Source organism: Rhizorhabdus sp. GW822-FHT03C02 (assembly GCF_058801765.1).
This window is the reverse complement of sequence record NZ_JBXANN010000005.1, coordinates 111,520-224,846: the sequence shown is the minus strand read 5'-3', so window position 1 is coordinate 224,846 and position 113,327 is coordinate 111,520. Positions and strand designations below refer to the sequence as shown.

Annotated in this window: 100 protein-coding genes and 4 tRNA genes (1 of these 104 running past the window's edge); 47 read left to right on the top strand and 57 right to left on the bottom strand. The window is 65.6% G+C overall.

Features of this window, described 5'->3' with window-relative positions; all coding sequences use genetic code 11:
* The first annotated feature begins 129 nt into the window (after nucleotides 1-129).
* Entirely contained in the window at nucleotides 130-612 is a 483-nt protein-coding gene (bfr, locus tag AC1RM6_RS15340; protein WP_493102666.1) for a bacterioferritin, read from the top strand.
* 25 nt (nucleotides 613-637) lie between these two features.
* Here the strand turns inward: bfr and AC1RM6_RS15335 are convergent, their stop codons facing one another.
* The 8 genes from AC1RM6_RS15335 to AC1RM6_RS15300 form a co-directional block, all read right to left on the bottom strand.
* Nucleotides 638-1,072, bottom strand: a complete 435-nt coding sequence (locus AC1RM6_RS15335) for an Hpt domain-containing protein (protein WP_493102664.1) — start codon at nucleotides 1,070-1,072, stop codon at nucleotides 638-640.
* Between the two features lie 314 nt (nucleotides 1,073-1,386).
* Nucleotides 1,387-1,890, bottom strand: a complete 504-nt coding sequence (locus tag AC1RM6_RS15330) for an FxDxF family PEP-CTERM protein (protein ID WP_493102662.1) — start codon at nucleotides 1,888-1,890, stop codon at nucleotides 1,387-1,389.
* Between the two features lie 76 nt (nucleotides 1,891-1,966).
* The gene (locus tag AC1RM6_RS15325; RefSeq protein ID WP_493102661.1) at nucleotides 1,967-2,203 is read right to left on the bottom strand and encodes a sulfurtransferase TusA family protein; all 237 of its coding nucleotides are present in this window, start codon (nucleotides 2,201-2,203) and stop codon (nucleotides 1,967-1,969) included.
* Between the two features lie 111 nt (nucleotides 2,204-2,314).
* A complete protein-coding gene (gene der, locus AC1RM6_RS15320) occupies nucleotides 2,315-3,679 on the bottom strand; it encodes a ribosome biogenesis GTPase Der (protein ID WP_493102659.1) in 1,365 nt (454 codons plus the stop codon).
* Nucleotides 3,680-4,036: 357 nt separating this feature from the next.
* Complete coding sequence (locus AC1RM6_RS15315) at nucleotides 4,037-5,371, bottom strand: PQQ-like beta-propeller repeat protein (RefSeq protein ID WP_493102657.1); 1,335 nt, start codon at nucleotides 5,369-5,371, stop codon at nucleotides 4,037-4,039.
* 4 nt (nucleotides 5,372-5,375) lie between these two features.
* Complete coding sequence (locus AC1RM6_RS15310) at nucleotides 5,376-6,071, bottom strand: tetratricopeptide repeat protein (protein ID WP_493102655.1); 696 nt, start codon at nucleotides 6,069-6,071, stop codon at nucleotides 5,376-5,378.
* A gap of 48 nt (nucleotides 6,072-6,119) precedes the next feature.
* Nucleotides 6,120-6,995 (bottom strand): 3-methyl-2-oxobutanoate hydroxymethyltransferase, encoded by an 876-nt coding sequence (gene panB, locus AC1RM6_RS15305; RefSeq protein WP_493102652.1) that lies wholly within the window; start codon nucleotides 6,993-6,995, stop codon nucleotides 6,120-6,122.
* 76 nt (nucleotides 6,996-7,071) lie between these two features.
* Complete coding sequence (locus AC1RM6_RS15300) at nucleotides 7,072-7,335, bottom strand: DUF2312 domain-containing protein (protein ID WP_493102651.1); 264 nt, start codon at nucleotides 7,333-7,335, stop codon at nucleotides 7,072-7,074.
* A gap of 194 nt (nucleotides 7,336-7,529) precedes the next feature.
* Between AC1RM6_RS15300 and pyk the strand changes: the two genes are divergently transcribed.
* On the top strand, nucleotides 7,530-8,990 hold the full coding sequence (pyk, locus tag AC1RM6_RS15295; protein WP_493102649.1) for a pyruvate kinase: 1,461 nt from the start codon (nucleotides 7,530-7,532) through the stop codon (nucleotides 8,988-8,990).
* On the opposite strand, the gene AC1RM6_RS15290 is transcribed toward pyk, so the two are convergent.
* From AC1RM6_RS15290 to ykgO, 3 genes are all read right to left on the bottom strand, one after another.
* Nucleotides 8,978-9,130, bottom strand: coding sequence for a hypothetical protein (locus AC1RM6_RS15290; RefSeq protein ID WP_493102647.1), 153 nt, complete (start codon nucleotides 9,128-9,130; stop codon nucleotides 8,978-8,980). The genes pyk and AC1RM6_RS15290 overlap by 13 nt on opposite strands.
* Before the next feature lie 64 nt (nucleotides 9,131-9,194).
* A complete protein-coding gene (locus tag AC1RM6_RS15285) occupies nucleotides 9,195-9,767 on the bottom strand; it encodes an HAD family hydrolase (protein ID WP_493102645.1) in 573 nt (190 codons plus the stop codon).
* Nucleotides 9,768-9,808: 41 nt separating this feature from the next.
* Nucleotides 9,809-9,934: a type B 50S ribosomal protein L36 gene (gene ykgO, locus AC1RM6_RS15280; RefSeq protein WP_004210176.1), complete on the bottom strand. Its 126-nt coding sequence runs from the start codon at nucleotides 9,932-9,934 to the stop codon at nucleotides 9,809-9,811.
* 216 nt (nucleotides 9,935-10,150) lie between these two features.
* Here ykgO and AC1RM6_RS15275 point away from each other — a divergent pair, with 216 nt between their 5' ends.
* Complete coding sequence (locus AC1RM6_RS15275; protein ID WP_493102643.1) at nucleotides 10,151-10,753, top strand: DUF4136 domain-containing protein; 603 nt, start codon at nucleotides 10,151-10,153, stop codon at nucleotides 10,751-10,753.
* Nucleotides 10,750-11,883 (top strand): M14 family metallopeptidase, encoded by a 1,134-nt coding sequence (locus AC1RM6_RS15270; RefSeq protein WP_493102641.1) that lies wholly within the window; start codon nucleotides 10,750-10,752, stop codon nucleotides 11,881-11,883. The genes AC1RM6_RS15275 and AC1RM6_RS15270 overlap by 4 nt, the downstream gene beginning before the upstream one ends.
* A gap of 30 nt (nucleotides 11,884-11,913) precedes the next feature.
* Here AC1RM6_RS15270 and AC1RM6_RS15265 read toward each other — a convergent pair whose 3' ends face one another.
* The 5 genes from AC1RM6_RS15265 to ahcY form a co-directional block, all read right to left on the bottom strand.
* A complete protein-coding gene (locus AC1RM6_RS15265; protein ID WP_493102640.1) occupies nucleotides 11,914-12,675 on the bottom strand; it encodes a nucleotidyltransferase family protein in 762 nt (253 codons plus the stop codon).
* Nucleotides 12,672-13,637: an aminoglycoside phosphotransferase family protein gene (locus tag AC1RM6_RS15260; protein ID WP_493102940.1), complete on the bottom strand. Its 966-nt coding sequence runs from the start codon at nucleotides 13,635-13,637 to the stop codon at nucleotides 12,672-12,674. Before AC1RM6_RS15260 ends, AC1RM6_RS15265 begins: the two co-directional genes overlap by 4 nt.
* Nucleotides 13,634-14,086: a tRNA (adenosine(37)-N6)-threonylcarbamoyltransferase complex ATPase subunit type 1 TsaE gene (gene tsaE / locus AC1RM6_RS15255; RefSeq protein ID WP_493102638.1), complete on the bottom strand. Its 453-nt coding sequence runs from the start codon at nucleotides 14,084-14,086 to the stop codon at nucleotides 13,634-13,636. Before tsaE ends, AC1RM6_RS15260 begins: the two co-directional genes overlap by 4 nt.
* Nucleotides 14,083-16,413, bottom strand: a complete 2,331-nt coding sequence (locus AC1RM6_RS15250) for a sensor histidine kinase (protein WP_493102939.1) — start codon at nucleotides 16,411-16,413, stop codon at nucleotides 14,083-14,085. Before AC1RM6_RS15250 ends, tsaE begins: the two co-directional genes overlap by 4 nt.
* A gap of 205 nt (nucleotides 16,414-16,618) precedes the next feature.
* Nucleotides 16,619-18,031, bottom strand: coding sequence for an adenosylhomocysteinase (gene ahcY, locus AC1RM6_RS15245; RefSeq protein ID WP_493102636.1), 1,413 nt, complete (start codon nucleotides 18,029-18,031; stop codon nucleotides 16,619-16,621).
* A gap of 130 nt (nucleotides 18,032-18,161) precedes the next feature.
* On the opposite strand from ahcY, the gene AC1RM6_RS15240 reads away from it, so the two are divergent.
* Entirely contained in the window at nucleotides 18,162-18,692 is a 531-nt protein-coding gene (locus tag AC1RM6_RS15240) for a GNAT family N-acetyltransferase (protein WP_493102635.1), read from the top strand.
* A 3-nt stretch (nucleotides 18,693-18,695) separates the two neighbouring features.
* Here AC1RM6_RS15240 and AC1RM6_RS15235 read toward each other — a convergent pair whose 3' ends face one another.
* Together AC1RM6_RS15235 and AC1RM6_RS15230 are read right to left on the bottom strand one after the other, a co-directional pair.
* A complete protein-coding gene (locus AC1RM6_RS15235) occupies nucleotides 18,696-19,184 on the bottom strand; it encodes a hypothetical protein (protein ID WP_493102633.1) in 489 nt (162 codons plus the stop codon).
* A gap of 180 nt (nucleotides 19,185-19,364) precedes the next feature.
* The gene (locus AC1RM6_RS15230) at nucleotides 19,365-19,925 is read right to left on the bottom strand and encodes a YqgE/AlgH family protein (RefSeq protein ID WP_493102632.1); all 561 of its coding nucleotides are present in this window, start codon (nucleotides 19,923-19,925) and stop codon (nucleotides 19,365-19,367) included.
* A 20-nt stretch (nucleotides 19,926-19,945) separates the two neighbouring features.
* Between AC1RM6_RS15230 and AC1RM6_RS15225 the strand changes: the two genes are divergently transcribed.
* The 3 genes from AC1RM6_RS15225 (at nucleotide 19,946) to AC1RM6_RS15215 (ending at nucleotide 22,928) form a co-directional block, all read left to right on the top strand.
* On the top strand, nucleotides 19,946-20,911 hold the full coding sequence (locus AC1RM6_RS15225; protein ID WP_493102630.1) for a glycosyltransferase family 2 protein: 966 nt from the start codon (nucleotides 19,946-19,948) through the stop codon (nucleotides 20,909-20,911).
* 4 nt (nucleotides 20,912-20,915) lie between these two features.
* Nucleotides 20,916-21,407 carry a peroxiredoxin gene (locus tag AC1RM6_RS15220; protein ID WP_493102628.1) on the top strand — a complete coding sequence of 164 codons (492 nt, stop codon included), beginning with the start codon at nucleotides 20,916-20,918 and terminating at the stop codon, nucleotides 21,405-21,407.
* A 72-nt stretch (nucleotides 21,408-21,479) separates the two neighbouring features.
* Nucleotides 21,480-22,928: an AMP nucleosidase gene (locus AC1RM6_RS15215; protein ID WP_493102626.1), complete on the top strand. Its 1,449-nt coding sequence runs from the start codon at nucleotides 21,480-21,482 to the stop codon at nucleotides 22,926-22,928.
* Between the two features lie 15 nt (nucleotides 22,929-22,943).
* On the opposite strand, the gene AC1RM6_RS15210 is transcribed toward AC1RM6_RS15215, so the two are convergent.
* Nucleotides 22,944-23,540, bottom strand: coding sequence for a TetR/AcrR family transcriptional regulator (locus tag AC1RM6_RS15210; RefSeq protein ID WP_493102624.1), 597 nt, complete (start codon nucleotides 23,538-23,540; stop codon nucleotides 22,944-22,946).
* Between the two features lie 72 nt (nucleotides 23,541-23,612).
* Here AC1RM6_RS15210 and bdcA point away from each other — a divergent pair, with 72 nt between their 5' ends.
* On the top strand, nucleotides 23,613-24,326 hold the full coding sequence (gene bdcA, locus AC1RM6_RS15205; protein ID WP_493102623.1) for an SDR family oxidoreductase: 714 nt from the start codon (nucleotides 23,613-23,615) through the stop codon (nucleotides 24,324-24,326).
* Nucleotides 24,327-24,383: 57 nt separating this feature from the next.
* Here bdcA and rtcA read toward each other — a convergent pair whose 3' ends face one another.
* The 5 genes from rtcA to AC1RM6_RS15180 form a co-directional block, all read right to left on the bottom strand.
* A complete protein-coding gene (gene rtcA, locus AC1RM6_RS15200) occupies nucleotides 24,384-25,397 on the bottom strand; it encodes an RNA 3'-terminal phosphate cyclase (protein WP_493102621.1) in 1,014 nt (337 codons plus the stop codon).
* On the bottom strand, nucleotides 25,394-26,191 hold the full coding sequence (locus tag AC1RM6_RS15195) for a nucleotidyltransferase domain-containing protein (RefSeq protein WP_493102619.1): 798 nt from the start codon (nucleotides 26,189-26,191) through the stop codon (nucleotides 25,394-25,396). Before AC1RM6_RS15195 ends, rtcA begins: the two co-directional genes overlap by 4 nt.
* A 41-nt stretch (nucleotides 26,192-26,232) precedes the next feature.
* Nucleotides 26,233-27,459: an RtcB family protein gene (locus AC1RM6_RS15190; protein ID WP_493102617.1), complete on the bottom strand. Its 1,227-nt coding sequence runs from the start codon at nucleotides 27,457-27,459 to the stop codon at nucleotides 26,233-26,235.
* A 472-nt stretch (nucleotides 27,460-27,931) separates the two neighbouring features.
* A complete protein-coding gene (locus tag AC1RM6_RS15185; RefSeq protein WP_493102615.1) occupies nucleotides 27,932-29,476 on the bottom strand; it encodes a vWA domain-containing protein in 1,545 nt (514 codons plus the stop codon).
* 36 nt (nucleotides 29,477-29,512) lie between these two features.
* Nucleotides 29,513-29,590, bottom strand: a tRNA-Pro gene (locus AC1RM6_RS15180).
* 250 nt (nucleotides 29,591-29,840) lie between these two features.
* On the opposite strand from AC1RM6_RS15180, the gene rtcR reads away from it, so the two are divergent.
* The gene (rtcR, locus tag AC1RM6_RS15175; protein ID WP_493102614.1) at nucleotides 29,841-31,436 is read left to right on the top strand and encodes an RNA repair transcriptional activator RtcR; all 1,596 of its coding nucleotides are present in this window, start codon (nucleotides 29,841-29,843) and stop codon (nucleotides 31,434-31,436) included.
* A 6-nt stretch (nucleotides 31,437-31,442) separates the two neighbouring features.
* Here rtcR and AC1RM6_RS15170 read toward each other — a convergent pair whose 3' ends face one another.
* Nucleotides 31,443-32,669: a class I SAM-dependent methyltransferase gene (locus AC1RM6_RS15170; RefSeq protein ID WP_493102613.1), complete on the bottom strand. Its 1,227-nt coding sequence runs from the start codon at nucleotides 32,667-32,669 to the stop codon at nucleotides 31,443-31,445.
* A 116-nt stretch (nucleotides 32,670-32,785) separates the two neighbouring features.
* Nucleotides 32,786-33,970: a dual-specificity RNA methyltransferase RlmN gene (gene rlmN, locus AC1RM6_RS15165; protein ID WP_493102611.1), complete on the bottom strand. Its 1,185-nt coding sequence runs from the start codon at nucleotides 33,968-33,970 to the stop codon at nucleotides 32,786-32,788.
* A gap of 183 nt (nucleotides 33,971-34,153) precedes the next feature.
* Here rlmN and AC1RM6_RS15160 point away from each other — a divergent pair, with 183 nt between their 5' ends.
* Nucleotides 34,154-34,660, top strand: coding sequence for an outer membrane protein (locus AC1RM6_RS15160; RefSeq protein ID WP_493102609.1), 507 nt, complete (start codon nucleotides 34,154-34,156; stop codon nucleotides 34,658-34,660).
* 3 nt (nucleotides 34,661-34,663) lie between these two features.
* On the opposite strand, the gene AC1RM6_RS15155 is transcribed toward AC1RM6_RS15160, so the two are convergent.
* From AC1RM6_RS15155 to AC1RM6_RS15145, 3 genes are read right to left on the bottom strand one after another with little or no spacing between them, the layout of a single operon-like run.
* The gene (locus AC1RM6_RS15155) at nucleotides 34,664-34,924 is read right to left on the bottom strand and encodes a hypothetical protein (RefSeq protein WP_493102607.1); all 261 of its coding nucleotides are present in this window, start codon (nucleotides 34,922-34,924) and stop codon (nucleotides 34,664-34,666) included.
* Between the two features lie 48 nt (nucleotides 34,925-34,972).
* The gene (locus AC1RM6_RS15150; protein WP_493102605.1) at nucleotides 34,973-35,704 is read right to left on the bottom strand and encodes a metallophosphoesterase family protein; all 732 of its coding nucleotides are present in this window, start codon (nucleotides 35,702-35,704) and stop codon (nucleotides 34,973-34,975) included.
* Nucleotides 35,701-36,540, bottom strand: a complete 840-nt coding sequence (locus tag AC1RM6_RS15145) for a diacylglycerol/lipid kinase family protein (protein ID WP_493102603.1) — start codon at nucleotides 36,538-36,540, stop codon at nucleotides 35,701-35,703. Before AC1RM6_RS15145 ends, AC1RM6_RS15150 begins: the two co-directional genes overlap by 4 nt.
* Before the next feature lie 192 nt (nucleotides 36,541-36,732).
* On the opposite strand from AC1RM6_RS15145, the gene AC1RM6_RS15140 reads away from it, so the two are divergent.
* Both AC1RM6_RS15140 and AC1RM6_RS15135 read left to right on the top strand, forming a co-directional pair.
* Nucleotides 36,733-36,924 carry a hypothetical protein gene (locus tag AC1RM6_RS15140; RefSeq protein WP_493102601.1) on the top strand — a complete coding sequence of 64 codons (192 nt, stop codon included), beginning with the start codon at nucleotides 36,733-36,735 and terminating at the stop codon, nucleotides 36,922-36,924.
* A gap of 59 nt (nucleotides 36,925-36,983) precedes the next feature.
* Nucleotides 36,984-37,057: transfer RNA gene (locus AC1RM6_RS15135), tRNA-Gly, on the top strand.
* 7 nt (nucleotides 37,058-37,064) lie between these two features.
* Here AC1RM6_RS15135 and AC1RM6_RS15130 read toward each other — a convergent pair.
* From AC1RM6_RS15130 to AC1RM6_RS15110, 5 genes are all read right to left on the bottom strand, one after another.
* Nucleotides 37,065-37,736: a glutathione S-transferase family protein gene (locus tag AC1RM6_RS15130; RefSeq protein ID WP_493102599.1), complete on the bottom strand. Its 672-nt coding sequence runs from the start codon at nucleotides 37,734-37,736 to the stop codon at nucleotides 37,065-37,067.
* A 142-nt stretch (nucleotides 37,737-37,878) separates the two neighbouring features.
* A complete protein-coding gene (gene gltB, locus AC1RM6_RS15125; RefSeq protein WP_493102597.1) occupies nucleotides 37,879-42,417 on the bottom strand; it encodes a glutamate synthase large subunit in 4,539 nt (1,512 codons plus the stop codon).
* Nucleotides 42,418-42,452: 35 nt separating this feature from the next.
* Nucleotides 42,453-43,907 carry an NAD(P)-dependent oxidoreductase gene (locus AC1RM6_RS15120; RefSeq protein WP_493102595.1) on the bottom strand — a complete coding sequence of 485 codons (1,455 nt, stop codon included), beginning with the start codon at nucleotides 43,905-43,907 and terminating at the stop codon, nucleotides 42,453-42,455.
* A 173-nt stretch (nucleotides 43,908-44,080) separates the two neighbouring features.
* Complete coding sequence (locus tag AC1RM6_RS15115) at nucleotides 44,081-44,881, bottom strand: undecaprenyl-diphosphate phosphatase (RefSeq protein WP_493102593.1); 801 nt, start codon at nucleotides 44,879-44,881, stop codon at nucleotides 44,081-44,083.
* 11 nt (nucleotides 44,882-44,892) lie between these two features.
* Nucleotides 44,893-45,828, bottom strand: coding sequence for an NAD-dependent epimerase/dehydratase family protein (locus AC1RM6_RS15110; protein WP_493102591.1), 936 nt, complete (start codon nucleotides 45,826-45,828; stop codon nucleotides 44,893-44,895).
* A gap of 103 nt (nucleotides 45,829-45,931) precedes the next feature.
* Between AC1RM6_RS15110 and AC1RM6_RS15105 the strand changes: the two genes are divergently transcribed.
* Together AC1RM6_RS15105 and AC1RM6_RS15100 are read left to right on the top strand one after the other, a co-directional pair.
* Nucleotides 45,932-46,018 (top strand) — tRNA-Leu (locus AC1RM6_RS15105).
* Nucleotides 46,019-46,181: 163 nt separating this feature from the next.
* Nucleotides 46,182-47,372 carry a tyrosine-type recombinase/integrase gene (locus AC1RM6_RS15100; RefSeq protein WP_493102588.1) on the top strand — a complete coding sequence of 397 codons (1,191 nt, stop codon included), beginning with the start codon at nucleotides 46,182-46,184 and terminating at the stop codon, nucleotides 47,370-47,372.
* 511 nt (nucleotides 47,373-47,883) lie between these two features.
* Here AC1RM6_RS15100 and AC1RM6_RS15095 read toward each other — a convergent pair.
* Nucleotides 47,884-48,066: a hypothetical protein gene (locus AC1RM6_RS15095; RefSeq protein WP_493102587.1), complete on the bottom strand. Its 183-nt coding sequence runs from the start codon at nucleotides 48,064-48,066 to the stop codon at nucleotides 47,884-47,886.
* Nucleotides 48,067-48,110: 44 nt separating this feature from the next.
* Between AC1RM6_RS15095 and AC1RM6_RS15090 the strand changes: the two genes are divergently transcribed.
* The 5 genes from AC1RM6_RS15090 (at nucleotide 48,111) to AC1RM6_RS15070 (ending at nucleotide 54,823) form a co-directional block, all read left to right on the top strand.
* Nucleotides 48,111-49,118, top strand: coding sequence for a HEPN domain-containing protein (locus tag AC1RM6_RS15090; protein ID WP_493102585.1), 1,008 nt, complete (start codon nucleotides 48,111-48,113; stop codon nucleotides 49,116-49,118).
* Nucleotides 49,119-49,561: 443 nt separating this feature from the next.
* On the top strand, nucleotides 49,562-51,523 hold the full coding sequence (gene rlxS, locus AC1RM6_RS15085) for a relaxase/mobilization nuclease RlxS (protein ID WP_493102583.1): 1,962 nt from the start codon (nucleotides 49,562-49,564) through the stop codon (nucleotides 51,521-51,523).
* 71 nt (nucleotides 51,524-51,594) lie between these two features.
* Entirely contained in the window at nucleotides 51,595-51,987 is a 393-nt protein-coding gene (locus AC1RM6_RS15080; protein WP_493102582.1) for a CopG family transcriptional regulator, read from the top strand.
* A gap of 32 nt (nucleotides 51,988-52,019) precedes the next feature.
* Nucleotides 52,020-52,199, top strand: coding sequence for a helix-turn-helix domain-containing protein (locus tag AC1RM6_RS15075; protein WP_493102580.1), 180 nt, complete (start codon nucleotides 52,020-52,022; stop codon nucleotides 52,197-52,199).
* Nucleotides 52,200-52,534: 335 nt separating this feature from the next.
* Nucleotides 52,535-54,823, top strand: coding sequence for a tetratricopeptide repeat protein (locus tag AC1RM6_RS15070; protein ID WP_493102578.1), 2,289 nt, complete (start codon nucleotides 52,535-52,537; stop codon nucleotides 54,821-54,823).
* Nucleotides 54,824-55,831: 1,008 nt separating this feature from the next.
* Here AC1RM6_RS15070 and AC1RM6_RS15065 read toward each other — a convergent pair.
* The gene (locus AC1RM6_RS15065) at nucleotides 55,832-56,698 is read right to left on the bottom strand and encodes an SRPBCC family protein (RefSeq protein WP_493102576.1); all 867 of its coding nucleotides are present in this window, start codon (nucleotides 56,696-56,698) and stop codon (nucleotides 55,832-55,834) included.
* Complete coding sequence (locus tag AC1RM6_RS15060; RefSeq protein ID WP_493102574.1) at nucleotides 56,685-57,032, bottom strand: metalloregulator ArsR/SmtB family transcription factor; 348 nt, start codon at nucleotides 57,030-57,032, stop codon at nucleotides 56,685-56,687. The genes AC1RM6_RS15065 and AC1RM6_RS15060 overlap by 14 nt, the downstream gene beginning before the upstream one ends.
* Before the next feature lie 558 nt (nucleotides 57,033-57,590).
* On the opposite strand from AC1RM6_RS15060, the gene AC1RM6_RS15055 reads away from it, so the two are divergent.
* Nucleotides 57,591-59,399, top strand: a complete 1,809-nt coding sequence (locus tag AC1RM6_RS15055; RefSeq protein WP_493102937.1) for an ankyrin repeat domain-containing protein — start codon at nucleotides 57,591-57,593, stop codon at nucleotides 59,397-59,399.
* A 396-nt stretch (nucleotides 59,400-59,795) separates the two neighbouring features.
* Here the strand turns inward: AC1RM6_RS15055 and AC1RM6_RS15050 are convergent, their stop codons facing one another.
* Nucleotides 59,796-62,789, bottom strand: coding sequence for a sensor histidine kinase (locus AC1RM6_RS15050; RefSeq protein ID WP_493102572.1), 2,994 nt, complete (start codon nucleotides 62,787-62,789; stop codon nucleotides 59,796-59,798).
* Between the two features lie 192 nt (nucleotides 62,790-62,981).
* Here AC1RM6_RS15050 and AC1RM6_RS15045 point away from each other — a divergent pair, with 192 nt between their 5' ends.
* From AC1RM6_RS15045 to AC1RM6_RS15035, 3 genes are all read left to right on the top strand, one after another.
* Complete coding sequence (locus AC1RM6_RS15045; RefSeq protein WP_493102570.1) at nucleotides 62,982-63,764, top strand: peptidyl-prolyl cis-trans isomerase; 783 nt, start codon at nucleotides 62,982-62,984, stop codon at nucleotides 63,762-63,764.
* Nucleotides 63,765-63,919: 155 nt separating this feature from the next.
* Nucleotides 63,920-65,440 (top strand): agmatinase family protein, encoded by a 1,521-nt coding sequence (locus tag AC1RM6_RS15040; RefSeq protein WP_493102568.1) that lies wholly within the window; start codon nucleotides 63,920-63,922, stop codon nucleotides 65,438-65,440.
* Entirely contained in the window at nucleotides 65,437-66,816 is a 1,380-nt protein-coding gene (locus AC1RM6_RS15035; RefSeq protein WP_493102566.1) for an agmatinase family protein, read from the top strand. Before AC1RM6_RS15040 ends, AC1RM6_RS15035 begins: the two co-directional genes overlap by 4 nt.
* A 308-nt stretch (nucleotides 66,817-67,124) precedes the next feature.
* On the opposite strand, the gene AC1RM6_RS15030 is transcribed toward AC1RM6_RS15035, so the two are convergent.
* The 3 genes from AC1RM6_RS15030 to AC1RM6_RS15020 all read right to left on the bottom strand — a co-directional run bounded on the left by AC1RM6_RS15030 (nucleotide 67,125) and on the right by AC1RM6_RS15020 (nucleotide 73,174).
* Entirely contained in the window at nucleotides 67,125-68,048 is a 924-nt protein-coding gene (locus AC1RM6_RS15030) for a response regulator (RefSeq protein ID WP_493102564.1), read from the bottom strand.
* Nucleotides 68,035-71,412 (bottom strand): hybrid sensor histidine kinase/response regulator, encoded by a 3,378-nt coding sequence (locus AC1RM6_RS15025; protein ID WP_493102562.1) that lies wholly within the window; start codon nucleotides 71,410-71,412, stop codon nucleotides 68,035-68,037. Before AC1RM6_RS15025 ends, AC1RM6_RS15030 begins: the two co-directional genes overlap by 14 nt.
* A 280-nt stretch (nucleotides 71,413-71,692) precedes the next feature.
* The gene (locus AC1RM6_RS15020) at nucleotides 71,693-73,174 is read right to left on the bottom strand and encodes an agmatinase family protein (protein ID WP_493102560.1); all 1,482 of its coding nucleotides are present in this window, start codon (nucleotides 73,172-73,174) and stop codon (nucleotides 71,693-71,695) included.
* 296 nt (nucleotides 73,175-73,470) lie between these two features.
* On the opposite strand from AC1RM6_RS15020, the gene AC1RM6_RS15015 reads away from it, so the two are divergent.
* Together AC1RM6_RS15015 and AC1RM6_RS15010 are read left to right on the top strand one after the other, a co-directional pair.
* Nucleotides 73,471-74,088: a thioredoxin domain-containing protein gene (locus AC1RM6_RS15015; RefSeq protein WP_493102558.1), complete on the top strand. Its 618-nt coding sequence runs from the start codon at nucleotides 73,471-73,473 to the stop codon at nucleotides 74,086-74,088.
* A gap of 327 nt (nucleotides 74,089-74,415) precedes the next feature.
* Nucleotides 74,416-76,821, top strand: coding sequence for a TonB-dependent receptor (locus tag AC1RM6_RS15010; protein ID WP_493102557.1), 2,406 nt, complete (start codon nucleotides 74,416-74,418; stop codon nucleotides 76,819-76,821).
* A 121-nt stretch (nucleotides 76,822-76,942) separates the two neighbouring features.
* On the opposite strand, the gene AC1RM6_RS15005 is transcribed toward AC1RM6_RS15010, so the two are convergent.
* The 5 genes from AC1RM6_RS15005 to AC1RM6_RS14985 all read right to left on the bottom strand — a co-directional run bounded on the left by AC1RM6_RS15005 (nucleotide 76,943) and on the right by AC1RM6_RS14985 (nucleotide 82,331).
* Nucleotides 76,943-78,502 carry a tetratricopeptide repeat-containing sulfotransferase family protein gene (locus AC1RM6_RS15005; RefSeq protein WP_493102555.1) on the bottom strand — a complete coding sequence of 520 codons (1,560 nt, stop codon included), beginning with the start codon at nucleotides 78,500-78,502 and terminating at the stop codon, nucleotides 76,943-76,945.
* A complete protein-coding gene (locus AC1RM6_RS15000; protein WP_493102554.1) occupies nucleotides 78,499-79,488 on the bottom strand; it encodes a HupE/UreJ family protein in 990 nt (329 codons plus the stop codon). Before AC1RM6_RS15000 ends, AC1RM6_RS15005 begins: the two co-directional genes overlap by 4 nt.
* Before the next feature lie 10 nt (nucleotides 79,489-79,498).
* Nucleotides 79,499-80,362 (bottom strand): peptidyl-prolyl cis-trans isomerase, encoded by an 864-nt coding sequence (locus tag AC1RM6_RS14995; RefSeq protein ID WP_493102553.1) that lies wholly within the window; start codon nucleotides 80,360-80,362, stop codon nucleotides 79,499-79,501.
* A gap of 277 nt (nucleotides 80,363-80,639) precedes the next feature.
* Complete coding sequence (locus AC1RM6_RS14990; protein WP_493102551.1) at nucleotides 80,640-81,524, bottom strand: hypothetical protein; 885 nt, start codon at nucleotides 81,522-81,524, stop codon at nucleotides 80,640-80,642.
* Between the two features lie 81 nt (nucleotides 81,525-81,605).
* Nucleotides 81,606-82,331 (bottom strand): dienelactone hydrolase family protein, encoded by a 726-nt coding sequence (locus tag AC1RM6_RS14985; RefSeq protein WP_493102550.1) that lies wholly within the window; start codon nucleotides 82,329-82,331, stop codon nucleotides 81,606-81,608.
* Between the two features lie 216 nt (nucleotides 82,332-82,547).
* Here AC1RM6_RS14985 and AC1RM6_RS14980 point away from each other — a divergent pair, with 216 nt between their 5' ends.
* The gene (locus tag AC1RM6_RS14980; RefSeq protein WP_493102548.1) at nucleotides 82,548-83,327 is read left to right on the top strand and encodes an SDR family NAD(P)-dependent oxidoreductase; all 780 of its coding nucleotides are present in this window, start codon (nucleotides 82,548-82,550) and stop codon (nucleotides 83,325-83,327) included.
* An 11-nt stretch (nucleotides 83,328-83,338) separates the two neighbouring features.
* On the opposite strand, the gene AC1RM6_RS14975 is transcribed toward AC1RM6_RS14980, so the two are convergent.
* The gene (locus AC1RM6_RS14975; protein WP_493102546.1) at nucleotides 83,339-83,965 is read right to left on the bottom strand and encodes a response regulator transcription factor; all 627 of its coding nucleotides are present in this window, start codon (nucleotides 83,963-83,965) and stop codon (nucleotides 83,339-83,341) included.
* 193 nt (nucleotides 83,966-84,158) lie between these two features.
* Between AC1RM6_RS14975 and AC1RM6_RS14970 the strand changes: the two genes are divergently transcribed.
* A complete protein-coding gene (locus tag AC1RM6_RS14970) occupies nucleotides 84,159-84,692 on the top strand; it encodes a hypothetical protein (RefSeq protein ID WP_493102544.1) in 534 nt (177 codons plus the stop codon).
* Nucleotides 84,693-84,707: 15 nt separating this feature from the next.
* Here AC1RM6_RS14970 and AC1RM6_RS14965 read toward each other — a convergent pair whose 3' ends face one another.
* Nucleotides 84,708-86,813, bottom strand: coding sequence for a prolyl oligopeptidase family serine peptidase (locus AC1RM6_RS14965; RefSeq protein WP_493102542.1), 2,106 nt, complete (start codon nucleotides 86,811-86,813; stop codon nucleotides 84,708-84,710).
* A gap of 275 nt (nucleotides 86,814-87,088) precedes the next feature.
* Here AC1RM6_RS14965 and AC1RM6_RS14960 point away from each other — a divergent pair, with 275 nt between their 5' ends.
* The 5 genes from AC1RM6_RS14960 (at nucleotide 87,089) to AC1RM6_RS14940 (ending at nucleotide 92,417) form a co-directional block, all read left to right on the top strand.
* Nucleotides 87,089-87,724 carry a DUF2238 domain-containing protein gene (locus AC1RM6_RS14960; RefSeq protein WP_493102540.1) on the top strand — a complete coding sequence of 212 codons (636 nt, stop codon included), beginning with the start codon at nucleotides 87,089-87,091 and terminating at the stop codon, nucleotides 87,722-87,724.
* The gene (locus AC1RM6_RS14955; protein WP_493102538.1) at nucleotides 87,717-88,175 is read left to right on the top strand and encodes a GFA family protein; all 459 of its coding nucleotides are present in this window, start codon (nucleotides 87,717-87,719) and stop codon (nucleotides 88,173-88,175) included. Before AC1RM6_RS14960 ends, AC1RM6_RS14955 begins: the two co-directional genes overlap by 8 nt.
* Nucleotides 88,156-88,929 (top strand): alpha/beta fold hydrolase, encoded by a 774-nt coding sequence (locus AC1RM6_RS14950; RefSeq protein ID WP_493102536.1) that lies wholly within the window; start codon nucleotides 88,156-88,158, stop codon nucleotides 88,927-88,929. The genes AC1RM6_RS14955 and AC1RM6_RS14950 overlap by 20 nt, the downstream gene beginning before the upstream one ends.
* Nucleotides 88,930-89,033: 104 nt before the next feature.
* Nucleotides 89,034-90,899, top strand: a complete 1,866-nt coding sequence (locus AC1RM6_RS14945; RefSeq protein WP_493102534.1) for a M2 family metallopeptidase — start codon at nucleotides 89,034-89,036, stop codon at nucleotides 90,897-90,899.
* A gap of 318 nt (nucleotides 90,900-91,217) precedes the next feature.
* The gene (locus AC1RM6_RS14940; RefSeq protein WP_493102532.1) at nucleotides 91,218-92,417 is read left to right on the top strand and encodes a GGDEF domain-containing protein; all 1,200 of its coding nucleotides are present in this window, start codon (nucleotides 91,218-91,220) and stop codon (nucleotides 92,415-92,417) included.
* A gap of 18 nt (nucleotides 92,418-92,435) precedes the next feature.
* Here the strand turns inward: AC1RM6_RS14940 and AC1RM6_RS14935 are convergent, their stop codons facing one another.
* Nucleotides 92,436-92,771 carry a DMT family protein gene (locus AC1RM6_RS14935; protein WP_493102530.1) on the bottom strand — a complete coding sequence of 112 codons (336 nt, stop codon included), beginning with the start codon at nucleotides 92,769-92,771 and terminating at the stop codon, nucleotides 92,436-92,438.
* Nucleotides 92,772-92,844: 73 nt separating this feature from the next.
* On the opposite strand from AC1RM6_RS14935, the gene AC1RM6_RS14930 reads away from it, so the two are divergent.
* From AC1RM6_RS14930 to AC1RM6_RS14920, 3 genes are all read left to right on the top strand, one after another.
* Nucleotides 92,845-95,610 (top strand): [protein-PII] uridylyltransferase, encoded by a 2,766-nt coding sequence (locus AC1RM6_RS14930; protein ID WP_493102528.1) that lies wholly within the window; start codon nucleotides 92,845-92,847, stop codon nucleotides 95,608-95,610.
* A 68-nt stretch (nucleotides 95,611-95,678) separates the two neighbouring features.
* Nucleotides 95,679-96,059 (top strand): VOC family protein, encoded by a 381-nt coding sequence (locus AC1RM6_RS14925; protein WP_493102526.1) that lies wholly within the window; start codon nucleotides 95,679-95,681, stop codon nucleotides 96,057-96,059.
* Nucleotides 96,041-96,676, top strand: coding sequence for a Pr6Pr family membrane protein (locus AC1RM6_RS14920; RefSeq protein ID WP_493102525.1), 636 nt, complete (start codon nucleotides 96,041-96,043; stop codon nucleotides 96,674-96,676). The genes AC1RM6_RS14925 and AC1RM6_RS14920 overlap by 19 nt, the downstream gene beginning before the upstream one ends.
* Before the next feature lie 65 nt (nucleotides 96,677-96,741).
* Here AC1RM6_RS14920 and infC read toward each other — a convergent pair whose 3' ends face one another.
* From infC to thrS, 3 genes are all read right to left on the bottom strand, one after another.
* Nucleotides 96,742-97,251: a translation initiation factor IF-3 gene (gene infC, locus AC1RM6_RS14915; protein WP_493102523.1), complete on the bottom strand. Its 510-nt coding sequence runs from the start codon at nucleotides 97,249-97,251 to the stop codon at nucleotides 96,742-96,744.
* 179 nt (nucleotides 97,252-97,430) lie between these two features.
* Nucleotides 97,431-97,823: a putative quinol monooxygenase gene (locus AC1RM6_RS14910; protein WP_493102521.1), complete on the bottom strand. Its 393-nt coding sequence runs from the start codon at nucleotides 97,821-97,823 to the stop codon at nucleotides 97,431-97,433.
* Nucleotides 97,820-99,817, bottom strand: coding sequence for a threonine--tRNA ligase (thrS, locus tag AC1RM6_RS14905; RefSeq protein ID WP_493102519.1), 1,998 nt, complete (start codon nucleotides 99,815-99,817; stop codon nucleotides 97,820-97,822). The genes AC1RM6_RS14910 and thrS overlap by 4 nt, the downstream gene beginning before the upstream one ends.
* Nucleotides 99,818-100,193: 376 nt before the next feature.
* Here thrS and AC1RM6_RS14900 point away from each other — a divergent pair, with 376 nt between their 5' ends.
* Genes AC1RM6_RS14900 through AC1RM6_RS14875 form a run of 6 tightly spaced genes read left to right on the top strand, consistent with a single transcriptional unit; the run spans nucleotide 100,194 to nucleotide 104,828 of the window.
* On the top strand, nucleotides 100,194-101,705 hold the full coding sequence (locus AC1RM6_RS14900; RefSeq protein ID WP_493102518.1) for a hypothetical protein: 1,512 nt from the start codon (nucleotides 100,194-100,196) through the stop codon (nucleotides 101,703-101,705).
* A 51-nt stretch (nucleotides 101,706-101,756) separates the two neighbouring features.
* Nucleotides 101,757-102,506, top strand: a complete 750-nt coding sequence (locus AC1RM6_RS14895) for an alpha/beta hydrolase family protein (RefSeq protein ID WP_493102517.1) — start codon at nucleotides 101,757-101,759, stop codon at nucleotides 102,504-102,506.
* Nucleotides 102,503-103,252 (top strand): tetratricopeptide repeat protein, encoded by a 750-nt coding sequence (locus tag AC1RM6_RS14890; RefSeq protein ID WP_493102516.1) that lies wholly within the window; start codon nucleotides 102,503-102,505, stop codon nucleotides 103,250-103,252. Before AC1RM6_RS14895 ends, AC1RM6_RS14890 begins: the two co-directional genes overlap by 4 nt.
* A gap of 48 nt (nucleotides 103,253-103,300) precedes the next feature.
* The gene (locus AC1RM6_RS14885; protein WP_493102515.1) at nucleotides 103,301-103,714 is read left to right on the top strand and encodes a VOC family protein; all 414 of its coding nucleotides are present in this window, start codon (nucleotides 103,301-103,303) and stop codon (nucleotides 103,712-103,714) included.
* Nucleotides 103,714-104,439 carry a hydroxyacylglutathione hydrolase gene (gene gloB / locus AC1RM6_RS14880; RefSeq protein WP_493102513.1) on the top strand — a complete coding sequence of 242 codons (726 nt, stop codon included), beginning with the start codon at nucleotides 103,714-103,716 and terminating at the stop codon, nucleotides 104,437-104,439. The genes AC1RM6_RS14885 and gloB overlap by 1 nt, the downstream gene beginning before the upstream one ends.
* Before the next feature lie 29 nt (nucleotides 104,440-104,468).
* A complete protein-coding gene (locus AC1RM6_RS14875) occupies nucleotides 104,469-104,828 on the top strand; it encodes a hypothetical protein (RefSeq protein ID WP_493102511.1) in 360 nt (119 codons plus the stop codon).
* A 9-nt stretch (nucleotides 104,829-104,837) separates the two neighbouring features.
* Here AC1RM6_RS14875 and AC1RM6_RS14870 read toward each other — a convergent pair whose 3' ends face one another.
* From AC1RM6_RS14870 to AC1RM6_RS14860, 3 genes are all read right to left on the bottom strand, one after another.
* The gene (locus AC1RM6_RS14870) at nucleotides 104,838-105,776 is read right to left on the bottom strand and encodes an EamA family transporter (protein ID WP_493102509.1); all 939 of its coding nucleotides are present in this window, start codon (nucleotides 105,774-105,776) and stop codon (nucleotides 104,838-104,840) included.
* A gap of 101 nt (nucleotides 105,777-105,877) precedes the next feature.
* Nucleotides 105,878-106,990 carry a DNA polymerase III subunit beta gene (gene dnaN, locus AC1RM6_RS14865; protein ID WP_493102507.1) on the bottom strand — a complete coding sequence of 371 codons (1,113 nt, stop codon included), beginning with the start codon at nucleotides 106,988-106,990 and terminating at the stop codon, nucleotides 105,878-105,880.
* Between the two features lie 166 nt (nucleotides 106,991-107,156).
* On the bottom strand, nucleotides 107,157-107,735 hold the full coding sequence (locus AC1RM6_RS14860; protein WP_493102505.1) for an outer membrane protein: 579 nt from the start codon (nucleotides 107,733-107,735) through the stop codon (nucleotides 107,157-107,159).
* A 140-nt stretch (nucleotides 107,736-107,875) separates the two neighbouring features.
* Here AC1RM6_RS14860 and AC1RM6_RS14855 point away from each other — a divergent pair, with 140 nt between their 5' ends.
* On the top strand, nucleotides 107,876-108,379 hold the full coding sequence (locus AC1RM6_RS14855) for a hypothetical protein (RefSeq protein ID WP_493102503.1): 504 nt from the start codon (nucleotides 107,876-107,878) through the stop codon (nucleotides 108,377-108,379).
* 16 nt (nucleotides 108,380-108,395) lie between these two features.
* Here AC1RM6_RS14855 and AC1RM6_RS14850 read toward each other — a convergent pair whose 3' ends face one another.
* Nucleotides 108,396-108,716, bottom strand: a complete 321-nt coding sequence (locus AC1RM6_RS14850) for a PilZ domain-containing protein (RefSeq protein ID WP_493102501.1) — start codon at nucleotides 108,714-108,716, stop codon at nucleotides 108,396-108,398.
* 116 nt (nucleotides 108,717-108,832) lie between these two features.
* Nucleotides 108,833-108,918: transfer RNA gene (locus AC1RM6_RS14845), tRNA-Tyr, on the bottom strand.
* A 128-nt stretch (nucleotides 108,919-109,046) separates the two neighbouring features.
* On the opposite strand from AC1RM6_RS14845, the gene rlmB reads away from it, so the two are divergent.
* From rlmB to AC1RM6_RS14825, 4 genes are all read left to right on the top strand, one after another.
* Nucleotides 109,047-109,790: a 23S rRNA (guanosine(2251)-2'-O)-methyltransferase RlmB gene (gene rlmB / locus AC1RM6_RS14840; protein WP_493102500.1), complete on the top strand. Its 744-nt coding sequence runs from the start codon at nucleotides 109,047-109,049 to the stop codon at nucleotides 109,788-109,790.
* Nucleotides 109,791-109,907: 117 nt separating this feature from the next.
* Nucleotides 109,908-110,504, top strand: coding sequence for a sigma-70 family RNA polymerase sigma factor (locus AC1RM6_RS14835; RefSeq protein ID WP_493102498.1), 597 nt, complete (start codon nucleotides 109,908-109,910; stop codon nucleotides 110,502-110,504).
* On the top strand, nucleotides 110,431-111,426 hold the full coding sequence (locus AC1RM6_RS14830; RefSeq protein WP_493102496.1) for a FecR family protein: 996 nt from the start codon (nucleotides 110,431-110,433) through the stop codon (nucleotides 111,424-111,426). The genes AC1RM6_RS14835 and AC1RM6_RS14830 overlap by 74 nt, the downstream gene beginning before the upstream one ends.
* A 92-nt stretch (nucleotides 111,427-111,518) precedes the next feature.
* A protein-coding gene (locus tag AC1RM6_RS14825) for a TonB-dependent receptor domain-containing protein (protein ID WP_493102494.1) crosses the window boundary here: on the top strand, nucleotides 111,519-113,327 show its 5' portion. 993 nt of this gene lie beyond the right edge of the window; only the first 1,809 of its 2,802 coding nucleotides appear in the window; its start codon is at nucleotides 111,519-111,521; its stop codon lies off the right edge, out of view.

Below are 113,327 nucleotides of genomic sequence, written 5' to 3'. Positions count from 1 at the left end.
TTTCGGTTTCAGATTAAAGCGAAGCTCTTCAAGAGCTTAGTCAAGTAAATCTGCGCATTTTCGGCGCCGATACCCTTTATTATGCCGATGACTTGCCCTAATGGGAGCTCAAGTCAATCGGAGGACATTATGAAGGGCGATGCGAAGGTCATCGAGTTTTTGAACGAGACGCTCAAGAATGAGCTGACCGCGATCAACCAGTATTTTCTCCACTATCGGATGCTCGACCATTGGGGCGTCGAGCGGCTCGCCAAATTCGAATATGGCGAGTCGATCGACGAGATGAAGCATGCCGATCGGCTCGCCGAGCGGATCCTGTTCCTCGACGGCCTGCCCAATTTCCAGATGCTCGGCCGGCTGCGGATCGGCGAAACCGTCGAAGAGGTGCTGAAGGCCGATCTCGCGCTCGAATATGAGGCGCTGCCCCAGCTCAAGGACGGCATCGCCTATTGCGAGCAGGTCCGCGACTATATCACCCGCGATCTGCTTCAATCGATCCTCGACTCCGAGGAAGAGCATGTCGACACGCTCGAGCGCCAGTTCGAGATGATCGAGCGCATGGGCATCCAGAATTACATCCAGCTTCAGTCGAAGCCGGCTTCGGAAGACTGATCGAAAGCGTGCCTGGCAGACAATGTCAGGCGCGCTTGCGCCCGAAGCCCCCCGCCCCAACCGGCGGCGCCATGCGCGATTGCGCTGCCGCCGTCCGGGCGATTTCCTGCTCGAAGGCGCCCAGCGTCTCGATCAGCAGCGGCCTGAGCCGAGGAATATCGATCGCCAGCTCGTCGGGCGTTTTGTGGCTCTCGACGCAATTGCGCGCGACCTGCTCGATCCGTTCGGCCAGCTGACCGATGGTCTGGCCGCCGAACTGGAGCGAGTCGCCTTTCAGCGTATGCGCCGGACGCACCATCGCCACCGCATCGCGCGCGCGGAAGGCCTGCTCGATCGCGACCACATTCTTGGCCGAATCCTCACGATAATAGCCCAATATCCGGACAAAATCGCTGCCGATCACGGCGCGTGTCTCGGCGAAGCTCGCCCAGTTGACCACGCCGCCCGTCGTCTGGCTCATATGCCTGTCCTGTTGCCCTGGGGGTTCATGCGAGAACGCCATAGCGCGAGGATCGTAAATATGGGGTTACGCAAAGTATCCGTAGTTACACTTAGCCCGACACGAGAACGGCGTGCGGCGCATTGGCCGGCGTAAACTTCTGATTTTCAGCAATATCCGATGGATCGGATCGCGCGACCCGATTCATGCGGCCCAAGTCGGTCGCATCCAAAAATGAATCATGATTCAGATTGTTGGTTCCGGATGTCGGAGGAAGAAAGGCAACGACTTGCCGCCTCCCGACGGAAGTCGCCCGCCATTCATGCGATCATCTGTCAGGCGATGCGCTGGATCAGCCTTTTGGGCTTGCGCATCGCCAGCCCGACCGCGGCGAAACCCGACAGGATGAACGCCCAGGTCGCCGGTTCGGGCACCGAGGCGATGTTGATCGTTCCCGAATAGCTGGCGCCGGTGCCCGAGGTCCCGCTGATCGAAAACAGGTTCGATCCCTGGCTGAGCGCATTGTTGACGAAGCGGAACTCGTTCTGCCCGGTGCTGCCGATCTCGAACGGCGTGCCGTTCAGGGTGACCCCGGTGAAATCGATGTCCTGCGCCGCCTGCGCGCCGTCCTGATAGGTCGACGAGATCGTCGCCGATATCAGCCACATCCCCGGTGCCAGCGCCCCCAGGTCGATCGTGTCGCTGAATGTCGGGGTATCGACCAGATCGTTACCGAAAACACCGGTCGATCCATTGAACTGGATGAAAGTCGTGGCCCATACCGGGCCGGAAAAAACCGACAGAGAAAGCAAAGCCGCTAGCACGAAACGAGAGATCATCTGGTAACCCCCGATTAACCAATCGGGCGCGAAACGTTCCAAATCGAAACAATATCCCTCGCTTCGTAAATTTTTCTCAGATTTCCGCGATTCCTATCCGCCAGCCATGCTCGCCTGCCGCCGCGACGGTCCAGCCGCGGGCCGCGGACAGCGTCGCGATCTCGGCCGGCGCGATCGGATCGTCGGCCAGGATGATCACCGTCGCGGCGCCCTCGCGCGCCGCGCGGGCAAGGCGCACCACCGGCCAGGGACAGCGCATGCCCCGCGCGTCGATCCGCACCACGCCATCCTCGCCGTCGCCGGCCGGCATCATCGCGCCGTCTTTAGAGTGATTTCGAGGCAGATAGAATATCTGCCGGCTCGGAAATCACGGCAAACAAAGACAATTCAGAGTGTGTTCTGATCAATCTCATCAGGACATACTCTAGCCGAACGGATTCTTGGGCGCGCGCACCGTCAGCCGCACCGGCACCGCCCCGAAGCCGAGTTCGCGCCTGATGCCGTTGACCAGATAGCGCTTGTAGCTCTCGGGAAGCTGGTCGACCCTGGTGCCGAACAGGATGAAGCCCGGCGGACGCGTCTTGGCCTGGGTGAGATAGCGCAGCTTGATCCGCTTGCCGCCGGGCGCGGGCGGCGGATTGGCCTCGATCGCCTTCTCGAACCAGCGGTTGAGCTGTCCGGTCGAAACACGCTTGGACCAGGCCTCGCGGGTCTCGAACGCCGCCTGGAGCAGCTGGTCGATACCGCGGCCGGTCGCTCCCGAGACGGTGATCAGCGGCAGGCCCTTGACCTGCGCGAGCCCCTCGTCGAGCGCGCCGCGCACGCCCTGGAACAGGGTCGGCGGATTGTCGGCGACATCCCATTTGTTGAGCGCGATGATCAGCGCTCGCCCTTCCTGCAGCACCTTGTCGGCGATGCGCAGATCCTGCGCCTCCAGGCCCAGCGTCGCATCGAGCAGCAGCACCACGACCTCGGCGAAGTCGACCGCATGAAAGGCGTCGGCGACCGACAGCTTTTCGAGCTTGTCCTGGACCTTGGCCTTCTTGCGCATGCCGGCGGTATCGATCAGCCGGACCGGCCGCGCGGTGCCATCGGGGGCGTTCCAGACCCAGTCGATCGCGATCGAATCACGGGTGATGCCGGCCTCGGGGCCGGTGATCATCCGCTGTTCGCCGAGGATCTTGTTGACCAGGGTCGACTTGCCCGCATTGGGCCGGCCGACGATCGCCAGCTTGAGCGGGCCGGACAGTTCGTCGTCCTCGTCCTCTTCGTCTTCCTCGCCATCAGGCCGATCGACGAACGGCCGCAATGCGTCGAACAGATCGACGAGCCCCTCGCCATGCTCGGCGCTGATCGGCACCGGGTCGCCGAAGCCGAGGCCGAAGCTTTCCATCACGCCATGTTCGGCGGCCTTGCCCTCGGCCTTGTTGGCGAGCACCACCACCGGCGTGTCCTCGCTGCGCAGCCAGCGCGCGATCTCCTCGTCGAGCGGCATCAGCCCTGCACGGGCATCGATCATGAACAGCGCGACATCGGCGCCCTGCACCGCCGCGGCGGTCTGCTCGCGCATGCGGCCGGGCAGCGAATTGGGATCCTCATCCTCGAAACCGGCGGTGTCGATGATCTTGAAATCCATGCCGATCAGCGTCGCGTCGCCCTCGCGGCGATCGCGGGTGACGCCCGGTCGATCGTCGACCAGCGCGAGCTTCTTGCCGACAAGGCGGTTGAACAGGGTCGATTTGCCGACGTTCGGTCGCCCGACAATCGCAACTACAGGTAATTTGGCCATCGCCGCCCCATAGAGCGGAAGCGCGCTGGAGTCTTGTTTGTTTTGCCCGAGCAAACTCGGGCGCCCTCAAACGCCGGGCGGGCCGCATCCGCGCCCCTTGGCTTCGCGCCAATAAGGCGCGGCGGCCGTTCGGCCTTGCGGGCCGCTACGCGTCCCGTTCCACCTTTCCCTCTCACCGTCCGAGCGAGACATGGAAAGGGAGCGGGATAACGGACCCGTAGGGTCTGCAAGGCCGAACGGCCGTCCGAGCTTATTGCGAGGAAGCCAAGGGAGGCGGATGCCGACCGCCCGGCGTCTGAGGGCCGCCCGGCGGAGCCGGGCGCAACAAACAACCAGACGGGGGCCGTTCCCTACCTATCAGCGATACGCGATCAGCCGGCCCCCGTCGGTCAGGACGAACAGCGTGTTGTCGGCGACGATCGGCGCCGCATAGACCGGCGAGCCAGCCTTGGTGATCGATCCGACCGCGCCGTCGGCGACCGCGACATTGACGATCTGGCCCTCGGTATTGGCGAGGATCAGGCGACCGCCCGCGAGAATCGGGCCCGACCAGCTGATCGCGCCCTTGCGCTTCTTGCTGTTCTTCCAGCGCGGCAGGTCGCTGATCCAGCGGACCTTGCCGCTGTTGCGGGCGATGCACAGCAGCTTGGCGTCGTCGGTGACCACGAACAGCCATTCGCCGGCGACCCACGGGGTCTCGATCCCGGCGATGTTGATTTCCCACAGGCGCTGGCCGGTGATCAGGTCCATCGCCACCATGCGCCCGCCCTGGCCGACCGCATAGACCTTGCCCTGATCGATCACCGGCGCGGCGTCGATGTCGACGAGGCTGGCGACCGAGGTGGTGATGCTGGTGCGCGACAGCGCGTCCTGCCAGACCGCACGGCCATTTTCATAGCGATAGGCCGAAAGCTCGCCCGACGAGAAGCCGGCGACCACGGTGCCCTGCGAGATCGCCGGCGCCGCGACGCCGAACACGCCCGAATTCTCGAGGCTGCCGCTGGCGGTCCACAGCGTCTCGCCGGTGTCGGCCTTGAGCGCGAACAGCTGATTGTCCTGGCTGACGATATAAACGACGTCGAACGCGACCGAGGGCGCGCCGCGCAGCGGGCCGCCGGGACGCTTGGTCCACAGCAGCTTGCCGGTCGCCGCATCATAGGCGGCCGCATCGCCGACGCCGTTGGTGGCATAGAGCTTGCCATTGTCGAAGCTCACGCCGCCGCCGAACAGCGACGCCTTGTTGCCATCCTTGTCGGCGAGCTGCGCCTTCCACGCCGGCGCACCGGTCTTGGTATCGAAGGCATAGATCGTCGCGTTGATGTCCATCACATAGATGCGACCCGCACCGACGACCGGCGCCGCGCCGAGCCGAGCCTTCTTGGTCGATCCCTGGATCTTGCGATCCCAGGCGACGCCCAGCGCCTGACCGAGGCCCGGATTGCCCATCGACTTGGCGGCATTGCCGCCGGGCTGCGCCCATTCGGGATTGACCGTCTCGGGCGGCACCACCACCGGCACCGCGGCCAGCGCGGGCTCGATCTCGGCGCCGTTTTCTGCGGTCAGCACCGCGACCCGCTGGCCGAGCACCGGAGTCTTGGGCTTCTTGTCGTCGCCGCCCTTGAAGATGCCGCAGCCGGACAGCGCCGGCAGCATCATGAGGCCGCACATCATGGCCAGGGTGCTGCGCTTCATCGTCTCAATCCTTCTGGGCGGTCGTGGCGGGTAGATCGGCACCCAGCGAGCCGGCGAGCCGGCCCGCACGGGCCCGCAGCGATTGCGGCACGGTCTTGTCGGCGGCGATCAGCGCAAGCAGGCGTCCGGCTTCGCCGGGCTTGTTCATGCCGATATAGGCGATCGCGCTCATCTCGCCGGCGGTGCCGAACCAGGGGTTTCCGGGGACCGCCAGCGGCTTGAGCCGCTCGATGACCTGCGCGGGCGGCAGCGTGTCGAGTTCGAGCGCGGTCTGCCGGATCACCGCAAGGTCGCGATAAGGCTGCGCGAGGCTGTCATCGGCGCCAACCGCACCATAAGCCGCCGCGGCACCCTTGAGATCGCCCTTCTGCGCGAGCAGCGCCGCCTGGGTCAGCTTGGCCGCAGCCTGGTAACCGGCCGTGCCATCGGCGGCGAGCCGGGCGATCTTGGTTTCGGCATCGGGCTTGCGGCTGGCCTGGAGGTCGGCCATCGCGGCCGACATCTGCTCGCCATCGGCCTCGGCAGCCTTCGACCGTTCGGCGCGCCACCACAGGAACGCAGCGAGCGCGATCAATGCGACGCCGATCACGACCGCCCCGATCCGGCCGTAGCGCTTCCACATAGTCGTCAGCTGCTCGCGGCGAAGCTCGTCATCGACCTCCCGGAGGAAGGATTCGTCATTCTGGGGTGACAGGGCCAAACATCGTCTCCGAGGAGTATAAGCGCGCTCTCTTAGCGGGCAGCGCGATCAAGCGGAAGCCGTCGTCTTGCGCGGCTGATAGGTCTGTTCCTGCGTCGGGAAAGTCCGCGCGCGGACGTCGGCGGCATATTGCTTCACCGCCTCCTCGATCTGATCGGACAGATTGGCGAACTTCTTCACGAACCGGGGGACGCGATCGAACATGCCGAGCATGTCGTCGATCACCAGCACCTGGCCGTCGCATTCGACCGATGCGCCGATCCCGATCGTCGGACAGGCCACCGCCTGGGTGATCGCGACCCCGATCGGCTCCACCACGCCTTCGACGACGATCGCGAACGCACCCGCCTCCGAGATCGCGACCGCATCGCGCACCAGCTTGTCGCGCTCGGCATCGCTGCGACCGCGCGCGCCATAGCCGCCGAGCATGTTGACCGCCTGCGGGGTGAGGCCGACATGGCCGATCACCGGAATCCCGCGGCGGGTCAGGAAGGCGACGGTCTCGGCCATCGCCTCGCCGCCCTCGAGCTTGACCGCGGCGGCCCCGGTCTCCTTGAGGATATGCGCCGCCGACCGGAAGGCCTGCTCGGGGCTTTCCTCATAGCTGCCGAACGGCATGTCGACCACGACCAGGCTGTGATAGCTGCCCCGGACCACCGCCGCGCCATGCGCGCACATCATCTCGAGGCTGACCGGCACGCTCGACGGCAGACCGTAGATCACCTGGCCGAGGCTGTCGCCGACCAGCAGGATATCGCAATGCGGATCGAGGATCTGCGCCATCCGCACCGAATAGGCGGTGAGCATCACGATCGGCTCCTTGCCCTTGGCGGCAAGGATCGCCGGCGCCGTCAGCCGCTTCATCGGCTGCGGGGTGGGGTTGGCCCGGCTGGTCGAGCTGTCGATCGTGAAGGTCGTGGACATGGAGGATCGCTAACCCTGGACCGGAGCCCGGTCAAATCGGCGCCTCGCCCGCAAGCCGGGAGAGGCGCCGAAAACCTCAGATCATGCCCAGCGCGGCCATGTAGGTTTCGAGGATCATCGCCTCTTCCTCATGCTCGCCCTTCTTCTTCTTGCGGATCGAGATGATCTTGCGGACGATCTTGGTGTCGTAGCCGCGGCCCTTCATCTCCGACATCACGTCCTTGATGTCGTCGGCGATGCCCTTCTTTTCCTCTTCGAGCCGCTCGACCCGCTCGACGAACAGCCGCAGCTCCTGCGCTGCGATGCTGCCCTTGTCCTCAATCGTATCGGCATCCGCCATGATTCGCGTCCCTGCTCAAGAATATCTGGAAGCGGCGGCATCTAGTCGCGCCGCGCCCGCGGCTCAATTGCAAATCGCCGAAGCGATGGCGCGCATTGTCGGGCGGAAGCACGCCGAGGGGTTGTCATATCTCCCAGCGCTTCTAAAGCGTGCACATCCGCAGGTTTCGCAGCCGAACCTATCCAGGGAAGACCATGGTAGACAGCCACATTCCGCCACGCCTGCGCAAGGTGCGCGTATTGGCGACGCTCGGGCCGGCCAGCAGTTCGCCCGAGATGATTCGCAAGCTGTTCTTCGCGGGCGCCGACGCCTTCCGGATCAACATGAGCCATGGCGCGCATGAGGATAAGATCCCGGTAATCCAGGCGATTCGCGCCATGGAGAAGGATCTGGGCCGCGCGACCACGATCCTGTTCGATCTTCAGGGCCCCAAGCTGCGGGTCGGAAAATTCGCCGAGGGCGTCGTCCAGCTGGCGACCGGCAGCCGGTTCATCCTCGATCGCGACCCGACCCCGGGCGACGCGACTCGGGTCGAGCTTCCCCACCGCGAGATTTTCGAGGCGCTCGAACCGGGCACCCGGCTGCTGCTCGACGACGGCAAGCTGGTGCTCCGGGTGCTGACGGTCCGCCAGGACCATATCGAGACCCTGGTCGAGGTCGGCGGCGCGCTGTCGAACAGCAAGGGGCTGAACGTCCCCGACGTGATCGTGCCGATGGCCGCGCTCACCGAGAAGGACCGGCGCGACCTGACCTTCGCCTGCGAACAGGGCGCCGACTGGATCGCGCTGAGCTTCGTCCAGCGGCCCGAGGACGTCGCCGAAGCGCGCCGGCTGATCGGCGGCAAGGCCGCGCTGCTCGCCAAGATCGAGAAGCCCCAGGCGGTCGAACGGCTCGAGGAGATATTGGAACTCGCCGATGCGGTGATGGTCGCCCGCGGCGATCTGGGCGTCGAGCTGCCGCCCGAGCAGGTTCCGCCGATGCAGAAGCGGATCGTCGAGACCGCCAGGCGGATGGGCCGGCCGGTGGTGGTCGCGACCCAGATGCTCGAATCGATGATCCTGTCGCCGAGCCCGACCCGCGCCGAGGTCTCCGACGTCGCGACCGCGATCTATGACGGCGCCGACGCGGTGATGCTCTCGGCCGAATCGGCAAGCGGCAGCTGGCCCGAGGAATCGGTCGCGATGATGAACGCGATCGCGATGTCGGTCGAAGCCGACCCCGGCTATTCGAAGCGGCTCCATTTCACCGACACCCATCCCGACGCGACCACCGCCGACGCGCTGGCCGAAGCCGCGGGCCGGATCGCCGATACCGTGTCGGCCGCGGCGATCATCTGCTTCACTTTGTCGGGATCGACCGCACGCCGCATCGCGCGCGAGCGCGCCTCGGTGCCGCTGATGGTGCTGACCCCGCGCCTCGCCACCGCGCGCCGTGCCGGCCTGCTGTGGGGCAGCCACGCGGTCCGCACCAAGGACGTCGCCTCGTTCGAGGAAATGGTCGCCAAGGCCCGCCGGATGGCGCTGCGCCATGGCATCGCCAAGGCCGGCGACCGGATCGTGATCATGGCCGGGGTGCCGTTCGGTACGCCGGGTTCGACCAACATGATCCATGTCGTCCGGCTGACGGGCCAGGAGCTCAAGGGTTATAGCGGCTGAGCTCCCCGGTCTTTCCCGGCCTGCTCCCGGCGCGCCGCGCGCAAGGCATCCTCGACGCTGACGAAGACGAGCGCGCCGATGAAGCAGGTCTGCGCGCCGAGCACGAGATAGAGGAAATGGTCGCCGATAAAGCCGATCATGGCGGGTCTCCGTGGTTGATGAACCACGGCTAGGCCGGCCCGCTCCCCGGCGCATTGATACCGATCAAAGCAGGCCGCGGGCGGCCAGATCGGCTTCGAGCGTCGGCGCATCGCGGAAATGGTGACCGGCAATGCCGAGCGCCTGCGCGCCGCCGACATTGTCCTGACGATCGTCGACGAACAGCGCTTCGGCAGGGTCGAGCCCGAATCGGTCGAGCGCCAGCCGGTAGATCGCGGGATCGGGTTTCACCAATCGCTCCGCGCCGGAAACGACTATGCCTGCGAAGCGATCGAAGATCGCCGCCTCGCGTTCGCGGAAGGGCGGCCAGAATTCATCGCTGAAATTGGTGATCGCGTAGAGCGGCACGCCGCGCGCATCGAGCGCCTCGACGATCGACTGCATGCCCGGGAGCATGCCGGGAATGGTTTCGAGGAAGCGCGGCCCCCAGGCTCGAATCGCCGATTCGAAGCGTGGGTGGCGATCGATCAGTTCGGCGCTGGTGTCGGCGAAGGGCCGGCCGAGATCATGCTGGAAATGCCAGTCGGGCGTGATGACATCACGCACAAGCTCCGCAAGCTCGTCGCGGTCGGCGACGAGCTTGGCGAGAAGGCACTCGATATTCCAGTCGTAAAGCACATTGCCGACATCGAAGATGACGGCGCGCGTGCGGCGCGTGATCAGCCCTGACGCGCCTTGAAGCGGCGGTTGGTCTTGTTGATCACATAGGTGCGGCCACGACGGCGGATTACGCGATTGTCGCGATGACGGCCCTTCAGCGACTTGAGAGAATTGCGGATCTTCATGGCCGTAACGCCTGCCTTCACTTGATCTGTTGGAAAACGAGGCGCTCCCCTATGCGGCGCCCGTGCCCGAGTCAAGCGCCAGCGGCCCGAAACCCGCCTCGGGGGCTGGAATATCACATCATTCACGCCCTATGCAGCAAAACCGTTGTTGATGCGTTTCGACTTCCCCAAGCCTTTTTATGCCCTTCCCCGTGCTCCTTCCCAAGGACCCGTCCGATGCAGATCAAGACCCTCGCCGCCCGGATCATGATGGCCGGCACCGCGTTGAGCCTCGCGGCATGCGCCGCGCAGATGCCCGAGACGCGGGTCACCCGCTTCCATCTCGGCCAGCCGATCGCACCCGGATCGGTCCTCGTCGAACCGCGCGATCCCACCCTCGCGAAGGATCTGGAGTTCCAGGCCTATGCCGGCGCGGTCACCGCCGAGCTCACCCGGCTGGGCTTCAGCGCGGCGCCCGATCTCACCAAATCCGAACTGGTCGCGGTGACCGAGGTGAAGCGCTATTATCAGCCGGTCGGTGCGCCCCGGTCGCCGCTGACGATCGGGCTGGGCGGCGGCAGCTTCGGCGGCGGCGTCGGGCTCGGCGGCGGGGTCAGCTTCCCGGTCGGCAAGCCGAAACAGCGCATGGACGCGATCACCGAACTCAGCGTCCAGCTCAAGCGCCGGTCGGAAGGCACGGTGATCTGGGAGGGCCGCGCCCAGACCGCGGCCCGCGACGGCACCGCGGCGGCGGCGCCCGAGGCGGCGGTCCGCGCGCTCGCCTCAGGGCTGTTCCGGGACTTCCCCGGCCAGTCGGGGCAGACTATCACCGTCAAATGACCGCGCATATTTCGGCCGCCTTCGACAGCGGCAACATCGACCTGCTCTCGCAGCAGGGCAATCGCTTCGACCTCGAGATCCGCAGGGACCATCTTTCGGATTTCTACCAATGGTTCCATTTCCGCCTGACCGGCGCGAAGGGCGAGCCGGTGGTGCTCAACATCGTCAATGCCGGCGGATCCGCCTATCCCGGCGGCTGGGAGGGTTATGGCGCCTGCGTCTCGGCCGATCGGCAGAGCTGGCATCGCTTCCCGACCTCCTATGCCGCGGGGGTGCTGACGATCGCGATCACGCCGTCCGCCGACAGTGTGTGGATCGCCTATTTCGCCCCTTATTCGATGGAGCGGCATCACGATCTGGTCGCGCGCATCGCCACCGCGCCGGGAGTCGCCCATCAACGGCTCGGCGCGACCCTCGACGGGCAGGATATCGATCTGCTGACGATCGGCGAGGGCGCCAAGCAGGTCTGGCTCTATGCCCGCCAGCATCCCGGCGAATCGATGGCCGAATGGTGGATGGAAGGCGCGCTGGAACGGCTGGTCGATCCGCATTGTCCGGTCGCGCGCAGCCTGCGCCGCCGCGCGACCTTCCATGTCGTGCCCAACATGAATCCCGACGGGTCGCGCCGCGGCCATCTGCGCACCAACGCCGCCGGCATCAACCTCAACCGCGAATGGCACGAGCCCAGCCTCGAGAAGAGCCCCGAAGTCTATCATGTGCGGGCGCATATGGATCGGACCGGGGTCGACTTCGCGATGGACATCCATGGCGACGAGACGATCCCGCACGTGTTCATCGCCGGTTTCGAGGGCATTCCCAACTGGACCGAGGAACAGGGCAAGCTGTTCCACCTGTTCCGCAACACGCTCGCGCGGCGGACCCCCGATTTCCAGACGGCGCACGGCTACCATGTCGCGGCCCCCGGCCGGGCCAATCTGTCGATGTCGACCAACCAGCTCGCCAACCGCTTCGGCTGCGTCTCGGCAACGCTGGAGATGCCCTTCAAGGACAATGACGATCTGCCCGACAGCGCATATGGCTGGTCGGCGGAGCGATCGAAGCGGCTCGGCGCCGAATGCCTCGGCGCGTTGCACGAGATGCTCGACGCGCTACCCGTCCGGCAGCGCTGAATTCGGGGCCGGAGCGGCTCGCTCCTCCGTTCAGTCTTTCGAGAGCAGCATGGCCTCGGTCTTGGCGATCGCTGGCGGCGTGCCGACATCGAACCACAGCCCCTGATGGACCAGCCCGTAGGCGCGGCCAGCGGCGATCGCCCGGTCCCACAGCAGGTTGAACGAGAAGCTGCCCTCGGGCGCGCCATCGAACAGCCGCTTCGAGACGATCTGGACCCCGGTGAACACGAAGGGCGCGACCTTGCCCGGCCGGCGTCGGGCGATCCGGCCATCGGGCTCCATATGGAAATCGCCCACCCCGCGATGGCAGTTGGCCCGCGCCAGCGGCACCAGCAGCAGCAGCGAATCCATCGCCTCGTCGTCCCAGCGCGCGGCGAGCAGCCGGATCGCGTCGATCGGCCCGTCGACCCACAGATTGTCGCTGTTGGCGACCAGGAAGGGGTCGTCGGCGATCATCGGCAGCGCCTTCGCGACGCCACCGCCGGTTTCGAGCAGATGCCCGCGCTCGTCGGAAATGCGGATGTCGAGATCGCCGCCCTTGCGCCGGAGATGCGCCTCGAGCGCGTCGGCGAGATAATGGACGTTGACGACGACCTCCTCGATCCCCGCCGACCGCAACCGGTCGAGCACATGGTCGAGCAGGGTCTTGCCCGCCACCTCGACCAACGGCTTGGGGCGGGTGGCGGTCAGCGGCCGCATCCGCTTGCCGAGGCCGGCGGCGAGGATCATCGCGGTGCGGATCGCCGGCCCCCCGGCATCGGGGCGGATCGAGAGCGGTTTGGCGAAACTCATGATGCGATCGCCTCCCAGGCGGATGCCCGCGCCGAGGCGGGAATATTGCGATCGAACCAGGCCTTGACCGGCGCCAGCGCCGGATGGTCGAGATCGCGTTCGAGATAGGTCCAGACCCGCGGCAGATAATGGAGGTAGCGCGGCTTGCCGTCGCGCTTCCATAACCGGGTGAAGATGCCGAGGATCTTGGCGTTGCGTTGCGCGCCGAGCAGCGCGTAGGCGGCATCGTCGAAGTCGGCGCGCGCGGCATAATGCGCGATCATCGCTGCTTCGAGTTCGGGCGCGACGGTGCGGCGCGCGTCCTGGAGCAACGAGACGAGATCATAGGCGGGATGTCCTGCCAGCGCGTCCTGGAAATCGAGCAGACCGAGCGTCCCGTCTTCGAGCAACATGATATTCTCGGCATGGTAATCGCGCAGCACGGTGACGGCATGATGACCGGCGAGCGGCGCCAACGCCTGCCCCCATGCCGCGGCATAACTGGCGGCATCGGCCTCGATCCCGACCGCGGGTGCATACCATTCGTGGAAGAGGCCGACTTCGCGCTGATAGACCGCCATGTCATAAGGCGGCAGGTCGCCCGGCGCGGTGCGGCGAAGGTCGAGTATCAGGTCGATCGCCTGCGTATAGATCGCGGCTTCGCATGCGGGATCGGCATCGACCACCTCGCGCATCCGCGCATCGCCGAAATCCTCGAGCAGGATCAGCCCGGCATCGAGATCCTCGGCGAGCACACGCGGGGCACGCAAGCCGATCGCATCGAGATGGTGCGCGACCGCGAGGAAGGGGCGGCTGTCGCCATGTTCGGGCGGCGCATCCATCAGCACCGCGCTGCGCCCGCCGGCCGGGTCGACCACGCGGAAATAGCGGCGGAAGCTGGCGTCGCCCGCCAGCGGATCGATCCGGCTGCCGGACCAGCCGGCGATATCGAGGAAGGCGGGCGCCGCCGGCGGCGGGATCATCGAAGAGGAGGCCATCGGCCCTCCCATGCCGCCGGCACCTGCCAAGTCAAGCGCCGCGCATCGTCGCCCTGCCGCTCGAGCCGCAATATCAGGGTATCGCGCCACAGGCCGGCCCCCAGCCGCTCGGGCCATTCGACCAGCAGGACGGTGTCGGTCCGGGCATCGTCGAGGCCCAGTTCGGGGATCTCGTCGGGATCGTCGATCCGGTAGAGATCGACATGCCAGACCGGCATCCGCACATCGGGCGGGTCATAGGCGATGACGATCGGGAAGCTCGGGCTCGGCACGTCGCCTTCGAACCCGAGCGCCTGCAGCAGGCCGCGCACCATCGTGGTCTTGCCCGTCCCCAGATCGCCCTCGAGCGCGATCGCGTCACCGGGCCGCAATATCGCCGCCAGCGCCGCACCGACCGCCTCGGTCGCGGCAGCGCCCTCGATCAGCAGGGTCATGCGGCAAGGCGCCGGCGGAAGCGGATCAGCACCCGGGTGCCCTGGCCGGGCTCGCTGTCGAGGCTGATCTCGCCGCTATGCGCCGCGACCAGCTGGCGGGTCAGCGGCAGGCCGACCCCGATCATCGGCTTGCCTTCCTCGCGATTGCCGTCGAGCCGCGGATAGGGATCGAAGATCCGCGCGAGCTGCTCCTCGTCCATCCCCTGGCCATTGTCGACGACGCGGACGATGATCTCTTCCTGGCCCTCGGCATAAGCGGTGAGCCGCACCCGGCCGTGCGGCGGGGTGTAGAGGATCGCGTTGCTCAGCACATGATCGATCGCCTGGCGCAGCCGGCGCGGATCGCCGTGGATCCGCCCGAGATCGGGCTCGATCTCGACCGCGAGGGTGAGCGGCTTGGCATCGGCGGCGGCTTCGGCGCCGAGCACCGCGTCATGGAGCAGCGCACCGATGTCGAGCACCTCCTCGGCGAGCGGCAGATGGCCGGCGGCGCCCTGGGTGAGGTCGAGCACATCCTCGATCAGTGCCCCCAGGCGGCCGACCGAGGTCAGGATCGCGCGCACATATTCGCCCGCGACCTCGGGCAGGTCGCCGGCATAGCCGCCGTCGAGCATCTCGGCGAAGCCGGCGATCGAGGTGAGCGGCACCCTGAGCTCATAGCTCATATTGGCGACGAACGCGGTCTTGAGCCGGTCGGCTTCCTCGAGCGCCTCGGCGCGTTCCCGCAAGGCTTCCTCGATGCCGCGGCTGGCGGTGATGTCGAGCAGGGTGAACAGCGCATTGCCGTCGGGCAGCGGCACCACCGCGAAATCGAAATGGCGGCCGTCGGCGAGCGACATGCGGCCTGTGCGGCGCTGGCGATCGACCGTGGCGATCCGCACCAGGTCGCGGATCAGCTGCGCGCGCGAGGGATCGGCGAGCCGCTCGGCGACCATCTCGACCATCGCATCGACCCGCAGATTCTGAGCGAGATCGGCCTCACTGAGCCCCCAGGTCTCGCCGAACCGGCTGTTCCAGATATGGAGCCGTCCATCGGCGGCGAACACCCCGATCGCCTCGAACAGATTGTCGAAGGTCGCGGTACGCACCCTGAGCAGCGTGTCGCGCGCGCTGGTGAGCTGGACCTGTTCGGACCGGTCCTCGAACAGCAGCAGCAGCCCGCCATTGGGCAAGGGCTGGGCGACCACGCGCAGATGCCGCCCGCCCGGCAAGGACCAGTTCTCGTCGATCGCGACCACCGCATTGAACCAGGCGCGCCGTTCGGTCTTCCAGCCGGGGAAGTCGCGGCTTTCGGGCAGGCTCTGGGTCTCGCGCATCCGTTCGAGCACCCGGTCGAATTCGGGGGCATCGTTGAGCCATTCGGGCCGGATCGAGAACAGCCGCAGGAAATTCTGGTTGTAGAAGACGAGGCTGCGATCGGGCGCGAACTGCGCGACCCCTGCCGACAGATGGTCGAACAGGTCGCGCTGCGCCGACTGGAAGCTGCCGAGCTCGGCGCGGATCTGCTCGATCTCCTGGATATCGACCGCATAGCCGGCGACGCCATGCTCGCCCATCGGCACGTCGACGATCCGCATCGTCCGGCGCTGCCCGCCCAGGGTGACCGGCATGACGTTGACCGAGACCCGCCCGCTGTCGCGCGCGGCGAGCGCGGTCGAACCGGGGCCGCGGCCATCGGCGCCGTCGACGAGTTCGACCCCGCGGGTGACGACCTGTTCGGCGCTGCCGCCCTCGACCGCGTTGACATAGGCCGAATTGACCAGCGCCAGCTTGAGATCGGGACCGCGATGCCACATCGGGAAGGGCGCCGCCTCGATCAGCGCGAGACAGCTGTCGAGCGCGTCGCTGATCCGGTCGGCATCCTCGCCGAGCCGACGGATCTGGGCCTCGCTGTCGCTCTGGTCGAACAGCCAGACCAGCACGCCCTGGCCCAGCGCGAGCGGCGCGAGCACGCCCTGCGCCATCAGCACCCGTTCGGTCCCGGCAAGGTGGAGCGCGCGCATGAACGGCCGGCCGCCGAGATTGGCCGCGGCGATATCGGCGGCAAGCCCCTCGGCGTCGACCACGGCGATGCCGCCTTCGGCGGCGGCGATCTCGGACACCGTTGCCGGCATCGCGCGCAGCCCGAGCCAGCCGGCGACGCGCGGATCGCCCGAGATTCGTCCGTCGGTGCCGACGAACATCGCGACCGCGGGCATCGATTCGAGCAGGGCGCGCTGGCGCCCGAGCTCGATCGCCAGCGCCTTCGACGCCGCGTCGCGGCGCACCCCGACGACGATCGCGGTTACCGCCGCGCTCAGCCACAGCGCGACCAGCACCGCGAGCATGATCGCGGCGACGGGATCGATCTCGATCACGCGCGGCACGATGCGCCTCTCATTATCGTCGGGGGCCGCTTGAACATTGCTGTCTGTCTAGAGTGTGACAGTTCGGGTGGCGAGCGGGGAAATGCACGGGTTGGGCCATGATATGAAAAGGGCCCCCTCCCGTTCGCCAGGAGGGGGCCCCGAAAAGCGCAGGTCGAACCCGTGCTTAGTAGCGGTAATGGTCCGGCTTGAACGGACCTTCGGTGCTGACGCCGATATAGGCCGCCTGCTTGGCCGACAGCGTGGTCAGCTTGACGCCGAGCTTCTCGAGGTGAAGCGCTGCGACCTTCTCGTCGAGATGCTTCGGCAGGACGAACACTTCGTTCTTGTACTGGCCGGGCTTGGTCCACAGCTCGATCTGCGCGAGCGTCTGGTTGGTGAAGCTTGCCGACATCACGAACGACGGGTGACCGGTCGCGCAGCCGAGGTTCACCAGGCGGCCCTTGGCGAGGACGATGATCTGGTTGCCGTCGGGGAACTTGACGATGTCGGTGCCGGGCTTGACCTCGATCCACTCATAGTTGCTGAGCGCCGCGATCTGGATCTCGCTGTCGAAGTGACCGATGTTGCAGACGATCGCGTTCGACTTCATCGCCTTCATATGCTCGGCGGTGATGACGTCGGCATTGCCGGTCGCGGTGCAGAAGATGTCGGCGCGGGTGACCGCCTCTTCCATCGTCACGACCTCGAAGCCTTCCATCGCCGCCTGAAGCGCGCAGATCGGATCGACCTCGGTGACCATGACGCGGGCGCCGCCGTTGCGCAGCGACTGCGCCGAGCCCTTGCCGACATCGCCGAAGCCGGCGACGCAGGCGACCTTGCCGGCGAGCATGACGTCGGTGGCGCGACGGATCGCGTCGACCAGCGATTCCTTGCAGCCATAGAGATTGTCGAACTTCGACTTGGTGACGCTGTCGTTGACGTTGATCGCGGGGAAGGGCAGCTCGCCCTTCTTGGCGATCTCGTACAGGCGGTGGACGCCGGTGGTGGTCTCTTCGGAGACGCCACGGATATTCTTGACGCTCTCGGTCAGATAACCGGGCTTGGCGGCGATGAACGCCTTGAGCGAACGCTGGAACTCGACCTCTTCGTCATTCTCGGGCTCGCCGAACGACTGGCCGGCCTCGAGCTTGGCGCCCCACAGCGCGAACATCGTCGCGTCGCCGCCGTCGTCGAGGATCATGTTGGCGGTGACGCCATCACCCCAATCGAAGATGTTGCCGACATAGTCCCAATATTCGGCCAGGCTCTCGCCCTTGATCGCGAACACGGGGATGCCGCTCGCGGCGATCGCGGCAGCGGCATGATCCTGGGTCGAGAAGATGTTGCAGGTCGCCCAGCGCACTTCGGCGCCGAGCGCGGTCAGCGTCTCGATCAACACCGCAGTCTGGATCGTCATGTGGAGCGAACCGGTGATGCGCGCGCCCTTGAGCGGCTGCGACGGACCGAACTCCTTGCGGAGCGCCATCAGGCCGGGCATTTCGGTCTCGGCGATCTCGATCTCGCGACGGCCGAATTCGGCGAGGCTCAGATCGGCGATGACATAATCGTTGAAGTCGGTTGCTGCGGCGGTGGCCACCAGGAGTCTCCTCGGGCAGGGATGCCGGACGACAGGGATTCGGCCGGCGCAATATCGCCGCCTTTACGGGGACGGCCCCGCAAATGCAAATATAAAGATGTCTTTATATGTCGATGGGAGACGATGCGCGATGACCGGAACATTGGCTCCGATCGACAGGCGGCAGGCGATCTGGCGCCGTGCCGAACCGGCCGATATCGCCGCGGTCGGCCGGCTTTCGCGGCGCTATCTCGGCGACTATGCCGAGGAAGACTTCATATTCGATGAACGGCGGCGGCTGTGCCCCAAAGGCTGCCATGTGCTGAGCGACGGCGCCACCATCGGCGGCTATATGATCAGCCATCCGTGGCGCCGCGCCGATCCGCCGGCGCTCAACCATCTGATGGGCGGACTGCCCGCGAACGCCGACTGCTGGTATATTCACGACGTCGCGATCGACACCGGCTGGCGCGGGAGCGGCGGGACGGCGGCGATCGTCGCGATCCTCGATGCGATCGCCCGCACGGCCGGTTTTCGGATCATGGCACTGGTCGCGGTCGCCGGCGCCGACGGCTATTGGCGTCGGCTCGGCTTCCGCGACGCGACGACCGCTGCGCTGCGGGTCAAGCTTGCGGGCTATGGCGCCGACGCCCGCTATATGGAGCGCCGGCTCGACGATTGAGGATCAGTGCTCGGCGACCGCCATCGTCGTCTCGCCGCAACGCCCGCCGGGCAGCGCGGGGGCCAGCCCCTGGCGGTCGGCGATCATCAGCAGGCCCTCGAACGAATTGTCCATCAGCGAAGCCTCGTGCGCGATGGCGCGGGCATGTTCGCAGGTATCGGCGTTGGTCCGCGCCGCGCCATAGCTGTTGGCGAGCGTGGTGGTGAATTTGTCATAGGCCGACTGGCCATAGACCGGACCGCTCGCCTTGATGAAAAAGCCCTTGAGCCGGTCGTTGACCGCCCCCAGCGCGGTCCGATTGCCGCGCACGAACGCGTTATAGTCGGGCGAGATGTCGAATCCGAACGCCTGGCAGCGCAGCGTCTCGACCATCAGGAAGGTCTGCAGGTCGCGCACCCGCGCCGCCGAGACATGATCCGCCTGCCAACAAGCCGCCTGCACCGGCGCCGCAACCACCATCGCGGCCAGCGCCGCCCCCATCAGTCCACGCATGAAAACCCCGCACCCCAGTCCGCCGACCGTTCGGCGGGACGATGTGCGAAGGCTGCCGCCTTATTCTTACCAAAAGCTTTTCGTTACGGCCAAGCCACGGGCACAAATGCCTTTTTCGACCAAAGAGTCGCAGCAATGTCCAACAGTGCCCACCCGGCATGTCGACTTGTCGACGCTGGCTCAGGCGCGGCCGCTGGCACTCGACAGGAGGCGCGGGTCGATTCCCGCCAGACGATAGGCCTGTTCCCAGCGGTCGGGCGCGGGATGATCGAACATCAGCGCATCGTCGGCCCGAGTCGCGAGCCAGCCGTGTCGCCCCATCTCGCCGTCGAGCTGCCCGCCGTCCCAGCCGGCATAGCCGAGCGCGATCAGCCAGCGGTCGGGGCCCTTGCCTTCGGCGATCGCCCGCAGCACGTCGAGGGTCGAGGTCAGCCCCCAGCGCGTGCCGACCTTGAGCGTGTCGCCGCCGGTCCAGTCGGCCGAATGGAGGACGAAGCCGCGCTGCTGCTCGACAGGACCGCCGATATGGATCGGGCAATCGGGGGCGACGCCCGGTTCGATGTCGACCTGTTCGAGCAGCGCATGCAGGGTGATTCCATCATGGACCTTGCCGATGCCGATGCCGAGCGCGCCGTTGCGATCATGCGCGCACATCGCGATCACCGCGCGCGAAAAGCGTGGATCGCCGATTCCCGGCATGGCGAGCAACAATTGGCCGCTGAGAGAGACTGGCGCTTCCATCCTGTCGATTTATAGTCGCGATGATGGGGACGCAATCAACAGCGGAGTCGGTCGGGGCGATGGAGCCCGCGGTTTCGGTGATCATACCGGCTTATGGCGTCACGACGATGCTCGCCGACGCGCTGTTGTCGGTGCAGGCGCAGACCCGCACCGACTGGGAAGCGGTCGTCATCGACGATGGCGATGCCCGCGTCGCCGAGCATATCGCACCCTTTCTTTCCGATCCGCGCATCCGCTTCGTCCAGACCGACAATGGCGGGCTATCGACCGCGCGCAACCGCGCGATCGACCAGGCGCGGGCGCCGCTGGTCGCGCTGCTCGACGGCGACGACTGCATGAAGCCCGATTATCTGGCGAAGATGATCGCGGCGATCGAAGCGTCGGATCAGATCGGTTTCGCTTGCTGCGACGCGGTCTATTTCGGCCACGACCGGGTCGGCGAGCGTTTCTCGGCCTATATCCCGCAGCAGGCACCGGCGACGCTGGCGCGGGTGCTGCGGCGCGAATTCAACGTCTATATCGGTGCGCTGGTCCGCCGCGAGGCGCTGCTCGCGGTCGGCGCGTTCGACACCTCGCTGCGATCGGTCGAGGATCTCGACCTGTGGATCAAGCTGCTCGAGGCGGGCTGGCAGATGGCCTATGTGCCCGAGCCGCTCGCCTGCTACCGCCGCCGCCCGGGCCAGATGTCGAGCAACACCGGGGTGATGCTGCAATCGGCGCTGACCGTTTACGAACGCGCATGCGACCGGCTGGCGGGGCGTCCCGAACATGCGATCGCCGATGCGATGTGCGAAACGCTGCGCAAGGCGATCGTTGCCGAGCAGGGGCTGATCCGAATCCGCGAAGGCGCGACCGGCGAGGGGGTGGCGATGCTGCGCGGCAGCGACATCCATCGTCGCAGCGTGCGGTGGCGGGTCGCGATGCTGCTGATCCGCATGCTGCCGTCGCTCGCCGGCCCGCTGATTCGTTTTCGTGACCGGGGATGAGATGATGACGATCGCTGTCGGCGACGACCTGCCCACCACCAGCTTCCGCCGGATGGGCGCCGACGGCCCCGAGGCGGTCGACCATGATGCGCTGTTCAAGGGGCGCAGCGTCGCGCTGTTTTCGGTCCCCGGTGCGTTCACCCCGACCTGTTCGGCGCGGCATCTGCCGGGATTCGTCGAAAAGGCTGCCGAAATCCGCAAAAATGGTGTAGATGAGATCGTGTGCACCGCCGTCAACGACGTGTTCGTGATGGATGCCTGGGGCAAGGCCCATGGCGCCGACGGCAAGGTCAGCATGTTGGCCGACGGCAATGGCGACTTCGTCCGCGCCATCGGGCTCGACATCGATCGCACATCCTTGGGCATGGGGCTGCGCGGACAGCGTTTCTCGATGCTCGTCAGGGACGGCCGGATCGTCCTGCTCAATGTCGAGGCGCCCGGCGAATATCGGGTCAGCGCCGCTGGGCATATGATCGGCCAACTCCAGACCCCGTGATCCGCCAGGCCGATGGACGCTTTCCACCGGCGGGGCTGCTTGCAAACTACGAAAACATAAGAAGGAATTTTAATGGCATCAGTTGAAAGTCTGAAAATCGTCGAACAGCTCGACGAACTCTACCGGGAATCGGTTGCCCGGCTGCGCACTGCGCTCAACCTCTATCTGCGGACGGGCGAACGCCCCGACCCCGCGCTGCGCGCCGAGCGCGCCTTCGGTTATCCCGAAATTCGGATCAGCTATGACGGGATGAAGAATCCCGGGCCGCTGGGCCGCGCTTATGGCCGGCTGTCGCTGCCGGGCGACTATGCGATCAGCGTCACCCAGCCCAAATTGTTCGGCCCCTATCTGGCGCAGCAGCTCGACCTGCTGGTCGACGATTTCGCGGTGACGATCGAGGTGGGACTCAGCCGCGACGAGATCCCCTATAATTTCGTGCTCGACGCCGGCGACGATCTCGACCTGACCGGTGCCGCACCGCAGGAGCTCGCGCGGATCTTCCCGTCGACCAACCTTGCCGCGATCGGCGACGAGCTCGCCGACGGGCTGTGGCTGCAGTCGGACGACACGCCGCGCCCGCTGGCGCTGTTCGACGCGCAGCGCGTCGATTTCAGCCTCGCCCGGTTGCGCCATTACACCGGCACGCCCTCCGAGCATGTGCAGAACTATATCCTGTTCACCAATTATCACCGCTATGTCGACGAGTTCGTCCACTGGGCGATCGAGCAGATCAACAGCGACACCCGCTATACGATGCTGAGCGGTGCCGGCGGACTCGAGATCCGGGCCGGCGACCCCGATCCCAGCGCCGCGGTCGCCGACAGCGCCTGGCGCAAGCACCAGATGCCCGCCTATCACCTCGTCGCCCCCGATCGCTCGGGGATCACGCTGGTGAATATCGGGGTCGGCCCGTCGAACGCGAAGACGATCACCGATCATCTCGCGGTGATGCGGCCCGCGGCCTGGCTGATGATCGGCCATTGCGGCGGTCTGAGGCCCAGCCAGCGGATCGGCGACTATGTGCTGGCGCACGCCTATCTGCGCGACGACCATGTCCTCGACGCGGTGCTGCCGCCCGAAATCCCGATCCCGGCGATCGCCGAGGTCCAGCAGGCGCTGACCAAAGCCGCCGAGATCGTCTCGGGCGAGAGCATGGAGCAGCTCAAGCTGCGGATGCGCACCGGTACCGTCGTCACCTCCGACGACCGCAACTGGGAGCTGCGCTATACCGCCTCGGCGCTGCGCTTCAGCCAGAGCCGCGCGGTCGCGATCGACATGGAGTCGGCGACGCTCGCGGCGCAGGGCTATCGCTTCCGCGTCCCCTATGGGACGCTGCTGTGCGTGTCCGACAAGCCGATCCATGGCGAGATCAAGCTGCCCGGCCAGGCCAACCGCTTCTATGAGCGGGCGATCGCCGAGCATCTCCAGATCGGCATCGCCGCGGTCGACCAGCTCCGTGGCGAAGGCGCGCGGCTGCACAGCCGCAAGCTGCGCGCGTTCAACGAGCCGCCGTTCAGATAAGCGAGATTGCTTCGCTCACCCCGCGGCCAGCGTGTCGCGAAACCCCTTTGCCATCACCCGGGCGAAGGCGGTGAGCGCGGCCTCGTCGGCACCGTCACGCGCCGATGCCGACAGGCCGTTGAGCGCGATCGTCACCACCCAGGCGAGTTCGGCCGCACGTTCCGGACGGTCGCGGGCGATTCGCGCCTCGATCATCGCGCGCGATGCCGCCTTGTGGGCGGCGGTCAGCGTCACCGCCTCCTCGTCCTGGCTGCTGCGGGTGCCGTCGAGCACCAGGCAGCCCGCGATCCCGTCCTTGCAGGCGTAGCGGCCCGCCGCCGCCAGCAGCAGCCGCTCGATCGCCTCGCCCAGATCGTCGGCGCTGTACAGCGCATCGGGGGCGAACTGGCCGTAGCTGGCGTTGTAGCGGTCGACCACCCTGGCGAACAGCGCCGCCTTGCTGCCGAACGCATTGTAGAAGCTCGGCGGACTGATCCCCAGCGCCGCGCCGATCTCGGCGACCCCGACCGCGTCATAGCCGCGCGCCTGGAACATCGCCTGCGCGGTGTCGAGCGCCGCGTCGACGTCGAACGAGCGGGGCCGTCCCCGTGCTCCGATTTTTTTTGTAGTCATCGCTAAAAAACTCTTGCGTGTCCGATTGGGTATTAATATAGCGATGACTATAGAAATTGAAAGGAACTTCCGATGACCACCTCTACCCCACGCAAAGTCCTCGTTCTCGGCGGCAGCCGCGGCATCGGTGCCGCGATCGTCGGCAAATTCGCGGCCCAGGGCGATACCGTCACCTTCAGCTTCGCCGGATCGACCGACGCCGCCCAGGCGCTCGCCGCCGAGACCGGATCGAAGGCCGTCCAGGTCGACAGCGCCGACATCGCCGCGCTGACCGCCGCGGTCGCCGCCGAAGGCCCAATCGACGTGCTGGTGATCAACGCCGGCAAGCTGGTGATCGGCGATCCGCTGACTCTCGACCCCAAGGCGGTCGACGACATGATCGACGTCAATGTGAAGGCGCCCTATTTCGCGGCGGTCGAGGCCGCCCGGGCGATGCCCGACAATGGCCGCATCCTGATCATCGGATCGACCAACGGCGATCGCATGCCGTTCGCAGGCGGCGCCGCCTATGCGCTGACCAAGTCGGCGATGCAGGGCATGGTGCGCGGCCTCGCCCGCGACTTCGGCGCGCGCGGCATCACCGTCAATTCGATCCAGCCCGGACCGACCGACACCGACATGAACCCGGCCGAAGGCCCGATGGCCGACCATATGCACAGCTTCATGGCGATCCCGCGCCATGTCCATGCCGGCGAGGTCGCCGACTACACCGTCTTCCTCGCCAGCCCGGCAGCGGCGATGATCACCGGATCGATGCAGACGATCGACGGCGGCTTCGGCGCCTGATCTTCGGCAAGTAAGCAAAAGGCCGGGATGGAAACATCCCGGCCTTCGCTTTTGCGGTCAGCGCAGCGTCATCAGATGCGCCCCGCTTTCGACCTGCTCGAACGTGCAGCGGCGCCCCGTGAACCGCGCGATGATGTCCGAGGCGGTCAGCGCATGCTGGCTCGGCTTCACCGTCGTGAACGTGCCACCACCCGCCAACGCGAACGGCAGCAGCAACTGGTCGGCGAGATAGGGGCCTGCAAAGGCGTCGGATTCGAGATAGCCGCGCATCCGCCCGATCGCGGTCTTGGCGACCCGCTCAGCCGATACGCCAAGCTGGCCGAAGCCGCTGACGATCTCGGTGACATGCTCGAACACCGCCTCGAGCAGCACGATATTGCCCGGCCCCTGGTCGGCGGGAAGCTCGCGCACCGACGCCTCGCGCTCGGACCAGCCGAGATCCTTGCGCACCAGCCGGATCTCGCGATCGGCGATGTCGAACGGTAACCCGGCGAACAGCGCGCGACCGCTGCGCTCGATCGCGGCACCGCGGTCGATACAGTCGACCGGCTGCAGCGGCGCGGGGATGATGTCGACCTCGATTCGGCCGCCACCGCGCGGGTAGAAACCGTGCCGCACCAGCCGCGCCTCGACGCGTGGTCCCATCCGGTTGATGATCGGCAGAAAGCAGCGCTCGATGAAGTCGAACGGCGGCGCCAGCATATTATGGGTGCCGCCCTCGAGCACCAGCCGCGACGGCGCATCGGCGAGCAGCAGCGGCATCAGCACCGTCTGGAGCACCAGCCCGGTGCTGCCCGCGGTCCCGACCGCGAAGCGATAATCGCCGGGCACGACCGCGCCCGGGCGGAAAGTCATTTCGGACGATCCGACCGCCAGCCCCTCGCAATCACCGCCGCCGATCGCGCACGCCGCCTCGACCGCGGTCAGATGCTGCCGCATCAGCCCCGGCTTCGCCCGCTTCGCGCGGATGTTGAAAATCCGCACCGGCTCGCCGGTGACGAGCGACAGCGCGCACGCATTGCGCACCACCTGCCCGCCGCCCTCGCCTTCGGATCCATCGATCTCGATCATATGTTCACCAGGTCCAGAAATATCGCTTCAGCCTGCCGCTCGGCTTCCTGCCGGTCGGCGTCCTTCTGCGGCAGGTCCGCGACGCGGCCGAACTCGTCGCGGATCATCGCGTCGAGTTCGGGCACGCGCACCGCATTGCTGCGCTCGTTGGTGCGCGCCTTGGCCTCGACCAGCGCCGCGACCGCGGCCTCGATCGGTGCCGGCAAAGCGGTCGCGGCAACCAACGCCTGCAGGCTCATCGGCGGGCGCCGATCGGGTTGGATCCGCAGATGCCGGATCGCCAACGCCGGGCGCAGCGCATAGAAATAGCGCTTCACCGGCATCGGGCCGTCACCGTCGAACCAGCGCTCGGCGGCGCCCTGCCCCAGGCTGGCATAATGCCGTCCCAGCGCGCGCGGATCGAAGATCGCATCGGCCAGCGCCGCCAGCTTCGCGATCACCGGCGCGTCGCGGTCATAGCGGATCGGCGATTCGATCCACTCGCTCACCACCGCATTCGATTTGAGCAACAGCCCGATCGCCTTGCGGATATCCCAGCCGTTGAGATCGATCTCGTCGACGATCGGCCGCTCGATCACGTCGCGCACCGGGCATAACGCCAGATAGGCGTCGCGCGGTCGCACATAGACGAAGCGTATGTCGTAATCGCTGTCGGGCGATGGAAAGCCCCAGGCGCGCGAACCCGATTCGACCGCCATCAGCACGCGCACATCCTCGTCGCGCCTGATCCTGTCGAGCCGGGCCTGCACCTCCTGCCAGACGGCAGGGGCGATCGCGTCATGTCGGGGAAACATCGTCTTGTCTTTCGGTATGGCGACGATGTGCGTGAACGGCGTCAGCCCTTCACGCACACCACCTGTTTCAGCGTATGGACGATCTCGACGAGGTCGGCCTGCGCCGCCATCACCGCCTCGATCGGCTTGTAGGCCTTGGGCGTCTCGTCGAGCACGCCCGCATCCTTGCGGCATGCGACGCCTTCGGTGTCGGCGACATGCTCGTCGAGGGTCACCAGCTTCTTGGCCGCGGTGCGCGACATCACCCGTCCCGCACCGTGGCTGCAGCTGTCGAACGACTCCGGATTGCCGAGCCCGCGCACGATGAAGGATTTCGCCCCCATCGATCCCGGGATGATGCCCAGCGTCCCCTTCGCGGCACGAACCGCCCCCTTGCGGGTGACGAGTATATTCTCGCCGAAGTGATTTTCCCGCGTCACATAATTGTGATGGCAGTTGACCGCCTCCAGCTCCGCCTCGAACGGTTTCGCGATCTGGCGCCGCAGTGCGCCAATGACATGGGTCATCATCATCCGCCGATTGAGCGCCGCGAAATCCTGCGCCCAGCCGACCGCCTCGACATAGTCGTCGAAATGATCGGTCCCCTCCGGGAAATAGGCGAGGTCCTGGTCGGGCAGGTTGATATGCCATTTGCGCATGTCCTGCTTCGCCAGTTCAATGAAGAAGCTGCCGATCGCGTTGCCGACCCCGCGCGAACCCGAGTGCAGCATCACCCACACGCGCTGGTCCTGGTCGAGACACAGTTCGATGAAGTGATTGCCGGTACCGAGCGTCCCGAGATGCACGAGATTGTTGGTGTTCTTGAGCCGCGGATATTTGTCGGTGATCCGCTCGAACCGCACTGCCAGCGTCGCCCAGGCCTCGACGATGGCGGGCGGGGGCGAGCCCCAACTGCCATTGTCGCGCTTGCCGCGGCCGACGACGCGGCCATGCGGAACCGCCTGCTCGATCGCCGAACGCATGCCCTCGAGATTGTCGGGCAGATCGCTCGCGACGAGCGAGGTCCGCGCCGCCATCATTCCGCAGCCGATGTCGACCCCGACCGCGGCGGGGATCACCGCCCCCTTGGTCGGGATCACCGACCCCACGGTCGCGCCGATCCCGACATGGACGTCGGGCATCGCCGCGACATGACGAAAGATGAACGGCATCTTCGCCGCGCGCTGGAGCTGCGCGCGCGCCTCGTCCTCGACCGGCACGCCGCGCGTCCACATCTTGACCGGCACGCCGCCCTCGACAGGCTGATAATCATAATTCGCTTCGGTCATCACGACCTCCCTTGTATCTTCATGGTGCCGGCGACGAGTGATGGCGAGACATGCCCTGAGCTATCCGGTTGCCCGGAGGCGGAGTCGGACCGCCGACCTCCCGCAGCGAAGGCGGGCGCTCTGACCTGTAGTCCCGCCGGCATTCGCCAGCCTGGATATCGTTCATGGCGACGAGAATTTAGACGGACGGTCCCGCTCTCCCACTGAGCTACGCGCCGTTGCCGGCACGACGGGATTCGAACCCGCGACCTGGGGATTAGAAGTCCATGTAGTCCGTCAGGCATTCGCCATGATGCGATCGGGCCGTGGCGACGAGAGTCGGCGAGACTGCGGACGTCCTTAAGCTACGTTCCAGCGGCGGGATTCGAACCCGCATCTCCCGTCCACCGTTGCCGGCTTCGGGGCGCTTTACTCTTCGGACTTTCACTGGTGGATGTAGTCCCGCCTGCATTCGCCACGGCCTTCCCGTTCTTCAAACCTCCGTCTGTCTGATCAGTTCGACCCAGTCGCGGGTTTCGCCCGCGGCAAATTTCGCGATCGTGTCGAACACCGCGTCGGAGAAACCCCCGACATTCAATATCTCGGGCCGTCCCGAAGCCTGGGTCGTACCGTGCGGCTGGATATCGACGCAGACCAGCCTCGCGGCCGGGTTGCGCCGGACGATCCGGTCCCATTCGACCATCGTCGCGGTCGCCCCGGCCCGGGCATCGACCCAGGACTGGTTGTCCGAAACGATCAGCACCAGATCGACCACCGCCCGTTCGCGGTTGAGCCGTGCCAGCGGGGCCGAGACCGTGGTTCCGCCGCCACCGACCGCCGCCAGCTTCGCCGCGTTGACGGCGAGGCGGGCATTGGCATCGAGATCGAGGTCGACGACCTCGGTCTCGAATGGCATCACCCTGGCGTCGCGGTTGGTCCGCAGCATCGCCGCGGCGACGAGCGCCGCCACGTCGACACAGCTGACCGCCGACGTCGCCCCTTTTCGATAGCCGGTGACCGGCGACCGCATCGATCCCGACACGTCGGGACAGACGACGACCCGGCCCGGCGCCCGCGGCACCGCGATCAGCGACGCTTCGAGTGCCTCCTCCAGCGCGGCCTGGACCTTGAGCGGCACGCCTTCGCCAACCGACCGCAAGGCGACCAGCAATTGATAGGGCTGCACCCGAGCCCTTTCGATCGCGGCGCGATCGGCCAGGCGAGCGGCCACCATGTCGGTCGCCCCCGGCACGCCGAAGATGCCGTTGCGCGCCAGCATATTGAGGTTGATCCGCAACGCCTGCCACCCCATCCGCTCCGCCAGGACCACCCATTGGGCGGCCGACAGCGCAAAAGCGGTCAGCCATTCGAACGGCACCGCCGGCAACGGGCTTGAAGGGTCCCGCTTCCACGCTTCGAACCCGGCGATCTCGGCCGGCAGCGACCCCACATCATAGGGCTTACCGATCAGCCAGCCATAGAAGGCCCGCCGTCCGGCATCGGCCGGCTTGGGGTGAACCATCCTGACGATGTCGCCGAGGCTGGGATCGTTGCCGGTTGCCGCCGCCATCAGGTCGCGGATCGAGGCCCGTTCCAGCCATTGTTGCACCAGCCGCTTGGGCCGCGACCCAAGCGAAGTTCGCCCAACCTGGCCCGAACGCAGGATCTGCACATAGCTGCGCAGCATCCGGCCATTGTCGATCACACGGCCAAACACCCGCACCGCCAGATCGGGATCGGCGATGGTGAGCCACGCCGCGATCAGCGCCGGCATGTCCTTCATCTTGCCCGCCTTGCGGGCATAGACTGCGGCCTGCGCCGCGAAGAGCGGATCGACCGCACTCAGCGCCTCGATCACGTCCTTCAGCTGGGTCTCGGCCGGGGCGTAGAAACTATCGGCGAGCGTGCCGGTCGCAGCGAACTGCGCCAGCTTCGCCTCGGGGCCATAGCCATAGGCCGGCGCGCCCGCGTGGTTGATCGCGTCGGCGGCCGGAAACAGCTTGGCGATCGCCGAAGCGAACAGTCCCTTGTTGGCCATCGTCCTCACTCCCTTGCCTGGCCCAACGGCCGAATCTGGTCAGGGCGGCTGGATTCGAACCAGCGACCCCCGGCTTCCAAGGCCGGTGCTCTGCGCAGCCTGAGCTACACCCTGATATGGCTCCCGGGACGGCCGGCCCATTCCGGCCGCCCCTTCTGCCATCGCCGGCCCGGTAAACACCGTGCCGACATCCATGATTTTGCAGGGGACGTGCCAAACTCGATCGACGAAGGCAGAGAAAATCATAAATCGCTGCTATTTATAGCTAATTTAATTTTCCAGCGCAGTTCGCACCCTTGGCGATCACGGCGACACAGTCGATAATCTTATCGACGATGATCGTTCTTTATCATAATGTATAAGGATGAAACCACTCGTCGTTATCGGCTTTCTCGGATCGACCCTCGATGCCGGCAAGTTCGGACCCACACGCTGGAACAAATGGCGGCCGTCGGTCGGCCTGTGCATGCATGAGGATCTGCGGGTGGATCGGTTCGTGCTGCTGCACGGCGTCACCCACAGCCGGCTGGCCGAATATGTCGCCGACGATATCGCCGCGGTGTCGCCCGAAACGCAGGTCGACCGGCGCGTGCTCGGTTTCGACGATCCGTGGGATTTCGAGGAGGTCTACGGCAAGCTGCTCGACTTCGCGCGGGCCTATCCGTTCGATCCCGAGGCCGAGGATTATCTGGTCCACATCACCACCGGCACCCATGTCGTCCAGATCTGCCTGTTCCTGCTGACCGAGGCCAATTATCTGCCCGGCCGGCTGCTTCAGACCCAGCCGCAGCGCGGCTTCCCCTCGTCGGCGCCGGGCAGCTGGACCGCGATCGACCTCGATTTGTCGCGCTATGACAGCATCGCCACCCGCTTCGCCGCGGCGAGCGCCGAGAGCACCTCCTTCCTCAAATCGGGGATCGAGACGCGCAACCCCGCCTTCAACCATATGATCGACGAGATCGAGCAGGTCGCGATCCGATCGCGCGCGCCGGTGCTGCTGATGGGGCCGACCGGCGCCGGCAAGAGCCAGCTCGCGCGGCGGATCTACGAACTCAAGAAGCTCAGGCATCAGGTGAAGGGGCCGTTCGTCGAGGTCAATTGCGCGACGCTGAAGGGCGACGGCGCGATGTCGGCGCTGTTCGGGCATCGCAAGGGCGCCTTCACCGGCGCGATCGCCGATCGGCCCGGGCTGCTGCGCGGCGCCGACACCGGCATGCTGTTCCTCGACGAGATCGGCGAACTCGGGCTCGACGAGCAGGCGATGATCCTGCGCGCGATCGAGGACAAGCGCTTCCTGCCGGTCGGCGCCGACAAGGAAGCCGGCTCCGATTTCCAGCTGATCGCCGGCACCAACCGCGATCTCGCCCGATGCGTGCGCGAAGGAACATTCCGCGACGATCTCTATGCGCGGCTCAACCTGTGGACCTTCGCGCTGCCCGGCCTGGCCGACCGGCGCGAGGATATCGAACCCAATCTCGATTATGAGCTCGACCGCTTCGCCGAGCGCGAAGGGGTGCGGGTGTCGTTCAACAAGGAGGCGCGCGACCAATATCTGCGCTTCGCCTGCGGTCCCGAAGCGCGCTGGCCCGGCAATTTCCGCGACCTCGCGTCGAGCGTGACGCGGATGGCGACCTTCAGCCCCAAGGGCCGGATCGACGCCGACGGCGTCACGGCCGAGATCGGCCGGCTCAAGCGGCTATGGGCAGGCGGGACCGATGCTTCCGGCGACGGGCTGGCCGAACTGCTGTCGACCGGCCAGCTCGCCGCGCTGGACCCGTTCGACCGCGTCCAGCTCGCTTATGTCGTCACCGCCTGCCGCGGCAGCCGCTCGCTGTCGGAGGCCGGGCGGACCTTGTTCGCCGCCTCGCGCGCGCGGCGGTCGTCATCCAACGATGCCGACCGGCTGAGGAAATATCTGGCGCGCTTCGATCTCGACTGGGCGGGAATCAGCGACTCCTGATCCCGCTCAGCGCGGCAGCTTTGCCTCGGTCTCGAGCATATAGTCGCGGGTGATCGGCAAGGTCCGGCGATCGCGGACATATTGGATCTGATAGTTGCACAGATTGCCGTGGTAGAAGGCTGCCCGCGCGCCGGCGAGATAGAAGGTCCACATCCGGTAGAAGCGTTCGTCGTACAGCGCGACGATCGCATCCCTGGCGGCGACGGTGCGGTCGTACCAATGATCGATCGTCATGCCGTAATGGAGCCGCAGCGATTCGACGTCGGTGACGATCATCTTCGCCGGCTCGCTGGCCGCGACGATCTGCGACAGCGCCGGATTATAGCCGCCGGGGAAGATATATTTGAGGGTGAAGGCATCGGTCTTGCCCGGCACCCCGAGCCGCCCGATCGTGTGCAGCAGCATCACCCCGTCGCTGGCGAGCAGTTCGCGGCATTTCATGAAGAACTTGTCGTACTGCGGCACACCGACATGTTCGAACATGCCGATCGACACGATCCGGTCGAACTTGCCGGTCAGTTCGCGATAATCGATCAGTTCGAACTTCACCCGGTCGGATACGCCGGCATCGGCGGCGCGCTGGCGCGCGACCTTGAGCTGTTCCTCGGACAGGGTGACGCCGAGCACGTCAACGTCGGCGACCCGGTTCAGATAGAGCGCGGTGCCGCCCCAGCCGCAGCCGATGTCGAGCACCCGCTGGCCCGGCTGCAGATAGAGCTTCGCGGCGATATGCGCCTTCTTGTCGGCCTGCGCCTGTTCGAGACTGTTCGCCGGATCGGTGAAATAGGCGCAGCTATACTGGCGGTCCGAATCGAGGAAGAGATCGTAGAGCCGGTCGTTGAGATCATAATGATGGGCGACATTCTCCTTGGAGCGGCTGCCCCAGTTGAACGCCTGCACGGTGGCGCGGGTGCGGTCCTTGACCAGGCTCGCGAAGGTCCCGCGCAGCGTGGTGCGGCCTTCCTCCCATTTGCCGTTGGCGCGGACCAGGTCGACGAGGTCGCGGATATCGCCCTGCTCGATCTCGAGCCGGCCATCCATGTACATTTCGGCCGCGCCGAGATGCGGGTTGCGCGCGATCGCGCGCATGACGCCATTGTCCTTGAACCGGATCACGACCGGCTTGAGCGCCGGATCGGGACTGCCGAAACTCTTCTGGCTGCCGTCGGCAAAAATGATGGTGAATTCGCCACGCTTGAAAAGGTGGTTCACGAACTTGTCGAACAACGCCATGCGGGAATGCGCTCCTGGAGCGGGCTGGGATTAACCAGTGCATTCTAGCCGCTAGATCGGGGCAAAAATAAGCCCTTCTCTCAACGATCTCGCCCGTTCCGTCGCAAGGACCGCGCTCAGCCGAGCGCGACCTGCTTTTCCTCGGCGAGACGGTCGAGTTCGGCGCGGCTCTTCTTCTCGGCCGCCGACTTGAGCTGGCCGCACGCCGCCATGATGTCGCGCCCGCGCGGGGTGCGCACCGGGGCCGAGATCCCGGCCTTGAAGACGATGTCGGAGAAGCGCGCGATCCGGTCCTTGTCCGAACATTCATAGTCGGCGCCGGGCCAGGGGTTGAACGGGATCAGGTTGACCTTGGCGGGCAGCTTGTACTTGCGGATCAGCCGGACCAGCTCATGCGCGTCGGCGTCGCTGTCGTTCTTGTCCTTGAGCATCACATATTCGAAGGTGATGCGCCGCGCATTGTTGGCGCCAGGATAATCGGCGCACGCCTGGAGCAGTTCCTCGATGCCATATTTGCGGTTGAGCGGGACGATCTCGTCGCGCACCTCCTTGGTCACCGCATGGAGCGAGACCGCCAGATTGACGCCGATCTCGTTGCCGGCGCGCTCCATCATCGGCACCACGCCCGAGGTCGACAGCGTGACCCGGCGCTTCGACAGCGCGAGCCCGTCGCCGTCCATGACCAGCTTGAGCGCATCGCGGACATTGTCGAAATTATAGAGCGGCTCGCCCATCCCCATCAGCACGATGTTGGTGAGCATCCGGCCCTCGGGCTGCGACGGCCATTCGCCGAGCGCATCGCGCGCCAGCATCACTTGGCCGACGATCTCCGCCGGCACCAGGTTGCGGACCAGCCGCATCGTGCCGGTGTAGCAGAAGCGGCAATTGAGCGTGCAACCGACCTGCGACGAGACGCACAAGGTGCCCCGGTCGGCGTCGGGGATGAACACCATCTCATAATCCTGGCCGTCATCGGTCTTGAGCAGCCATTTGCGGGTGCCGTCGGTCGAAACCTGGGCGAGCACCACCTCGGGCCGCGACACCACGAAGCGCTGGTCGAGCCACGACCGCATGTCCTTGGCGATGTCGCTCATCAGCGCGAAATCGGTCGCACCGCGATGATAGATCCAGTGGAACAGCTGCTTGGCACGCAGCTTCGCCTGCTTCGGCTCGAGCTGCGCGGTCTCGAGCGCCATCCGCAGATCGGCCTTGGACAGGCCGAGCAGATCGATCCGGCCATCGGCGCGCGGCTTGAAGTCGCGCGGCACGGGCACAGGATCGATGTGGCCGGGAATCGGCATGGAGATGGGCTGCGGGTGATTCATCGCCGCCACATAGGCGATTTGGCCGCGAATTTCCACTGGCAGGGCCGCTGCCGGGCAGGTCCGGGCTTGCGCCGGCTATAATAGCCGATAGTTTCGGATCCATATCATCTCAAGTCGTGGGGGGCCTGACTTGTGACACATGGGTTTCGGGCGCTTGCTTTGGGTCTGTTCCTGTTCGGCCTGTCGGCGACCGCGTCGGCAGAGGCCAGGCATTTCGACGGCGCCTATGCCGGCGCGGGGGCGACCTTCGACAATTTCAATCCGACCGGCCCGGGCGCCGGCGGTACCGTCACCGGCGTCGGTGGTTCCATCCTGCTCGGCTATGACCTGTCGTTCGGCGATGCGGGCTTTATCGGGGTCGAGGCCAATGGCGACGTCAGCACCGCCGATGCTGTCGGCATCGCCGCGACCTATGGCGGCGGGGTGTCGCTGCGCGCCGGCTTCGCGGTCAGCGACCATTCGGCGATCTATGTGCGGGCCGGCTATCAGCGCGACCGGGTGGTGTTCACCGGCAACAGCGACTGGGTGGCCGGGCTGCGGCTCGGCGGCGGCGCCGAATTCGGGGTGACCGACCATCTGTCGATCCGCGCCGAATATAATCACCTCAAGCTGCAGCGGAAGCTGAAGAACGACCAGGCCGTGATGGCGCTGATCTACGCGTTTTAGGACTCAGGCCCCTTTCGCGACCTGCGCGGGGCCACCGATCATCGCCTCGGCCCTGACCGTCTCGACCGCATCGGCGACGACGTCTTCCAGATCGCCATATTGACCGACATAGTTGATCGTCCAGCCATGGCCGGTGACCGCATCGGACGGGATGTTCGGCATCGGTATGATCACCGCGCGGCGGCTCGCCTGGACCCGCGGGTCGGCATCGACGATCGCCTGCACCCTCGCCTGAATTTCGCGTCCGGAAACATATTCGGGCATCGCCATTCTCCTTCCGCGGCTCAACGCCCATGCGGTCCGGAAGTTCGATCAGGGCATGAAGTGCGGCGCCACCTGCAAGCCGCCGCGTTCGATCGTCAATTCATTATAGGAGGGCCGGGTCGCACGCGTGCGCTCGGACAGGGTGCCGGCGCCGATCAGCCGCAGCGCGCCGGCCGCGGCCGGCATCTGCGCATCGAACGGATCATGGACATGCCCGCTCAGCACCGCATCGGCCCCCGCCGCGGCCAGCGCCTCGATCGCCCGGGCGCCGCCATGGGTGCGCGCCTTCGACCGCAGATCCTCGCGGTCGGCCAGCGGATGATGGCAGGCGACCAGCGCGAGCGTCCCGGCCGGCTTGCGCCGCAACTGCGCGATCGCCGCGGCCAGGCTCCTCGCGCCGACCGCGCCCCACGACCAGTTGCGCCGCAACTGCGCGCGGGCGGTGGTCTTCAACGGCACCACCATCACCCCGGGAAGCTGGAGCGGTCGCTCGATCCGCCGTTCGAGCTTCTCGAAGCGGCGATAGGGGGTGAGGAAGCGGGCGATCGGATTGAACCAGGGCAGGTCGTGATTGCCGGGTTCGATCGTGATCGGCACGCCGAGCCCTGACAACCAGGCGCTCGCCGCCGCGAACTCGGCCGATCGCGCGTGCATCGTCAGGTCGCCGGTCAGGATGACCGCGTCGGGGCGCGCGGCCGCCACCCGCCCCGCGAACCAGTCGAGCGCGACCGGGTCCTCGCGCCCGAAATGCAGGTCGCTGACGTGGAACAGCCTCGTCATGTCACGGCGGCGATCTGGGTGGTGACGAACCGCAGCCGGCTCATGCCGCGGCGGATGGTGACCGGGCTCGTCAGCTTGACCTCCTCGCCGTCGAACAGCGCATGGATCGCGCGCCCGCCACGCAGCGTCACCTCGGCTGGCCGCGACACCGCGACATCGCGCGCCGATCGCCAATCGCCCGAGAGCCAGCCGAAACCGAGCCGGGCGACCGCCATCCAGCCGCCCAGACCGATCGCCGACACCTCCATCCCCTCGCGATCGGGCATGATCACCACCGCCCGCTGATCGCCGCGCGGGTGGGCACGGCCGTCGAGGCGGACGCCCTTCGCAAAGCTGCGAAGCCAGGCCAGCCGCACCGCGCGGAGGAAGCGTCTGCCATGCCCCGCCCGGGCCGCCTCGCGCGCATGCGCCCAGGCCGCGACCGGTCCGGCGATCAGCGCGACGAAGGCGCGATGCGGCCCCGCCTCGACGAAGGGCAGGCTGATGTCGGCGACAGCGGGCATCGCGGCGCCATGGACGATCGCCCGTGCCTGGGCGTCGCCGTGCAGCAGGCGCGACAGCATGTTCATCGTCCCGCCGGGCAGGATCAGCATCCGGCCCTGCCAATCGTCGAGCGCGCAGGCCGCCGCATTGATCGTGCCGTCACCGGCGAACAGCACCACCATATCGACGCCCGCGGCCATGAGCGCGGAACGCTCGGGAAGCGGCTCGTCGGGGAACAGCGTCCGACCGGCCAGCCGCAACCCGGCTTCTTCGATCGCCGCCTCGATCCCCGCGCATTTCTCGACCGAGGTCGACCCCGATCCGGGATTGGTGATGAGCCAGATCGCCTGCATCCGTCCCTAATGTCAGCCGGTCGTGATGGTTCCGGGTGGCGCGACAACGCCTTGTCGCACCCACGCCACGGAATATCGTTGCGCTGCACTGCACAACCAAAAATTAACCATGGTTCGTGGATATGACGCTCTGGGGATCGCCACGGCGCAGGCTGCACGCGATTCGGGGAATTCGAATATTCGGGGGTAGCGATGCTGTCCGTTCTAGCGTTGATCTACGGTTTTATCGCCATGTTCGTCATCAACAGCCTGAAGCGCAATCGTCGCGAGGAACGGCCCGACGCGCCGATCCTGGCTTTTGCCGGACGCGGACTGATGGCCGCCTCGGCGACCGGTGCGGCGCTGGCCGCCAGCGCCGCGGCCTATGCCTCGCTGATTCACTGACAACCGCCCGACGGGGCTTGTCGCCCTGCCACGCTTTCGGCTATTGGGCGGCCTCCTGAGCGGGCGTAGCATAGTGGTAATGCTCTAGCCTTCCAAGCTAGCTAGGAGGGTTCGATTCCCTTCGCCCGCTCCAGAAACTCCTAAAAATCCGGCTTTTCATAATGTTCGGGCGGGCTCACCAGCTCCATCCGGTCGGCGAGCACCACGCGCAGCGACTTGCGCGACTTCATCCCCGAATACCATTGCCGGGTCTCGTCATGGCCGCGCCAGTCGATCCCACCGAGATAATCGGCGACCGACAGATGCGCGGCACACGCCATGTCGGCAAGGCTGATCAGCGGCCCCGCCATCCAGCGCCGGCTGGCGACCAGATAATCGATATAGTCGAGATGGTCGTTGGCGGCCTTCATCGCATTGCGCAGCGCGCCGGCATCGGGCGAGGCGCGGTGGACGATGCGCTTGATCGCGCGCTCGTTGAGCAGCGGGCCGACGACATCGGCGTAGAATTTCTCGTCGAAATAGGCGACCAGCCGGCGCACCTCAGCCCGCGCGGCGGCGTTGCCGGGGATCATCGCGGTGCGATCGACCGTCTCCTCGATATATTCGGCGATCGCCTTCGAATCGATCAGGGTCACCCCGATCGCGGCGTCGACCATCACCGGGGTCTGGCCGCTCGGATTGAGATCGAGAAACTCGTCGCGCCGGGTCCAGGGCGATTCGCGCACCAGCTCATAGCCGATGCCTTTCTCCTCGAGCTGGAGCCGCACCTTGCGCGAAAAGGGACAAAGCGGAAATTGATAAAGCTGCCACATGGAGCCGACAGCCTATCGCCGCCTGACCCCACTGTCAGCAACAGGAATGATTCCGCCCACAGGAAAAAGTGAGTCCGGCATGCCGCGGAACGCCCTCACGACCGTCATGCCAGCCATTGCGGCATGACGGTCGAAGGTTCGATTACTCCGCCGCGACGACCTCAGCCTCGGCATCGTTGAGCGGATGGCTCAGCCGGCTGAGCATTTCCTTCGGGCAGACCTGCCACATCTTGCCCTGCCAGCGGTCCCAGTCGTCGAGGATCGCATTGGCCCATTTGCTGTCGGTCATCACCGCATGCTCGGCGATCAGCGCCTTACAGCGCTTTTCCCAATAGTCCGAGGCGATACGCTGCCAGACGATGTTTTCGGGATTGGCCTTGCGCGCGAAGCTGCCGTCGGCATCGAGCACGAACGCCATGCCGCCGGTCATGCCGGCCCCGAAATTCTCCCCGACCTCGCCGAGGATCACCGCCATGCCGCCGGTCATATATTCGCAGCCATTGGCGCCGCAGCCTTCGACGACGACGACCGCGCCCGAGTTGCGGACCGCGAAGCGCTCGCCCGCCTGGCCCGCCGCGAACAGCTTGCCCGCGGTCGCGCCGTAGAGGACGGTGTTGCCGATGATCGTGTTCGACTTGGTCACCAGCGGCGACGACACCATCGGCCGCACCGCGATGATCGCGCCCGACAGGCCCTTGCCGACATAGTCGTTGGCGTCGCCGAACACCTCGAGGGTCATGCCCTTGACCCCGAACGCGCCGAGCGACTGGCCGGCGCTGCCGCGCAGCCGGATATGGACATGGCCGTCGGCCAGCGCCGACATGCCGAATCGGTTGGTGATCTCGGCCGAGAAGCGGGTGCCGACCGCGCGGTGGGTGTTGCGCACCGTATAGGTGAGCTGCATCTTCTCGCGCCGCTCGAACACCGCCTTGGCGTCCTCGATCATCTGCGCGTCGAGGCTGTCGGGGACCTCATTGCGGAAGCCCTCGATGTTGAAGCGCCGCTTGTTGGCGGGCGCATCGACCTTGGCGAGGATCGGGTTGAGATCGAGATCGTCGAGATGCTCGGCGCCACGGCTGACCTGGCGGAGCAGCTCGGTGCGGCCGATGATCTCGTCGAGCGAGCGCACGCCGAGCTTGGCGAGAATCTCGCGCACCTCCTCGGCGATGAAGGTCATCAGGTTGATCACCTTCTCGGGCGTACCGACGAACTTCTGCCGCATCTTGTCGTCCTGGGTGCAGACCCCGACCGGGCAGGTGTTCGAATGGCACTGGCGCACCATGATGCAGCCCATCGCGACCAGGCTGAGCGTGCCGATACCGAATTCCTCGGCGCCCAGGATCGCCGCGATGACGATGTCGCGGCCGGTCTTGAGCCCGCCATCGGTGCGCAGCTTCACCCGGTGGCGCAGCCCGTTGAGGGTCAGCACCTGGTTGGTCTCGGTCAGCCCCATCTCCCAGGGGGTGCCGGCATATTTGATCGAGGTCTGCGGCGACGCGCCGGTGCCGCCGACATGGCCCGACACCAGGATCACGTCGGCATGCGCCTTCGCGACGCCGGCCGCGACCGTGCCGATGCCGGCCGAGGAGACCAGCTTGACGCACACTCGCGCGCGCGGGTTGATCTGCTTGAGGTCGTAGATGAGCTGCGCCAGATCCTCGATCGAATAGATGTCGTGATGCGGCGGCGGCGAGATCAGCATCACCCCGGGCGTCGAATGGCGCAGCTTGGCGATCATCTCGGTCACCTTGAAGCCGGGCAGCTGCCCGCCTTCGCCGGGCTTGGCGCCCTGCGCGACCTTGATCTCGAGCTCCTCGGCGGCGCCCAGATATTCGGCGGTGACGCCGAAGCGGCCGCTGGCGATCTGCTTGATCACCGAATTGGCATTGTCGCCGTTCGAATAGGGCTTGTACCGGCTCTTGTCCTCACCGCCCTCGCCCGACACCGCCTTGGCGCCGATCCGGTTCATCGCGATCGCGAGCGTCTCGTGCGCCTCGGGGCTGAGCGCGCCGAGCGACATGCCCGGGGTCACGAAGCGCTTGCGGATCTCGGTGATCGCCTCGACCGAATCGATCGCGATCCCCTCGCGCGCCCAGTTGAATTCGAGCAGGTCGCGCAGATAGACCGGCGGCAGCTCGCGCACCCCGCGCGAGAATTGCAGATAGGTTGAGTAGCTGTCGGTCGCGACCGAGCTTTGCAGCAGGTGCATCAGCTGCGCCGAATAGGCATGGGTCTCGCCGCCGTTGCGCTGGCGGTAGAAGCCGCCGACCGGCAGACTGACGACGACATCGTCATGCGCCGCCTCGTGGCGCAGCATCGCGCTGAGCTGGAGCGAGTTGTAGCCCTCGCCCGAGATCTTCGCCGGCATGCCGGGGAAGAGGTCGTTGACCAGCGCGCGGCTGAGCCCGACCGCCTCGAAATTATAGCCGCCGCGATAGCTGGAGATCACCGCGATCCCCATCTTCGACATGATCTTGAGCAGACCGTCGTCGATCGCCTTGCGCTGGCGCTTGAGCGCCTCGGCCATGCTGATGTCGCCGAACAGGCCGCGGGCGTGGCGATCGGCGATCGCCGCCTCGGCCAGATAAGGGTTCACCGTCGTCGCGCCGACCCCGATCAGCACCGCATAATAATGGGTGTCGAGGCATTCGGCCGAGCGGACGTTGACCGACGCATAGGAGCGCAGGCCGCGGCGGACGAGATGGGTGTGGACCGCGGCAGCGGCGAGCACCATCGCGATCGCGACCCGCTGCGGGCCGACATGCTCATCGGTCAGGAACAGCTCGGTCTTGCCTTCGCGCACCGCGGTCTCGGCCTCGCCGCGCACCCGGGCAATCGCCGAGCGCAGCGCGTCGGGGCCGCCATCGGCGTCGAAGGTGCAGTCGATCTCGGCCGCCTGCGCCCCGAAATGGTTGCGCAGCGCGTGCCAGTCGCGCGAGTGGAGCACCGGGCTGTCGAGCACCAGCACGCCGCTCTGCTGCGCCTCGGTGTCGAGGATGTTGGCGAGATTGCCGAACCGGGTGGTCAGGCTCATCACCCGGGTCTCGCGCAGGCTGTCGATCGGCGGGTTGGTGACCTGGCTGAAATTCTGCCGGAAGAAATGGCTGATCAGCCGCGGCTTGTCCGAAATGACCGCGAGCGGGGCATCGTCGCCCATCGAACCGATCGCTTCCTTGGCGTCCTCGACCTGCGGGGACAGGATCAGCTCCATATCCTCCATGGTCTGGCCGGCGCTGACCTGGCGGCGCAGCAGTTCGGCGCGCTCCCAGCGCGGGACCATGTCCTCGGCCGGCGCCGGCAGATCGGCCAGGGTCAGGAAGTCCTTGACCCATTCGGCATAAGGCTGCTCGGCGGCGATCCGTTCCTTGATCTCGTCGTCGGTGTAGAGCTTGCCCTCCTCGAGATCGATCGCGATCATCTGCCCCGGGCCCATCCGGCCCTTGGCGACGACGGTCGATTCGGGGACGATGACCATGCCGGTCTCGGATCCGACGATCAGCAGATTGTCGGCGGTGCGGGTGGTGCGCAGCGGACGCAGCGCGTTGCGGTCGACGCCCGCCACGACCCAGCGGCCGTCGGTCATCGCCAGCGCGGCTGGGCCGTCCCAAGGCTCCATCACGCTCGCGAAATAGCTGTACATCGCCTTGCGGGCGTCGGGCAGCTCGTCGCTGTTCTGCCACGCCTCGGGCACCAGCATCAGCTTGGCGGTCGGCGCGTCGCGGCCCGAGCGGCAGATCGCCTCGAACACCGCATCGAGCGCGGCGGTGTCCGACGCGCCCGCCGGGATCAGCGGCTTGATCTCTTCCGAATGCTCGCCGAAGGCGAGCGACGCCATCTTGATCTCGTGGCTCTTCATCCAGTTCTTGTTGCCGCGGATCGTGTTGATCTCGCCGTTATGGGCGAGGGTGCGGAACGGCTGGGCCAGCCACCATTGCGGGAAGGTGTTGGTCGAATAGCGCTGATGGAAGATCGCGACCCGGCTGACGAAGCGCTGGTCCTTGAGGTCGGGATAGAAGACCGACAGCTCCTCGGCGAGGAACAGCCCCTTGTAGATGATCGAGCGCGCGCTGAGCGAGCAGATGTAGAAGCCCTGGATCTGGGCCTCGACCACCTTGCGCTCGATCCGGCGGCGGATCAGGTAGAGCTTCTTTTCGAACTCCTCGATCGATGCCTCGTCGGGCAGCGGCCCGGCGATCATGATCTGCTCGATCTCGGGGCGGGTCAGCAAGGCCTTCTCGCCGATCACCGACACGTCGACCGGCACCTGGCGCCAGCCATAGATGGTGTAGCCGAAATCGATGATCTCGCTCTCGACGATCGTGCGGCAATGTTCCTGCGCGCTCAGATCGGTGCGCGGCAGGAAGATCATGCCGACCGCGAGCCGGTTCGGCCGTGGCTTGTGCCCGGCATATTCGATCGCGTCGTCGAAGAAGCGCACCGGCAGGTCGACATGGATGCCGGCGCCGTCGCCGGTCTTGCCGTCGGCATCGACCGCGCCGCGGTGCCAGACCGCCTTCAGCGCGTCGATCGCCGCCGACACCACCCGGCGCGACGGCTTGCCGTCGGTCGCCGCGACCAGGCCGACGCCGCAGGCATCGCCTTCGAACTCGGGCCGGTACATGCCGTCGCGGGCAAGCCGCTCGCGCTCGGAAGCCATCCAGTCATTTTCGGTGTGGCTCATCGTGCCGCTCCCGTTGAAGTCATCATCCCGCGACATCATGCCGCCACCTTTTCGCGCTTCACACCGCCCTTGGCCTTCGCCTTGAGGAAAGCGTGCATCCGATCGGCGACATCGCGCCCATCACGGATCGCCCAGACCACGAGGCTGGCGCCGCGAACGATGTCGCCGGCGGCGAACACACCCTCGACGCTGGTCTGCATCGTCTTGTGGTCGACGCGCAGCGTGCCCCAGCGGGTCACCGACAGGTCGGGCGCGCCGAACATGTGCGGCAGTTCCTCGGGATCGAAGCCGAGCGCCTTGATCACCAGATCGGCCTCGACCCGGAATTCGGTGCCGGGATCGGCCTCGGGCGCGCGGCGGCCGCTGGCGTCGGGCGCACCGAGCCGCATCTTGGTCGCGCGGACGCCGGCAACCCGATCGGTGCCGTCGAACGCCTCGGGCGCCGACAGCCAGACGAACTCGACGCCCTCTTCCTCGGCATTCTTGGTCTCGCGCTGCGAGCCCGGCATATTGGCGCGGTCACGGCGATAGAGGCACTTGACCGTCTTGGCGCCCTGACGGACCGCGGTGCGGACGCAATCCATCGCGGTGTCGCCGCCACCGATCACGACGACGTTGCGGCCGGCGGCGTCGAGCGAGCCGTCATCGAAGTTCGGAACCGCATCGCCGAAGCCCTTGCGGTTCGACGCGATCAGATAATCGAGCGCGTCGACCACCCCCGGCGCGCCGACGCCGGGCGCCTTGATCGCGCGCGGCTTGTAGACCCCGGTCGCGATCAGCAGCGCGTCATGCTTCGCGCGCAGCTCGTCGAGGGTCGCGTCGCGACCGACCTCGAAACCTTCATGGAAGACGATGCCGGCATCCTTCAGCCGCTGCACCCGGCGCATGACGACATGCTTTTCGAGCTTGAAACCGGGAATGCCGTAGGTCAGCAGCCCGCCGGCGCGATCGTGGCGATCATAGACATGGACGTCATATCCGCGCGCGCGCATCAGCTCGGCGGTGGTGAGCCCGGCAGGGCCGGCGCCGATCACGCCGACCGACTGGCCCTTGGCCGGACCGACCCGGACCGGTTCGACCCAGCCATTCTCCCAGGCGGTGTCGGTGATATATTTTTCGACCGACCCGATCGTGACCGCGCCATGGCCCGAAAATTCGATGACGCAATTGCCCTCGCACAGCCGGTCCTGCGGGCAGATGCGGCCGCAGATCTCGGGCATCGTCGAGGTCGCGTTCGACAGCTCATAGGCCTCGCGCAGCCGACCCTCGGTGGTGAGGCGCAGCCAGTCGGGGATATGGTTGTGGAGCGGGCAGTGAGTCGAGCAATAAGGCACGCCGCATTGCGAGCAGCGCGAGGCCTGTTCCTCGGCACCCTCGGACGAGTAGCGCGCGGAAATTTCGGCGAAATCCTCGACGCGCATGCCTGCGTCGCGCTTGGCGGGAAAATCCTGCCCCAGCTGGACGAACTTCAGCATCGGTTCCTTGGCCATCGAAAAGCGCCTCCTCTATGGAAGCTCGCATTTCACAAAAAAGCCCCGGAGTCACGCGCTTTCAACGCAATGAGTAAGACTTACTGACCTATTTTTAGAGTATCTCGCGGTAAATTGTTGCTGCGGCGCGATATCCCGCAAGGCAATCGGTCCGAACCGGACCTATATCGTTTTCAGCGCATGAGCAGCCAGACCAGCGCCGCGCCTCCCGCGACGATTCGATACCAGGCGAACGGCGCGAAACCATGGCGCGTGACGACGGCCATGAACCAGCGAATCACCACGATCGCGACGAGGAACGACACCACGAAGCCGATCCCGATATCGGTCATCTGACCCTGGCCCAGCTCGTGCCGCGCCTTCCACAGCGCCAGCGTCGTCGCGCCAAGCATCGTCGGGATCGCGAGGAAGAAGCTATACTCAGCCGCGACCTTGCGCTCGACCCCCATCAGCAATGCGCCCATGATCGTCGCGCCCGACCGGCTGACCCCCGGGATCATCGAGATGCACTGGACGCAACCGATGCCGAGCGCGGTGCGCCAGCCCATCCCCTCGACGCTGTCGATGGTGATCCGCTTGACCATCGCCTCGATCGCCAGGATCGCGATGCCGCCGACGATCAGCGCGACCGCGACCACGATCGGGGTGGTGAGCAGCGCCTTGATCGCACCATAGGCCACCGCCCCGATGATCGCTGCCGGAAAAAAGCCGAGCAGCACGTTGCGGGTGAACAGCATCGCGTCGCGGTCACGGCGCACCAGCCCGGCGATCACATGCGCGAACCGCGCCCGATAGACGACGACGACCGCCAGGATCGCGCCGAGCTGGATGACGATATCGAAGGTCTCGCTGCCCTGCGGCACGTTGATGATCTGACCGGCCAGGATCAGGTGGCCGGTCGACGATACCGGGATGAACTCGGTCAGCCCCTCGACGATGCCGAGGAGGATCACGGTCAGCAGCGACATTTCCATCGGCGTGGCGGTCAGGCCGGAGTCTTGATGCTGGGCGCGAAGCGGCCATGCGGCCGATACTGGACCAGCCAGCTCGGCGCGACCGCCTCGATCGGCGTCGGCACCAGCCCGAACGCCTCGAACCCGCTGGCGCCCGCGCTCGCGACATTGTCGCTGAGCAGCATCTGCCACTGGTCGCGGGTGATCGGCGCGCCGGGCAGGAAACCGCCGAACGACAGGAGGTTGCCGACGACATCGGGCACGGGCACGAAATTGGGGCTGCGGCCGGTCGCCTTGGCGATCCAGTCCTGCAGCTCCTGCATCGTCAGGACCTCGGGCCCGGCCAGCTCATAGGTCTGGCCGGCATAGGCTTCGGGCTGCAGCGCCGCGGCGGCGATCGCCTTGGCGGCGTCGGCGACCCAGAGCGGCTGGAACTTCACCGATCCGCGCAGCACCGGCACCACCGGCGCCGCCTGCAGGCCGGCGAAGCGATTCACGAACGCGTCCTCCTGACCGAACAGGATCGACGGGCGAATGATCGTCGCCCCGGCATAGGCTTCGCGCGCGGCGGCCTCACCGGCCGCCTTGCTGCGGCCATAAGCCGACGGGCTCTCGGGGTCGGCGCCGATCGCCGACAGCTGGACGAAGGCGCTGGCGCCCACCGCCGTGGCGGCAGCGGCGACATTCGCCGCGCCCTCGCGGTGGACCCGGTCGAAATCACCCTTGAGGATGCCGACGAGGTTGATCACCGAATCGGATCCGATCGCGGCGCGTGCCGCGCTGTCGGCGCGGGTCACGTCCGCGGCGACGAACTGGGTCTGGCCCAGCCCGCCTTGCGGCTTCACGAAAAAGGCGTCGGAGGGTTTGCGTTCGGCGATGCGCACCCGCGCGCCCGCTTTCAACAATTCCTGGGCGACATAGCGCCCCAGAAAACCACCACCGCCAAACAGCGTAACCAGCCGGCTCATCGTCATCGTCCTCGCTTGGGCAATATTTGCCCGCATTGCCCGCCAAGGAAGCTGTTGACAAGGTGCAACCCTCGCCGCTATCCGCCCGGCCTCGCTCCCTGATGCCCAGGTGGTGGAATTGGTAGACGCGCTGGCTTCAGGTGCCAGTGACCGCAAGGTCGTGGAGGTTCGAGTCCTCTCCTGGGCACCATCACCCCGTCCGCAGGGGTCCGCACAAATCCAAAAAATCGATTAAAAGCCGGCCTTTAGCCTGCCCGCTATCCACCTGCGTCCGGGGCCAATTCTTGGCATCCGAGGGGCTTTGGGGGTATAACGAGGGTATCAACCAGCGATGTCGTTGTGGAGATACCCCCATGGCTCTTTCAGCTCTGGCCGTCAGTAAGGCGAAGGCCAAAGACAAGCCCTACAAGCTCGCCGACTCGGGCGGCCTGCATCTTTTGATCACGCCCACCGGCGGTCGGTACTGGCGGCTGAACTACCGTTTCAGCGGCAAATATCGAACGCTTGCGCTCGGCGTCTTCCCAGAAACCGGGCTGGCCGATGCCCGTGCGAAGCGCGACGCCGCGAAGGAGGCGCTCGCGGGCGGGCAGGACCCCGCGGCTCAACGCAAGGCGCAAGAGCGCCAGGAACGGCTTGACCAGTCGTCGTCCTTCAAGACCGTTGCCGAGGAGTGGTTGGTCAAACGCGAGAGGGAAGGCTTGGCCGAGATCACGCTCGCGAAAGCGAAATGGCTTCTCGACTTCGCATATCCTGCGATCGGGGAAAGCAAGATAAGCGAAATCACGACACTGGAACTGCTTGATGTACTCCGGGGCGTCGAAGCGCGCGGACGCTATGAGACAGCGCGCCGACTTCGCAGTATATGCGGTCGCGTCTTTCGCTACGCGATAGCGACTGGCCGTGCTCAACATGATCTCGCTACCGGCCTTCGCGACGCCTTGGTCACACCTAAGGTCACCCATCTCGCGGCAATCACTAATCGCCAGGAAGTCGGGCCGCTCTTGCGCGCCATTGACGGCTTTTCAGGGCATGGGATTACGAAGGCGGCACTTTCCATCGCACCGCATGTCTTCGTCCGCCCGGGCGAGTTACGGCATGCAGAGTGGATCGAGATGGATTTCGACTCGAACGTGTGGAGCATCCCGGCTGATAAAATGAAAATGCGCCGGCCCCATCGCGTTCCTCTTTCCAAGCAAGCGGTCGCGATCCTGCAAGAGGTCCGGTCGCTCACTGGTCGGGGAAATTATGTGTTTCCTGGCTTTCAGTCGGTGAAGCGGCCTATGTCCGAAAACGCCTTGAACGGTGCGCTGAGGCGTCTGGGCTATTCAGGGACCGAGATGACCAGCCACGGCTTCCGCGCCATGGCGAGCACCCTGCTGAACGAAATGGGGAAGTGGCATCCCGACGCTATCGAGCGTCAGCTTGCTCACATAGAAGCAGATGGTGTCCGGCGTGCCTATGCACGCGGCGAATATTGGGACGAACGCGTCCTCATGATGCAGGACTGGTCGGATTTTCTGGATCGTGAGCGCGACCGAAAGTGATTTCCGGATGAGCACGCTTCACGCCGATATGATGAATAGCCACTGATGAAGACGACGGCTCCATCGTTCGAACATTCGAGGCTTGCTGCCCGAAACCGGGCGAAGCCGTCGAGCCACCCATTCCACTGCGCCAACTGTTCCGCGTTCAATGACCGTCCGAATCCAGTCAGGGCTTTGACCCGCAGGCTATTCGCGGTTCCGGTAACTTGCAGACGAACCTTGGCATTGGGCGGGCAAGTATATTCCGCGTCGATTTCAGCCCCCAGCGCGGCGTAGGAGTGGATGATCGGGATCGGCCCGCCTGGCGCCGGCACGAACGGCGCGGCCGCAGCCAATCCGATTGCAAGAAGCAGCGACATCGTCAGTTCCCCAGCTCCGGATAAAATCCGCCGCGCACAGCGGCGGGATAAACGTCATGATCGTTACCAGCTGGCACAGCGGCCGTGTTCTGGACAGCATCATATTCTGAAACATAAGCCCCTGTTGAGTTCCGGTCCGGTCCTTGCAGCGCTTAAAGCGTCGCACGATCATTCCAGTCCGGACCGTTGATTAGGGCTGCAAACCGCGGCCGCAAGCTCATGCTCATCTGAGAGATGGTAAGGTTCAAGAAGGCGCGCTTAACGTCCGCCGGGTCGTTGAATTCTTGTCCGAAAAAGTTGTCGGCGACGGTTAAATAGTGCGCGTGGGCCTTCATCAGTCGGTCCTTTCGGGTCGTGATCGTAGTGTGGCGGCACCGCAGTGCTCAAGGTAGCTTTTTGTCTGAGAGGAACTTCGAAACTGACGATTCCCCTTGGCATTCGGCCGTCGGCGGGCGATTCTTCCAGCATGAGGCCGATCACCGCCAAGGATGTCGAACTGCCCGAAGGCAAGCGCCGCGAACTCGATTTCGTGGTGCAGCTGATCCGCGACGGTTTCGCCGAGGCGATCGCCGGCAAGAAAGCCGAACGCCTCGCCAACGGGCGGCTGCTCAAGATCATCTTGTTCGGATCCTATGCGCGCGGCGACTGGGTCGAGGATCCGGTCGGGCGCTATTTTTCGGACTATGACATCCTCGTCGTCGTCGATGATGAGGATCTGACCGACGTTCCCGAATTCTGGTTGAAGACCGAGGATCGGCTGCTCGATGCGCTGTCCGAAGGGACCTATCTGCGCACCCCGGTCAGCCTGATCTATCACACGCTCGACGATGTGAACGAGAAACTGCGGCTCGGGCGCTACTTCTTCATCGACATCCTGCGCGACGGCATTTCGCTGCTCTCTGAACCGGGCCATCCATTCGCGAAACCCGAGCCCTTGTCGCGGGAGCAAGCGCTGAAAGAGACGCGGGAATATTACGAGGAGTGGTTCGAGAGCGCGGTAAAATTTAAGCGGGCATATGAGTTTTTACGTGGAGACGGTGCGCCAAAAGAGGCCGCCTTCAACCTGCATCAGGCCGCTGAACGCCTCTATCATTGTCTGCTTTTGGTGCGCACTTTGCACAGCCCGAAGACGCACAATCTGAATCGGCTGCGCTCTCAGACCGAGCAGCTCGAGCCCCGTTTGAAGACCGTCTGGCCGGGCGAAAACAAGTTCGAGCGACGCTGCTACGACCTGCTTCGCGCGGCCTATGTGAAGGCGCGATACTCGCGCCAATATCGCATCACCGACGAGGAATTGGCTTGGCTCGGCGAGCGGGTCGAGCTGCTCACGACCATCATCCGCGAGCTGTGCCTGGAGCGGATCGAGACGCTCGCCAAGGCCGCCTAAGCCGGTCAATTTCGCGGCTCTCGCGGCCCACTTCCCCATCCTGATCTGAAATTCTACCGATCGATTTCGGCCGCGCTTTGCGCGGCCCTCCTCATTTCTCACCGGCATTTCTCGACGTCCCGCCGGCAAAAATTGGCGGAATTTTCGCGTCATGGTGCGGACAAGCGGCAGAATGTGGCGGCGGGTGGATGGCGTCCACATCCGTCCATGGCTGTTTGGGCTGCGGTGGAGCGAGGGAGGGGCAGGTAAGGCAAGATAAAGCCGTCCCTCCACGAGGCCCGGAAACGCTGTCTGCACGTCTTCTTTTGTGGAGGCATGGCCGCGACCGAGCCTCCATGCAGTGAGCAAAGGCCGGGATTGCGGGCCTTTCGTTGGAGGCCCTTGAAGGCCGAACTGGCGCTTCCCTCATTGCCGGCCTTGCGGGCGATGACGAGGATCATGCGATGGCGGGCGATGATGATTTCGAGCTGTGGCTGGGGTTCGTCGGCGACAACAGCGGCGGGCAGTCGTTCGTCGGTCGGGTGCGCAAGGCGACCAATCTCGCGGGTGGTGTCGGCCGTGCACGCACCCGCCGTTTCGACGGCAGCCGCATCGGTCGCGGCGCCGGGCTCGGCCGGGTGCTCGGATCATCCGACCGCTTCACCGGCCGGCGCGCGCGGCGGGTCGTGGTCAAGGCGCGGATCGTCAAGCTCGCCGGCACCGGCGCCAAGGGGGCGGTGGCGCATTTGCGGTACCTGCAACGCGACGGCACCACGCGCGACGGCGAACGCGGCACGCTCTACGGGCGCGACGTCGACGTCGCCGATGGCAAGGCGTTCCTCGAACGCGGCCAGGGCGACCGCCACCAGTTCCGCTTCATCGTCGCTGCCGAGGATGGTGCCGAATATGAGGATCTCAAGCCGATGGTCCGCCGGCTGATGGTACAGGCCGAGCAGGATCTCGGGACCAGGCTCGACTGGGTCGCGATCGACCATTTCAACACCGGCCATCCCCACACCCACATCCTGCTGCGGGGTGTCGATGACCGGGGCAAGGATCTGATCATCGCCCGCGAATATATGACCCAGGGCTTTCGGATGCGCGCGACCGAGATCGTCAACGTCGACCTCGGACCACGCACCGACCTCGAGATCATGACCGCGCAGAACCGTGAGATGACCCAGGAGCGTTTCACCTCGATCGACCGCCGGCTGATCGCGGCGATCGACGCCGAGGGGCTGGTGTCGCCTGCCAATCTCGACGGCATCGAACAGTCGCTGCGCGCCGGGCGGCTGCAGGCGCTTGGGCGGATGCAGCTCGCGGTCGAGGAGAGGAAAGGACGCTGGCGGCTCGACGCGCAGCTCGAACCAACGCTCAGGGCGATGGGCAAACGTGGCGACATCATCGCCACCTTGCACGAGCAGATGCGCGCCCACGGGCGCGACGTGTCGCCCACCGACTACGCGGTGTTCGATCCGGCCAGCGGCGCTGCGGCGCCGATCGTCGGCCAGGTCGCGGCGCACGGCCTGTCCGACGAGCATCGCGACCGTCATTATCTGATCGTCGAGGGGGTCGATGGCCGCAGCCATTATGCCGAGATCGGCCTCGCGCCAGCCGAGCCGATCCGCGAGGGCATGATCGTCAGCCTCACCCCACGCCCGATCGCCATCCGTGAGGCCGACCGCACCGTCGCCGAGATCGCCGCCGTCCATGGTGGGCGGTACAGTCTCGATATCCATCTCGACCATTATCCATCGGCAAGCGAGGAGTTCGCCCGGGCGCATGTCCGTCGGCTGGAGACGATCCGCAAAGAAACCGGCGGCGTTGCCCGCGAGCCCGACGGGACCTGGATCATCGCGCCCGACCATCTCGCCAAGGCACTGGCACATGAGCGCAGCCTTGCCGAGCGAGCGCCTGTCGTCATCGCGGCGTTGAGCCCTCAGCCGCTCGACCGGCTCGCAACCCATGATGGTGCGACCTGGCTGGACCGGGAGCTGACCAGTGCCAGCCCGGTGCCGCTCGAGCGCGGCTTCGGCGCGGAAACCCGCGCCGCGCTCTCGCTCAGGCGGCAATGGCTGATCGATCAGCAGCTTGCCGAACAGGATGGCGATCTCATACGCTATCCCGCCAATCTGGTGTCGATGCTGCAGCGGCGCGAACTGCTGCGCGTCGCCGGGCAACTCAGCCAGGAACTCGGGCTCGACTTCACCGAGGTCGGCAAGGGCGCGCGGGTCGAAGGTCGGCTGGCGCGGGCGGTCCAAGTCGGCGACCGGCGCTTCGCGCTGATCGAGAAGAGCCGGGAGTTCTCGCTGCTGCCGTGGAAGCCGGTACTCGAACGGCAGATCGGGAAGGATGTCGGCGGCATCATGCGCGGTGACGATGTCAGCTGGACGATCGGTCGGGGACGCGGGCTCGGCATATCCTGAGGCGCGGGGTGCGTCGGACTGCTTCATAAGCGCACTGTCGACCTTGCCTCTATCGCGGCATTCTTCACGCCATGAAAACCGACAAGATCCGCCACCAATTCTATCTGCCCGATGCGCTGTCGGAGAAGCTCGAACAGCTTTCGGACAAGCCGGGGACATCGAAGACCGCTATCCTGACTGATGCACTGACGGCCTGGCTGGAGCGGCAGGGGGCCAATGAGCTGGATCAGCGCTTCGGTTCGAGGCTCGATCGGCTGGCGCGTGCGCTCGACCGGATCGAACAGCAGAACCGGCTGCTCGCCGAGACGCTCGGCGTGTTCATCCAGCATCAGCTGACGATGGTCGCGCATCAGCCGCCGTTTGATCCGGAGACGGCGCGATTGGGGCGCTCGCGCTATGACGCTTTGATTGATCTGGTAGGGCGCAGGCTAGCGAGGAAGCTGGGGCCGGAAACGAAGCAATGACTGTTCGGCAGATACCCAACGAACCAGCACCGATGCTGGCCCCGCTGACCGTTCGGATTTCCGAGGCCTGTCGGATCACTGGAATTGGCAGGTCGAAGCTTTATGAACTGATCAAGGCTGGCGAGATCCAGACGGTGAAGATCGGGGCCTCGACCTTGGTCAGCATGGACAGCTTGCGGCGTCTGGTTTCGTCTGCCGCGCCGTCGAACTGACGCGACCTTTGGCAAGCTGCTGCCAGCCCGAGCGCTTGAATTTGAGGCGAAGCCGCCATTCCTGGCAAGCTCGGACAACGGCAGCGCCTGCTGTAAGCGGACGTAAGCACGAAGCCAATCGAGCCATTTAATTGCCCTCGACCGCAAATCAGCCTACGCTTTTCAGTCTACCGGTTTCGCGCTCGATCGCTCAGGCGGCTAAAGGTCGCACTCAAATAGCGATCGGATGGGGAGGCGGCCAGAGTTGCGGTCGGAGCTTCCCTGCGCTCGGTAAAAGCCCAACTCGAAATCCGAGGATGGTTTTGTGCCGATCTGAACTATGGTAGCTATTACTTATGCCTGATCCAATGCTGACATCAATTGCCGTGAATTGTATGTGGGGTTTGATAACTGGGCCGGTCGGCAATCGAGCCGATGCAGCAATTGTGCTTGCGGCAAAGAAAGTTCGTGCCACGCTCGGGCGGGCATCCGCCTCTGATAGCCAGCATATTATGCGAGCGACACATACCGCCTATTTAGAAGCAATGAGTGTTATGAATATTGCCTGGAAGGCATTGGCCAACACTAGCGATGATGTCCAGAGCTCAAAGCATCTAGACAAGTTGATATCTCGACCCGATTTTGTTGCGTTTAGGGATGACGGCGAGCATTTTCCCTTGGATGTGACTAATCAAATTATAGAAAAAATGTTCAGTGGCCGGCGTAATATCGAAATTATGGAAGTTAAAAACTCGAATGAGACTTTAAATTCGTACGTCATAAACGATCTTGAAGCTTGGGGGGTCCCGGTCACGCCAAGCCTAAGAATGCTTTTCATCTCAGGTTACCAGGGAAAAAATCCTTGGAATGTCGTATTTGAGGAAAAATTCTTGCACCAGTTTGCAAAAAATTCTGCATTCAGCAGGATTTTTACATTTGAAGCTCTGCAAAATATTAAATCGGATATCAACGATATTGGCGAGAAGGTTAACAGCGTCGGCGACAAAATTATTTCTGTCAAGGAAGATTTGAGCTCGATGACGGAGACGATGCTCTATGAGTTTCAAAAACTCACGGCAAAAATCTCTAAGGATAGTGATATTCCGATATCCGCGGTCGAAGCAGTCGCGAGAGAATTTGGTGATTTTAAAGAGGGCGGTAATTTTCAAGCGCTAGATCGGTTTCTGAGAGATAAGGCTACGGAATATAAATCGCTTCTTAGTAAGATTGAGAATTTAGAATCATCCAGTAATAACGATAGGCAAATTTTTCTGGAGGCTCAGGATGCGCTCAAGCGAGGGGATTTCGCTAGAGCGAACGCAGCATTGGTAACGGCGGAGGAGCAGATAGACCAAGAGATTGATAGCCTTATGCTTCGGAAGGCGGAGCGTCGTGCTCTGCGAGCTGATTCGACAAAATTGTCGGGACAATACCAGGAGGCCGCCAGTCTTTACGACGAGGCTCTGGCAATGATGGAGCTGGCAGACCCATTTGAGAAGGCTGCTTTGCTGTTATCATCTGGCGATGCTTATCGTCAACTAGCTGCTCGGAATGGCGATATTGAGGCTGCGAGACTATCGATATCCAAATTTTCGCGGGCATCAGATTATATTGATCGCGCGCAGAACCCGAAATTCTGGGCTTTTGTCCAACGGCAATTGGGTAATGCATTGCAGCAGGCGGCATTTCTCAGCTCAGAAATCGGCGACTGTGAGAATAGTATCATTGCGCTCAGAAATGCGATCGATGCAATTTCCGAATTAGAAGATGAATTTGAAGAGCGTCAAATTAAATTTGATTTGGCCGCCGCCCTTTCGTTTCTTGGAAAAGAGAAAAAAAGCGGTGATTTGATTCGCCAGGCCATTAAAGAGTTCGAATATTTATTGCATAAGATAGATCGGTTGAATGATGCATCTGAATGGATCTGGACTAATAACAACTTGGCTGTTGCATATTCAGACCTTGCCGAGACTGAAGGTGATTTGGAAAATAGTAGATTAGCTATAAAAATATATAAAGAATCTGTCGAAATATCGTCACAATTCCTGCATGCCCAAGAGTGGGCTCAGGCGTGTAGAAATATTGGCGTTAACTACAGAAATTTAGGTCAAATTGAAAAAAAATCTGAGCTGTTAAGTTTTGGTATAGAATATTACGATATGGCTATGCTGGTTTATATGAAGGATGTTTGGCCCGCGATATGGGTACGGTGCCAGCTAGGCAAGGCAGTATGCCTAGGTAAAATTGGTGACTATCAAAACCGTCCGGATAAGATATTGAGTGCCATATACCTTTCCGAGGAATGTCTAACTTTTTATGACGTAGAAAAGTTCCCGAGCAAATGGCGAGAGGTGGCTGATATAATATTTGAGTTTTGTTTTATATTGGTCAACCCGAGATTCAAAAATGTGGATGGTGCAAATATCGGCATAAAATATGGTAAATTGATTATGGAATATTTTCCGGAAACTCATGACAATCCTTATTTTAGGCGGTATATGGCCAATCTATATCATGCCGGATATTTCTTGGGTGAATCAGTTGAATACAAGATGGCGGGAATTAAAGAATACGAGACGCAGATTGCGTTGATCATCAAAAGCGGGAAAGATTTGCAAATGTGTCTGAGGCTAGAGCTAATTTAGCAGCACTCCGCGGGGAGCGATGAGTTGCCCCGCATGATTAGCGCGCCATACAGTGCGCAAATTGCTGCACGGAGCGCACAGCCGAGCCACTTCTGGTGAGCTAAAAAGTGCCGATTGCTGTTGGTTTATCTGGCATCGCTGGTGCCGCTTTGATACTATTTCCGGGTGACGGATCGAGGCTCTTCCCCCCGTCGATGAGGACGCCCGCATCGCCGAGTTGGAGGCAGCTCTGGCGGCCCGTGACTCGCTGGTCGAGACATTGCGTTTTCCAGCTAGCCCAGCTCCGCGGATCACCTTCGGCCGATCTACGGAAAAGCTGTCTTTTAGATCCAACAGTTCGAACTCACCCTTGAGGAGTTTGAAAGGCGAAGCCGAACTTGCCGACATCCGCAAGGTCCAGGTGGATCAAAGGGAGCCTCGGCGGCGGTCCGCGCCCTACCGGCGCATCCGAGAAGGGTCGCCCAGCCGAGGCCGCTGCAGCGGGGGGGGGGGCGTTGGAGCGCCGAAGCGCGCGCCGCGCAAACCCAAGTCCGTCAAAAGTTAAGCTTCGCTCCCTTGTCGTACTCGCGGGGCGGAATGCTCACTCTTTGAGCCCCGCCGGACCGCGCGGCCGGGGGGGGGCCCTGTTCGTGCGGGTCCGCAGAAATCCGCCCACAGCCCGAACTTCTTGGGCACTCCTTGGGGGCCATCTCAGGCGATGATAGGGCTAAACGTTTGAATTATAATTGAAAGATTTGACCGATTAAATTCCCTTCACCGTCGACATGCTTTGTATCGCATGGCTGAACTCGGCCTACGTGCCATGCCGGCAACGCGACTCATCGAGATGGAATTAGGGCATGCCGACGCTAAAGGTCTTATGCTTGTCCAATGCGAATATGAAACCGTCCGCCGCGCCTACAAGCCTTTAGCAACGCGTCCCCCGCTGCAGCGGACGGCGCTTTCGTCAGCTCCGAAAATCCGGAGGGCCAGAGCCGTTGCTCGAGAGAGGCTGAAAGACTTTCATCCCTATTTCCCAACCACGGCATCCCTGATCAGGCCCAGGAAACCGTTCCAGCCGAATGGGAAATCGCTGATGTCGGTCGCACGGGCGAAGCCGTTATGGATCAGGGTGAGCTTCGTACCGTCGCCGTCAACCTCGAGCAGCCAAGTGATTTTCTGGCCGCCATTGGCAGCGTCGCCACGCCAGTCGGGCCAGTCGGTCACCAGCCGCACATTCTCCTCCATCTCGATGATCCGCGTCGGGCCGCCCTCCACCGTCCGGCCGTCCTGCTCATAGACCCAGCCATAGCTGTAGCGGCCGCCGACGCGCGGCTCGACGCTGGCCTTGCCGAAGGTCCAGGCGTCGAGCAGCGCGGGATCGAGCAGCGCCCTGAAAACCGCGGCGCGCGGCGCGTCGATGTGGATCGACTCGCGGACCTCGGGCGCCGGATCGCTGAAGTCCGGCAGCAATATCCCACGGCCCTCCTCCGCGAGTGTCTTCAGATTGCCGAGATGGAAACGCCACAGATCGTCAATCAGCTCGCGGCCACGCACGATCGGTGGCAGTTCGGGAAAGCTGCACGTCGCCTCGACACGGCATTTTTCGGGCGCGTCGCCGGGGGTTATGGCGATCGCGACATGCCCGGTGACGCCGTGCAGCGGCCAGTCCCAGCCGATTGCGCGATCCTGCTCGAATGCCGTCAAGATCGTCGATGTCGGCGCATAGGCTCCGCGCCCGGCGAAGCTGAAACGACCGCCCAGGCGCGGCGCGAGCTCGACCTCCTCGGCAAACCAGCGACGCAGCTCGATCGGATCGCTGACCATCGCGAACGCCCGCGCCGGCCCGACATCGAGATCGCACCCGTTGACGATGTCCGCTTCAGCTTTTGCCATGTGATCTCTCCTGCGATTCGACGAGATGCTTCAGGGCCACGAGCCGGGCCGCCCAGAATGCGCGATAGGGTTGCAGCCACAGATCGACCCCGGCGAGCGGGGCGGGCTCGAGCATATAGATCCGGCGCCGCCCCTCGCTGTGCTCGCGTACCAGCCCCGCCGATTTCAGGATGCGGACATGTTTGGCGATCGCCGGGCGGCTGACCGGAAAATGCGACGCGATCTCGCCCGCCGCACGCGGCGTCTCGCGCAGCAGGTCAAGGATCGCCCGGCGCGTCGGATCGCCGAGCGCATCGAAGATGACATTATCGGTCAGGGCGATTCGCGTAACCATATGGTTACATATTTCGACTGAAGAGGCGCGTCAATCGGTCGCGCTACGACGACGCGCGCCAGATCCAAGACTGACGGCTATGTCATCGCGCGTTTCCAACTGGTCGAACGAGGTCGGCTAGATCAGATCGTATCTTTGTACCCGCGAATATCGTCCCGCCAACGGCGACCGAATAGCGCCAGATTTCTCCGTCCGGATCCGTCAGAGCTGCCCTGACCATCTTCCAGAGGGGGCCTTGCCCGATAAGCTCGCTGACCGAATGGTCTACCAGAGCGGCGAGCAGCGCTTGTGACCGGCGCAGTTCTGCCGGCTCTTCTCCTCTATAGGCCGTCACGCGTTTCCTTTCCGGGCGTCATCCGGGAGACAAGCGGATTATTGCGTCCACTTCATTACAGTTGACGCCCTGGCCGTTCCCCTCTGTAGCAGCGGTCTTTAGGTCACGAAGGGGGGCGAGCAGTTGAATTCTACTGCGGGCCGGGCCCCGGTCGGGCCGTAAGCGCACGCAGACAGACACCTGCCTGAAGTTGACAGACCTGTTCGGGCGCGCTCCACTTGGATGTGGTCATTGGGGGCAAAACACTGGAACGTGGCGTGCGTGTGATCATCGTCGGCCTTAGGCGAGGCTTCCTGATCGGCGCGTTCTTCACCGCTCTCTTGTTGGGAAGTTGGTGTATCTGGAAAATGCTCGATCCGGCACGGGAGGGCGTTCTGTTTCGCAAAACAGTTGCGTTGTACTGGCGCAGCCCCGTGCGCGAAGCTCGCGACGCCGCTCGCCGTGGGGATTTCCGGCTGGGAATAGCGCACACAATGGGGCCCATGCCGAGCCCCAGTTCCTTACCTGGCGTCCACTGCGCAGTCTGGTTTGTTTCGGCCACCGGCAAAAGGCTCTTTACCAGCGACATGCGCCTCGGTGGGGATGACATGCACGAGGCCGCCGCACTTCGTTTCCTCACCCGCTACAATCAAGCATTGGTCGCCGACCCCGCTTTCCCGTACCCTGAGCTTTGTGCTCGCGAAGGTGCTCATTCCGCTCCGCGCTATATAGGACCCGTCCGAAACTACGGAGAAGCAGCACGCGCAAATGATTTGGACGCGCTGAGACGGCTCGCCGGCGATCATGCGCTGGGCATCAATCATCGCGACATGCTGGGATACACCGCGCTGCAATGGTCCTTGCGAAATCGGCATCGTGAGATCGCGACCAACCTGCTTAAATTGGGGGCGGACCCTAATCTGCGCGCTCCGAACGCTAGCGGTGACACGAGCCTAGGCCCTGCGCCGCTAGCCCGAGCGCTTGTAAACGGCGACGACGAACTCGTCCGTCTTCTGTTGGCGCGAGGAGCGCGAATGAAAGATCAGACCGGGCTCTGCGATTTCGATTACGGCATCGGAACGGATGATCATCGATGTACGTGGGCTGGGTTGGTAGCAAGTCGAAAGCGCCTGCATCTTCTGCCCATCGCTCTTGCGGCGGACGAGAAAGCCTTCCACGATCCTGACGACCCTTCAACCATGTTAACTGGTCGGGATGAGCTCGTCGGCGTGTTTGTTGCCATGGTGCAGAGGAACGATCCGTTTGCACGTAATTTAATCCCTTTCTTGCGCGAAGATCAGCCCAGCTTTCGGGTCGCTTGGCTGCGTGCGCAAAAACGCGAGGATCTGGCCCTCTTATATGCGCGCCAGAATGTGAACCGCCTCGGCTATGCCCAGCCCGAAACGAAGGCACATCAACTCGGACTGCTTCTCAACCCACAGCCCTCGAGCTTCGGCGAACTGCCCGACAACCAACGTTGGCCGGACTCCCCCCCTGAGCCAGGCCGCTCGAAGGCCCTGGCTCTCATAAACGAGGCGGCGCGTCAGCGTGATCAATGGTCACTAGAGAAAATGCTCCAGATAACCGTTGGAGGCGGGTGGGATGAGTTATCGCGCGCGATCCTCAGGGCCGGATTTGATCCACGTCGGGCTCGTCGGCCCGACGTGTTATGGAGCCGCTGGGCAAGTCTCGGGTCGCCTTGTCGACCCACAACCGGAAGATTGCTTGTCAGGGCGGGCTTGCCAATTACGTATCCGCTCAATCCATTGCTTAATGGTGAACCGCCAATGTGGATCATGGCTGCGGGTTGTGCAAATTCTGCCAGTGCACGTGTGCTGGCGATGGCAGCGCCAATGCAATTAGAGTTCATGGAAGAAGACGGCTCGACCCTTGTGGACGTCGCGGAGCAACATCAGCGCCCGCTCATGGCAAGCGCGCTCCGTAGGCTCGGGGTCCGCGCAGGAACCGAGTTAACAGGTAAATTAGCCGCAGCGCGCGCGGCACGGCGGCGCGCCATTGACTGGGACATCGTGCAGAGTGGTGAGGCGCGGTGATGGTCAGTAGGGCCCTCGAACGCCGGGCAGCGTCGATCGGGAACGGCAAGATTCTCCGAAACGGCCGTTCGCTGTCGATAAGCGGAACGACCGACTCTGGTCGATATCGGAAGCCGCGCTCAATCTCGCCGTGACGAAATCGTGGTCGTACAATCCGGCAGTTAGATAGCGACGCCGGGCCATCGCGTTGATCTAGAAAATTCATAAAACGGGGCAAATTCGGGCATCGAACCGTGCAATGATTCCGTTTTGGGGGTATATCGAGGGTACATGCCTCGGCGAGCTCAACATCGTAATGATTTGATTTCAAATAATTAAAACGGATTTGTGAGTCCTCTCCTGGCACCATCATCCTTTCATGGGGTGATCGCGACAATCCCGAAAATCCGCTGATATTCAGGTTTTTCGAGCCGGTTTGCGCCTGCGCGCATAGGCAACCGATGCCGGAATGGTCAGCGAAACCGTCGTTCCCGATCCCGGCGCGCTGCGGATCGACAGGGTCGCGCCCATTCGCTCGGCGCGCTCGCGCATGCCGACCAGCCCGAAATGGCCTTTCTGTTCGGCGACGCGGGCCAGGCGCATGTCGAAACCGATCCCGTCGTCGACAAAATCGAACCGCATCGCCTTGCGGCCGAAGGTCAGGCGAAGCTCGACCAGCTGCGGCCGGGCATGGCGCGCGGCGTTGAACAGCGCCTCGCCGGCGATCCGCACGACCTCCTCGACCACCACCGACCGGAGCGGCCGCGACGTACCGATCGTGCCGACGTCGATTCGGACCTCCGGCGCGAAGGGTTGCAGTTCGGCCAGCTCACAGAGAATCACCTCGAGCGGCCGATCGTCGGACAGCCGCAGGTTGAGCACGCTTTCGCGGCCCTCGGCGAGCAATTGATCGGCCCGGTCGAGCGCGCTTTCGAGCAAGTCCCGAATCGGCTCGCCCGCGGGCAGATCGTCGGCGACGCACTGGAAGCGGATGATCAACCCCTGGACCCCCTGGAGCAGCGTATCGTGAAGCTCGCGCGCGATACGCTCACGCTCATGCGCGCGCTCCTCGACCCGCGACCGCACCTGATAGGCGACCTGGCGCAACCGCAGGCTGTAGATGCCCCATAGCAGGAGGCCCACGCCCAGCACGCAGGCGGCGCGAAATCCCCAGCTCTGGGTCAAGGTCGGCGGGATCGAGAAGGTGACGCCGGCGCCCTGGCGATTCCACAGCCCGTCATTGTTGCTGGCGAGCACCCTGAACCGATAGTCGCCCGGCCCCAGATTGTCATAGGCCGCCACCCGGCGATTGCCCGCCTCGATCCAGCCTTCGTCGCGCCCCTCGAGCCGGTAGCGGAACTGGATCCGGCTGGGGACCGAGAGGCTGAGCGCAGTGTAACCGATCGTCAGGCTGGTAGTGCCCGCCGGCAGCGCGATATCCTGCGGGTGACGGTAGCGGGCGGTCGCGGTCGAGATCGACCGGATCACCACCGGCGGCGCCAGCCGGTTGCGGTGGAGGGTCGCGGGATCGACATAGAGGATGTTGCGCCGGGTGAGGAACCAGAGCCGTCCGTCGCCGCCCACCGCCGCCTGCGCACCCGGAGTCTTTTGCGCGAAGCTGTTGAGGCCGTCGCGAAAGTCGAAAATCTCGTGCAGCAGCGCGCCGCCGCGCCCAAAGGCCACGTCGAGCGCCGCCGACCGCATCCGGACGATCCCGGCATCGCCGATCGTCCAGGTCTCGCCTGCTGCGGTCTGGACGAGGCCGTTGATCGAGGCGAGCCACGGATAGCGGGTCGCGGCGAGGGTCGCGACCGATCCCGCCCGCAGCCGGGCTAACCCCTTCGCCCCGCCGACATAGAGCGCCGACACCCCGCCCGACAGCCCCTCGAGACCACCGACGTCGAAGCGCTCCTTGAAGATCGGCTCGAACGGCGCGGCGGCGAAGCGCGGCGGTTTCGACCGGAACAGGATCGCGGCGCGGCCATCGGGAGCGGGCGCGATATTGGCGGGAATCCCGACGTCGGAGGAAAGGCCGGGCCAGCGATGCCAGACCCCCGCCTGGAACCAGTAGAGCCCCTTGTCGGCGGCGGGCATCCACAGCCGGCCGGCGGCGTCCTCGGCACAGCCATAGGCATTGACGTCGGGCTTGGCGAAGCGGCTGATCGTGGTGCCGGCGATGTGCAGGATCTGGGTGTCGAGCGTCGCCCACACCCCGTTCGCCGAGGCACAGAGCGCGCCCGGCAGGCTCGACGTCTTCACGACCAGCCGGGCGGCCCCCCGCGGGGCGATGCGGTAGATCGCGTCGCTGTCGGAAATATAGACCGCCCCGTCGGGCGCCGCGGCGATCCGATAGCCTTGCGGCGAATTGGCCGGAATGTTCGGCTCGACCACCAGCCCGGCGGGCCGCAGCATATCGAGGCCGAGTTCGCTCCCGATCCACACATCATTTTCGCGATCGACGAACAATGCGTGGGTCTGGTCCGATGTCAGCCCGTCGGCGGCGGTGAAACCGGCGATCCGCGCCTGGTTGCGGTCGACCGAGACTCCGCTGCCGTTCAGATCGGGCGGGATCTGGAAGATGCCGTCGGTCCAGGTCGTGCCCCAGAGCCGCCCGGCCTGGTCGAACAGGATCCGGCTGCCACCGACGGCATCGGCATGAGGGAAGCCGTCCGCGACCTTGTCGGTCCCCCCCGCCTTCGCCCGCGGCCGCAGCAACCGGGTCGAACGCGCGTCCGACACCCAGATCCGCCCCTTCGGATCCTCAGCGAGGCTGGCGCGCGCGGTGATGCGCTCGCCGGTCGGCTCGAACCGGTCCGCGGCGGGGCGCTTGAAGACGATCGTCTCGGCGAGCACCGCCCAGAGCGTGCCGTCGCGCGAGACATGCAGTCCCCAGATGCGTTGGTCGGGCAGCCCCTGCGCCGGCCCGAGTTCGCGCCATCGGCCTTGGGCATAGGCCGCGAGGATGTCGCGGGTGCGCCCACCGCGCGCGACCCAGATGGTGCCGTCCGCGCCTTCGGCCAGCCCGGTCACCTCGCGCGAGGGGTTGGGCATATGCGCATCGACGAGATGGCCGCCGCGATAGACCATCACCCCGCCGCTCCGCGCGAGGCCCGCCCAGAGCGCGCCCGATCGCGCGCCCAATATCTCGGCGACGACCGGATTGGCATCGTCGCGCCGGTCGGGATGGATCTTCTCGAAGGTGACGCCGTCGAAACGGAACAGCCCGTCGACGCTGCCGATCCACAGATAGCCGTCGCGCGACTGGGCGATCGCGTTGATACGGCTCGGCGCGCCGCCCTCGAGCGACCAGCTCATATGCTTGAACGCGCGGATCGGCGGCAGCGCGGCGGCAGTGGCGACACCTGCGGCGAACAACGCGATAACCACAGCGATCAGACGATCAGCCCGCATCCAACCCTGCAGCCCCCGCGCGACATTGCGGCCGATCCCCTAGCATCGCCCCCGGCCGGCGGCGAGCGCCCCGTTCGGGTGGCGGGGTGCGGCGATGCGTCATTTGACGTAGGTCGGTGGCAGGCGCCAAGGCGCATGCAGTTTTCAGCTTTCTCGACACGAACCGGGGCGATGCGACTTTTTCCTGCTTCCTTGGGCCACCTGCTCCGGCGCGAGCCGCTGATCGTCTTCCTGCTGATCGGCGGCGGACTGTTCCTCGCTTATCACCTTCTCCATGCCCGCGACGAACGGATCGAGGTCTCGCACGAGACCCAGGCGGGTCTCGCCGAGGACTATGCGACGCTGTCGGGCCATCGCCCCGACGCCGCCGAGAAGAAGATGGTGACCGACAATTATATCGCCGACGAGCTGCTGTTCCGCGAGGCGGTCAGGCGCGGGGTCCATCTGACCGATCGATCGATCCGCCAGCGGATGATCGACAAGATGCGCTTCCTGACCGTCAAGCAGCCCGCCGATCCGACCGAAGCCCAGCTGCGCAGCTATTATGCGAAACATCCCGGCCTCTACCAGATCGAGCCGAGCATGAGCTTCGACCATGTGTTCTTCGCGCAGCCGCCGAAGAACGATGTCGAAATCCTTGCCCATCTCGACGCCGGCCAGACGGTCGCCGGCGACGATTTCTGGATGGGTCATGCGATGTCGCGCTACGGCGAATCGATGATCAGCAGCATGTTCGGGCTGCCCTTCCTCGACACGCTGCGCAAGGCGCCGACGGCGATGTGGATCGGCCCGGTCAAATCGTCGCGCGGCTGGCATTTCGTCCGGGTCGGCCAGCGTTTCGGCACGACGCGCCGGCCTTATGACGAGGTCCGTGACCAGGTTCGCCAGGACTATCTGACGTCGGCAAGCCAGGCCGCGCTCGCCACCGAGATCGCCCGGCTGAAAAAGGACTATGCGATTGTCGTCGCCCCTTGAGCGATCGGCCGGTTCCGCACGGTTTCCGGCGCGATTCCGCGGCGTACGTCAAATGCCCGATGCCGGGACCGGCATCGCTTCGCTAGCCCTGATGCCGTACCCGTTCCGTGCCCCCTTTCCCGAGCCGAAGACGCCCGCCCCGTAGAGGAGACCCAATGCGAACCGCTCGTTATCCAACGGCTTTCGCCCAGACCGCTATCGCCATATCCGCGCTCGCCCTGCTCGCCGCCTCCGCCTCGGCGGCGCCGCAGGCGGTGTCGGGGCAGGACGCGCAGCCGGCGGGTGTCGACCGCAAGCCCGAAAAGCCCGAACCGATCGAGATTCCGGCCGACCTCCAGGCCAAGCTGTCGACGCTGTCGCCCAAGCAGCTCGACTATGTGAAGAGCGGCAAGAGCCGGCGGATCGTGAAGCCCGAAGCGATGTTCGCGCGCTTCCGCACGCTGAACCCGGCCCAGCTCGCCAGCTATGTCGACGTCATGCTCGGCCTGCAGGACCAGGTCGATTTCAAGCCCGGCCGCGACAAGGGGGTGATCGCGCTCGACAGCAGCTCGCCGAGCTTCAACGCGTGGAAGGTCAAGCGCCCCGCCGCGCTCAACCCCAAGCGCACGCCGGGCCCGATCGCGCTGTCGCGCTATGTCGGCGGCTTCGGATCGGGCTTCGCGACCTTCGCCAATGCGCCGGTCGCGCTGACCCCCGAGGATCTCAAGGCCGGCAAGGTCGACGTCGCGATCGTCGGCGCGCCGCTCGACATGGGTTCGGGCTATCGTGACGCGAAGAACGGCCCGGCGGCGATGCGCACCGCGATGGGCGCGCAGGGGCCGTTCGGCAACGACATGTATTCGATGATCGATCCGGGCCGGGCGATGCGGATCGCCGACTATGGCGACATCGCGATCGACAATCTGAGCACCGAGCGCAGCGTCGACCATGTCCGCGAGGTGGTGCGCGAGATCGCGAAGACCGGGGCGATCCCGATCGTCGTCGGCGGCGACCACAGCCTCGAATATCCCAATGTCGCGGCGATGGCCGACGTCTACGGCAAAGGCAAGATCGGCGTCGTCCATTTCGATTCGCATTATGACGCCGGCAGCGACCGCGTGCATCTGATCGACCATGGCCAGCCGGTCTACCGGGTGCTCCACGAAGGCCATGTGCTCGGCAAGAATTATGTCCAGGTCGGCCTGCGCGCGCGCGGCCCCGACGTCGCCACCTTCAAGTGGATGCGCGAGCAGGGCATGAATTATCACACGATGGTCGAGGTCGAGAAGATCGGCTGGGCCGCGGTGATGGAGAAGGCGGTCGCCGAGGCGAAGCGCAACACCGACAAGATCTGGATCTCGTTCGACGTCGACGTGCTCGACCCGGCCTTCATGCCCGGCACCGGCACCCCGGTTCCGGGTGGGCTGACGATGCGCGAGGCGCAGCCGATCATGCGACGGCTGTGCGCCGAGAACAACGTCGTCGGCATGGATATCGTCGAGGTCGCCCCCTATCTCGACACCAGCTACAAGACCGCGCTCAACAGCGATTTCCTGGTCAATGCCTGCCTCGCCGGCATCGCGATGCGCAAGAAGGGGCTGACCCAGCCGCACTGGCTGAGCCCGCTGTCGTCGAGCGCCAAGGACGAAAGCCCCAAGACCGCCAAGAGCAGCCCCAAGAAGGGAGCCCGCAAATGATCCGCCGCCTGTTCGCCCATGGCCGACGCGGCCAGATTCCGGTCGCCGCCCTGCTTGCCGCGACCTTCCTGTCGACGGCGACGCTGTCCGCCGAGGCCTTGGCCAAGCCGATCGGCTTCGCCGCCGATGTCGCGCCGAAGGTCGAGGCGCTGTCGGCCGACAAGCGCGCCTTCATCTCCGAATCGGACAATCTGCCGCAGTTGATGCTGATCCCGCAGAAGGTCGAGGACGCGTTCCGCACCCGGACCCCGGCCGAGGTCGACGCCTATGTCACCGGACTGATGCAGGTCGTCGCCGACTCGCGCTTTCAGCCCGGAGTCGACAGCGCCGAGATCGCGCTCAACCCGGGCGCCACCGGCTTCAACGGCAGCACGACGCTGAAGCCGGCGCTGTTCGACGAATATCCGCGCGAGCCGGGCCCATTCAGCCTCGACCATTATATGTTCGACAAGGGCGGCGTCCGCACCTTCGCCCATGCGCCGATCGCGCTGCGCAAGGAGGATCTGGTCGCGGGCAAGGTCGAGGTCGCGTTCGTCGGGGTGCCGCTCGATTTCAGCTCGGGCTGGCGCGACGGCAAGCATGGCCCGATGTTCCTGCGCGGATCGGACGGGCTGGTCGGCACCGACATCTATACCGGCATCGATCCCGCGCTGGCGCTACGGCTCGCCGACTTCGGCGATATCTCGATCGATTATATGAGCGTCGAGCGGACGATCGACCATGTCCGCTTCATGATCGGCGACATCGCCTCGACCGGCGCGGTGCCGTTCATCGTCGGCGGCGACCATTCGCTGATGTACCCGGACGTCGCGGCGATGGTCGACGTCTATGGCAAGGGCAAGGTCGGGGTGATCCAGCTCGACGCACATTATGAAGGCGATCAGAAGAGCGAACATCTGATCTCGGACACCCAGGCGGTCCGCCGCCTGATCGGCGACGGCATCATCGCCGGCGGCGACATCGTCCAGGTCGGCCTGCGCGGCGGCGAGGCGAGCACCGCCGATCTCGACCGGATGCGGTCGCAGGGGGTGCGCTTCCACAGCATGGCCGACATCGAGAGGGACGGCTGGCAGAGCGTGGTCAAGAAGGCGCTCGACGAGGTCCGCGCCGGCCCTGACCATCTGTTCATCTCGTTCGACCTGAGCGTCCTCGACCCGGTTTATGCGACCGCGGTCGGCCGGCCCGTCCCGAACGGCCTGACGATGCGCGAAGCGGTGCCGCTGGTGCGGATGCTGTGTTCGCAGAGCAAGGTCGTCGGCTTCGAGGTCCTCGATCCGGCGCCGATCCTCGATACGACCTACAAGACCGCGCAGAACGCCAATTATATCATGCACTCGTGCCTGGCGGGCATCGCCCAGCGCAAGGCGGGGAACTGAGTTTCGGGGCCGGACGGATCGACCGCCCGGTCCCTAGAGTATGTCCTGATCAAATCGATCAGAACATGCTCTAATAGCCTTTGTTTTCCGCATTTTCCGAGCCGTCAGGTGATTCCACCTGACTTGAAAATGCTCTAGCCCCACCGTCTCCCCGGCCTTGTGCCGGGGCCCATGGCTGGTGCGACAAATGCCAGTATCGAAAGCTTGGTGGTCCATCGACATCGGTTGCGTTTGAACCGCAATGCCGGCCTGTGTGGAAATAGCCATGGACCCCGGCACAAGGCCGGGGCGACCCTGAATATCCGGGCTCAGCGCGACGTCGTGCGCACCGCGAACGCGGCGGCGGCGGCGCGGGTCTCGACCCCCAGCTTCTCGAACAAATGCTCGAGATGCTTGTTCACCGTCCGCGGGCTGATCCCCAATATCTCGCTGATCACCCGGTTGGGCTTGCCGTTGCTGATCCACAGCAGCACCTCGGCCTCGCGCGGGGTCAGGTTGTAGCGGGCCTGGAGCCGCTCGATGTCGGCGCTCTGGCCGATCATGTTGAGCCGGACGAGGATCTCGTCGCGTTTCCAGCGCGCGACCAGCAATATCTCGAGGGTCGATCCCGGCAGCTCGATCTTGACGCTGCCACCGCTCGCGACATCGCTCGCGACCAGCCGGGCGATCGCGCCGCCGACCATCGCCGGGACGGTGCCATCCTCCTTCGACCAGGCCGGGTCGAGATCGCTCAGCAATTGTTCGCTATGCGGGGTGCACCAGAGCAGCCCGCCATCTGCATCGACCGCGAGCAGGTGGCGGCCGGTGGCGTCGAGCGCGATCTGGCTGCCATGGGCGATCTTGGCGTTGGCGAGGTGGACCCGCACGCGGGCCAGCAGTTCCTCGACGACGATCGGCTTGCGGACATAGTCGACCCCGCCCGCCTCGAGCGCGTTGACGACATGCTCGCTCTCGGTGAGCCCGGTCATGAAGATCACCGGGATATGCGCCCAGGCGCTGTTGCGCTTGATCGCCCGGGTCGCCTCGAACCCGCCCATGCCGGGCATCACCGCATCCATCAGGATCAGGCTGGGGGTGATATGGTCGAGCAGTTCGATCGCCGCCTCGCCGCTGGTGGCGATCAGCACGGTCATGCCGGCACGATCGATCGTGTCGGTCAGGAACCGCAGCGTCTCGGGCGTGTCGTCGATGACGAGGACGACCTCGCGGGGGGGAAGTTCAGCGGCCATCATCCTGCCTGGTCTTGAGCAATGTCCCGAGTCCCTTGAGATCGAAGCGGTCGAGCAAAGCGAGCAGGTCGCGCGCGAACGGGGCGGTGTCGGGAACCGCGCTCTCCATTTCGCGGATCTTGCCCTCGATGCCGCGGACATGACCGATCCGGACGAGCTGTTCGAGCGCGCTCACGAACGGCCGGGCTTCGGCGGCGAGCGGCGCGGGGACGCCTCCGGCGAGCCCGGTCGATTTCGACGGCGGCGGCTCGCTGCCCGACCATTCGAGCCCGAGCTGGTCGGCGATCGTGTCGAGCAGGGTGTTGAGCTCGACCGGCTTCATCAGGAACATGTCATGCGCTTCATATCCGTCCCCGCCGCGGCGGAATTCATGGGCGTCGGCCGACACCATGACGATCCGCACCGCCGTCCCATGCGCCTCGCGCAGCCGGCGCGCGGTCTCCCAGCCCGATATCCCCGGCATGGTGATGTCGAGCAGCACCAGGTCGGGATGGGTCTGCCCCGCCAGCACCAGCCCGCTCTCGCCGTCGAGCGCGGTATAGACGGTGAAGCCGATCGGTTCGAGCAGGTTGCGCAGCACCGAGATCTGGGTGGGGTCGTCGTCGATCAGCAACACCGACCGGCGATCACCGGCATAGCCGCTGACCGCGTCGCCGCTCGCGCCCTCGGGGACCGCGCTGCCGGCCGCCTGCGACAGCATCAGCCTGATCGTGAAGCTGGTCCCCACGCCGGGTTCGCTCCTGATCTTGATCTCGCCGCCGAGGATCTGGACGAGGGCGTGGGTGATCGACAGCCCCAGCCCGACCCCCTGCTGGCGCTGGACGTTGGGATTGCTGCCCCGCTCGAACGGATCGAAGATCTTCTTGAGATCCTTCGGGTCGATGCCGATGCCGGTGTCGCTGATCTCGAAGGTCGCCAGCTGGCTGCGATATTTGATGCGGAAGGCGACCTCGCCGCGTTCGGTGAACTTGATCGCGTTCGACAGCACGTTGATCAGGATCTGGCGCAGCCGCTTCTGATCGGTGTGGACGAATTCGGGCAGGCGTTCGGGCCGCTCGAAGACGAAGTTGATCCCCTTGGCGTGTGCCTGCGGCCGGAACATGTTGGCGAGCTGGTCGAGGAAGGACGGCAGCCGCACCGTGTCGCGGCTGATCCGCAACACCCCGCTTTCGACCTGCGAGATGTCGAGCAGCCCCTCGACCAGGTTGGTGAGATGTTCCGAGCTGCGCCGGATCACCTTGGCGGCCTCGACCGGCGAGACGTCGCTGCCGCGCTCGAGCAGCTGCGCATAGCCGTAGATCGAATTGAGCGGCGAGCGGATCTCGTGGCTGACATTGACGAGGTAGCGGCTCTTGGCGGCATTGGCGAGTTCGGCGGCCTCCTTCGCCTTCTGGAGCTGGCTGTCGGTGACCTCGTGCGCGGCGATCTCCTCGACCAGCATCTGCAGATGATATTGGGTTTCCTTCATCGCGCCGCGGCGGCTTTCATGCGCGAGCACGATGATCCATGCGGCGATCCCCGCCAGCACGAAGAAGATGAAGAACACGCCGAGCAGCACCGGCCCGATCACCGCGCCGGTGCCGGGATAGCGGCCGACATATTCGGAATAGACGATGTTGAGGACCAGCGCGTTGCACAGGGTGATCAGCGACATCACCCCGATGAAATGGCCGACCGGCGTGTGGACATAGCGGGCGATGCGGTCGGGCAGCAGCCGCTCGAGCCAGTGCGCGACCTGCTCGGCGGCGCGGCTGTTCTCCTTGCAGCGATCGTGGCAGCGCGCCTCGAGCGTGCAGCACAGCGAGCAGATCGGCGCGGCGTAGACCGGGCAATGCGCCATGTCGTGCGGCTGGAAATCATTCTCGCAGATCACGCAGGACAGTGGTTCGCCGTCGGCGGGCAGGCTCGACGCGCGGGCGAGATAATAGCGGCCGCGGGTCGCGAGCGCGATCGCGGGCGCCGCGACGAAGGCGACCGCCAGCCCGATCGCCGGCGCGAACGCCTGCATCAACGCGCCGAGCAGGCCGATATGCGACACTGTCGAGGCGGCGAGCGACAGCGCCATCGCCCCGACCCCTACGGGATTGATGTCGTAGAGATGCGCGCGCTTGAACTCGATTCCCCTGGGCGAGAGGCCGAGCGGCTTCGACACCATCAGGTCGGCCGCCAGCGCGCCGATCCAGCCGGCGGCGGCATTGGCGTAGAGGATCAATATGCCCTCGATCGCGCCGAGGATGCCGACCTCCATCAGCAGCAGCGACAGCAGCACGTTGAAGATCAGCCAGACCACGCGCCCCGGATGGCTGTGGGTCAGCCGCGCGAAGAAGTTCGACCAGGCGATCGAGCCGGCATAGGCGTTGGTGACATTGATCTTGAGCTGGCAGACGATCACGAAGATGCCGGTGATCGCCAGCGCCAGCCCGGGGCGGCTCGTCATCGAGGTGAAGATCGTCAGGAACAGGTCGGTCGGGCTCGCCGCATTCGCAGGCACCACCGCATGGCGCAGCGCATAGTCGGCGAGGAACGAGCCGAGCAGCAGCTTGGTGCCGCCGATCAGCGTCCAGCCGGGCCCGCTGACGATCAGCGACAGCCACCAGCGCCTGGCGCCGGTCTTGGCCTGCGACGGCAGGAAGCGCAGATAATCGGCCTGCTCGCCGATCTGCGGCAGCAGCGACAACAAGGTCGAGAAGGCCAGTCCGAAATAGAGCAGGCTGACGCTGCCGTCGTGGAGGCCGAACTGGCCGGTGAAACTGCTCCACTGCTCGAGCGCGGGCTGGCCGAGCCATAATATATAGGCGATCGGCGCGAGCTGGATCAGCACCCAGACCGGCTGGGTGATCGCCTGGAACCGGGTGATGACGCTCATGCCGTAGAGCGCGATCGGGATCACGACCAGCGAGCTCGCCACATAGGCCAGGCTCATCGGGATGTGGAACATCGCCGCCAACGCGACCGCCATTATGCTCGCCTCGACCGAGAAGAGCAGGAAGGTGAAGGAGGCGTAGATCAGCGAGGTGATCGTCGAGCCGAGATAGCCGAAGCCCGCACCGCGGGTGAGCAGGTCGATGTCGAGTCCCTGCCTGGCCGAATGATAGGCGATCGGAAAGCCGATCACGAACATCAGCACCACCGCCGCGGCGATCGCCGCGACGCTGTTCGAAAAGCCGTAGGCCAGCGTGATCGTGGCGCCGATCGCCTCGCAGGCGAGAAAGGCCGCGGCGCCGGCCGCGGTGTTGGCGACCCGCCCGGCCGACCAGATCCGCGCATGATCGGCGGTATAGCGCAGCGCATAGTCCTCCAGCGTCTGGCTGGCGGCCCATTTGTTATAGAGACGCTTCTCCCGGTAGATATACGCGGGACGGTTCATCCTATCTCCGTGGCTCTGGCAGGCGGCCTGGCTTCGGGACGAAGCCGGCGGCGATCCTGGCGCGGTTATAGTCCCACGGGCGGGTGAACAAGAAATGACCGCAATGGCCGCCCGCGCGCCGGCCAGCCATGCGAGGCGGGCCGTTCGGGGCGGGAGCGAGGCGGAGAGAGGCCATGCCGCCGGTTGTGCGGGCACCCCCGAGTCGCCGACATAGTGTGTTTGACGTATAGGTCAGTCGGCGGTGCGCGACCCCGGTGTCGCCGGATCGCGCACCGATGGATCAGGTGGTCGGCCGCTTGTACGGCTTCGGCCGGGCATAGGCGGGATCGACCTTCTCGACCTTGCCCTCGCGCTCGCCCTTCAACCCGGCTTCGGGCTGCATATGCTCGGTGGTGAGATCGGACAGGAAATTGACCTGCTTGATCCCCTTCTTGCGCATGGCGATGCCGGTCAGGCAGGCATGCATCACGAAATTGGCATTGAGCGCGGTGCGGTAGCTCGGGTCGATCTGCGGCGCGACCTCGACGATCTCGAAGCCGACGATGTCGTTCTCGGCGCACAGCCGGCGCATGATCGGCAGCACCTCGCGCATCGTCAGCCCACCCGGCACCGGGGTCCCGGTCGCCGGCGCGAAGGCGGGGTCGAGCACGTCGACGTCGAAGCTGATGAACAGCTTCTTGCCGCCCTCGCGCGCTTCCTTGAGCGCGCGCTCCATCACCGTCTCCCAGCCGCTCTTCTCGATCTCGGGCATCGCATGATAGCGCACGCCGTTATTGCGCATCCATTCGAAGCCCTCGGCCCCCGGCCAGGGGCCGCGCAGGCCGACCTGGATATAGTTCTTGCCGAGGACATGGCCTTCCTTGACCGCGCGGTAGACCGGGGCGCCATGGGTGATGAAATGGACGCCGCCCTGGCCCGCGTCGAAATGCGAGTCGAAGTGGACGACCCCGAAGCTGCCCTTGCCATGGATGTCGGCGAGGCCGGCAACGTCCGAATATTCGAGACTATGGTCGCCGCCGACGATGAACGGGATCGTCCCGGTCTTCGCGATCTCGGCGACGCGCTCGCGGACATGGTGGACGGTGCGCTCGGTGCTCATATTGTCGACGGCGATGTCGCCATAGTCGACGATGTTGAGCTCCTTCGACGGGTCGACCATCGTGAACATGTCGATGCCGCCCGCGCCGTAGAGATCGCGCAGCGCCTGGGGGCCGCCCCTGGCGCCGCGATAGCCCGATCCCATGTCGAGCGGCGCGCCGACGATCGCGACGTCGACCTTCCCGGCGACCAGGTCCTCGGGATAGATCGCCACCGGCGAATTGGCGAAGGTGGCGATGCCGCCGCGGCCGTTCATATAATAGCTCAGGTTGATCGGACCGGGCTCGCGCGGCAGCGTCAGGATCTTCGGCCGCATCGTCTTCCAGTTGTTGAAACCGGGCTGGCTGGTGTCGAGCGGGATCGACGCCATGTCGGTCTCGGGGTGGAACTTGCCGGCATCGACCACCGACATCATGCCGTCGACATAGGCCTCGATCTCGCCGGAGGTCTTGTTCTGCAGGCGCTGGAACAGCTTGTCGAACGAACCGGCCATGCCCTCGGCCTTGTCCGACAGCAGGAAATCGCGCTTCTCCTTCGACAATTTTGCGATCTTGGGCTCGAGCCAGGCCGGCGGCTTAACATTGTCGGAGCCCAGCGCGATCGTTGCCGAGACGAACGCCACCCCGGCCAGCAACATGCCCGCGACGACAGGTTTGAATTTCATCTGCGATCCCCCGACGACAATGGATTTTCGGGTGCAGGCTAAACGGCGGAAGAGGCCGGCCGATATGGGGCGATTGACGTAGCCGGCCGCCGCGCCGCGGCCGGCGGGCGATGGCATCGCCGCCGCCGTCGCGATGCCCGCGACGGTCGAGGCTACGTCAAATGCCCCATGGCCGCATCCCGGCCCTCCCGCCAGCCTTGGGCGACGAGAGACATGGTCCTCGAACGGCGCCCCGCATCCGGGCCGGGTCGCCCGCGGCATTTCATGGAGAATTTCCCGACGATGTTGCCGCCCTCATGCTGATCGCGTCGACCTTCCTGCTGTGGGTCGTGGTGGCGCTGCTGATCGTCGCAGTGATCGCGCTGGCGCGGCAGATCGAAACGCTGCGCGAAGGATCCGCCCATCCGAACGCCGCTTATGGCCCGCAGGCCGGCGACGTCGCGCCGATGGTCGCCGGCGCGGGCATCACCGGAGGAGTGATCAGCGTCGGTGGCCGCGCGCACGACGGGCAGCCATCCTTGCTGCTGTTCGTCGCCCCCGATTGCACCCCGTGCCGGAAGATCGTGCCGGTCGCGATGGTGCTCGCGCGCGCCGAGGGGTTGCGGCTGGTCTTCGTCGGCGATGGCCGGGGCGACGGATATGGCGCGATGGTGAAACGCTACCGGATGGATGGCTTCGATTTCGCGCTCAGCGCGCAGATCGGCAAGGCCTATCGGATCGCCCGGCTGCCGACCGCGGCGCTGATCGCACCCAACGGCGTGCTGGGCGCGATCGGTCAGGTCGACCGGCGCGAGGATCTGCATAATCTGATCGTCGCGGGCAAAGCCCATGCCGATGCCGCGCGGGCCGCCGAACGGTCACGCGACGCCGATGGCGACGATCGGATCGCATCGATCGAGGCCGCACGCGGATAGCGGTCGCGCGGCCCCGATCAAGGGTCGCACCATCTCTCAGAACCTCATTCCAACGCATGTCACCGAATGGCGAATCGCCGGCATCGGCGGGCCACCCAAGCGCATAACCCCGAAATAATCTTATTAAAGTCAGACTGTTAATCGATACGTGCCCGCATACGTCAAACGCCCCATAGGCACGGAGGGGGGGTATCCGCACCCTTGCGAGGCTCCTGATGCACGGGTCGATCCCGCGGCCTGCGGCATCGAATGGCGACACGCGAAGATCGCCTGGGTGGGAGCGGCGAGGACGCCGATCCGGCACGGAATCACAAAAAAGGGGGAATCATGTTGCGCCGATCCTTGAAGAGCTATGCCCTGTTGTCCGCCACCGCCCTGGCCAGCACCCTGTCCATTTCGGCCCATGCCCAGACGATCGCCCCGGCCGAAGCCGCCGCCGACGCCGGTGACGGCGACGCCATCATCGTCACCGGCACGCGCCGCTCGGTTTCGCTGCAGGACGCGCCGATCAACATCGCCGCGCTGTCGTCCGAGCAGATCGAATCGAAGGGCATCGCCGACATTCGCGATCTCGCCAACTTCACCCCCGGCGTCACCGTGCTCGACACCGGTTCGCGCAGCGCCAGCAAGATCGTCCTGCGCGGCCTGTCGGCCAACGACACCGGTATCGGCGGCAGCAACAACGAGAATGCGGTCGCGACCTATCTCGGCGAAGTCCCGCTCTACCTCGACTTCAAGTTGCTCGACATCGACCGGGTCGAAGTGCTGCTCGGGCCGCAGGGCACGCTGTACGGCGCCGGCACGCTGGCCGGCGCGATCCGCTATATCCCCAAGCGCCCGAACGCCAGCCAGGTCGAAGGCTATGTCCATCTGCGCAGCTCGACCACCGCGCACAGCGCCGACATCGGCTATACCGGCGACGCCGCGTTCAACATCCCGATCGTCGCCGACCATGTCGCGTTGCGTTCGGTCATCGGCTACACGTTCGAACCGGGCTTCATCGACTATAATTATGTGCTGAAGTCGCCCGGCGTCTCGCTGCCGCAGCCGGGCACGCTGTCGCTCGGCACCGATGCCCAGCAGGCCGCGAATTTCGAAAAGCACAAGGACGCCAATTTCGAACGTACCCTCACCAGCCGCAACACGCTGCTGCTGCAGGCGAACGACGATCTGAAGGCCTATCTGACCTATGCCTATCAGCTCACCAAGACCGACGGCTATCAGTCGAACAGCGCCGGCGTGCTCGGCACCGGCAAATATGAGCGCGCCTCGCGCTATCTCGAGCCGTCGCGCCGCGAGTCGCATCTCGTCTCGCTCGAACTGAACGCCAATCTGTTCGACTTCGCGAACCTCGTCTCGTCGACCGCCTACACCAAGCAGAAGATCACCAGCACCACCGACAACACCGATCTGCTGCTCGATCTCGATTATGACTATGAGCTGTTCCCGGCCTTCTCGTCCTATGCGCCGTCGGACATCACCTACAAGCAGTTCAACCAGGAAATCCGCCTGGTGTCGGCACATGGCGGACCGTTCAGCTGGGTGCTCGGCGGCTTCTACAACCAGTTCAAGAACGACCAGGTCCGCAACGAATATACGCCCGGCTATGCGGCCTATGCGAAGATCAACCGTCCCGACGATCTCGAATATATCTCGTTCGTGAATTCGAAGACCACCGAGAAGGCGATCTTCGGCGAGGGCACCTATCAGATCACCCCGAAATGGCAGGTCACCGCCGGCGGCCGCTATTTCAAATATGAAGCCGACGTGACCGGCGGCACCGACACGCCGTTCACCAGCGGCGGACGTCGCCGTACCCCCTATCCGCTGATCCAGTTCGATCCCACCCGGGTCCGTTCGGGCAGCACCAGCGATGACGGCTTCGTCTGGAAGCTCAACAGCTCGTACAAGATCAGCGACGAACTGATGACCTATGTCACCTTCAGCAAGGGCTACCGCATTGGCGGCGTCAATCGCGTCGCACCCTGCGTCCAGCCGCTGCCCGCCGGCCAGAATGTCTGCGCGCTGCCCGACGAACTCGTCTACGGACCCGACAAGACCAAGAATCTCGAACTCGGCGTCCGCTACAGCCTGTTCGATCGCAAGCTGACCGGCTCGCTGGCGGTCTATCATATCGACTGGGACGGCATCCAGGTCGGCAGCCGCACCATCAACGGCGCGGTCGGGATCACCGCCAACGCCGCCAAGGCGGTGTCGAAGGGCATCGAATCGAACCTGACGGTGCGGCCGATCGACCATCTCGAAATCCAGGGCACCTATTCGTACAACGACGTCCACCTGACCGCGGTCGCACCGGGCATCGTCGTCACGAACGCCGGCCGGGTCGACGGGCAAAAGGGCGATCGCCTGCCAGGTTCGCCCAAGAATTCGGGATCGCTTGGCGCCACCTATACGGTGCCGTTCGAATCCGGCGCCGATCTCAAGCTGAACTGGACCGCCGCCTATCGCGGTGGCGTTCTGACCCGCATCGGCGGCCGCGGCTTCGGCGAGCGGATCCCGGCCTATGTCACCCATCGCGTGGCGGCGACCTACGCCACCGACAAATGGGACGTCAGCCTGTTCGCCAACAATCTGTTCGACAAATATGCGGTGACCTCGGTCGGCCAGACCAAGGAACAGATCGGCGTCAACGATGGTGTCGTCCTGCGCTATTATTCGAAGTCGGTGATCCGGCCGCGGGTGCTCGGCGTCGAAACCCGCTTCCGCTTCTGATCGCTCGATCGGCAGCCTTCCGTTTCACTGGTGGCCGCTCCTTCGGGAGCGGCCATTTTTTGTGCGGCGGGCGGAAAGGCGATCGGCATAGGCATCGGACGGCGTGCTTCATCAGCACGGATCAATCGATGTTGACGCCCTGTTCGATCAGGAAACGGCGGACGGGCTCGAGCTGGGCGGCATAGGCACGCCATTGCTGGACGGCGTCGCGGTAGAGCGGACGGCGCACCTGCGCGGCGCTCGGCGTGGCGACCGGCGCACGATTGGCATGGAAGTCGAGGCAGGTCGCGTCCCAGGGAAGCCCGACATGGTCGAGCAGGCGGCGCGTCTGCCCCTCCTGATCGTCGACCAGCGTCTCATAGCCGAATTCGAGCACCCGGCCGGGCAGTCGGTGGCGCCAATAGGCGATGAGTTCATCGAACAGCAGATAGAAACGCGCGGTGTCGATCAGGTCGTGGCTATAGGCATAATAGCTCGACGTTGTGGCGAACAGATTCTTGAAGTTGCTCCAGATGCTGTCCATCGGATTGCGGCGCAGGCAGACGATGCGGGCGTTGGGCAGCGCCCGGGCGATATAGCCGATATAGAGGAAATTCAGCGGCAGCTTGTCGACGAACCGGCCCGCCTGGGCACCTTCGTGCTGGCGCGCGCGCTGCATATAGGCGCGGCCGACCGCATCGGGCGACAGGGCGCCTGCCGCCACGATCGTCGCTTCGTCGAGCACCAGGCGCGAGGGGGTCTGGGCGAGCCGCTTGATCGACAGCGGCATCGCCTGCAATTCGCCGGCAGACCGCACCTCGGGATGCGACGACAATATGCGATCGACCAGGGTGGTGCCGGTGCGCGGCATCCCGACCACGAAGATCGGCGCGTCGTCGACGGCGCTGTTACCGGCGAAATAACCGGGCCGTTCGAAACCGGCGCGGATCGCCCGCGCATTGCGGGCGTCGCCGTCGATCGTGAAACCGGTTCGCTGCTTGTGCGCGCGGTTGCCGGTGTCGAGATGGCGGAACGCCGCCTCGGGATTGCCGAGGTCCTGATATTCCTTGGCGGCGGCATAATGGATGCGCAGCCGGTCGGTCGGATCGGAGGTCGCAGCGAGCGCATTTTCGAGCCGGGCGACATGATTGGCATCGGCACCATGCCGGCGCAGTCCGGCGAGGCCGAAATGCGCGCGACCATGGGTGGGATCGCAGGCAAGGATGGCTTCATATTGCGCTTCGGCTTCGGCGGTCCGATCGAAAAAGCCATAGGTGCTGGCGAGGTTGAAGCGATAGTCGACATTGTCGGGCGCCGCGGCCACCGCACGCTCGAACAGCGGCAACGCGGCGGCATGATCGCCGAGCCGTGTATAGACGCAACCGATCGTGTCGATCGTCATCGGATCGGCACCCGCCGCCTGCACCGCGGCACGATCGGCCGCGGCCCGGGCGTCGGCTTCGCGGCGCGCCAAGCTGAGCAGACGGCCATGCTGGGCAAGATATTCGGCGTTGCCGGCATCGAGCGCCACCGCCTGTTCGACCGACTGCAGCGCCGCCGCGATCCGGCCGCCTTCGGCCATCGCGATGCCGAGCAGGAAATGCGCCTCGGCGTCGCACGGGTTGACCGACAGACGCTGGGTGGCGATCCGCGCGCACCCGCCGAGATCGCCTTTGGCCAGCGCCGCGCGTGCCGGGTTCACGCCACGAAGCTCATAACCCGTTCGACCGTCCAGAAGGCGCCGATGATGCCGACCCCGTAGAGCGCCGCCTGCCGCACCGGCTGCGAGAGCGACAGCGATCTGAGTCCGAGCATGATCATCGTCACCATGCCGACGAAGATCAGCTGGCCGATCTCGACCCCGACGTTGAAGAAGACCAGGCTCGGCAGGCGCTCGCCCTGCGACACGCCGAGTTCGCTGAGCGCGCTGGCGAAGCCCAGGCCATGGAGCAGTCCGAACATCGACACCACCGCAGCGCGGCGGCGCTGGGTACCCCTGCCGGCCGCCTCGCCGCGCGAGAGCAGCGCCTCGCGTGCCATGAATGCGATCGACAGCGCGATCGACGCCTCGACCGGCGGTATCGGCACCTGGACGACCTCGAAAAAGGCCAAAGCCAGCGAGATCGAATGGCCGATCGTGAACGCCGTCACCAGCCCGATCAGCTCGCGGCCGCGCGCGAGCAGGCACAGGCAGAGCACGAAGGAAAGATGGTCCCAGCCCATCCAGATGTGGAAGATGCCCTGCACGATGAAATCGCGCGCGATCTCGAGCAGCGGCCGGTCGACAGCGGCGGTCTCGCCGACCGGAACGGTCACCCCGTCGGCATCGCCCGACAGGCTGCGGTCGACCTGCGCCCCCATGACGTTGGTGACGAAATTGGCGCCGTCGACCTTCCACGGGGTCCGGACGACATCGGTCGAACGGAACGGGCGATCGCAACCGATCTCGAACGCATATTGGGCGCGCCCGCCCGCGGTCTGGCGGCTCGACGAGATCTGCCGGCAGCCTTCGGGCCAGACCGGCGCCGCCGCGGACTGCACCGTCTCGGGCACCGCGGCGGTGAATTCATAGCTGTTGGGTTCTTCGCCATGCGACAGGCCGAAATCGGCCGAAAGGAAGATGTCGGCGCGCACGGGAGCCGCCATCATCGCCACCATGAAGAGGGCGATCGCCCAGCAGCCGCGCATCGCCGTCATCCTAGCGATCGATCTGAACATCATATCGGGTCTCGAGCCTGGCGATTTCGCTGTCGATGACGCGGCCGGTCTGGGCCATCATATAATCCTGCCGCACCTGATCGCGGACGTCGCGATAGGGCAGCAGCGACGATCCGATGCTTTCGTCGCGGCGCACGAAATGCCAGCCGCGCGCCGACCGGACCGGACCGATCCACCGGCCCTGCGGCGCCGTGCGCAGCCGGTCGAGAAAGGCCTGTCCGAAGATGCCGCGCACCATGCTTTCGCCATAGCGCGGGAAATCATGGCCCAGCCAGAAATCGTCGCCGCGCACCGCCGCACCCCGTTCGAGCTGCGCCAGGATCGGCACCGGGTCGGCAGGCGTCGCCGCGAAGAAAAGCTGCGCGAAGCTGAGCCTGGGCTCGGCCTGATAACGGTCGAGATGGTCCGAATAATAATCGACAAGCTGTTCCTCGCGCGGCTCGGGCGGTGCGCCCGCCACCAGATAGCGGACCTTGTCGGTCAGCCGCTTGCGGGTCTGGGCGTCGGTCAGGTGCATGCCGCGGTCGATCGCCTCGTGGAACAGCAGCTCGTCGGTGATATAATCCTTGCGCAGCCTGGCGCGATCGGCGGCGTTCGCCTTGCGACCCGAGACCGTCTCGAAATCCTGGACGAGCGCGCTTTCGACCTGGGCGGTGTAGTGGACGACCGGCTTACGCCGCGCCTCGATCGCGTGATAGGCGGCGAAGATGCCGCCGCCGACCAGCACGAAGGCGAGCAGCGGATCGCGGAGGATCGCGCCCAGCTTCGCGCGCATCGAAAGCCGCGCGCGCACCGCCGCGCCACCTCCGCCTGCCATCCACTGCTCGCCAAGATCCGGCTTCACCGTCTTCCCCCGAAGGCCCGTCGTCATGGCCGGGAAGACCATGTCCGCACCGATCCTATCGATGTCGCCCGGGGGCCGCCTACGTCAATTGACGTACGCCGTGCGCGCCGGTTCAGCGCGGCTGGGCGATCGCCGCGACCAGCGTCTGCGGCACGTCGGGCCGCGGTGGCGGGACGATCTGGTTGCCCATCGGCCGGTCGAGCGCGGCCAGCGCGCTCTTGACCGCCTCGGTCGCGTTCAGTCCCGATTGCCAGGGTGAGGCCGGGTTGGTGCTGTGTCAGGCGTGCGGCACGACCAGATCCGACCGGATATCGGGCCGCGAATTGAGCGCCCCGAGGAGATCATATTCGCCGGTCACGTCGAACACGCGCCGGCAATCCTCGGGCATGCCGACCTTCGCGCACAGGGTGACGATCCGGTGGCTCGTGCCGACTGCGGCGATCCGCACCGGATCGCGCGCCTTGAGCCAGTAGAGCGCCTCCGACAGCACCAGATTGCCCTTCGAATGGCCAACCAGCAGATCGAAACCGAAGGCGGGATCGCCGAGCAGATCCGCCACCGCCGCGGTGTCGGGGCTCAGCCGGATCGTGGCGACGCCATCGATCGCCTCGATCAGTTGCTCGACCGGTTCGGTCAGCGTCTGGGTGACCCGGTCGAGCCCGTCGAACATATGGCGCAGGCTGTTGAGCGCCCCGAACCAGAACCAGCCGCCGAGCGCCTCGGTCAGCACGTCGGAAAAGCCGTAGCCCGACACCACCGCGACGACATTCTCATCCCGCGCATCGGCGACGTTGCGCGCGAGCGCGGCGGCGCCCAGCGCCGAACTGCCGACCCCGGCGACCGCGATCGCCTTCGCCGAGAGATCGCCCGATGCCCGGAAGGCCGCGAGATCCTCGAAGACGGTCAGCGTGCCTCGCCCGGTCGGCGGCACCAGCAGGATCGCGCCTTCATGCGCGAACCAGGGTGCCAGCGACTCGGCCTCGACATCCGATATCGCACCGACATCGTAGAAGACGGTGTCGAGCAGCGCGTTGCGCCGGCGCAGCAGTTCGAGCGGCGCGGTCCGGACCGGGTTGCCGAGCAGTCGCGCCGGCAGCACCGCCGCCCGCGCGGCGCTCAGCGCGGCATAGCTTGCGAACCCCCGATCGATCTCGCCATCCATCCCGGTTCACCGTCGACTCCGTACAGGCGTCAGGGATGATGCGGGACGACCGCCGATCGCACAAGCCGGGAGAATGCGCGCTCAGGCGGCGCCGAACAGTTCCTCGAACAAGGCGAGCATCTCACGCCACGACCGCGCGTCGGCGGTGGCGTCATAGCGGGCGAAATGCGGCTGGCCGCGCGAGTCCGCTTCGGGGTTGGTGAAGCTGTGCACCGCCTTGCCATAGACGTTCATCTGCCAGTCGACTCCGCCGGCGCGCATCTCCTCTTCGAACGCGTTGCGCCGGTCGGCGCCGATCATCGGATCGTCGGCGCCGATGCAGACCAGAACCTTGCCCCGGATATTCTTCGCGTCGTCGGGCGCGGCGGTGGCGAGGCCGCTGTGGAAGCCGACCGTCGCGGCGACCGGATGGCCGCCGCGCGCCAGCTCGAGCGCCATCGTGCCCCCGAAACAATAGCCGATCGCCGCGATCCGGGCCGGATCGACCTCGGGCCTGGCCAGCAGCGCGTCGAGCCCGCCTTTGGCGCGATCACGGATCCGCTGCGGCGCGCTGCCGAGCGCCCCGAGCAGCGCCGTCACCTCGGCCATGTCCTCGATCAGGCGGCTGTCGCCGTGCAGATCGCAGGCCAGCGTCACATAGCCGCGTTCGGCCAGCCGCCGCGCGCGATCGCGGGCATGGTCGCCCAGCCCGAACGCCTCGGGAAAGACGAGGATGCCGGGGCGCGGGCCCGATCGATCGGAATCGAGATAGAGGTCGCTGCGCATCGCGCAGCCGTCCGCCTCGTAGCGCAATGTCTCGCTGTGCATCGGCATCTCCTGCTCCACTGTCCTTTGCTCCGGTACAGCATGGCCGGGGCGCCGCCGCCAGACCCGCCGCCGGCCATCGCCGCCGCGATTGACAGGCTTTCTCGGCGGCCCATAACCAGGGGCATAAACATAGCGAGGGGATGCGCCCGGCCGTCGGCCGGGGCGTGAGGGGATCACCGCATCGGCGGGATCCCGCAGCGGAGGGGGAAAGCAGCGATGGCACGTTTCGCAGGCAAGGTGGCGATCGTCACCGGGGCGAGCACCGGGCTCGGCCCGGTCATGGCGAAGATGCTCGCCGACGAGGGCGCGCGGGTGGTGCTGGCGGCGCGGCGGCGCGATCTGGTCGAGGCGGCCGCGGCCGAAATCGGCGAGGCGGCGATCGCGGTCCAGGCCGACGTCACCAGCGAACAGGATGTCGAGGCGATGGTCGAGGCGGCGATGCGCCGCTGGGGCCAGGTCGACATCATGATGAACAACGCCGCCGCGCCGGGGCAGGACAGGTTCATCTGGGAGCAGACGCTCGACAACTGGAACGCGACGATCGGCATCGACCTGACCGCGGCGATGCTGTGCAGCCGCGAGGTGCTGCGCCGCTCGATGATCGACCGCAAGACCGGGGTGATCCTCAACTTCTCCTCGACCGCCGGCTGGAACGGCATGCCGCGCAAGAGCCATTATTGCGCGGCCAAGGCGGGACTGCGCACGCTGACCAAGGTCATCGCGATGGAGGTCGGCGGCTATGGCATACGCTGCAACTGCGTGGTGCCCGGACAGATCGACACCCAGTTGCTCCGCAGCTGGCTCGAGCGCACCGCGCAGGAAGAGGGGATCAGCTATGACGAGAAGCGCGCGCAGAGCATGGCCGGCGCCGCGCTACCGACGATGAGCAGCACCAAGGACGTCGCCAATCTGGCGCTGTTCCTTGCCTCGGATGCCGCGCGGACGATCACCGGCCAGTCGATCAACGTCGATGCCGGCGCGGTCATGACCGGCTAGAGCAGCAAGTCTTAGCCTTCGTTCGACGGAAACAGCCCCGCCTCGAATGCGATCCGCAGCGCGTCGGGCAGCGAGGTGACGCCCAACCGGTCCATCATATGCGCCCGGTGCATCTCGACGGTGCGCGCGCTCAGCCCGAGATCGTGCGCGAGCACCTTGTTCGATCGCCCGGTCATCAGCCCGATCAGCACGTCACGTTCGCGCGGGGAAAGTTTGGCGACGCTCTGCCGCGCCTGTTCGTGGCGCTTGAACGACGGCTCCTCGGCCTCGATCTCGGCGAAGATCCGACTCAGGATCGCCAGGATCTGGCCGTCGTCGAACGGCTTTTCGACGAAATCGCTCGCGCCCAGTTTCATCGCCTGGACCGCGGTGCCGACATCGGCATGGCCGGTCACGATCACCGCGCGCACCAGATGGGTGCGGTGGGCGAGCGATTCGAGGATCTCGAGCCCGTCCATCCCGGACAGGCGCAGATCGAGCAGCACGCAGCCGGCGTCGAGACCGCCTATAGCGTCGAGAAACGCGCGCCCATCGGCAAACAGATGCGGCACATAGCCGTTCGCCCGCAGCAAAACGCCGAGCGACCGCCGAACATCGCTGTCGTCATCGACGATGTGGACGAGGCGCCGCGCGGGCATCGACTTCTCCGGGATATTACTAGGTAGAATGTTATATTGCATCGCACCGCAAGTATCGACGGGGCCATACGGTATAATACCCGTATGGTTTCCAGCATCTTAGCGACCCTATTTTTTCGGACTGGGGAGGGGATGGTCCGCTGGGAGCCGCCGATGGCGGATTTTGGCGGAAAGGCCAACAGCAGGAGGCTCTATGCCCGCGACCCTCGCCCGCTCGTCCCGCCTCCGCACCTTCGAGGTCGACGCCAGCTTGCCGTTGCTGTCGAGCGCGCTCGGCCCCGCCTTCATCAGCCATGTCGGCCATGACGATGGCCGCGCCGCCACGACCGAGGTCACGATCCACCACGTCGCGATCGACGGCGTACGGGCCAGCTATGGCGCGGCCAGCGCGCTGGTCGGCCGGCGGGTGCTGGTCGACATGCCGCTGACCGGCCGGCGCGAGGCCGAGGTCCGCTGGCAGAAGGACGATGTCGTCGGCTGTCGCTTCGTCACGGCCCGTCCGGTGAGCGACGAGCCGGCCGATCCCGCGCCGACCACCGAGACCGAGATCGAAGATCAGGCGCGCGCCATGCCCGAACGCCCGGTCGAAATCAGACTGGCCGTCATCGAGGACGAACAGCGCCGCGCGGCCGCGCTCTGGATTCCCGTCGTCACCTTCTTTCTCGGCGTCGTCACCTGCCTGTTCGCGATGGCGATCCTCGATCGATTGTTCGACTGGCGGCTGTGAGGTCGGTACCCCCCGCTATCGGCGCGCCGCGCCCAGTTCCTTGTTGAGATAGACCGTCACCATCGCCGCGCGCCGCGCATCCTCGACCCGATCGGCGCCGGCCGCGTGCCCGCCCTCGATCGCCTCCGAATAATAGAAGCCATCGCCGAGCTGTTCGAGCTTCGCCGCGAATTTGCGGGCATGTCCCGGATGGACGCGGTCGTCCTTGGTCGAGGTGTAGATGAACGGTTTCGGATAGCGCACCCCGGCCTTCAGATTCTGATAGGGCGAGTAGCGCGAGATGAACGCCCAGTCGGCCGGCTTGTCGGGGTCGCCATATTCGCCCATCCACGATGCGCCCGCGAGCATGTGCGAATAACGCTGCATGTCGATCAGCGGCGATCCCATCACGATCGCGCCATAGAGATCGGGACGCTGCTCCATCAGCACCCCGACCAGCAGGCCGCCGTTCGATCGTCCCGACGCCGCGATCCGCCCCTTGGCGCTGACACCCGTCCTGACCAGGTCCTCGGCGACCGCATGAAAATCGTCATAGGCGTTCTGGCGCTTCTCGCGCAGCGCCGCCTGGTGCCAGCCGGGTCCATATTCGCCGCCGCCACGGATATTGGCGAGGACATAGGCATTGCCTTCCTCGACCCAGAACAGCCCGGCCGGTCCGCTGCGATAGGGCTGTTCGGTCAGATAGGTCGGGGTCTGGGCGAGCCGGAAGCCACCATAGGCATGGATCAGCGCCGGCACCGGCCCGGTCGCGCCTTTCTTGCGGACCAGGAAATAGGGGACCTTGGTGCCGTCCTTCGAAGTCGCGAAACGCTGGGTCACCGTCATCGCCGCGGCATCGAAACGTGCGGGCAACGCCTGGACCTTGACCGGAGCCGCGTCCGGCGCGACCGCATAGAGCGTCGGCGGGGTCAGCATCGCCTCGACCGTCACGAACGCCCAGTCGCGCGTGCCGCCGACGGCGTCGAGATGCACCGTCGCATTGGCCGGGAGATCGACCGGCTTCGGCGTCCAGCCGCCATCCGCACGCTGGCTGATCGCCACCAGCTTGCCCGACACATCGTCGAGCAGCTTGACCCACAAGATCCTGTCGCCCGCCGACACGTCCTCGATCGCCTGCGATCTGGTCGGCACCATCACGTCGCGAACCGCGGGCGTCTTGCCGGCGAGCAGATCGGCGATCGCATATTCGACGATCGACCCGGTCTTGTGGCCCTGCCAGTGGCTGGCGAGGGTCGCGATCAGATGCCCGTCGAGCACATCCTCGACCTGGGCGTCGGTCGGCAGCGGCGACCGGATCAGCCGGCCGTCGGGCGCGACATGGCTGACCTCGCTATGGTAGAAGTCGACCCCGCGAACGATCATCGGCCAGTCGGTGCGGGCATCGCGCACGACACGCGGCGCGACGCTGACATCGGTCGACCGCCCCTCGGCGACCAGGGTCGCCGACGACAAGGGCGTGCCGCGCTTCCACAGCTTGACGATCCGCGCATAGCCCGAGCTGGTCTGACTGCCCGGGCCGAAATCGGTCGCGACATAGAGCGCGTCGGCGCCGGCCCAGGCGGTGCTGCTCTTGGCGGTCGGCAGGACGAAGCCATTCTCGACGAACCGGCCGCCGGGCAGATCATATTCGCGCCGCACCGACGCGTCGCCGCCGCCGTTCGACAGCGTGACGATGCAGCGGACATAATCGGGCGCGCGGCAATCGGCCCCGCCCCACACCCAGCTCTTGCCCTCGGCCTTGCCGAGCGCATCGACGTCGATCAGCGTACGCCATTCGGGCTTGCCGGCGACGAAGCTCGTGATCGAGGCGATCCGCCACAACCCGCGCGGATTGGCCTTGTCGCGCCACAGGTTGAGCACGCGGTCGCCGATCACCCGGGTCGGCGTGGCGATCTGGCTCTCGTCCTGCAGCAGGTCGAGCGCGCGGTCGCGATAGGCGGCGAAGCCGGGCTCGGCCTCGAGCATGCGGTCGGTCGCCAGATTCCATTGCCTGACCTGGGCGATCGCCTTCGCCCCCTCGACCTCCTCGAGCCACAGATTGGGGTCGGGGGCGGGCGCGGCACCCGTAATCGCGAAACTGGTGGCAGCGAGCAGGAGGATGGCGAGCAGGCGCGACGGCATCGATCGGATTCCCCGGTTGTTCTGGTCTGGTCTGGTTGGCGCCTGTGTGCGGTGCTTGTACGACACCGGTCAAGACGGACCGTGTCGAACCGGGATCGAAAGACCAGCGGCGTAACGCCCCGCCCATCCGGAGGGCGGGGCGGGACGCTCACTCAAGCGCAGGCCGCCCCAACCGTACGCGACCGCGCCCGATGTCAAAACCTGCACCAATACTCCGCGGTTCCATCGACAGCTGCGGGTTGCACCCGGCATCGGGACGCCCCTAGACCATGGCGATGACCCGCTATCCGATCCCCGCCGCGCAATATGGCCTGCTCGCGATCCTGCTGTGCGCGGTGCCGCTGGCGACCTGGCACGCGCTCTATCCCGAGAACACCTATCTCCAGGACGGACCGACCATCCTGGTGCTGCTGGCCGCGATCCCGTTGCTGCGGCGCTTTCCCTTGTCGACCCGATCGGTGCTGGCCATCACATTGTTCTTCCTGCTGCACTCGGTGGGCGCGCGCTATTCCTACAGTTTCGTGCCCTATGACGACTGGGCGCGGGCGCTGACCGGCGAGGGCGTCAACGAACGGTTCGGATTCACCCGCAACCATTTCGACCGGCTCGTCCATTTCTGCTTTGGGCTGCTCGCGGTCGGGCCGGTGCGCGAGATCGCCAGCCGGCATTTCGGCCTCGGCCCCAGGGCAGCGCTCTATATCGCCCCCGAATTCGTCGCCGCGTTCAGCGCGGTCTACGAGATCTTCGAATGGCTGCTGGCGGTCGGCATGGATCCGGCATCGGCCGATGCCTATAATGGCCAGCAGGGCGACATGTTCGACTCCCAGAAGGACATGGCCTTCGCGCTGGCCGGTGCGGCGCTGACGACCTTCGTCGCGATCCTGCGCAGGAGACCGAACGATCATGGCTGATCCCGACGCCCCCTTATCGATGACCGGCGGCTGCCAGTGCGGCCGCATCCGCTACGATGTGCGGATCGCGTCGGACGAAGCCTATCTGTGCCATTGCCGGATGTGCCAGCGCGCCACCGGCGGGGTCTCGATCGCCTTCGTCAATGTGCGCAAAACGGCGGTGCAATGGCAGACCGATCCCGATTTCTATCACAGCTCGCAGATCGCCCGGCGGCCGTTCTGCTCGGCATGCGGCACCCCGCTCGGTTTCGAATTCCTCGACGGCGAGAATATCGACCTGACCGTCGGCAGCTTCGACGATCCGGGCCGTTTTCGTCCCGTCGAACATTCGGGGGCCGAGAGCATCCACGAAGCATGGATCGACACGCGCGCGCTTCCGCGCCACAGGACGGACGAGAACAAACCCCTCGTCGATCGATGGATGAAGACCGTTGGCAAGCTCCCCGACTGAAGCCCGTACCCATTATTTCGAAGGCGCCGGCGGCGCGCGCATGGCCTGGCACGAGCTGGGGCCGGCCGATGCGCGGCCGGTGATCCTGATCCACGGCCTGTTTTCGAACGCCGAGACCAACTGGATCAAATATGGCCATGCCGCCAAGCTGGTCGCCAAGGGGCGGCGGGTGATCATGCCCGACCTGCGCGCGCATGGCGAAAGCGCGCGGTCACACGATCCCGCCGATTACAGCACCGACATCCTCGCCGACGACAATCTGGCGCTGCTCGACCAGCTCGGCTTCGGTCCCGGCACCTTCGACCTCGGCGGCTATTCGCTGGGCGGCCGCACCACCGCGCGGATGCTGGTGCGCGGCGCGAAACCAGGCAAGGCGATGCTCGCCGGCATGGGCCTCGAAGGCCTGCTCGACCTCGCCAACCGCGCCGGTTTCTTCCGTTCGGTGCTCGAAGGCCGCGGCACCCACAAGAAATTCTCGACCGAATGGATGGCCGAGGCATTTCTGAAGACCACCGGTGGCGACGCCGAGGCGCTGCTGCTGCTGATGGACTGCTTCCCGTCGATTCCGCGCGCGGCGCTCGCCGGCATCGACATGCCGGTGATGGTGCTGACCGGCGCCGACGACCAGGACAATGGCTCGGCGCGGGCCCTGGCCGACGAGCTTCCCGACGCGACCTATGTCGAGATCCCCGGCAACCATATGAGCGCGGTCACGCTCCCGGCGATGGGCGACGCGATCGCCGACTGGTTTTAAGCCTCGCTACACCGTCTGGTCTCCGTAATACACGGACTTGACCGATCCGCCGCCCCTGTGGTCACATCGCTGTCAGCAAGAAAATCTGCCAGAGGGGCACTTCCATGAAAATCGCCATTCGCGCGGCGTCGTCCGCGCTCGCGCTCGCCGTCATATTGGCGGCCGGCACGCCCGCCTTCGCCAAGAAGAAGGACGAGGCGCCGGCAGCTACGGCAGCGCCGGCCGTCGTCGCGCCGACCCAGGCCGACGCCGACGCCTATATCGCCGCGGTCGAGAAGGAATATGGCGACTTCTCGCTCTACGGCGCGCAGGTCGCGTGGATCAACGCGACCTATATCACCGACGACACCGATGCCGTCGCCGCGCGGGTGGGTGCCGAAAGCACCGAAATGGGGGTGCGCTTCGCCAAGGGCGCGGCGAAATTCGACAAGGTCGAAGGGCTTTCCTACGACACCCGCCGCAAGCTCGACTTCCTCAAGCAGGGCCTCGTCCTGCCCGCCCCCGATACGCCCGGCGCCGCCAAGGAACTCAACGACATCGCCACCCGGCTGTCGTCGACCTATGGCAAGGGTCGCGGCACGCTGAAAGGCAAGGAAATCGGCGGATCGGACATTGAGGCGGCGATGGGCACCGATCGCAACCCGGCCGAGCTCAAGGAGATGTGGGTCAGCTGGCACGACAATGTCGGCAAGCCGATGCGCGGCGACTATGCCCGGATGGTCGAGATCGCCAACAAGGGTGCGATCGATCTCGGCTACAAGGATGTCGGAGCGATGTGGCGCGCGGGCTACGACATGCCCGCCGACGATTTCGCCAAGATGATGGACAAGCTCTGGCTGCAGGTGAAGCCGCTCTACGACCAGCTCCACTGCTACACCCGCGCGAAGCTGAACGCCAAATATGGCGACGCGGTCCAGGCGAAGACCGGCCCGATCCGCGCCGACCTGCTCGGCAATATGTGGGCGCAGGAATGGGGCAATATCTACGATATCGTCGCCCCCAAGGGCGCCGGCGACATCGGCTATGATGTCGGCGACCTGCTCAAGGCCAAGGGCTATGACCCGCTGAAGATGGTGAAGACCGGCGAGGGTTTCTATTCGTCGCTGGGCTTCGATCCGCTGCCCGAGAGCTTCTGGAAGCGCTCGCAGATCGTGAAGCCGCGCGACCGCGAAGTGATCTGCCATGCCTCGGCCTGGGATCTCGACAACAAGGACGATCTGCGGGTCAAGATGTGCGTGAAGGTGAATGCCGACGATTTCGTCACCATCCACCACGAGCTCGGCCATAATTATTATCAGCGCGCCTACAACAAACAGCCTTTGCTGTATCTGGGCGGCGCCAATGACGGCTTCCACGAGGCGATCGGCGATTTCGTCGCGCTATCGATCACCCCCGAATATCTCGTCCAGATCGGCCTGCTCGACAAGGCGAAGGTGCCGAGCCCCGACAAGGACACCGGGCTGCTGCTGCGCCAGGCGATGGACAAGGTCGCCTTCCTGCCGTTCGGGCTGCTGATGGACAAATGGCGTTGGGGCGTGTTCAGCGGCGCGATTCCCGCCGGCAACTACAACCAGGCCTGGACCGACCTGCGCCTGCAATATCAGGGCATCATCCCGCCGGCGCCCCGCGACGAGACCAATTTCGACCCCGGCGCCAAATATCACATCCCGGGCAACACCCCCTATGCGCGCTATTTCCTCGCCCGCATCCTCCAGTTCCAGTTCTACAAGGCGGCGTGCGAGCAGGCCGGCTGGAAGGGCCCGCTGCATCGCTGTTCCTTCTATGGCAACAAGGAGGTCGGCGCGAAGCTCGAGGCGATGCTCGAAATGGGCGCGTCCAAGCCTTGGCCCGATGCGCTCGAGAAATTCACCGGCAGCCGCGACATCGACGGATCGGCGATGATCGCCTATTTCCAGCCGCTGATGACCTGGCTTCAGGAACAGAACAAAGGCCAGGCCTGCGGCTGGTAGAGGAGTCAGCGGCCCCGCCCCTCGCCGCAGGGGCGGAGGTCCGCGAATCCCCCCGGTTTACGGGTGCCGATCGGATCCCCGAAAGCCGTTTCGGGGCCGTTTCGACCACCATCAAGATGGGCGTGAAATCGAATGCAGGTCCATTTTGGCGCAAGATATCGGCCGGATTCGGGTGCCGACGGCGATGTCGTCTGATAATGACTTGCAAATCATTTTGGCCGAAGGCAGGCCAGCGCGATTTTTACGGGCCGGCACATGGTTCGTCTGCTTCGCGCAAGATATAAGGGGCGCCGACGCAGTGCTTTTGTCAGGGGTGGGATGAGCGCGGCACAGATCAATCTCAGTGGGCTGATGTTCGTCTCGGCGATGCTCGCGACGATACTGACGATCGCGTGGCAAAGCTTCGATCGCCCCCGGCATGCGCTGGTCTGGGCACTGGCTTTCTACGTCGCGACCGCAGGCTGGTTCGTCAATCTGATGATGCGGACCTTCGCGATCGACGAACCCGTCGTCTCCGCGGCCGCCGTCGGCTTGTCCTGCCTGTTCAGCGCGCTGATCGCGGTCGGTTTCGCCCAACGGGCACGGCCCGCCGCCGACATCATGCCGATGCTGACCATGTCCGCCGCGGGAATCCTGCTGGTCGTCGGGGCCACCCTGGTCCTTCCCTACAAGGGCATACGCGACGCGCTCTGGCTCGGTTTCAGCGGGTTGATGCTCCTCATCAGCGCGAGCAAGGTCGCACCGACGATCCGCCGTGCCCCCGTCGCCGAACGGGCTACGGTCGCCATGCTCATCCTGTTCGCGCTGATCCGCTTCGGCACCGCAGCCCTCGCCCTGGGCCAGGGCGCGCCGGCCTCCGAAGGCGATGCGCTGAAACTGTTCGGGCTCGCGCTGAACCTGCTGAATCCGCCCGCCTTCATCGGCATCGGCCTGTTCACGGTGTTCCTCGTGGCCGGCGACCTCGCGCACCGCATGCGCGCGCTCGCGGTGTCCGATCTATTGACCGGGATCTTCAATCGGCGCGGGTTCGAGGAGGCCGCCGAGCGCGCGATCCGCAACGCACAGCGCCAGCGTCAGCCGCTCGCCCTCGTCGTCACCGATATCGACCGCTTCAAGACGATCAACGATCGCCACGGCCATTCGGCCGGCGATCGGGCGATCCAGCATTTCGCGACGCGGATGGAACGTATGGTTCGTCGCGGCGACCTGGTCGGTCGGATCGGCGGCGAGGAGTTCGCGCTGCTGCTGATCAACACCAGTTCGGCGGATGCCCTCGACGTCGTCGAACGCATCCGCCGCGACGTCGCGGCGATGCCGGTCGATGGACCCGAATCGATCGGGATGACCGCCAGCTTCGGCGTGACGGGGCTGCGTCCAGGCGATACCGCGCTCGCCAATCTGTTCGCGCGCGCCGACCGCGCGCTCTACCGATCCAAGGTCGAAGGCCGCGACCGCGTCAGCTGCGCCGAGGCGATCGACGATCCCGTCAACGAAGCGGCAGCGCTCGACCTGGCCTGAAGCGAACCGGCGATCGGCCTAACGGCCGACGAACAGGAAACCGACCGCGGCCATGATGCACAGAAAGGCCGCGAAATGGCGCCAGTGCAGCGGCTCGCCGAGCACGGTCACCATGAAGCCGCCGAAGATGATCAGCGCGATCGCCTCCTGGACGATCTTGAGCTGGCCGGCACTCCAGCCACCGGCATAGCCGAGCCGGTTGGCCGGTACCGCCAGGCAATATTCGACGAAGGCGATTCCCCAGCTGATCAGGATCACCAGCAGCAGCGGTTTGTTCATCCCGCCCTTGAGATGCCAATACCAGGCGGTGGTCATGAACAGGTTCGAACCGATGAGCAGCAGGATCGTGGGCATGGGCCCATTATGATCCGCGAACCGGAGCGGTGATAGCCTTTCTATCGCGCCCGTTCGCCCTTATGTGCAGGCGATGGCCACGCGTTTCGAAACCCTGCCCCATCGCCGCGCGATCATCGACCGGCGCGCGCTCGTCGAGGCGCTCGACGGCCTGCCCCCCGTCGGCAGCGACACCGGCGCGCTGCGTCTGGCCGCGACCCCGATCCTCAAGGGCGCGCTCGAACAGGGCCGCGCCGAGATTGCCCGCCGGCTCGAGGCCGCGCCGCCCGCGACCGGCGGCGAGACCGCGACCTCCTACGCCTTCCTGACCGACCAGATCCTGCGCCTGATCTTCGATTTCACCACCGAGCGCCTCTATCCGCTCAACAATCCCAGCGCCGGCGAGCGGCTGACGCTGATGGCGGTGGGCGGCTATGGCCGCGGCGAGATGGCGCTTCATTCGGACGTCGACATCGCCTTCCTCACCCCGTGGAAGCAGACCAGCTGGGCCGAGCAGGTCATCGAATCGATGCTCTATTCGATGTGGGATCTCGGCCTGAAGGTCGGCCATTCGAGCCGTTCGATCGACGAGATGGTGCGGATGGCGAAGAGCGATCTGACGATCCGCACCGCGCTGCTCGAGGGCCGTTTCGTGTGGGGCGACGAAGCGCTCTACGACGAGGCGTCGATGGTGTTCCAACGCGACGTCGTCGCCGGCACCGCGCGCACCTTCGTCGCCGAGAAGCTCGCCGAACGCAATGCGCGGCACCAGCGGATGGGCGACAGCCGCTATGTCGTCGAGCCCAATCTGAAGGAGGGCAAGGGTGGCCTGCGCGATCTCCACACTTTGTTCTGGATCGGCAAATATGCCTATCAGGTGCGTTCGGTTCCCGAACTGGTCGACAAGGGCCTGCTGACCCGCAGCGAGTTGCGCCAGTTCCAGACCGCCGAGAACTTCCTGTGGGCGGTGCGCTGCCATCTCCACATCGTCGCCGGACGCGCCGAGGACCGGCTGACCTTCGACATGCAGTCCGAGATCGCACGGCGGATGCGCTATGCCGATCGCCCCGGTAAGTCCGCGGTCGAGCGCTTCATGCAGCATTATTTCCTGATGGCGAAGCGCGTCGGCGACCTGACCGCGATCTTCCTCGCCCATCTGGACGAGACCTTTGCCGGACGCGGCCGCCGCTTCGGCCTGCCGTCGCTGCGCCGCAAGCCGACGAAGCTCGACGGCTTCGTCCTCGATCGCGGCCGGCTCGCCATCCCGCACGAAGGATTCTTCGCCGAGGATCCGGTGCGGCTGCTCCAGATCTTCGCGCTGGCCGACCGCCATGGGCTGGAAATCCATCCGCTGACGATGCGCGCGGCCGGGCGCGACGCCAAGCTGATCGACAACAAGATTCGCCGCGATCCGCGCGCCAATGCGCTGTTCCTCGACGTGCTCGCTTCGCACCACAACCCCGAGACCAGCCTGCGCTGGATGAACGAGGCCGGCGTCTTCGGCCGCTTCGTGCCCGATTTCCGGCGGGTCGTCGCGCAGATGCAGTTCGACATGTATCATCATTATACCGTCGACGAGCATACGATCCGCGCGATCGGCCTGCTCGCGCGGATCGAGAAGGGCGAGCTCAAGGGCGATCACCCGATCTCCTCGGCGGTGATCGCCCGGATCGTCTCGCGCCGGGTTCTCTATGTGTCGGTGCTGCTCCACGACATTGCCAAGGGCCGCGGCGGCGACCATTCGGTGTTGGGTGGCGAGGTCGCCGAGAAGCTGTGCCCGCGCTTCGGCATGAGCCCGGCCGAGACCGAGACCGTCTCCTGGCTGGTGCGCAACCATCTGATCATGTCGGATACCGCGTTCAAGCGCGACCTGTCCGACTTCAAGACGATCCTCGACTTCGCCGAGAAGGTGCAGAGCCCCGAAAGGCTGCGGTTGCTGCTGTGCCTGACCGTGGTCGACATCCGCGCGGTCGGGCCCGGCATCTGGAACGGCTGGAAGCGCCAGCTGCTCGCCGATCTCTACGAAGCTGCCGAGGAGGTGCTCCGGCTCGGCCACAAGCAGAACGGCCGGCGCGAGCGGGTCGAGGCCAAGCAGCGTCATCTGCGCGAGGCGCTCGGCTGGGACGAGACGCGTTTCACCGCCTTCGCGCAGCGCTTTCCCGAAAGCTATTGGGTCGCCGAGGGGTTCGACATCCTCGAAGGCAATGCCCGGATGATCGAGACCGCCGACGCGGAGGGCAAGCCGCTGTCGATCGTCGCCCAGCCCGATCCCGATCGCGGCGCGACGCTGGTCAGCATCTATGCCGGCGACCATCCCGGCCTGTTCTACCGGATCGCCGGCGCGATCCATGTCGCGGGCGGCAGCATCATCGACGCGCGGATCCACACCACCCGCGACGGCATGGCGATCGACAATCTGCTGGTCCAGGATCCGCTCGGCCGGCCGTTCGACGAGGATGGCCAGATGAAGCGGCTGGTGGTGACGATCGAGGATGCGCTCGCCAACCGCTCGCGCATGGCCGACCGGCTCGCCGCACGGCCGCTCGCGCGCACCCGCGCCGATGCCTTCACCATCGAACCCAATGCGCTGATCGATAATCGCGCCTCGAACCGCTACACCGTGATCGAGGTCAACGCCCGCGACCGCCCGGCGCTGCTCCACGCGCTGGCGCACGCGCTGTTCCAGGCCAAGGTCACGATCCACTCGGCGCATATCGCCACCTATGGCGAGCGGGCGGTCGACGTCTTCTACGTGACCGACCTGACCGGCGACAAGATCAGCAGCCAGTCGCGCGTCAGGACGCTCGAGCGGCTGCTGCTGGAGGCTGCCGCCCCGGCCAGCACCAAGAAGGCCGCGTGAAGCCTGGCTGTAATGATGATATCCTAATCGACCCGGCAGAAACCGCCGGTCAAGCGATGGAGGTGGCGATGGGCGTGCTCGGAATCGGTGGGATCTTCTTTCGCGCCCAGGACCCGCAGGCGCTGACCGCCTGGTATCGCGATCATCTCCATGTCGGCGCGGGCTGCAGCGCGTCGGGCGACATCACCCCGTCCGAATGGTTCTGGCAGATCGAAAGCGGTCCGGTCGTGTTCCAGCCGTTCAAGGCGACCACCGACTATTTCGCCGCCGACAAGCAATATATGCTCAACCTGCGGGTGTCCGAGATCGACGATCTGATCGCCTCGCTGACCGCAGCCGGCATCGCGGTCGAGACCCGCGCCGAATGGGACGCTCCCGAAACCGGACGGTTCGCGCGCATCCATGATCCCGAAGGCAATGCGATCGAACTATGGCAGCCGCCACATTGAGCCGTATCCGGATCGCCCACGGCCTGCTCGCGCTGCTTGCGCTGATCGGCCTCATCCTCGAGTACAAGACCTCGCTGTCGCGCGACCCGGGCCAGCCGCTGGTCCAGACGCTGCGCTATCTGTCCTTCTTCACGATCATCAGCAACGCCGCGGTCGCGCTGGCCAGCCTCGGCCGTGCGCTCGGCGACGGGCCGCTTCACCGCTGGGCGACGGCGCCCGGCACGCGCGGGGCGATCAGCGTCTATATCATCGTCGTCGCGGCGATCTTCCAGCTGCTGCTCGCACATCTCTACCGCTTCACCGGATCGGCCTGGTGGGGCAATCTGCTCGCCCACCAGCTGGTCCCAGCGCTCTGGATCGCGCTCTGGATAGGCTCCGGCCCACACGGCCGGCTCGACCGCGCGGCGCCGTTCCGCTGGCTGATCCTGCCGCTCGCCTATAGCGGCTGGACACTCGTCGTCGGCGGGCTGACCGGCTGGTTCCCCTATCCGTTCGTCGACTATGTCAAATATGGCGCCGGCCGGACCGCGATCAGCATGACCGCCATCGCGCTGTTCTTCCTCGGGCTGGGCTTCGCGATTCGCTGGATCGACGAACGGTTGGCGCGACGGGCCTGATATCAAAAAGCCTCCCCGTTGTAAGACGGAGAGGCTTCGATGTCTCTTGGACGGTAAGAGCCGCTTTACTTCGGTGCGAGCACCATCAGCATCTGCCGACCTTCCATGCGCGGAAACTGCTCGACCTTGGCGGTTTCGGCCATGTCGGCCTGGACGCGCTGGAGCACCTGCATGCCGAGCTGGCCATGGGCGAGTTCGCGACCGCGGAAGCGCAACGTCACCTTGACCTTGTCACCTTCCTCGATGAACTCGTGAATCTTCTTCATCTTGGTGTCGTAATCATGATCGTCGATGTTCGGACGCATCTTGATCTCTTTGATCTCCTGCGTCTTCTGGCTCTTGCGGGCCAGGTTGGCCTTTTTCTGGGCCTCATATTTGAACTTGCCGACATCGAGGAACTTCGCGACGGGCGGATCGGCGTTCGGCGACACCTCGACCAGATCGAGCCCGACCTCAGCGGCCTGCTCCATCGCCTCGCGCGTATACATCACGCCCAGATTCTCGCCGTTCTCATCGATCACCCGAACCTTGGGCGACTGGATGAACTCATTGAAGCGGGGGCCATTGAGCGGCATCGGCGGCTGCCCGATCGGGCGGCGCATCATGGGGGGACGTATAGAAGCTTCTCCTGTCGTGGCTGATCTTGGGCGCGATATATGCCTAAGCGGGGCATTTTGAAAGATGCACGACGCGTCCAAATCGCGCATTTTAGGCGACCGGGATCGATTCTGGCCGCCTGCCGCCGCTTTCTGCGTCAGCGCGGCAGTCCGACCCCGCCGACGGGTTCCGATTCAGCATGCGAGTCGAAACCGGCGATGAGCGGCCTGCCTTTGGCGATCGCCGCCTGCACGACCGGCAGCTTCAGCGAGGCGGCGTGGCTGTCCTTGCTGTCCCAGACCTCGGTCACCCAGATGGCGTTCGCATCCTTGACATCCCGGGCGACGACATAGCTCAGGCAACCCGGCATCGCATCGACGCCCTCGAGCAGGATCGCGATCAGCGCGTCGCGCTTGCCCGGCGTCGCGATCATCCGCCCCATCAGACCGTACATCGGCGTGCCTCCTTTCGCCGCCAGCGCGGGCGCGGCGATGACGATCGAGCCCATCAGCCCGCCCGCCACCACCGCACGCCGCGTCGGATCGCTCATATTACAAGGTCGGGCGGGGTCGCCTCCGCCTTCAGCAGCGCGATCGCCTCGTCGACCGGCAGGATCGTCTGCCCCTGGTCGCCGAGTCGCCGGATCGCGACGGTGCCTTCCTCGGCCTCGCGCTTGCCGACGACGAACAGTGCCGGGACCTTGGCAAGGCTGTGTTCGCGGACCTTGTAGTTGATCTTCTCGTTGCGCAAATCGGTTTCGACGCGGATGCCCGCCGCCGCGAGCTTCTTCGCGACGACGCTCGCATAATCGTCGGCGTCGGAGACGATCGTCGCCACCACCGCCTGCACCGGTGCCAGCCACATCGGGAAACGGCCGGCATGATGCTCGATCAATATGCCCAGGAAGCGTTCGAACGTGCCGAGGATCGCCCGATGAAGCATGATCGGCCGGTGGCGCAGGCCGTCCTCGCCGACATAGCTCGCGTCGAGCCGCTCGGGCAGCACCGTGTCGGTCTGCAGCGTGCCGCATTGCCACGTCCGCCCGATCGCGTCGGTCAGGTGGAATTCAAGCTTGGGCGCGTAGAAGGCGCCCTCGCCGGGCAGTTCCTCCCAGCCATATTCGGCGGTCGCACGCCCGGTCGCGGCGACCGCGTCGCGCAGCGACTGTTCGGCCCAGTCCCACATCTCGTCCGAACCGAAACGCTTCTCGGGGCGCAACGCCAGCTTGATCGCATAGCTGTCGAAGCCGAGATCCTTGTAGATCCCGTCGAGCAGGTCGCAGAATAGTCGCACCTCGTCGACCAGCTGGTCGGCGCGCACGAAGATATGCGCGTCGTCCTGCGTGAACTGGCGCACCCGCATCAGCCCATGGAGCGCGCCATGCGCCTCGTTGCGATGGCAGCAGCCGAACTCGGCCATGCGGATCGGCAGGTCGCGATAGGATTTGATCCCCTGGCGGAAGATCAGCACATGCGCCGGGCAGTTCATCGGCTTGAGCGCCATCAGCTCGCCCTCGCCGGTCAGCACCGGGCCCTCGTCCTCGACATTGGGGACCTCGTCGGGGACGACGAACATATTCTCGCGATATTTGCCCCAATGGCCCGACTGTTCCCACTGGCGCGCGTCCATCAGCTGCGGGGTCTTGACCTCGCGATAGTCGGCGGCGTCGAGTTTGCGGCGCATATAGGCCTCGAGCTGGCGCCAGATCACATAGCCCTTTGGATGCCAGAACACCGATCCCTGCGCCTCGGGCTGGAGGTGGAACAGGTCCATCTCCTGGCCGATCTTGCGATGGTCGCGCTTGGCCGCCTCCTCGAGCCGCGTCAGATGTGCGTCGAGCTGCTTCTTGTTGAGCCAGCCGGTGCCGTAGATGCGGCTGAGCATCGCGTTCTTCTGGTCGCCGCGCCAATAGGCACCCGATACCCGCGTCAGCTTGAACGCCGCCGGATCGAGCTTGCCGGTCGACGCGAGATGCGGCCCGCGGCACATGTCGAGCCAGTCGCCACCCGACCAGTAGACCGTGAGATCCTCGTTGCCCGGCAGTTCGGCGGCCCATTCGGCCTTGAAACTTTCACCCTGCTCCTTCCAGCGCGCGATCAGGTCCTCGCGGCTCCACACTTCGCGGCGCAGCGGTTTGTCGGCGGCGATGATCCGCCGCATCTCGGCCTCGATCGCGGGCAGGTCCTCCTCGGTGAAGGGCCGTTCCTTCGGCGCGAAATCATAATAGAAGCCGTCGTCGGTCGACGGGCCAAAGGTGATCTGCGTGCCCGGGAACAGGCTCTGCACCGCCTCGGCGAGGATATGCGCATAATCGTGACGGGCGAGCTCGAGCGCATCGGCCTCGTCGCGCGACGTCACCAGCGCCAGCTGGGCGTCCGACGTCAGCGGCCGGTTGATGTCGCGCAACTCGCCGTCGACCCGCGCGGCGATCGCCGCCTTGGCAAGGCCCGGCCCGATCGACGCCGCGATGTCCGCCGGAGTGGTGCCGACCGGCACCGCGCGAACGGACTGGTCGGGCAGCGTGATCGAAAGCATCTGGTTCATGGTCGTTCCTGTCGATTTGCGGCGCTTATGCACAAGGCGGCCCAGAGAGAAAAGCGGGGCGAGAAAAGCGGCGCGAGAAAAGCGAGGAGGAACGAGAGGGATCACGCCGGTCCCACCCGTTCCCGGGCGGAGCCTCCGGCGAGAAGCGTCAGCGGGTGACGCGCAGGCCGAAAGCCCCCCGGAAACCGGGGGTGCTAGTCGTCGGGGATGAGGCGATCCGGCGCTGCATGACGCTGATATAACCTGCGCACGGCCGAAAAACCAGATGCTCGGCACGACGAATCGCGCCGATACGCAAAGCCGATCTTAACCACATCTCGCCTACCCTCGCGCGATGTATCAGCCCGGCTTTCCGCTCAGCCCAGCCGACCGACCGATGCCGGCTGCCGTGCGGCTGCGCAGCGTCTCGGCCGGCATGCTGTTCGCATCGCTCCTCGCCTGGCTTGCCATCGACCAGCTGCTGCTCTGGCGCTTTCTCGATGTCATGCCGGGCTGGGCCTATGCCGCAGGCCTTGCCATCGCCGCCTTCCTCGCGCGCACCGCGGCGCGCGAGGAAGGCGGGCAAATCCCGCTGCGCAGGCTGATCGCCTGTCTGGCGATCGCCTTCGCGCTGCTGCTCGTCGGCGGCGAGGGCCGTTTCTTCTATGCCAATCTCGACTGGCAGGTCCGCGACGCGGTACTGCGCGACCTCGCCGTCCACCCCTGGCCATTCGCTTATGCGACCGATGCCGGTGCGCAGCTGCTGCGCGCGCCGATCGGGGTCTATCTGCTGCCCGCACTCGCCGCGAAACTCTGGGGCCAGGCCGGCGGCGATATCGCCCTGCTGGCCCAGAACAGCCTGCTGCTCGGCATCGTGCTGGGGCTCGCATCGTCGCTGTTCGGCACGCGCCGCGCGCGGATCATCGCGCTCGCGACCTTCCTCGCTTTCAGCGGCCTCGACATCGTCGGCCAGGGGCTGACCGGCCATCTCGGCGCCTTCACCCCGACCGCGCATATCGAGGGGTGGAACCGCACCCAATATAGCGCGACGATCACCCTGCTCTTCTGGGTGCCGCAGCATGCGCTCGCCGGCTGGATTGCCGCGGTCGCCTTCCTGCTCTGGCGCACCGGCCGGCTGCGTATCGGCGCGTTGGCGCTAACCCTGCCGCTGGTCGCGCTCTGGTCGCCGTTCGGAACGCTCGGCGCGCTGCCGTTCGTCGCCGGCGCAGGTCTCGCCGATCTCTCGGCACGCAGGGTCCGCGCCGCCGACGTCGCGCTCGCCGCCGCCGGGGTGGCCTTCTGCCTTCCCGGCCTGCTCTATCTCGCCGCCGCCGGCGACGCGGTCAGCATGCACGTCTTCCCACTCGCACCGCAGAGCTGGGTCCTGCTCGAAGCGCTCGAGGTCGCGCCCTTCCTGCTGTTCGCGTGGCGCTTCGGGTCGAATCGCTTCGGCGGCTGGCCGCTCGCGCTGGTCACCGCCTGCCTGCTGCTGATGCCGTTCGGGCAGATCGGCTGGTCGATCGATTTCACGATGCGCGCCGCGATCCCCGCCTTCGCGATCCTGATCGCCCAGCTCGTCGACATTCTCGGCGGCGCGGCCGCGAGCCCGGCCCGCAAGGCTGCGCTGGTCGCCATCCTCGCGATCGGCACCGTCACCGGCGTCACCGAGATCGTGCGCGGGCTGACCTTCCCGACCGCTCCCCCACCGCATTGCGGCTTTTCACGGGCCTGGGACCAGAGTTTCTCGGGCTTCCCCAAGGACTCCTATCTCGCCGCGTTCGACAAGGTCCCGCCTGCCATACGGCCGGCAGATCCCCGCCTCGTCACCGATCGCGATCCGCCACGCTGCTATGACCGTCCCTGGCCCCGTCCGGCGATGTTCGTTGCGGGCACCGCCGACCACCGCTGAACGATCGGCGCGGCTTACCTTGGCCTTGTGCGCGCGCTAAAGCGTCGGTCCATGACCGCCTTCCTCACCCGGCCCGACAAGCCCGCGCTCGCCTATAAATACCGGCCCGGCCGGACACCGACGCTCCTGTTCCTCCCGGGCTACATGTCCGACATGGAAGGCGGCAAGGCGGTCGCGCTCGACGCCTGGGCAGGGCGCACCGGGCACGCGATGCTGCGACTCGACTATTCGGGATGCGGGGCCAGCGAAGGGCGCTTCGTCGACGGCACGCTCGACATGTGGCTCGCCGACATTCTCGACGCGATCGATGCCTTCGCGTCCGACGGACCGATCGTCATCGTCGGATCGTCGATGGGCGGCTGGCTGGCGCTCCACACCGCGCTTCGCCTGCGCGACCGCGTCCGCGCGATCGTCGGCGTCGCGGCGGCCCCCGATTTCACCGACTGGGGGTTCACCGACGAGCAGGCCACCCTGCTCGAGGCACAGGGCCGCATCGTCGAGCCTGGCGACTATGCCGACCAGCCGCTCATCACCACGCTCGGTTTCTGGCGGTCGGGCCAGACGATGCTGCTGCTCGACCGGGTCATCGGGCTCGATTGCCCGGTGCGCCTGCTCCAGGGCCAGCTCGATATCAGCGTGCCGGTCTCGGTCGCGCTGCGGCTGTCGCGTGCATTGCGTTCAGCCGATGTGCAGACGATCCTCGTCAAGGACGGCGATCACCGGCTGTCGCGCGACCAGGACATCGACCTCCTGATCCGCACCCTCGCGTCGCTCATGGAACTGGCCCCGATATCATCATGATCGCTCTGCTCTTTCTCGCCGCCGCCACCGTCACCCCCGGCCCGCCGGCGCCCGCTGCCGATCGCGCCGCGACCTGCGCCGCGCTGGCCAAGGCCGATCCGGCCAAGGGCGAGATCGAAGCAAAGGCCTGGCGCGACAGCGGCGGCGGGACGGCCGCACGCCAATGTCTGGGCCTTGCCCTGGTCGGCAAGGGCGAATGGTCGAACGCCGCCACGGCCTTCGAACAGGCCGCGCGCGATGCGATGCTCAAGCTGGACCGGACCGCGGCCGTGCTGTGGATGCAGGCAGGCAACGCCGCCCTCGCCGGCGACGAGCCGGTGCGCGCCCGCACCGACCTCGACGCCGCGCTGAAACTCGACGGCCTGACCGACGAGATGCGCGGGGAGGTCTATCTCGACCGTGCCCGCGCCGGGGTCGCCGCCAACGATCAGGTGGGTGCGCGTGCCGACCTCGACCAGGCGACGAAGCTGGTGGCGCGCGACCCGCTCGCCTGGCTGCTCAAGGCCAATCTCGCACGCCGCACCAAGGATCTGCCGGGTGCGCTGGCGGCGATTCGCGAGGCCGCGAAGCTCGCGCCCGACGAACCGGCGATCGCCTATGAAGCCGGCAATATCGCCGCCGCCCAGGGACAGATCGACGACGCCCGGGCGGCATGGACGCGCGCGGCCAAGCTCGCACCCGACAGCGATGCAGGCCAGGCCGCGGCGCTGGCGCTCAAGGGCGGCGACGGGACACCCAACCCCTGACCACGGCCGAGGGCTGACAAAGAAAACGCTCCGTCCTAGATTGGGCGGATGAAATATCTCCACACCATGATCCGCGTGTCCGATCCCGACGCGACCATTCGCTTCTTCGAACTGCTCGGCCTGAAGGAACTGCGTCGGATCGACAATGAGAAGGGGCGCTTCAGCCTGATCTTCCTTGCCGCCCCCGGCGACGAGGATGCGCAGGTCGAACTCACCTGGAACTGGGACGAGAAGGGTTATGACGGCGGCCGCAATTTCGGCCATCTCGCCTACAAGGTCGACAATATCTACGAGAGCTGCCAGCGGCTGATGGATGCGGGGGTCACGATCAACCGCCCGCCGCGCGACGGCCATATGGCGTTCATCCGCACCCCCGACAATATCTCGATCGAGCTGCTCCAGGACGGCGTCCTCGAGCCGGCCGAACCCTGGGCATCGATGCCGAACATAGGCGTCTGGTAATGCCGGTCGAGATCCTGCGCGTCCCCGTGCTCAGCGACAATTATGTCTGGCTGATGCACGATCCGGACAGCGCGGAAACGGTCGTGATCGATCCCGCGGTCGCCGAACCGGTGCTCGAGGCTGCGGCGGCGCGAGGCTGGCGCATCACCCAGATCTGGAACACCCATTGGCATCCGGACCATGTCGGCGGCAACGCGGCGATCAAGGCCGCAACGGCATGCTCCATCACCGGCCCCGCCGCCGAGTCCGACCGGATTTCGACCCTCGACGTCAAGGTCGGCGAAGGCGATGTCGTCCGGATCGGCGCGATCGCGGCGGAGGTGATCGCGGTGCCCGCCCACACCGATGGCCATATCGCCTATCACCTCCCGACCGAGCGGGTCGCCTTCGTCGGCGACACGCTGTTCGCGATGGGCTGTGGCCGGCTGTTCGAGGGCACCGCCGAGCAGATGTTCGCCAATATGCAACGTCTCGCCGCGCTGCCGGGCGAGACGATCGTCTATTGCGCGCACGAATATACCCAGTCGAACGGTCGCTATGCGCTGGTGGCCGAGCCCGACAACCAGGCGATCGCCGATCGGGTCGCACAGGTGGATGCCGCACGCGCCGTCGGTGAGGCGACGGTGCCGACGACGATCGCGCTCGAACGCGCGACCAACCCGTTCATGCGCGCACGCGACCCCGCCGAGCTCGGCGCGCGCCGGGCCGCCAAGGACGTCTTCTGAGGCGGCGGCGGCTCGTCGCGCTCGCCACTTTGCCGCTGGCGATCGCGGCGGCGCCGGCCGATGCCCCGCTTTCGGCGCTCGCGCTGAAAGCGATCGAGGGGCGCACCGCCGGAGAACCGGTCGCGTGCGTCGATTCCTCCGACATCCGCAATGTCCGGATCATCGACGAGAGCGCGATTCTCTATGAAGTCGGCGCGTCGCGGCTCTACCTGAACCGTCCCGCGGGCGGCCGCTGTCCCTGGCTCCGGCCCGGCCGGGTGCTGGTGGCCGAATCCTTCGGCGGACAGACATGCCGCAGGGATCGGGTCAGGGTGATCGATCCGCCGAGCCCCCAGGCGTTCGGCGCCTGCCTGCTCGGCGATTTCACACCCTACACGAAAGCGAAATGACGCGCCCGATCAGGTCGCGCCGCGCCGCCACGGAAAGCCCCGAAGCCGCGCCGCCATTGGCATCAGGATGTTGATCGCCAGCCCGCTCATCACCAGCAGCGCGGCGAAGATCTTCCACGACGGCAGCCCTTCGCCCAGCAGCAGCGCCGAAGCGCCCATGCCGAAACAGGGGATCAGCATCGCCATCGGCGTGATCGTCGCCGCGGGATGGCGATTGAGCAGCCACCCCCAGGCGACATAGCCGAACATCGTGTTGCCGACCGATTGCCAGACGATCGCAGCCCATGCCCATGGCCCCGCATGGACCAGGGCATGGCCGATCTTCACCGGCCCTTCGAGCAGCAGCGCGGTCGCCAGCAGCGGCGGAACCGAAAAGAGGCTCGACCAGATCACGAAACCGAACATGTCGGTCACCCCGCTGCGCTTCGACACAAGATTGCCGCCCGCCCAGCTGGCGGCGGCGAGCAGCGTCAGGATCAGCCCCAGCGGGGTCGCGCTGCGATCGCCATGGAACAGGATGATGCCGATCCCGATCGTCGCGAGCAGCAGCGCCACCACCTGATAGCCGCGGATGCGTTCGCCATGCGACCACATCGACAGCCCGATCGTGAAGAAGACCTGGCTCTGCACCACCAGACTCGCGAGCCCCGGCGAGATCAGCCCGTCCATCGCGATGAAGAGCAGCGCGAACTGGCCGAAGCCGATCAGCAGGCCGTAAGCGGCAAGTGCGCTCCATGCGATGCGCGGGCGCGGTACGAACAGCACGACCGGCAGCAAGACGAAGGTGAAGCGCAAGGTCGCAAACAGCAAGGGCGGCATCTCGGCGAGCGCCACCTTGATCACGACGAAATTGGTCCCCCACACCGCAACCACCGCGAGCGCGAGAAGAATGTGGGTGAAGGGCAGGCCGGCATGGCCGGCGCCGGTCGTGGCGGGTGGACGTGTCATCGACCGCAGCCCGTAGCGATATTGTCGAGGAATCGAAACCGATCGCGGAGACGCCGCAGCGATATGAGTCTATTGCCCGGATCGAGAGGCCAGACCGTCGATCAGACCCGCATGGGCATGAGCACGTACAGCGCCGCAGCCTTGTCGTTCTCGCGGATCAGCGTCGGCGCGGCGGCATCGGCGAGATGGACCTCGACCATGTCGCCGTCGATCTGACCGAGAATGTCCATCAGATAGCGCGCGTTGAAGCCGATCTCGAAGCCGGGCGAGGTGTAGTCGCCGGGGACTTCCTCGGCGGCGGTGCCGTTTTCGGGGCTGGTCACCGACAGCGTGATCTTGTCGCGGTCGAGCGCCATCTTGACCGCGCGGGTCTTCTCCGAGGCGATCGTCGCGACGCGATCGACGCCTTCCATGAAGCTTTTCGGGTCGATCTTGAGCAGCTTGTCGTTCCCGGTGGGGATGACGCGGCTATAATCGGGAAAGGTGCCGTCGATCAGCTTCGAGGTCAGGATCGCGGTACCGAGACCGAAGCGCACCTTGGTCGACGACAGCGACATCTCGACCGAGCCGTCGACCTCGTCGAGCAGCTTGCGTAGCTCGCCGACGCATTTGCGCGGGATGATGATGTCGGGCATGCCCTCGGCGCCTTCCGGACGGGCGACGGTGACCCGCGCCAGGCGGTGGCCGTCGGTGGCCGCGGCCTTGAGCACCGGCTGGCCGTCGTCCTGAACGTGCAGAAAGATGCCGTTGAGATAATAGCGGGTCTCTTCGGTCGAGATCGCGAAGCGGGTCTTGTCGATGATCTGCTTGAGCGTCTCGGCGGGCAGCTCGAACTGGGTCGGCAGCTCGCCCTCGGCAATCATCGGGAAATCGTCCTTGGGCAGGGTCTGCAGGTTGAAGCGGGCGCGGCCCGCCACCACCAGCATCTTGCCTTCGGCCGCGGTGAGGCTGACCTGCGATCCCTCGGGCAGCTTGCGCGCGATGTCGAACAGCGTGTGCGCCGAAACCGTGATCGCGCCCGGCTGGTCGACCGCCGCCGCGACGACCTCGACGATCTGCAGGTCGAGATCGGTTGCCATCAGCTTGAGCGCGCCATCGGCGGTCGCCTCGATCAGCACGTTCGACAGGATCGGAATCGTGTTCCGCCGCTCGACGACCGATTGGACGTGGCCCAGGCTCTTCAGAAGCGTTGCGCGTTCGATCGTAGCCTTCATTGCCTGCCCCGAAATCCCGTCCCGAACCTAAAAGGAAGCCGGTTATAGCGCGGCCCCGCCATGCCGCCAGCCCGAAAGCGAGAAAAGCATGGGGATAAAAGAAAAGGCCGGACGTTTCCGCCCGGCCTTCTCGTCTTTTCGGCGTATCAGCTTTGCTGAAAACCGATCAGAAACGCATGCCGAAACCGCCGACGACCTGATGGCGGGTATAGCCATCCTGATAGTTCGAATAGCGATATTCGGTCTTCACATAGGCGTTCGAGCTGAGCGCATATTCGACGCCGGCGCCGACCCGGGCGCCGTCGAGATCGGTCTTGGCCAGCGTGGTGCGGGCGGTGCCGTCGTCGCTGGTCAGCTTGGCGCGGGTGTTGGTGTAACCGGCCTTGGCGTAGATCAGCGTCTTGTCGCCAATCACCTTGCCGATACGGCCGCCGATATAGAGGTCGCGCGCCGCCTTGGCGCACAGCCGCGGATCGGCGGTGGTCTTCGCGCCGACGCACTGCTTGGTGCTCGAATCGCCGACCTCGCCTTCGATCCCGACCACGCCCATGCCGGTCTGAATATCGTAACCTGCGGCGACGCCATAATTGACGCCGTCGTCATGCCCGTTGTTCTGGACGCGATCCCAGCCGGCCAGACCTTCGATGCGCGGTCCCGTGAAAGGAGCGCGGCCCGACGAATCCTGGGCAAAAACGGGGGAAGCCGCGGTGGCTGCCACGAGGGCGGCGACAACGATGCTACGCATGATATAACTCCATTATGACCCGTCTCCCGATAGGAAGGTGGAGACGTGGGATGCCCAGTGCCCGAAAGCAGATCGGGTTGCATGAACCTCACATAAACGAAGGAATTTGTTGCATTTTTGCCACGCAGAGCTTTGATCGCTTGACAGCGAAATGGCCCCGGCTGGTCGGGCTTTCGGCGCTGCTGGCGCTCGTCGCGGCGGCGCCGCCGGGTCGTCAGTCGCTGGGAATTTTTTCGGCCTGGGGTGCGTTTCGCGACACCGCGCCGCCGCGTTGCTACGCGATCGCGACTCCCGAAGGCGGCCGGCGCGGCAGCAAATGGCAGAGCTTCGCCGCGGTCGGCATCTGGCCGACCCGCGGGCTATCCGGCCAGGTTCATTTTCGGCTGCGCGAGCCACGCGCCAAAGGCAGCCCGATCCGGCTGATCTTCGGCGACGCCAGCTTTCCACTGGTTGCAGGGGGACTCGACGCCTGGGCGCCCGATCCGCGCGGCGACGCCGCGATCATCGCGGCGATGCGCGGCGGCACCTCGATGCGGGTCGCCTGGGTCTCGGTCGACGGCCGCGACCGATCGGACGGTTATCTGCTCAAGGGGATTGCCAGCGCGATCGACGCCGCCGCGCTCGGCTGCGCGCGCCGCAAGTGAAATCGCTGCCGATCGGTCAGGCGTGGCCCTGCCGCAGGATGATATCGAGCTGACCTTCGGCGAGCGGGGTCATGAAACGGCAGCCGGCTTCGAAATCCTTCGCCCAGATCACCCGCGCCCGCACCACGTCGCCGGTGGGCAGGCTCAGGGTGATGATCGCGTCGCGTTCGAGATCGCAATAGACTTCGAGCCGCGCGCCGCGCTTCGACAGGTCGACGATCCGGCACAGCGCCCGCGTCGGCGGACCGCCCCCGCCATAGCGCGCGCGCATGTCGACCGGCAGCCGCTCATGCTCGCGACCCATCCTGTTCACCACTGAGACTTCGGACAAGAACATCGGTCCACCCCTTCGCGACTCTATCGTTACGGCGCGAATGGTTATCGGGACGTAAACCGCGTTGGTGGAATCCCGGCGGGAACCCATTAAATCGCGATGGTGCTGGTCGGTGGTGGTGGTGGAGGGGGCTGGATTCGAACCAGCGTACGGAAAACCGGGCAGATTTACAGTCTGCTGCCTTTAACCACTCGGCCACCCCTCCAAGGGCGCCTGAAAGCGAGGCGGCTCCATGGCCAATCGAATCGGCCGTGTCAACGCTGCAGCCCCACATAAATATCGCAAATGATGCTGCGGCTTGCGCTCGACGCCCGACAATGGGAAAGGCGCGCGATGCGCCGAGGCCACAGACCATCGCAAGCCCCGACCGGCCGTCCCCGTTTCTGGGGGCGTCACGCCGTCATCGCCGCGCTTGCCAATCCCGAACGCTCCATCCGCCGGATGTGGGCGACCCGCGAGGCCGTGGCCGCGCTGGACCTGCCTTCCGATCTTCCGGTCACCTTCGCCGACGTCGCCGATCTCGGCCGGATGGTGCCGCAGGACGCGCCGCATCAGGGACTGGTGATCGAAGTCGATCCGCTGCCCGACATCTGGCTTGGCGACCTGCTCGCACTTGGACGGGGCGACAAGCGACCGCTGATCATCCTCGATCAGGTGACCGATCCGCACAATGTCGGTGCCGTGCTGCGCTCGGCGGCGGCGTTCGACGCCCTCGGCATCGTCACCCAGGATCGCCATTCGCCCCCCGAGTCCGGCGCATTGGCGCGCAGCGCCTCGGGTGCGCTCGAACTCGTCCCCTGGGTCCGCGTGGTGAATCTGGCCCGCGCTCTCGAGGAAATCGCCGAAGCCGGTTTCTGGCGGGTCGGCCTATCGGGCCATGCCAAGGGCACGCTGGCCGACGTCATGGGCGAAACCAGGGTCGCGATCGTGCTGGGCGCCGAAGGCGAGGGCATGCGCCAGAACACCGAAGCGCATTGCGATCAGCTCGCCAAGCTGCCGATCAGCCCCAAGGTCGAGAGCCTCAACATCTCGAACGCGGCGGCGATCGCACTCTACGCCATCGCGACTCGCGGCTGACCGCCCGCTCGGCGGGCCGGCCCGCCGAAATTCCCTGTCGACATCGACCGCGAAAGATGATGATCTTCGCTCCATAATGGATGGGAGAGGATCGCATTCGGCAGTGGGGAACATGCCGTGGTCGATCTCGATGAACGCCTATACTGGTTCAAGACGGTCATCCTGCCGCATCAGGGCGCGCTGCGCGGACGCTTGCGCCGCGTCGCACCGCGCGGATCGGACATCGACGACCTCGTCTCGGAGGTGCTGGCGCGCGCCTGGGCGGTCCGCGACTGGGCGCCGATCACGTCGGGACGTTCCTATCTGTTCATGATCGCGCGCAACATGCTGATCGATTCGGCGCGCCGCGATGCGATCGTGTCATTCGACCTGGTCGCCGACTTCGACACGCTGCGCCACGACTATCAGCCCGAGCCCGCACTCGATGCCCGCGACGAACTCCGCCAGGTCCAGGCGATCATCGCCACCCTCCCCGAGCAGGCTCGCCGCGTCTTCGTGATGCGGCGCGTCCACGGCCATTCGATGGCCGAGATAGCGGATGCGATGGCGTTATCCGTTTCCACAGTCGAGAAGCACCTCGCCAATGCCCTGATGCTCGTGGCAAGGGCGATCGCGAGGAACGAGGACTGGAGCGTCGAGCGTGCCGTTCGAGACACCACAGGCGACAGCCGAACGGGAGGAAAGGGCGGCGCATCTCGTCGCGAGGGTGCATGACGGCGACGATCATGCCCGCGCGGAAGCTGCCGCCTGGATCTCGGCCGATCCTGCCAACGCGGTAGCCTATGCGCGGATGGACGCGGTATGGGACAGTGCGCGCTGCCTGCGCGCCGGCCCCGAATTGTCGATTGGTACATCGATGCAGGACGTCGAACCCGCATCGCGGCGCTGGTCGGCGACGCGGCGCGGCTTCGCCGCGGGGTTGATCGCCGCCGCGGGCGCCGGGGTCGGGCTGGCGGTGCCGTCGGTACGCCGCCTGCTGTTCGGACAAAGCATCCACACCGCGATCGGCGAACGGCGCGACGTGGCGCTCGCCGACGGTTCGATCGTCCGCCTCAACACCGCCTCGCGGGTCCAGGTCAGGATGACCGAAACCGCCCGGATCGTCCGCCTGATCGACGGCGAGGCGCTGTTCGACGTCGTTCACGACAAGGACCGGCCCTTCCTGGTCGATGTCGGCCATGCCCGGATCCGTGCGGTCGGCACCGAATTCAACGTCCGCATGCGGTCCGAACTGGTCGAACTGACCGTGACGGAGGGGACCGTCGCGGTCGCCGAGACCGACGAGCGGCGGTCGGTCGACGATCAGATGCACGTCACCGCCGGCCATGGCGCGCTGATCCGGCGCGGAATGGTCGCACGGGCCTCGCTCGATCCCGAAAGCTTCCGCCAGCGCACCGCGTGGCGCGAGGGGGTGATCGAGCTCGACGGCAATACCGTCGAGCAGGCGGTGACCGAGTTCAACCGCTACCGAGACAAGCCGATGGTGGTGGGCGACCAGGCGATCGCGACGATGCGGGTCGGCGGCCGCTTCGGCATTTCCGAATCCGAAAAATTCCTCGCGGCGCTGCAGCAGACGCTGCCGGTGCGGGCGATCACCGGCAGCGACGGCACCGTCATGCTGGTCAGCGCCGAATGACGCTTTTTTGACCGATCGATGGCGGGTCGGCGAGACTGATCCGTTTTCCTGTGTGAAAGTGCTGCGGAAAGCAGCCGTCCCGGGGAAAGAACATGCGCAAGAAGGGGGTCGCACTCCGCCTGTTCGCCACGACCATGCTCATCGACGCCGCCTCCCTGGCGGCGGCCGAACCCGTGCCTTCCGCCGCGGCGCACAAATATAGTTTCCGGATCGCCGAACAGCCGCTCAAGGACTCGCTCAACGACCTGTCCGAACAATCCGGGGTCCGGATCCTGTTTCCCTATGACGATATCGCCAATCTGCGCGCGCGCGCGATCAACGGGCGACTGAGCGTCGACGAGGCGCTCGACCGGCTGCTGGCCGGGGTCCCGCTGCGCGCCCGGCACATGGGGGACGGCACGATCGCCCTGTCGGCGACCGGCCCGCGCACGCTCGCACAGCGCCGGCCCACCGTGATTCGTATCGCCCAGATGTCGACTCCCTCGAACGACGCCGCATTGTTCGCGCTTGCCCAGACGCCGGTCGCGCTCGCAGCGATCGATTCGCGGCCACCCGACGAGATCATCGTCACCGGGACCCGCCAGGTCACCCGCACCGTCGCCGAAAGCCTCGCGCCGATCGACGTCCTGTCGAGCCGGGATTTCCAGGCCAGCGGCAAACAGTCGGTGCGCGATCTGCTCGGCACCCTGGTGCCTTCGATCAACATATCGAACAGCGGCGCCGGTGCGAGCTTCGCGGTCAAGACGCTGTCGCTGCGCGGGCTCGGCGGCGACCAGTTGCTCGTGCTCGTCAACGGCAAGCGCCGCCACAATGCCGCGACCCTGTTCATCAACGGCACCACCCAGAACGGCCAGTCCCCGCCCGATCTCGACCTGATTCCGGCGAACGGCATCACCCGGATCGAGGTGCTGCGCGACGGCGCCTCGGCGCAATATGGCTCCGACGCGATCGCCGGGGTCGTCAACATCATCCTCAAGGACGATATCGCCGGCGGCGCGTCCTTCCTGAGCGGCCTCACCTGGGACGGCGGCGGCGAACAGGCGCGCGCGCAGATCGACCATGGCTTCGCGGTCGGCGAGGGGATGGTGCACCTGACCGCCGACGGTTTCCTGCAGGGCCGCACCTTCCGCAGCGCGCCCAATTTCGGCCAGTTCTACGCCAAGCTCGGCGGGCTCTACCCCGGGCCGGCGACCGGCGTCGCCGATCCGCGCGAGGCGACCGTCGATCGCCATACCAACCGCGGCGGCCAGCCGCAGGCGTTCGGCGTCAACCTCGGCTACAATGCCAATATGCCGGTCGGCGATGCCGGCCTGTACAGCTTCGGCACCTGGTCGAAGCGGCATAACGATGCCTGGCTGACCTACCGCTTCCCCGACGCCACCAACAACATCCCCGAGATCTTCCCGCTCGGCTACAGCCCGCATCTCCATGTCTATGACGAGGATTTCCAGACCGCCGCCGGGATCAAGGGCGATGCCGCCGGCGGCGTGCGCTACGATCTCAGCACGACCTATGCCGAGAACCGCGTCCGCTATACCGAAACCACCGCGCTCAACGTCTCGCTCGGCCCGAACAGCCCGACCGATTTTCACATCGGTGCGGTCCGGACGACCGAGTGGACCAGCAATCTCGATCTTCAGAAGGATCTCGACCTCGGCCTGATCGAACCGCTGTCGTTCGCGGTCGGCGCCGAATATCGTGAAAATCGCTACCGGATCGGCGCGGGCGAGCCCGCATCCTATCTCGACGGCGGCTATCGGTCGACGACCGGACCGAACAGCGGCGTCGTCCGCACGTCGGGATCGCAGGGCGTGACCGGCTTCCCTGCCAGCGCCGCCGGGCGCTTCCGGCGGCACAGCTGGAGCGCCTATGCCAATCTCGAGCAGACCATCGCCGAAGGC

Bases quoted from the DNA above. Each gene is read 5' to 3' on its own strand.
- AC1RM6_RS15015 (WP_493102558.1), top strand. From the start codon at position 73,471: ATGCTGATCGCGTCGACCTTCCTGCTGTGGGTCGTGGTGGCGCTGCTG.
- AC1RM6_RS14870 (WP_493102509.1), bottom strand. From the start codon at position 105,776: ATGACACGTCCACCCGCCACGACCGGCGCCGGCCATGCCGGCCTGCCC.
- panB (WP_493102652.1), bottom strand. From the start codon at position 6,995: ATGTCCACGACCTTCACGATCGACAGCTCGACCAGCCGGGCCAACCCC.
- tsaE (WP_493102638.1), bottom strand. From the start codon at position 14,086: ATGACCCTGCTGATCGAGGGCGCTGCCGCGACCGAGGCGGTCGGTGCG.
- AC1RM6_RS15300 (WP_493102651.1), bottom strand. From the start codon at position 7,335: ATGGCGGATGCCGATACGATTGAGGACAAGGGCAGCATCGCAGCGCAG.
- bfr (WP_493102666.1), top strand. From the start codon at position 130: ATGAAGGGCGATGCGAAGGTCATCGAGTTTTTGAACGAGACGCTCAAG.
- AC1RM6_RS14980 (WP_493102548.1), top strand. From the start codon at position 82,548: ATGGCACGTTTCGCAGGCAAGGTGGCGATCGTCACCGGGGCGAGCACC.
- AC1RM6_RS15110 (WP_493102591.1), bottom strand. From the start codon at position 45,828: ATGAGCCGGCTGGTTACGCTGTTTGGCGGTGGTGGTTTTCTGGGGCGC.
- AC1RM6_RS15120 (WP_493102595.1), bottom strand. From the start codon at position 43,907: ATGGCCAAGGAACCGATGCTGAAGTTCGTCCAGCTGGGGCAGGATTTT.
- AC1RM6_RS15030 (WP_493102564.1), bottom strand. From the start codon at position 68,048: ATGATGGCCGCTGAACTTCCCCCCCGCGAGGTCGTCCTCGTCATCGAC.
- rlmN (WP_493102611.1), bottom strand. From the start codon at position 33,970: ATGCCGATTCCCGGCCACATCGATCCTGTGCCCGTGCCGCGCGACTTC.
- ykgO (WP_004210176.1), bottom strand. From the start codon at position 9,934: ATGAAGATCCGCAATTCTCTCAAGTCGCTGAAGGGCCGTCATCGCGAC.
- bdcA (WP_493102623.1), top strand. From the start codon at position 23,613: ATGACCACCTCTACCCCACGCAAAGTCCTCGTTCTCGGCGGCAGCCGC.
- AC1RM6_RS15020 (WP_493102560.1), bottom strand. From the start codon at position 73,174: ATGAAATTCAAACCTGTCGTCGCGGGCATGTTGCTGGCCGGGGTGGCG.
- infC (WP_493102523.1), bottom strand. From the start codon at position 97,251: ATGCCGCTCAATGGCCCCCGCTTCAATGAGTTCATCCAGTCGCCCAAG.
- AC1RM6_RS15260 (WP_493102940.1), bottom strand. From the start codon at position 13,637: ATGATCCCGCCGCCGGCGGCGCCCGCCTTCCTCGATATCGCCGGCTGG.
- AC1RM6_RS15290 (WP_493102647.1), bottom strand. From the start codon at position 9,130: ATGATCGGCTTTATCGGCGACCATTTCCTCTATCTCGTGCTCGGCGCG.
- AC1RM6_RS15185 (WP_493102615.1), bottom strand. From the start codon at position 29,476: ATGGCCAACAAGGGACTGTTCGCTTCGGCGATCGCCAAGCTGTTTCCG.
- AC1RM6_RS15250 (WP_493102939.1), bottom strand. From the start codon at position 16,413: ATGCTCGCGGTGCTGGTCGCGCTGTGGCTGAGCGCGGCGGTAACCGCG.
- AC1RM6_RS15330 (WP_493102662.1), bottom strand. From the start codon at position 1,890: ATGATCTCTCGTTTCGTGCTAGCGGCTTTGCTTTCTCTGTCGGTTTTT.
- AC1RM6_RS14930 (WP_493102528.1), top strand. From the start codon at position 92,845: ATGGCCACGCGTTTCGAAACCCTGCCCCATCGCCGCGCGATCATCGAC.
- AC1RM6_RS14885 (WP_493102515.1), top strand. From the start codon at position 103,301: ATGAAATATCTCCACACCATGATCCGCGTGTCCGATCCCGACGCGACC.
- AC1RM6_RS14975 (WP_493102546.1), bottom strand. From the start codon at position 83,965: ATGCCCGCGCGGCGCCTCGTCCACATCGTCGATGACGACAGCGATGTT.
- AC1RM6_RS15235 (WP_493102633.1), bottom strand. From the start codon at position 19,184: ATGCGTGGACTGATGGGGGCGGCGCTGGCCGCGATGGTGGTTGCGGCG.
- AC1RM6_RS14955 (WP_493102538.1), top strand. From the start codon at position 87,717: ATGGCTGATCCCGACGCCCCCTTATCGATGACCGGCGGCTGCCAGTGC.
- dnaN (WP_493102507.1), bottom strand. From the start codon at position 106,990: ATGAAGGCTACGATCGAACGCGCAACGCTTCTGAAGAGCCTGGGCCAC.
- der (WP_493102659.1), bottom strand. From the start codon at position 3,679: ATGGCCAAATTACCTGTAGTTGCGATTGTCGGGCGACCGAACGTCGGC.
- AC1RM6_RS15070 (WP_493102578.1), top strand. From the start codon at position 52,535: ATGCCTGATCCAATGCTGACATCAATTGCCGTGAATTGTATGTGGGGT.
- AC1RM6_RS15225 (WP_493102630.1), top strand. From the start codon at position 19,946: ATGATGGGGACGCAATCAACAGCGGAGTCGGTCGGGGCGATGGAGCCC.
- AC1RM6_RS14900 (WP_493102518.1), top strand. From the start codon at position 100,194: ATGCCGGCTGCCGTGCGGCTGCGCAGCGTCTCGGCCGGCATGCTGTTC.
- AC1RM6_RS14935 (WP_493102530.1), bottom strand. From the start codon at position 92,771: ATGCCCACGATCCTGCTGCTCATCGGTTCGAACCTGTTCATGACCACC.
- rlxS (WP_493102583.1), top strand. From the start codon at position 49,562: ATGGCGGGCGATGATGATTTCGAGCTGTGGCTGGGGTTCGTCGGCGAC.
- AC1RM6_RS15065 (WP_493102576.1), bottom strand. From the start codon at position 56,698: ATGGCAAAAGCTGAAGCGGACATCGTCAACGGGTGCGATCTCGATGTC.
- AC1RM6_RS15335 (WP_493102664.1), bottom strand. From the start codon at position 1,072: ATGAGCCAGACGACGGGCGGCGTGGTCAACTGGGCGAGCTTCGCCGAG.
- AC1RM6_RS15010 (WP_493102557.1), top strand. From the start codon at position 74,416: ATGTTGCGCCGATCCTTGAAGAGCTATGCCCTGTTGTCCGCCACCGCC.
- AC1RM6_RS14945 (WP_493102534.1), top strand. From the start codon at position 89,034: ATGAAAATCGCCATTCGCGCGGCGTCGTCCGCGCTCGCGCTCGCCGTC.
- AC1RM6_RS15025 (WP_493102562.1), bottom strand. From the start codon at position 71,412: ATGAACCGTCCCGCGTATATCTACCGGGAGAAGCGTCTCTATAACAAA.
- AC1RM6_RS15075 (WP_493102580.1), top strand. From the start codon at position 52,020: ATGCTGGCCCCGCTGACCGTTCGGATTTCCGAGGCCTGTCGGATCACT.
- thrS (WP_493102519.1), bottom strand. From the start codon at position 99,817: ATGAACCAGATGCTTTCGATCACGCTGCCCGACCAGTCCGTTCGCGCG.
- AC1RM6_RS14925 (WP_493102526.1), top strand. From the start codon at position 95,679: ATGGGCGTGCTCGGAATCGGTGGGATCTTCTTTCGCGCCCAGGACCCG.
- AC1RM6_RS14970 (WP_493102544.1), top strand. From the start codon at position 84,159: ATGCCCGCGACCCTCGCCCGCTCGTCCCGCCTCCGCACCTTCGAGGTC.
- pyk (WP_493102649.1), top strand. From the start codon at position 7,530: ATGGTAGACAGCCACATTCCGCCACGCCTGCGCAAGGTGCGCGTATTG.
- AC1RM6_RS15230 (WP_493102632.1), bottom strand. From the start codon at position 19,925: ATGGAAGCGCCAGTCTCTCTCAGCGGCCAATTGTTGCTCGCCATGCCG.
- AC1RM6_RS15130 (WP_493102599.1), bottom strand. From the start codon at position 37,736: ATGTGGCAGCTTTATCAATTTCCGCTTTGTCCCTTTTCGCGCAAGGTG.
- AC1RM6_RS15115 (WP_493102593.1), bottom strand. From the start codon at position 44,881: ATGGAAATGTCGCTGCTGACCGTGATCCTCCTCGGCATCGTCGAGGGG.
- AC1RM6_RS15270 (WP_493102641.1), top strand. From the start codon at position 10,750: ATGACCGCGCATATTTCGGCCGCCTTCGACAGCGGCAACATCGACCTG.
- AC1RM6_RS14940 (WP_493102532.1), top strand. From the start codon at position 91,218: ATGAGCGCGGCACAGATCAATCTCAGTGGGCTGATGTTCGTCTCGGCG.
- AC1RM6_RS15215 (WP_493102626.1), top strand. From the start codon at position 21,480: ATGGCATCAGTTGAAAGTCTGAAAATCGTCGAACAGCTCGACGAACTC.
- AC1RM6_RS14965 (WP_493102542.1), bottom strand. From the start codon at position 86,813: ATGCCGTCGCGCCTGCTCGCCATCCTCCTGCTCGCTGCCACCAGTTTC.
- AC1RM6_RS15240 (WP_493102635.1), top strand. From the start codon at position 18,162: ATGACCGGAACATTGGCTCCGATCGACAGGCGGCAGGCGATCTGGCGC.
- AC1RM6_RS15150 (WP_493102605.1), bottom strand. From the start codon at position 35,704: ATGACGAGGCTGTTCCACGTCAGCGACCTGCATTTCGGGCGCGAGGAC.
- AC1RM6_RS15325 (WP_493102661.1), bottom strand. From the start codon at position 2,203: ATGATGCCGGCCGGCGACGGCGAGGATGGCGTGGTGCGGATCGACGCG.
- AC1RM6_RS15195 (WP_493102619.1), bottom strand. From the start codon at position 26,191: ATGTTTCCCCGACATGACGCGATCGCCCCTGCCGTCTGGCAGGAGGTG.
- rtcA (WP_493102621.1), bottom strand. From the start codon at position 25,397: ATGATCGAGATCGATGGATCCGAAGGCGAGGGCGGCGGGCAGGTGGTG.
- AC1RM6_RS14910 (WP_493102521.1), bottom strand. From the start codon at position 97,823: ATGAGCGATCCGACGCGGCGTGCGGTGGTGGCGGGCGGGCTGATGGGC.
- AC1RM6_RS15035 (WP_493102566.1), top strand. From the start codon at position 65,437: ATGATCCGCCGCCTGTTCGCCCATGGCCGACGCGGCCAGATTCCGGTC.
- AC1RM6_RS14960 (WP_493102540.1), top strand. From the start codon at position 87,089: ATGACCCGCTATCCGATCCCCGCCGCGCAATATGGCCTGCTCGCGATC.
- gloB (WP_493102513.1), top strand. From the start codon at position 103,714: ATGCCGGTCGAGATCCTGCGCGTCCCCGTGCTCAGCGACAATTATGTC.
- AC1RM6_RS14850 (WP_493102501.1), bottom strand. From the start codon at position 108,716: ATGTTCTTGTCCGAAGTCTCAGTGGTGAACAGGATGGGTCGCGAGCAT.
- rlmB (WP_493102500.1), top strand. From the start codon at position 109,047: ATGCGCCGAGGCCACAGACCATCGCAAGCCCCGACCGGCCGTCCCCGT.
- AC1RM6_RS15140 (WP_493102601.1), top strand. From the start codon at position 36,733: ATGCTGTCCGTTCTAGCGTTGATCTACGGTTTTATCGCCATGTTCGTC.
- AC1RM6_RS15060 (WP_493102574.1), bottom strand. From the start codon at position 57,032: ATGGTTACGCGAATCGCCCTGACCGATAATGTCATCTTCGATGCGCTC.
- AC1RM6_RS14890 (WP_493102516.1), top strand. From the start codon at position 102,503: ATGATCGCTCTGCTCTTTCTCGCCGCCGCCACCGTCACCCCCGGCCCG.
- AC1RM6_RS15220 (WP_493102628.1), top strand. From the start codon at position 20,916: ATGACGATCGCTGTCGGCGACGACCTGCCCACCACCAGCTTCCGCCGG.
- gltB (WP_493102597.1), bottom strand. From the start codon at position 42,417: ATGAGCCACACCGAAAATGACTGGATGGCTTCCGAGCGCGAGCGGCTT.
- AC1RM6_RS14920 (WP_493102525.1), top strand. From the start codon at position 96,041: ATGGCAGCCGCCACATTGAGCCGTATCCGGATCGCCCACGGCCTGCTC.
- AC1RM6_RS15050 (WP_493102572.1), bottom strand. From the start codon at position 62,789: ATGCGGGCTGATCGTCTGATCGCTGTGGTTATCGCGTTGTTCGCCGCA.
- AC1RM6_RS15145 (WP_493102603.1), bottom strand. From the start codon at position 36,540: ATGCAGGCGATCTGGCTCATCACCAATCCCGGATCGGGGTCGACCTCG.
- AC1RM6_RS15265 (WP_493102640.1), bottom strand. From the start codon at position 12,675: ATGAGTTTCGCCAAACCGCTCTCGATCCGCCCCGATGCCGGGGGGCCG.
- AC1RM6_RS15080 (WP_493102582.1), top strand. From the start codon at position 51,595: ATGAAAACCGACAAGATCCGCCACCAATTCTATCTGCCCGATGCGCTG.
- AC1RM6_RS15100 (WP_493102588.1), top strand. From the start codon at position 46,182: ATGGCTCTTTCAGCTCTGGCCGTCAGTAAGGCGAAGGCCAAAGACAAG.
- AC1RM6_RS15315 (WP_493102657.1), bottom strand. From the start codon at position 5,371: ATGAAGCGCAGCACCCTGGCCATGATGTGCGGCCTCATGATGCTGCCG.
- AC1RM6_RS15275 (WP_493102643.1), top strand. From the start codon at position 10,151: ATGCAGATCAAGACCCTCGCCGCCCGGATCATGATGGCCGGCACCGCG.
- AC1RM6_RS14895 (WP_493102517.1), top strand. From the start codon at position 101,757: ATGACCGCCTTCCTCACCCGGCCCGACAAGCCCGCGCTCGCCTATAAA.
- rtcR (WP_493102614.1), top strand. From the start codon at position 29,841: ATGAAACCACTCGTCGTTATCGGCTTTCTCGGATCGACCCTCGATGCC.
- AC1RM6_RS15190 (WP_493102617.1), bottom strand. From the start codon at position 27,459: ATGACCGAAGCGAATTATGATTATCAGCCTGTCGAGGGCGGCGTGCCG.
- AC1RM6_RS14860 (WP_493102505.1), bottom strand. From the start codon at position 107,735: ATGCGTAGCATCGTTGTCGCCGCCCTCGTGGCAGCCACCGCGGCTTCC.
- AC1RM6_RS15210 (WP_493102624.1), bottom strand. From the start codon at position 23,540: ATGACTACAAAAAAAATCGGAGCACGGGGACGGCCCCGCTCGTTCGAC.
- AC1RM6_RS14990 (WP_493102551.1), bottom strand. From the start codon at position 81,524: ATGGATGGCGAGATCGATCGGGGGTTCGCAAGCTATGCCGCGCTGAGC.
- AC1RM6_RS15095 (WP_493102587.1), bottom strand. From the start codon at position 48,066: ATGAAGGCCCACGCGCACTATTTAACCGTCGCCGACAACTTTTTCGGA.
- AC1RM6_RS14985 (WP_493102550.1), bottom strand. From the start codon at position 82,331: ATGCACAGCGAGACATTGCGCTACGAGGCGGACGGCTGCGCGATGCGC.
- AC1RM6_RS15000 (WP_493102554.1), bottom strand. From the start codon at position 79,488: ATGCGCGGCTGCTGGGCGATCGCCCTCTTCATGGTGGCGATGATGGCG.
- AC1RM6_RS15040 (WP_493102568.1), top strand. From the start codon at position 63,920: ATGCGAACCGCTCGTTATCCAACGGCTTTCGCCCAGACCGCTATCGCC.
- AC1RM6_RS15170 (WP_493102613.1), bottom strand. From the start codon at position 32,669: ATGGCGTTGTTCGACAAGTTCGTGAACCACCTTTTCAAGCGTGGCGAA.
- AC1RM6_RS15155 (WP_493102607.1), bottom strand. From the start codon at position 34,924: ATGCCCGAATATGTTTCCGGACGCGAAATTCAGGCGAGGGTGCAGGCG.